At 55.4% G+C, this 115,343-nt stretch carries 89 protein-coding genes (1 of these 89 only partly in view); 54 read left to right on the top strand and 35 right to left on the bottom strand.

The window, feature by feature from the left end:
- Nucleotides 1–111: 111 nt before the first annotated feature.
- The 7 genes from nadB to SH421x_RS08990 form a co-directional block, all read right to left on the bottom strand.
- Nucleotides 112–1,713: an L-aspartate oxidase gene (nadB, locus tag SH421x_RS09020; RefSeq protein WP_488855103.1), complete on the bottom strand. Its 1,602-nt coding sequence runs from the start codon at nt 1,711–1,713 to the stop codon at nt 112–114.
- Nucleotides 1,714–1,769: 56 nt separating this feature from the next.
- The gene (locus SH421x_RS09015) at nt 1,770–5,603 is read right to left on the bottom strand and encodes a hypothetical protein (RefSeq protein ID WP_488855102.1); all 3,834 of its coding nucleotides are present in this window, start codon (nt 5,601–5,603) and stop codon (nt 1,770–1,772) included.
- Nucleotides 5,604–5,855: 252 nt separating this feature from the next.
- Nucleotides 5,856–7,259: a leucine-rich repeat domain-containing protein gene (locus SH421x_RS09010; protein ID WP_488855101.1), complete on the bottom strand. Its 1,404-nt coding sequence runs from the start codon at nt 7,257–7,259 to the stop codon at nt 5,856–5,858.
- 81 nt (nt 7,260–7,340) lie between these two features.
- Nucleotides 7,341–8,468, bottom strand: coding sequence for a leucine-rich repeat domain-containing protein (locus tag SH421x_RS09005; RefSeq protein ID WP_488855100.1), 1,128 nt, complete (start codon nt 8,466–8,468; stop codon nt 7,341–7,343).
- Between the two features lie 276 nt (nt 8,469–8,744).
- The gene (locus tag SH421x_RS09000) at nt 8,745–10,052 is read right to left on the bottom strand and encodes a beta-ketoacyl-[acyl-carrier-protein] synthase family protein (RefSeq protein ID WP_488855099.1); all 1,308 of its coding nucleotides are present in this window, start codon (nt 10,050–10,052) and stop codon (nt 8,745–8,747) included.
- Between the two features lie 162 nt (nt 10,053–10,214).
- The gene (locus SH421x_RS08995) at nt 10,215–11,564 is read right to left on the bottom strand and encodes a hypothetical protein (RefSeq protein ID WP_488855098.1); all 1,350 of its coding nucleotides are present in this window, start codon (nt 11,562–11,564) and stop codon (nt 10,215–10,217) included.
- Between the two features lie 184 nt (nt 11,565–11,748).
- On the bottom strand, nt 11,749–12,762 hold the full coding sequence (locus tag SH421x_RS08990) for a zinc ribbon domain-containing protein (RefSeq protein WP_488855097.1): 1,014 nt from the start codon (nt 12,760–12,762) through the stop codon (nt 11,749–11,751).
- A gap of 466 nt (nt 12,763–13,228) precedes the next feature.
- On the opposite strand from SH421x_RS08990, the gene SH421x_RS08985 reads away from it, so the two are divergent.
- The 6 genes from SH421x_RS08985 to SH421x_RS08960 all read left to right on the top strand — a co-directional run bounded on the left by SH421x_RS08985 (nt 13,229) and on the right by SH421x_RS08960 (nt 22,714).
- Nucleotides 13,229–14,803: a MotA/TolQ/ExbB proton channel family protein gene (locus SH421x_RS08985; protein ID WP_488855096.1), complete on the top strand. Its 1,575-nt coding sequence runs from the start codon at nt 13,229–13,231 to the stop codon at nt 14,801–14,803.
- Complete coding sequence (locus SH421x_RS08980; protein WP_488855095.1) at nt 14,803–15,618, top strand: hypothetical protein; 816 nt, start codon at nt 14,803–14,805, stop codon at nt 15,616–15,618. The genes SH421x_RS08985 and SH421x_RS08980 overlap by 1 nt, the downstream gene beginning before the upstream one ends.
- Nucleotides 15,618–16,736 carry a hypothetical protein gene (locus SH421x_RS08975; RefSeq protein WP_488855094.1) on the top strand — a complete coding sequence of 373 codons (1,119 nt, stop codon included), beginning with the start codon at nt 15,618–15,620 and terminating at the stop codon, nt 16,734–16,736. Before SH421x_RS08980 ends, SH421x_RS08975 begins: the two co-directional genes overlap by 1 nt.
- A gap of 370 nt (nt 16,737–17,106) precedes the next feature.
- Nucleotides 17,107–20,889 carry an ammonium transporter gene (gene amt / locus SH421x_RS08970; RefSeq protein WP_488855093.1) on the top strand — a complete coding sequence of 1,261 codons (3,783 nt, stop codon included), beginning with the start codon at nt 17,107–17,109 and terminating at the stop codon, nt 20,887–20,889.
- Between the two features lies 1 nt (nt 20,890).
- Nucleotides 20,891–21,949 carry a response regulator gene (locus tag SH421x_RS08965; RefSeq protein ID WP_488855092.1) on the top strand — a complete coding sequence of 353 codons (1,059 nt, stop codon included), beginning with the start codon at nt 20,891–20,893 and terminating at the stop codon, nt 21,947–21,949.
- Nucleotides 21,950–22,156: 207 nt separating this feature from the next.
- A complete protein-coding gene (locus SH421x_RS08960; RefSeq protein ID WP_488855091.1) occupies nt 22,157–22,714 on the top strand; it encodes a sugar O-acetyltransferase in 558 nt (185 codons plus the stop codon).
- Between the two features lie 38 nt (nt 22,715–22,752).
- Here SH421x_RS08960 and SH421x_RS08955 read toward each other — a convergent pair whose 3' ends face one another.
- Both SH421x_RS08955 and SH421x_RS08950 read right to left on the bottom strand, forming a co-directional pair.
- Nucleotides 22,753–23,877 carry a GTP-binding protein gene (locus tag SH421x_RS08955; RefSeq protein WP_488855090.1) on the bottom strand — a complete coding sequence of 375 codons (1,125 nt, stop codon included), beginning with the start codon at nt 23,875–23,877 and terminating at the stop codon, nt 22,753–22,755.
- Between the two features lie 44 nt (nt 23,878–23,921).
- Nucleotides 23,922–24,779 carry an MIP/aquaporin family protein gene (locus SH421x_RS08950; RefSeq protein WP_488855089.1) on the bottom strand — a complete coding sequence of 286 codons (858 nt, stop codon included), beginning with the start codon at nt 24,777–24,779 and terminating at the stop codon, nt 23,922–23,924.
- A 218-nt stretch (nt 24,780–24,997) separates the two neighbouring features.
- Between SH421x_RS08950 and SH421x_RS08945 the strand changes: the two genes are divergently transcribed.
- From SH421x_RS08945 to SH421x_RS08905, 9 genes are all read left to right on the top strand, one after another.
- A complete protein-coding gene (locus SH421x_RS08945; RefSeq protein ID WP_488855088.1) occupies nt 24,998–25,687 on the top strand; it encodes a DUF8091 domain-containing protein in 690 nt (229 codons plus the stop codon).
- 98 nt (nt 25,688–25,785) lie between these two features.
- On the top strand, nt 25,786–26,433 hold the full coding sequence (locus SH421x_RS08940) for a hypothetical protein (protein ID WP_488855087.1): 648 nt from the start codon (nt 25,786–25,788) through the stop codon (nt 26,431–26,433).
- Nucleotides 26,430–27,125 (top strand): hypothetical protein, encoded by a 696-nt coding sequence (locus tag SH421x_RS08935; protein WP_488855086.1) that lies wholly within the window; start codon nt 26,430–26,432, stop codon nt 27,123–27,125. Before SH421x_RS08940 ends, SH421x_RS08935 begins: the two co-directional genes overlap by 4 nt.
- A gap of 11 nt (nt 27,126–27,136) precedes the next feature.
- Complete coding sequence (locus tag SH421x_RS08930) at nt 27,137–27,775, top strand: hypothetical protein (protein WP_488855085.1); 639 nt, start codon at nt 27,137–27,139, stop codon at nt 27,773–27,775.
- On the top strand, nt 27,772–28,434 hold the full coding sequence (locus SH421x_RS08925; RefSeq protein WP_488855083.1) for a hypothetical protein: 663 nt from the start codon (nt 27,772–27,774) through the stop codon (nt 28,432–28,434). The genes SH421x_RS08930 and SH421x_RS08925 overlap by 4 nt, the downstream gene beginning before the upstream one ends.
- Nucleotides 28,431–29,096, top strand: coding sequence for a hypothetical protein (locus SH421x_RS08920; protein ID WP_488855082.1), 666 nt, complete (start codon nt 28,431–28,433; stop codon nt 29,094–29,096). Before SH421x_RS08925 ends, SH421x_RS08920 begins: the two co-directional genes overlap by 4 nt.
- Nucleotides 29,093–29,749 carry a hypothetical protein gene (locus SH421x_RS08915; protein WP_488855080.1) on the top strand — a complete coding sequence of 219 codons (657 nt, stop codon included), beginning with the start codon at nt 29,093–29,095 and terminating at the stop codon, nt 29,747–29,749. Before SH421x_RS08920 ends, SH421x_RS08915 begins: the two co-directional genes overlap by 4 nt.
- Nucleotides 29,746–30,501, top strand: a complete 756-nt coding sequence (locus SH421x_RS08910) for a hypothetical protein (protein WP_488855079.1) — start codon at nt 29,746–29,748, stop codon at nt 30,499–30,501. The genes SH421x_RS08915 and SH421x_RS08910 overlap by 4 nt, the downstream gene beginning before the upstream one ends.
- On the top strand, nt 30,501–31,178 hold the full coding sequence (locus SH421x_RS08905; protein WP_488855078.1) for a hypothetical protein: 678 nt from the start codon (nt 30,501–30,503) through the stop codon (nt 31,176–31,178). The genes SH421x_RS08910 and SH421x_RS08905 overlap by 1 nt, the downstream gene beginning before the upstream one ends.
- 9 nt (nt 31,179–31,187) lie before the next feature.
- Here the strand turns inward: SH421x_RS08905 and SH421x_RS08900 are convergent, their stop codons facing one another.
- The gene (locus SH421x_RS08900; RefSeq protein ID WP_488855077.1) at nt 31,188–32,201 is read right to left on the bottom strand and encodes a hypothetical protein; all 1,014 of its coding nucleotides are present in this window, start codon (nt 32,199–32,201) and stop codon (nt 31,188–31,190) included.
- 150 nt (nt 32,202–32,351) lie between these two features.
- On the opposite strand from SH421x_RS08900, the gene SH421x_RS08895 reads away from it, so the two are divergent.
- Complete coding sequence (locus SH421x_RS08895; protein ID WP_488855076.1) at nt 32,352–34,781, top strand: PVC-type heme-binding CxxCH protein; 2,430 nt, start codon at nt 32,352–32,354, stop codon at nt 34,779–34,781.
- Here SH421x_RS08895 and SH421x_RS08890 read toward each other — a convergent pair.
- The gene (locus tag SH421x_RS08890; protein ID WP_488855075.1) at nt 34,775–36,184 is read right to left on the bottom strand and encodes an undecaprenyl-phosphate glucose phosphotransferase; all 1,410 of its coding nucleotides are present in this window, start codon (nt 36,182–36,184) and stop codon (nt 34,775–34,777) included. The genes SH421x_RS08895 and SH421x_RS08890 overlap by 7 nt on opposite strands.
- Before the next feature lie 396 nt (nt 36,185–36,580).
- Nucleotides 36,581–37,540, bottom strand: a complete 960-nt coding sequence (locus tag SH421x_RS08885; protein ID WP_488855074.1) for a DUF1559 family PulG-like putative transporter — start codon at nt 37,538–37,540, stop codon at nt 36,581–36,583.
- Between the two features lie 221 nt (nt 37,541–37,761).
- Between SH421x_RS08885 and SH421x_RS08880 the strand changes: the two genes are divergently transcribed.
- Nucleotides 37,762–39,393, top strand: a complete 1,632-nt coding sequence (locus SH421x_RS08880; RefSeq protein WP_488855073.1) for a PilW family protein — start codon at nt 37,762–37,764, stop codon at nt 39,391–39,393.
- The gene (locus SH421x_RS08875; RefSeq protein ID WP_488855072.1) at nt 39,393–39,776 is read left to right on the top strand and encodes a hypothetical protein; all 384 of its coding nucleotides are present in this window, start codon (nt 39,393–39,395) and stop codon (nt 39,774–39,776) included. The genes SH421x_RS08880 and SH421x_RS08875 overlap by 1 nt, the downstream gene beginning before the upstream one ends.
- Nucleotides 39,777–39,924: 148 nt before the next feature.
- Here the strand turns inward: SH421x_RS08875 and SH421x_RS08870 are convergent, their stop codons facing one another.
- A complete protein-coding gene (locus tag SH421x_RS08870; protein ID WP_488855070.1) occupies nt 39,925–41,805 on the bottom strand; it encodes a cation:proton antiporter in 1,881 nt (626 codons plus the stop codon).
- 189 nt (nt 41,806–41,994) lie between these two features.
- Between SH421x_RS08870 and SH421x_RS08865 the strand changes: the two genes are divergently transcribed.
- Together SH421x_RS08865 and SH421x_RS08860 are read left to right on the top strand one after the other, a co-directional pair.
- Nucleotides 41,995–43,215, top strand: coding sequence for a 3-keto-disaccharide hydrolase (locus tag SH421x_RS08865; RefSeq protein WP_488855069.1), 1,221 nt, complete (start codon nt 41,995–41,997; stop codon nt 43,213–43,215).
- A gap of 250 nt (nt 43,216–43,465) precedes the next feature.
- Complete coding sequence (locus SH421x_RS08860) at nt 43,466–44,401, top strand: cupin-like domain-containing protein (protein ID WP_488855068.1); 936 nt, start codon at nt 43,466–43,468, stop codon at nt 44,399–44,401.
- Between the two features lie 10 nt (nt 44,402–44,411).
- On the opposite strand, the gene mdoH is transcribed toward SH421x_RS08860, so the two are convergent.
- The 3 genes from mdoH to SH421x_RS08845 are packed head-to-tail and all read right to left on the bottom strand — an operon-like array spanning nt 44,412 to nt 48,457.
- Complete coding sequence (mdoH, locus tag SH421x_RS08855) at nt 44,412–46,421, bottom strand: glucans biosynthesis glucosyltransferase MdoH (protein ID WP_488855067.1); 2,010 nt, start codon at nt 46,419–46,421, stop codon at nt 44,412–44,414.
- 60 nt (nt 46,422–46,481) lie between these two features.
- Entirely contained in the window at nt 46,482–46,892 is a 411-nt protein-coding gene (locus tag SH421x_RS08850; protein ID WP_488855065.1) for a hypothetical protein, read from the bottom strand.
- Entirely contained in the window at nt 46,880–48,457 is a 1,578-nt protein-coding gene (locus SH421x_RS08845; protein ID WP_488855064.1) for a glucan biosynthesis protein, read from the bottom strand. Before SH421x_RS08845 ends, SH421x_RS08850 begins: the two co-directional genes overlap by 13 nt.
- 461 nt (nt 48,458–48,918) lie before the next feature.
- Between SH421x_RS08845 and SH421x_RS08840 the strand changes: the two genes are divergently transcribed.
- The 3 genes from SH421x_RS08840 (at nt 48,919) to SH421x_RS08830 (ending at nt 54,656) form a co-directional block, all read left to right on the top strand.
- Nucleotides 48,919–50,784, top strand: coding sequence for an FAD-dependent oxidoreductase (locus SH421x_RS08840; protein WP_488855062.1), 1,866 nt, complete (start codon nt 48,919–48,921; stop codon nt 50,782–50,784).
- 154 nt (nt 50,785–50,938) lie between these two features.
- On the top strand, nt 50,939–51,361 hold the full coding sequence (locus SH421x_RS08835; RefSeq protein WP_488855061.1) for an ExbD/TolR family protein: 423 nt from the start codon (nt 50,939–50,941) through the stop codon (nt 51,359–51,361).
- 4 nt (nt 51,362–51,365) lie between these two features.
- Nucleotides 51,366–54,656, top strand: coding sequence for a hypothetical protein (locus SH421x_RS08830; RefSeq protein ID WP_488855060.1), 3,291 nt, complete (start codon nt 51,366–51,368; stop codon nt 54,654–54,656).
- Nucleotides 54,657–54,862: 206 nt separating this feature from the next.
- Here SH421x_RS08830 and SH421x_RS08825 read toward each other — a convergent pair whose 3' ends face one another.
- Nucleotides 54,863–55,108, bottom strand: coding sequence for a winged helix-turn-helix domain-containing protein (locus SH421x_RS08825; RefSeq protein WP_488855058.1), 246 nt, complete (start codon nt 55,106–55,108; stop codon nt 54,863–54,865).
- 196 nt (nt 55,109–55,304) lie between these two features.
- On the bottom strand, nt 55,305–55,886 hold the full coding sequence (locus SH421x_RS08820; RefSeq protein WP_488855056.1) for a hypothetical protein: 582 nt from the start codon (nt 55,884–55,886) through the stop codon (nt 55,305–55,307).
- 219 nt (nt 55,887–56,105) lie between these two features.
- Between SH421x_RS08820 and SH421x_RS08815 the strand changes: the two genes are divergently transcribed.
- Nucleotides 56,106–57,023, top strand: coding sequence for a YybH family protein (locus SH421x_RS08815; RefSeq protein WP_488855055.1), 918 nt, complete (start codon nt 56,106–56,108; stop codon nt 57,021–57,023).
- Between the two features lie 126 nt (nt 57,024–57,149).
- Here SH421x_RS08815 and SH421x_RS08810 read toward each other — a convergent pair whose 3' ends face one another.
- On the bottom strand, nt 57,150–57,527 hold the full coding sequence (locus tag SH421x_RS08810; RefSeq protein ID WP_488855054.1) for a hypothetical protein: 378 nt from the start codon (nt 57,525–57,527) through the stop codon (nt 57,150–57,152).
- Between the two features lie 283 nt (nt 57,528–57,810).
- Here SH421x_RS08810 and SH421x_RS08805 point away from each other — a divergent pair, with 283 nt between their 5' ends.
- Nucleotides 57,811–59,220: a hypothetical protein gene (locus SH421x_RS08805; RefSeq protein ID WP_488855052.1), complete on the top strand. Its 1,410-nt coding sequence runs from the start codon at nt 57,811–57,813 to the stop codon at nt 59,218–59,220.
- A 405-nt stretch (nt 59,221–59,625) separates the two neighbouring features.
- The gene (locus SH421x_RS08800) at nt 59,626–61,128 is read left to right on the top strand and encodes a HEAT repeat domain-containing protein (protein WP_488855050.1); all 1,503 of its coding nucleotides are present in this window, start codon (nt 59,626–59,628) and stop codon (nt 61,126–61,128) included.
- A gap of 90 nt (nt 61,129–61,218) precedes the next feature.
- On the opposite strand, the gene ispH is transcribed toward SH421x_RS08800, so the two are convergent.
- The gene (gene ispH, locus SH421x_RS08795; RefSeq protein WP_488855049.1) at nt 61,219–62,160 is read right to left on the bottom strand and encodes a 4-hydroxy-3-methylbut-2-enyl diphosphate reductase; all 942 of its coding nucleotides are present in this window, start codon (nt 62,158–62,160) and stop codon (nt 61,219–61,221) included.
- A gap of 111 nt (nt 62,161–62,271) precedes the next feature.
- On the opposite strand from ispH, the gene hpnC reads away from it, so the two are divergent.
- From hpnC to hpnE, 3 genes are read left to right on the top strand one after another with little or no spacing between them, the layout of a single operon-like run.
- A complete protein-coding gene (gene hpnC / locus SH421x_RS08790; protein WP_488855048.1) occupies nt 62,272–63,231 on the top strand; it encodes a squalene synthase HpnC in 960 nt (319 codons plus the stop codon).
- The gene (locus SH421x_RS08785; protein WP_488855047.1) at nt 63,228–64,115 is read left to right on the top strand and encodes a phytoene/squalene synthase family protein; all 888 of its coding nucleotides are present in this window, start codon (nt 63,228–63,230) and stop codon (nt 64,113–64,115) included. The genes hpnC and SH421x_RS08785 overlap by 4 nt, the downstream gene beginning before the upstream one ends.
- 23 nt (nt 64,116–64,138) lie before the next feature.
- On the top strand, nt 64,139–65,548 hold the full coding sequence (gene hpnE, locus SH421x_RS08780; RefSeq protein ID WP_488855046.1) for a hydroxysqualene dehydroxylase HpnE: 1,410 nt from the start codon (nt 64,139–64,141) through the stop codon (nt 65,546–65,548).
- A gap of 44 nt (nt 65,549–65,592) precedes the next feature.
- Here hpnE and SH421x_RS08775 read toward each other — a convergent pair whose 3' ends face one another.
- Complete coding sequence (locus tag SH421x_RS08775; protein WP_488855045.1) at nt 65,593–68,661, bottom strand: VWA domain-containing protein; 3,069 nt, start codon at nt 68,659–68,661, stop codon at nt 65,593–65,595.
- A 168-nt stretch (nt 68,662–68,829) separates the two neighbouring features.
- Between SH421x_RS08775 and SH421x_RS08770 the strand changes: the two genes are divergently transcribed.
- The 5 genes from SH421x_RS08770 to SH421x_RS08750 all read left to right on the top strand — a co-directional run bounded on the left by SH421x_RS08770 (nt 68,830) and on the right by SH421x_RS08750 (nt 79,069).
- Complete coding sequence (locus SH421x_RS08770) at nt 68,830–69,435, top strand: nitroreductase family protein (RefSeq protein WP_488855044.1); 606 nt, start codon at nt 68,830–68,832, stop codon at nt 69,433–69,435.
- A 563-nt stretch (nt 69,436–69,998) separates the two neighbouring features.
- Nucleotides 69,999–71,303 carry a DUF1501 domain-containing protein gene (locus SH421x_RS08765; protein WP_488855043.1) on the top strand — a complete coding sequence of 435 codons (1,305 nt, stop codon included), beginning with the start codon at nt 69,999–70,001 and terminating at the stop codon, nt 71,301–71,303.
- A gap of 203 nt (nt 71,304–71,506) precedes the next feature.
- A complete protein-coding gene (locus SH421x_RS08760) occupies nt 71,507–73,933 on the top strand; it encodes a PPC domain-containing protein (RefSeq protein WP_488855042.1) in 2,427 nt (808 codons plus the stop codon).
- A gap of 73 nt (nt 73,934–74,006) precedes the next feature.
- Entirely contained in the window at nt 74,007–76,433 is a 2,427-nt protein-coding gene (locus tag SH421x_RS08755; RefSeq protein ID WP_488856422.1) for a DUF1549 and DUF1553 domain-containing protein, read from the top strand.
- A 95-nt stretch (nt 76,434–76,528) separates the two neighbouring features.
- Entirely contained in the window at nt 76,529–79,069 is a 2,541-nt protein-coding gene (locus tag SH421x_RS08750) for a c-type cytochrome domain-containing protein (protein WP_488855041.1), read from the top strand.
- Between the two features lie 38 nt (nt 79,070–79,107).
- Here SH421x_RS08750 and SH421x_RS08745 read toward each other — a convergent pair whose 3' ends face one another.
- Nucleotides 79,108–79,905, bottom strand: a complete 798-nt coding sequence (locus SH421x_RS08745) for an HpcH/HpaI aldolase family protein (RefSeq protein ID WP_488855040.1) — start codon at nt 79,903–79,905, stop codon at nt 79,108–79,110.
- A gap of 155 nt (nt 79,906–80,060) precedes the next feature.
- Between SH421x_RS08745 and SH421x_RS08740 the strand changes: the two genes are divergently transcribed.
- The 5 genes from SH421x_RS08740 (at nt 80,061) to SH421x_RS08720 (ending at nt 85,303) form a co-directional block, all read left to right on the top strand.
- Nucleotides 80,061–81,278, top strand: coding sequence for a protein-L-isoaspartate(D-aspartate) O-methyltransferase (locus tag SH421x_RS08740; protein ID WP_488855039.1), 1,218 nt, complete (start codon nt 80,061–80,063; stop codon nt 81,276–81,278).
- A 236-nt stretch (nt 81,279–81,514) separates the two neighbouring features.
- Complete coding sequence (locus SH421x_RS08735) at nt 81,515–82,564, top strand: TIGR03000 domain-containing protein (protein WP_488855038.1); 1,050 nt, start codon at nt 81,515–81,517, stop codon at nt 82,562–82,564.
- 170 nt (nt 82,565–82,734) lie between these two features.
- Nucleotides 82,735–83,505, top strand: coding sequence for a hypothetical protein (locus SH421x_RS08730; RefSeq protein ID WP_488855037.1), 771 nt, complete (start codon nt 82,735–82,737; stop codon nt 83,503–83,505).
- Nucleotides 83,502–84,470 (top strand): HTTM domain-containing protein, encoded by a 969-nt coding sequence (locus SH421x_RS08725; RefSeq protein WP_488855036.1) that lies wholly within the window; start codon nt 83,502–83,504, stop codon nt 84,468–84,470. Before SH421x_RS08730 ends, SH421x_RS08725 begins: the two co-directional genes overlap by 4 nt.
- Before the next feature lie 320 nt (nt 84,471–84,790).
- Nucleotides 84,791–85,303 carry a hypothetical protein gene (locus SH421x_RS08720; protein WP_488855035.1) on the top strand — a complete coding sequence of 171 codons (513 nt, stop codon included), beginning with the start codon at nt 84,791–84,793 and terminating at the stop codon, nt 85,301–85,303.
- 14 nt (nt 85,304–85,317) lie between these two features.
- Here SH421x_RS08720 and SH421x_RS08715 read toward each other — a convergent pair whose 3' ends face one another.
- Entirely contained in the window at nt 85,318–85,677 is a 360-nt protein-coding gene (locus SH421x_RS08715) for a SpoIIAA family protein (protein WP_488855034.1), read from the bottom strand.
- A gap of 318 nt (nt 85,678–85,995) precedes the next feature.
- Here SH421x_RS08715 and SH421x_RS08710 point away from each other — a divergent pair, with 318 nt between their 5' ends.
- Both SH421x_RS08710 and SH421x_RS08705 read left to right on the top strand, forming a co-directional pair.
- Entirely contained in the window at nt 85,996–86,871 is an 876-nt protein-coding gene (locus SH421x_RS08710; RefSeq protein ID WP_488855033.1) for an SDR family oxidoreductase, read from the top strand.
- A gap of 44 nt (nt 86,872–86,915) precedes the next feature.
- The gene (locus SH421x_RS08705; protein WP_488855032.1) at nt 86,916–87,119 is read left to right on the top strand and encodes a CsbD family protein; all 204 of its coding nucleotides are present in this window, start codon (nt 86,916–86,918) and stop codon (nt 87,117–87,119) included.
- Nucleotides 87,120–87,189: 70 nt separating this feature from the next.
- On the opposite strand, the gene SH421x_RS08700 is transcribed toward SH421x_RS08705, so the two are convergent.
- On the bottom strand, nt 87,190–88,857 hold the full coding sequence (locus SH421x_RS08700; RefSeq protein ID WP_488855031.1) for an ABC transporter permease: 1,668 nt from the start codon (nt 88,855–88,857) through the stop codon (nt 87,190–87,192).
- Between the two features lie 350 nt (nt 88,858–89,207).
- Here SH421x_RS08700 and SH421x_RS08695 point away from each other — a divergent pair, with 350 nt between their 5' ends.
- Nucleotides 89,208–89,663 carry a ferritin-like domain-containing protein gene (locus tag SH421x_RS08695; RefSeq protein ID WP_488855030.1) on the top strand — a complete coding sequence of 152 codons (456 nt, stop codon included), beginning with the start codon at nt 89,208–89,210 and terminating at the stop codon, nt 89,661–89,663.
- Nucleotides 89,664–89,833: 170 nt separating this feature from the next.
- Here the strand turns inward: SH421x_RS08695 and SH421x_RS08690 are convergent, their stop codons facing one another.
- Nucleotides 89,834–90,160, bottom strand: coding sequence for a hypothetical protein (locus tag SH421x_RS08690; RefSeq protein ID WP_488855029.1), 327 nt, complete (start codon nt 90,158–90,160; stop codon nt 89,834–89,836).
- A 304-nt stretch (nt 90,161–90,464) separates the two neighbouring features.
- Here SH421x_RS08690 and SH421x_RS08685 point away from each other — a divergent pair, with 304 nt between their 5' ends.
- The 3 genes from SH421x_RS08685 to SH421x_RS08675 all read left to right on the top strand — a co-directional run bounded on the left by SH421x_RS08685 (nt 90,465) and on the right by SH421x_RS08675 (nt 97,442).
- Nucleotides 90,465–93,893, top strand: a complete 3,429-nt coding sequence (locus tag SH421x_RS08685) for a transglutaminase family protein (RefSeq protein WP_488855028.1) — start codon at nt 90,465–90,467, stop codon at nt 93,891–93,893.
- 80 nt (nt 93,894–93,973) lie between these two features.
- Entirely contained in the window at nt 93,974–96,511 is a 2,538-nt protein-coding gene (locus SH421x_RS08680; RefSeq protein WP_488855027.1) for a circularly permuted type 2 ATP-grasp protein, read from the top strand.
- Between the two features lie 19 nt (nt 96,512–96,530).
- Complete coding sequence (locus SH421x_RS08675; protein WP_488855026.1) at nt 96,531–97,442, top strand: transglutaminase family protein; 912 nt, start codon at nt 96,531–96,533, stop codon at nt 97,440–97,442.
- A gap of 254 nt (nt 97,443–97,696) precedes the next feature.
- Here SH421x_RS08675 and SH421x_RS08670 read toward each other — a convergent pair whose 3' ends face one another.
- The gene (locus SH421x_RS08670) at nt 97,697–98,653 is read right to left on the bottom strand and encodes an alpha-E domain-containing protein (RefSeq protein WP_488855025.1); all 957 of its coding nucleotides are present in this window, start codon (nt 98,651–98,653) and stop codon (nt 97,697–97,699) included.
- Complete coding sequence (locus tag SH421x_RS08665; protein WP_488855024.1) at nt 98,653–100,122, bottom strand: circularly permuted type 2 ATP-grasp protein; 1,470 nt, start codon at nt 100,120–100,122, stop codon at nt 98,653–98,655. Before SH421x_RS08665 ends, SH421x_RS08670 begins: the two co-directional genes overlap by 1 nt.
- A 301-nt stretch (nt 100,123–100,423) precedes the next feature.
- Between SH421x_RS08665 and SH421x_RS08660 the strand changes: the two genes are divergently transcribed.
- Nucleotides 100,424–100,642, top strand: coding sequence for a DUF1653 domain-containing protein (locus SH421x_RS08660; RefSeq protein WP_488855023.1), 219 nt, complete (start codon nt 100,424–100,426; stop codon nt 100,640–100,642).
- 16 nt (nt 100,643–100,658) lie between these two features.
- Here the strand turns inward: SH421x_RS08660 and SH421x_RS08655 are convergent, their stop codons facing one another.
- Together SH421x_RS08655 and SH421x_RS08650 are read right to left on the bottom strand one after the other, a co-directional pair.
- Nucleotides 100,659–101,579 (bottom strand): hypothetical protein, encoded by a 921-nt coding sequence (locus SH421x_RS08655; protein ID WP_488855022.1) that lies wholly within the window; start codon nt 101,577–101,579, stop codon nt 100,659–100,661.
- Between the two features lie 116 nt (nt 101,580–101,695).
- Entirely contained in the window at nt 101,696–102,514 is an 819-nt protein-coding gene (locus SH421x_RS08650; protein WP_488855021.1) for a c-type cytochrome, read from the bottom strand.
- Between the two features lie 265 nt (nt 102,515–102,779).
- On the opposite strand from SH421x_RS08650, the gene SH421x_RS08645 reads away from it, so the two are divergent.
- Nucleotides 102,780–103,208, top strand: a complete 429-nt coding sequence (locus SH421x_RS08645; protein WP_488855020.1) for a type IV pilin protein — start codon at nt 102,780–102,782, stop codon at nt 103,206–103,208.
- Between the two features lie 88 nt (nt 103,209–103,296).
- On the opposite strand, the gene floA is transcribed toward SH421x_RS08645, so the two are convergent.
- The 5 genes from floA to SH421x_RS08620 form a co-directional block, all read right to left on the bottom strand.
- Entirely contained in the window at nt 103,297–104,379 is a 1,083-nt protein-coding gene (gene floA / locus SH421x_RS08640) for a flotillin-like protein FloA (RefSeq protein WP_488855019.1), read from the bottom strand.
- A 93-nt stretch (nt 104,380–104,472) separates the two neighbouring features.
- Nucleotides 104,473–104,814 (bottom strand): hypothetical protein, encoded by a 342-nt coding sequence (locus SH421x_RS08635; protein WP_488855018.1) that lies wholly within the window; start codon nt 104,812–104,814, stop codon nt 104,473–104,475.
- A gap of 432 nt (nt 104,815–105,246) precedes the next feature.
- Nucleotides 105,247–106,164 (bottom strand): DUF1559 family PulG-like putative transporter, encoded by a 918-nt coding sequence (locus SH421x_RS08630; RefSeq protein WP_488855017.1) that lies wholly within the window; start codon nt 106,162–106,164, stop codon nt 105,247–105,249.
- Between the two features lie 77 nt (nt 106,165–106,241).
- Nucleotides 106,242–107,150 carry a DUF1559 family PulG-like putative transporter gene (locus tag SH421x_RS08625; protein WP_488855016.1) on the bottom strand — a complete coding sequence of 303 codons (909 nt, stop codon included), beginning with the start codon at nt 107,148–107,150 and terminating at the stop codon, nt 106,242–106,244.
- 70 nt (nt 107,151–107,220) lie between these two features.
- Nucleotides 107,221–107,658: a hypothetical protein gene (locus SH421x_RS08620; RefSeq protein ID WP_488855015.1), complete on the bottom strand. Its 438-nt coding sequence runs from the start codon at nt 107,656–107,658 to the stop codon at nt 107,221–107,223.
- Nucleotides 107,659–107,914: 256 nt separating this feature from the next.
- Here SH421x_RS08620 and SH421x_RS08615 point away from each other — a divergent pair, with 256 nt between their 5' ends.
- The 7 genes from SH421x_RS08615 (at nt 107,915) to SH421x_RS08585 (ending at nt 113,828) form a co-directional block, all read left to right on the top strand.
- A complete protein-coding gene (locus tag SH421x_RS08615) occupies nt 107,915–108,217 on the top strand; it encodes an SEC-C metal-binding domain-containing protein (RefSeq protein ID WP_488855014.1) in 303 nt (100 codons plus the stop codon).
- A gap of 64 nt (nt 108,218–108,281) precedes the next feature.
- The gene (locus SH421x_RS08610) at nt 108,282–108,728 is read left to right on the top strand and encodes an AAA family ATPase (RefSeq protein WP_488855013.1); all 447 of its coding nucleotides are present in this window, start codon (nt 108,282–108,284) and stop codon (nt 108,726–108,728) included.
- Nucleotides 108,718–109,473 carry a tRNA(His) guanylyltransferase Thg1 family protein gene (locus tag SH421x_RS08605; protein ID WP_488855012.1) on the top strand — a complete coding sequence of 252 codons (756 nt, stop codon included), beginning with the start codon at nt 108,718–108,720 and terminating at the stop codon, nt 109,471–109,473. Before SH421x_RS08610 ends, SH421x_RS08605 begins: the two co-directional genes overlap by 11 nt.
- Before the next feature lie 32 nt (nt 109,474–109,505).
- Complete coding sequence (locus SH421x_RS08600) at nt 109,506–110,246, top strand: RNA ligase family protein (protein WP_488855011.1); 741 nt, start codon at nt 109,506–109,508, stop codon at nt 110,244–110,246.
- Nucleotides 110,243–111,355 (top strand): AAA family ATPase, encoded by a 1,113-nt coding sequence (locus SH421x_RS08595; protein WP_488855010.1) that lies wholly within the window; start codon nt 110,243–110,245, stop codon nt 111,353–111,355. Before SH421x_RS08600 ends, SH421x_RS08595 begins: the two co-directional genes overlap by 4 nt.
- 94 nt (nt 111,356–111,449) lie before the next feature.
- Nucleotides 111,450–112,256: a hypothetical protein gene (locus SH421x_RS08590; protein ID WP_488855009.1), complete on the top strand. Its 807-nt coding sequence runs from the start codon at nt 111,450–111,452 to the stop codon at nt 112,254–112,256.
- A gap of 252 nt (nt 112,257–112,508) precedes the next feature.
- Nucleotides 112,509–113,828 carry a carbohydrate porin gene (locus tag SH421x_RS08585; RefSeq protein WP_488855008.1) on the top strand — a complete coding sequence of 440 codons (1,320 nt, stop codon included), beginning with the start codon at nt 112,509–112,511 and terminating at the stop codon, nt 113,826–113,828.
- 221 nt (nt 113,829–114,049) lie between these two features.
- Here the strand turns inward: SH421x_RS08585 and SH421x_RS08580 are convergent, their stop codons facing one another.
- On the bottom strand, nt 114,050–115,343 hold the 3' end of the coding sequence (locus tag SH421x_RS08580; RefSeq protein WP_488855007.1) for a PVC-type heme-binding CxxCH protein. Its footprint extends 1,748 nt past the window's final position; the window shows 1,294 of its 3,042 coding nt (coding positions 1,749–3,042); its start codon lies beyond the right edge, outside the window; its stop codon occupies nt 114,050–114,052.

Here is a 115,343-nt window from a genome sequence, read left to right as displayed (position 1 = left end):
CGTAGTTTAATTCAAATCGTCGTTTGCTAAAACTCCAGCAACGACGGGATGAACCAAGGTTTAACCAGAACTGGTTAAATGATGAGTTGTAAGCAGGCAAGGGAAGGGGAGTCAACTGATAGGATAGGTGAGATGGCGATTCCAATGCGCATCGTCGATTTGCGGGTAGTCCATCCGCAAATGGACCCCGCGTGATTCGCGTCGCTCAAGCGCCGACTGAGCAATTGCCCGCGCTACAAGCAACATATTTTGCAGTTCCCAGCCTGCGGGATGGTCAAATTGTTGTGAAGAAACGTAGCTGCGCCATGAATCGATCATGTCGACCGCTTCGATAAGTCTCGATTCTTCACGCCGGACGCCGGCTGATCGCCACATCAAACTGGTGAGTGAATTTCGGATATCCTCCAAATCGAGCGGTTCTGCCGGGGGCAAGACAGGATTTTCGAGATTCAACGCCCTAAATTGGTCAGGCATCTCTAGCGCCACCGCCGAGGCTCCGCCGCCGCTTCTTTTTCCATATACGAGCCCTTCCAGCAAACTGTTCGATGCAAGTCGATTGGCGCCGTGCAAACCGGTCGAAGTCACTTCGCCGGCAGCCCAGAGGCCCGGCAAGGTGGTTCGTCCTTGCAAATCGACCGTCAGACCGCCGATCATGTAGTGCGCACCGGGGCGAACCGGGATCCGATCCTTGGTGATGTCAATTCCAAATTTGCCGCAGGCCTGGGCGATGCCCGGAAATCGCTTGCGGACAAAATCGGCGTCGAGATGGCTGAGACTTAAAAAGACGCAGGGAGACTTGGTCCGCTCCATTTGGGTGACGATTGCCTGCGAGACGACATCGCGCGGCGCAAGCTCTCCCCGCAGGTCATAGTCGGCCATAAAGCGATTGCCGCTGCGATCGATTAGATAGGCGCCTTCGCCGCGGATCGCTTCGGTGATCAGACTGCGACCGCTACCGGCGATATACAAGACCGTCGGATGAAACTGCATGAACTCCATGTCACGCAACTGGGCTCCAGCGCGAATCGCCAGCGCCAAGCCATCGCCGGTGGCGACTTTGGGGTTGGTCGACTCGCGATAGATCTGACCGACGCCGCCGGTCGCCAAAATGGTTTGTTTCGCCCAAATCAGCGTACGGCCATGTTTTTGATCCGAAGCCAGCGCGCCGCGACATTCCCCTTCGTGCGTGATCAGATCAAGGGTGAACTCGTTTTGCCAAATCTGGATATTCTCGCGACTGCGCACATGCTCGACGACTGCGCGAATCACTTCGCGACCCGTTGCGTCTCCCAGCGCATGAACGATGCGAGAACGTCCATGGCCTCCTTCACGCGTCAACGCCAGATGGCCATCTTCTTTGTCAAATGCCGTTCCCCATTGGATCAGCTCACGAATGCAGTCAGGCCCTTCACGCACGACCATGTCGACCACGGACGGATCACACAGACTGCCGCCGGCGGTGATTGTATCGGCGGCGTGATCTTCGTATCGATCTTCGTCGTCCAGCACGCCGGCGATGCCCCCTTGGGCATAGTTGCTGTTCGATTCAAGGACCTTGTCCTTGGTCACGATCAGCACGGACAAGGAGGGATCGACCTCAAGCGCTGCCCGCAGGCCGGCGATTCCGCCCCCCAGGACCAGCACATCAGTGAAGTAGTGAGAGACCCGTTTCGGGTGAAACGGCACAAGGTAGCGAGGCGTCGGTGTGGTCATGCAGGAAAGCCAGCGTTAGCTGCAACTACGCGGGCGAGGTGGGTCAGGGTGAATGATCAGCGAGGCGCCTGCTTGGCGGAGCCTTTGAGATAAGCCTTGTATTGTTCCAGAAAAGCGGCTGGAGGTCGCGACCGGTTGACATCGGCGGCTCCCCCTTGCTGGGCTGAGTTCGACTCGTTGCGGCGCAGCTGATCCTTGCCTGGCGTCAGTCCAAGACTGCGCAGCGCCTCGTCCATCTCTTGCTTGGCGGCAGGATCGGTGGCGGCGTCGGCTGCTTGTTTCATCGCCTTCCAGCGCTGCGTGAACTCGCGGAACTGTTCTTTCGTCCAGCCCAGGTCATTTAGCATTTCCTGGTCCGGTTCTTTTTGATCGTGCTCTAACTTGTCAAGCACCAGATCGGTCGCTTTACGCGCGTAGTCCAGGTTCGCTTTATCTCCACCATGCTCGGGACCGCCGGCGTCTGGAGTCGCGTTTTGTTGGCTGGGCATGCCGCCGCCTCCGGTGGGATTACCATCGCCAAACTGGTTGGACTCGTTGTTGCTTTCCGGCTTTTGACCGGTCTGCTGGTTCGGCTCGCCTGGCTTGCCGCCGCCTGACTTGTCGCCGCCACCCTCGCTATCGCGGCCGCTCCCTTCTCCCTTTTCATCTCCGGGGGCGCCGGTTTGCTTGTCGGTCTTTTGCTGATCGCCTGCTTTAGTGCCGACTTCGCCGTCTCCGCGCTGCTTAGAAGCGGAAGCTCCCTTGTCGGCGGCGCTGGTCTCGCCGGGGGAATCATGCCCTTGCTGTTTCGCCGCTTGTCCACCGCCTGAGTCGCCGCCGCCTGAGCGGTCTCCGTCGGATTCCCCCTTGCTGTCGTTCTGCTTGTTTTCTTTGTGATCGCCAACGGCGCTCTTGGGCCCTGATTCACTCTTTTTTTCGCCGCCATCGGGTTTGCTCATTTTATCGGACGCTTCATTCGGAGCGCCATCCGGCGAAGAGGGACTTCCTTGATCCTCATCGGCGCCGGGGTTTCCGGCTCCTGAAGATCCCGCATCGCCGACGCCGTTATCGCCTTTGCGTTCTTCCCCCTGGGGATCGGATTTTTGTTCCGTCGGGGTATGACCACCTTTGGTTGACTCACCGCCGGCTTCGTCGCCTTGCTGATCTTTCATCTCGCCGTCACCATCCTGACGGCCAGGCTGTTGATCTTCGGCTTGAGGGCCTGCCGACTTCATACCGCCGGTTTGGCGCGAGTTGTCTGCATTGGAGTCGGCGCCGGATTGCGAAGGATCAGGCTCGCCTCCTTGTTGCGGAGTTCGATTTTCCATCGCTTCGTGATCGCGATCTTGCTTCTGACCCGAGTCGGTAGGTTGCGAGTCGCCGTCATCAGCTTGCTCGCCGGGAAGCGTGCTCTCTTGCTCGCCGCTCTTTTCGCCGCCGTCTGCTTGCTGTTCCTGTTTGTCGAGAAATTTTTGAATCCGCTCAAAGGCGTCGCCATCTTGCGAACCATCGGCCGAAAGCGGCTTGGGCTGAACCTGTTGGTTAGGGTCTTGGGCCCCTTGCTGATTCTGTCCCCCTTGCTGCTGACCAGCTTGTTGATTCTGGCCGGCTGGCTGCTTGTCGCCAGCGTTCATGCCGCCTTGTTGACCACCTTGTGGTTGGTCGCCACCCTGCTGACCGCCTTGCTGTTTGTCACCGCCTTGCTGACCACCCTGTTGTTTGTCACCAGCTTGCTGCATCCCGCCGCCTTGCTGACCATCCTGCTGTTGGTCGCCACCTTGTTGACCACCCTGTTGTTTGTCACCACCTTGCTGCATCCCGCCGCCTTGTTGACCATCCTGCTGTTGGTCGCCACCCTGCTGACCGCCTTGCTGTTTGTCGCCACCTTGCTGGCCACCCTGCTGTTTGTCGCCGCCTTGTTGACCACCTTGCTGCTTATCACCACCTTGCTGGCCACCTTGTTGCTTGTCGCCACCTTGCTGGCCACCCTGCTGCTTGTCACCGCCTTGCTGGCCATCTTGCTGTTTGTCACCGCCTTGTTGACCATCTTGCGGTTTGTCGCCTGCTTGTTGGCCATCCTGCGGTTTGTCGCCGCCTTGTTGGCCTTCTTGCGGCTTGTCGCCTGCTTGTTGGCCATCCTGCATTTGTTCGCCCCCTTGCTGACCATCTTGAGGTTGGCCAGCTTCCTGCTCTCCATCTTGCTGCTTGTCGCCGGCTTTTGGGGGAATCTGCTTTTCGGCGCCTTGTTCAGGTTCAGTGATTTCGATGGTCAGCGCGCGCGAGGTCGTTACGTTGGGGGTTGGTCGACCGGAAGCGTCGGTTCGATTGTCTTCGGCCAGCGCGTAGACGATGATCTTGTCGCCTGACTTCAGCTTTTGTTCGCTGGGCACAAAGCGATACGTTTCCAGCACATTACCGGTCGTCGATTGCTGCAAGAGCGGCGTGCGGAGTCGTTCTTTGCCATCCATTTCGCCGATCACTGTCAACTGCCGCACGGCATAGTCGGGATCGATCGCACGAAACTCTAGTGCGGCTCCCCCGTTGGCCGGCACGCGAATTTTTTCGTCGGTCGGACGGAGCAACTCCACTTCTGGCGAGAGGTCGCGGATCACTTCGATCGGATAGGCGACCGGGTAGGGGTTCAAATCTCCAGCAGCCGTTTTAAACCGAAGTTGATAGCGGCGATGTTTGGGAGCGGTTTCGATCTTGGTGGGATCGTCAGTCGCCGGCTTACGCAACAGTTCGAGCACAAACGTCCCGATTGCCTGCGTCGGGTCTTCGGTACTGACCGTCAATTTGGTGCGCACGATTCTGGCTTGCTCACCTGCATCTGGGTCAAACTCGATGAATGCTTCTTCCATCGGTAAGTTCGCGAGCGCTCTTACCGTCACGCGCGTCGCTTCGAGCGCTTTGATAGCGCCTTCGCTCAATTGCGTGATCGGCGTTTCTTGGGTGTAAGCGGGATAGTCATAGCGAATATCAACCACTTCAATCGACGGCGCCGGCATCGCGGTAATGTCGTAGTCGCGCGTCTTGGCGTCGCCAGCTTGGATAAAGTAGGCCAGATCGTGCTGGATTCCTTGGCCTTCAGGTGCAATCATGCCGCGAAAATAAATGCCGCTTTCATCCGGCTCGAGCGCCAATTTTTGCTCGACGATCCGGCGATCAGCAGATGAGTAATAGAGCTCGACCTTTTCGTCGTCGTCGATGTTGTAAACCTTCACGGCCACTTCGACGGTTTGACCTTGATAGATCTGCACATCGCCTGGCAGGACTTCGACAATGTCAACGCGCGAGGGGCGCGAAATGTCGGCCCAGGGAGAAATCACCCGTTGCACTGTGAGCAACGGATCCTTGGGAGACGCGATCTTGTAAACCACAAACGCCAACGCGACCGCGGCGAACAGATAGCCTATACGAATCGCTTTGGAAAAATCGACCGTCGTCTCGGTCGCGTATTCTTTTAAGTCCGATGCAGCCCGCTGCTGAACTGTTTCGAGCACGGCGCGATGGACCGGCGTCGCTTCTTGCTTGAGCAGCAAAAAGTTGATCAAGCCGTTCTTCAGAGCCGGTTGCCCTTGTTCAATCATCCGCGCTGCGTAAACCGGGCTAATTGTCCGCCAGAGCAGCGGCAGAATAGCCGACCAGACAAAATAGCCAGCGCTTGCCAAAAAGGTGACCAGCGCCGCCAAGCGGAGCGGAAAACTAAGGTCGAGCACCCAATGATCAATAAACGCCAGCAACAGCAGAAATGTGATCGCTCCGGCGGCAAACAGCATGCAGGCGGCCGCTAGTTCCGCGATTTTCAACTGCCAACGAGTCTTGCGCAGCTTCTTTTGAATCAAACGATCATCGTTGACCTGATTGTGAAGTGCATCGGAGATCGTTGAGTCTCTGGTATCTGTCGCCATGACTAGCCAAGGGGAAGAGCATTAACGTGTTGCGATACCATGTTTTATATCGCGCAGCGGATGAAACGTCAGCTAAAAAGCGATTTGTCTCTCTATTATAGACGCTGTCTGGGGGTTGGTTGTTTTTTTGTCGCACTTCCTCCCCCCAGGTAGAGTGTGCTTGAGAGGAGCAAAAAAAAACGGGAGCAAGTCCGAATTCCGCGGCGGAATTCGGACTCGCTCCCGTTTTTTCCTTTTATATTCAACGCCGCATCAGGCGCTGGGGCGGAAATTGCGTGCTTTGGCGAGCGCTTCGTGCAGTTTAATTTGCTCTTCGGTGGTCAGCTTGGTCTCTTCGACGTAGATCTCGTTGATGTGATAGAGCTGCTTCAAATAGGGGAGGTCGGTCGCACTGATCGGCGTGTTCATCAGAACGATGCCGCGTAATTTCGGCAACTTTCGCAATTCCAGCAATTGCTCTCCGCGAACATTCGACTGGCTCAGATCAATCCACTCCAGGTTCTTCAGCTTGGCGATGTCAGCAAACGCTTGGCCGTCCAGTTTCGTGTGATGCAGATGGAGCTCACGCAGTGATTGCAGGGGCGAAAAATGTTTGGCCGCGGCCGAGCTGATTTCGGTTTCACTTAGGGTTAGCGATTCAAGCTGAGACAATTCGGCCAGGTAAGCAAGCCCCTCGTCGGTGATTTTTGAAGCGGTCAGGTCCAGCTCTCGTAGATTGGGGAAATCACCGATTGTGGAGAGAAATTGATCCCCAATGCCGGTACGGCCGACGTTCAATTTTTGAATCTTCAACTGCTGCTTCGCCAGCGGACACGATTGATCGAGCAGCGACGACTTGGCTAGCGACAAATCGATCAGATTGGGCAAGCCCGTCAGACGACGAAAATCATCGACTGAAAACTGCCCCGTAGGACAGCTAAGCTGAAGTTGCTGCAGCGTAGGGACAGCGCAAATTTCAGTGACTAGCGCGGTGCTGGCCTTGCCGCCGTCAATCAACAACGTTTTCAAATGCGGAAACGAGCGATCATCCAGCGCCCAGGGCAATGTGAGTTCGCTGTTACGAATGTTGAATTGATTCAGATTGGGCAAGCCGCGGAGACCGCCGATTACCGTTTGATTGATCTCCAAATCGGTAAACTCAACTTGCTCCAGCTTCCGAAGTTCTTCCAGTCCAAAAAAGCTGTCGGGAGAAGCCTTGGTTTTGGCGATTAGCAGCGCCTTGAGCGGGCTAAGCGTCGTGACGACGCGAATGCCTTTGTCGTCAAAGCTTTCGTGCAACTGCAACTCGGTCAGTTGATGCAACTGTACGAGCACATCGCCCAGTTCGTCTCCAAATTTGGTTTTATGTAGTGAAAGAAGCTTTACGTCAGGAAGTTGCAGCAACAATTTCCATTGCTCCGGCTTTAGCTTGTTCCCTTCGATCCGGACGCAGGCGTATTCGTGCCAGTGGAAGAGCTCGGAGCGGAGCGAATCGGCGTAACCAAAGGTGCAGCCGGCCTGCTCTAACTCAGCAACGACCGCTTCGGTGTCGAGCGTTTGATCACTCAATACCTGAGGAATCAGCTGCGCCGGCAGAGGCGCAGGCTGTGCGACTGCAATAGAAAGCACAAGCAGTGGTAAAATCAATGTTGCGATGCAACAACGAAGCGAAACCATATTGAACCTCCTGCTCAAAAGGACGCCGCCTTGTACGCCCAATCGGCGTCTGTCACATGCCCCAGCGTCGCGTGTATCCAATTATTGCTGCTCTTTCAAATTTTGCGACTTCAACTTTGCCTCCGGCGAAGCTTGCGGCTCAACAAAACTTATCGAGGCGCTAATGATTAGCTGAGGCCATTTTTGTTGTAGCCCCTGCAATCCCTGTTTCGTCACCGTCGTATTGCGAACGTTCAACGTATTCAGTCGCTTCATCTGACTCAATTTCTCTAAGCCGGCGTCAGTGATTTTTGTATGCGCCAAATTCAAATTCGCCAACAGCGGCAGCTGATGCAGCGCATCGAGATCGGCGTCTTTGATGGTTGAATTGGCCAACTCAAGTCGATGCAAATCTCGCAGACTGCCGATCGGCCCGATTCCGCCGTGGATGACACTGTCGTTCATCGTCAAAAACTGCAGCTCTTGCAGTTGGGCGAGCGGCTTCAGTTGCTCTGCCGTGGTGCGAACATTGCGTAGGTTGAGACTACGTAGATGAGAGAGCTTACCGATCTCAGCAAAACCGGCGCCATCCACGCTTAACAGACTGAGAAATAACATCTCAAGCTGCGGTAGTTCACCCAGGCCAGCCAAGTCACTCGATTTCAATTTGTCGGATTGGAGCGTCAGATTGGTCAGGCTACGCACATTCGCCAAGTAATAAAAGCAATCGCCGTCAAAGCTTGCATTTTGAATCGTGAGGTTTTCTAGAAATCGAAGTTCTTCGAGATACCACAATCCGTTGTTGCTCAGCTTTTGTCCGTCAATCAGCAGCGTCCGCAAGTTGGTTAGCTGCGCAATCTGCCGCATGTCATCATCGGTAGGCTGCGAGTGGAGATAAAGATATTCCAACTCACGCAACTGCATGATCGCTGCCCACGAGCTTTCGTTCAGTTGGAACGAACGTCCCAGCCAAAGGCGCTCGACATGGGGGAGCTTGACTAAGTGACGCAGATTTTCTTCGGACGCGGGTGCATCGACAAAATTGACGTTGAAGAGCATTTGCCCTTCCGCGTTTTCATAATAGTTAACGCTGGCGCCGCCGCTGCGTAACGCTTCGGTCGCTTCCAGGATCGCTGGAGAGAGGGCAACTTCCTCGGCCCAAGTAGCAAAAGGGGCGAGCAGCAGTAGCAAGACTCCCCCAGCTAGCTGCAGTGACCTTAAACCCAACATGCGTTCCATTCCGAATAAAAGCTGCATCCATTCTGAATTATGCGATACCAGAACAGATTTACCCAATTGCGTCAAACTGACTCTAGCAGCTTGCAATTAACGCTGCTGGTAATTCTACACACCCTCTGCCGTGTGGAATCGAAAGAAACAGACAAATCGCCGTCGAATTGCTTCGACCGTTCGAGTATCTGTTCCCCTAAAGCAAATAATACGGCGTAAACCGGCGGTAGGTTGGCGTCTTCGCTAGAATTGCAAGATGATAAAAAGGCGCCTGATTTAGACAACTGCGATGATAACCGCCGCTTGCCCCTGCGGGGTTATGCTGAGATTAAGCACAGGACCGGTCGGCGCGGTGATCGCCTGACGCACCAAATTGAGCGGACACGCTGGATCAGGCGTATCGTAGTTCAAAATGGGGAAGAGCGTCTTTTCGCGCATTGCGATCAAACTGGCGATCAGCTCGACGACACCGCCTGCAGCGCCTAGATTGCCAAAATTGCTTTTGGCTGCAACTACCGGGGGCTGTTTTGCTAATTCGCCAAATACATCCACAATCGCTGCCGCTTCTAGCTGATCGCTATCGACGGTCGCCAAGCCATGGGCATGAATGTGGCCAATGTCTGCCGGGGACAGTTGGGCTTCGCGTAGAGCCGCACGCATTGCATTGACCAGCGCCAGCCGACGATTCGACTCACCATTTCTGGCAATTACAGTCGACATCCCTTGGCCCAGAATCTCCGCCAAAGGCTTTGCGCCACGAGTTTGGGCATGCTCGAGTGACTCCAGAATCATCGCGCCCGAACCTTCGCCCAAGACCATGCCGCTGCGGTTCTGATCAAAGGGGCGGCAGAGACCGGCAGATTCGCCGGTAGCAATCGTTTCTTGCAGCACCGTATGGACCGAACGCATCTCATGGACGCGAGTTCCGGTCGCCCCGGTGACAATCACATCCGCATGACCGCGGCCAATCGTCATATAGGACTCACCGATAGCCGCGTTGGACGACGCTTCGCGCAGAGTCAATGAGTTGTTGGGCCCGCGCATGTCGTTAAAAATTGCAATGTGGCTCGCCGGCATGTTGGGCAAATATTTGAGCAACCAAAGCGGGTTGATCTCGGGCATACCTTGGCTTGCCCAAGTATCAAGACTGCGCCGATTGAGTTCGCTCTCACTCTGCTTTACCCCGGAGGCATATTCTTCCGGCAGCGTCATCATGTAATCCGACCCATAGACGACGCCAGCGCGCTCTGGATCAAACTTGCCGATCGTCAAATCTGCGTGATGCAGCGCAACTTGCGCAGCTGCGACGCCCATTTGAATCTCACGACACATCACTTTGAGATTTTTACGAATCGAGCGTTGCTGCGCTTTGTCGAGCGGACCAAACTCTTCGATCGCGCCGGTAAAGGCCAGGGCTTCGGCGCCGTACGCAGTTGGCAAAGCGTCTTCTGGCAAGCTTTTCAGCCGCGCAACAGCATTCCGAGAGGTTGACAGTCCATCCCACAACTCTTCGGTCGTATTACCGAAGGGCGTGATGCAACCGTAACCGGTGACGACGACGCGGCGCTGTCCAACTTCCGCCATAGCTCAACTTCTAAACGATGCGGTCACCGTGGGGACATTCCCCCCCTGGTAACCGGAGTGATGCAGGATGTAAACCGTGTATTTACTTAGAGTTCTGTATTTTAAGCATGCTTTCCCGGCGTGTCGACGGGAGCCCTTCGCGAGAGTCACGCTTATCGTCGCTTAATAACGGCCCCGATTGTCAATCGCCGCGGCATCCGGCGTGATCGCTGCTTGCCCCGGTTTCGCTTTGGCTGGGCCCAGATATTCGACGAACATCAATCCATCCGCTCGGGCTGGGCCAGTCGGTATCGGCAGAGATAGCGGAAATGAGGCGGCCGTTGAGACGCCCATATCGGGCTGGGCCACTACACCGCAGCTAATTAACAACACTTGGTCCGAAGGCCAGCGGAATCGCTCGTGGAGTCGCCAGCTGACCATTTGGGGGATTTGAACTTGGATCGTTTGAGTTTTGCCGGTCGCGGTGGGGACATCGATATCAACGTTCACAAACTTCTCAATTTGATCCACACTGCACTTCAGCACGGCGTCAATTGTCTTGTCATTCGGAGCCAAGAGCGGGCTCACCTCTAGCGAAAATCCCGCTTCAATTTGATCACTTTGCAGTTCGTAGCCCGGCCAGGTTGCGGTTGCTCGGACCGATCGCATAAATGTTTGCGGCTTGAGCATCGAGACGGCGCTCGACTGTCCATTGTGAATCAGCAGGTTGGCAGCTTGGTGCTCTTTATAATCGCTCCGCTTGCGCAGGCTATCGAGCAAAATCGCGGCGTTTTCTTTGCTCAGCAACCAGGCCTCGATCCCTGGCGTTTTCACCGAGACTGGTTGCATCATACGATAGGCCAATCTGCGCCAATTGGGACTTTTTACCGTAACCAGTCGCAACCCCAGCGTTTTCACTTCGGCCTGACTTTCCACAAAGTCCTCGACCACATCTCGGACAATCTGCTGCATCTCCGGAGTGTGATATACCCGTAGCGTGTTTTTGTCGGCGTGCAGCATTCCAAGCGGTTCGCTAAACCAGACGTCAGTACCGGTTTCTCGCAAAATCCAGTCGATAATCGCTTGCTCAGGCTTCGCTGTCGTCGTCACACGAAGCGTGTAGGGGGAGATGTCGTAGTCGCGCCAAACTTGGCCTTGATCGTGCGGCAACTCGTTCAGACCGCTCTTTACTTTTAAGAGCGATCCCGAGGGGGGCAGGGCTTCGCTCCGTGGAGCCGAGGAAGCTGCCGACTCTGCCGAAGCGGTTCTGATCGCTTCGTTAGGACTGCGCCAGGCCGAATTCGCAACCGCATCTGGTGCACCGGATCCTGCTGCCGAGACATTGGGGGCAGCAGCGACTGGAGTCAGCGGAGCGGCAGCGGCTTTATCGCTTTCGCTCAACGGAGATGGAGGCTTGACCGTGGGAATCGGCCGAGCGGTCGCTTGCGAGCTAACTCTTCCCGCTTCTTGAGCGTAGGTCGAACCTCCGCCGATCAGGAGCAGGGTCAGCATCATCATCCAAGTTCGCATCATAGCCGTCATCCTTGTCGGCGCGAAAACGATCATCCACGTCACGTCAACGCGAGCCAATAGGGTCCAGAATTCGGGCGAAGTATAGAAGTCGAGCCTAGCAGCCACAAGATCGATCGGCACGAACTTGCCAGAATCGCTCAAGTTCTCCCCCTTGATTGCCGGCAACTTAGGCTGCTAGCGGTGACTACAGAAGATCGCTGAGCCAGTCGTCGTCCGCCGGTTTCGGCTTTTGCGGCTGCTCGGCGGCAGGTTTCGTAGCGGGTGGAGCAGGGGACGCTGGTTTTGGATTGGGAGTGGATGCAGGCGCGGATTCGCTGTTGGCCGGTCGAGCCGCAGGACTTGATTTGCCGCTGGAGGATGAGGATGTTGCTGGCTTCGTCGCAGCGTTGGTCTGAGCAGGGCGAATCATTTTCCGAACTGGCGCGGCGGCGGTGGTCTTTGGCTGGGACTTCGATCTGCTGGGAAATTCGGCGTCGGGAAGATCAAAATCAAGCGGCGCGCTCGAGTTGGCCGCTTTGCTCTTTGCGGAAGCCGCATTCTTACTCTGGAAAGCGGTAAAGGCCGCTACGACCGCACTTGCTGCAGGCGCCGTGTTATCAACGGCGGTTTCGCGCATCGCCTGCTCCTTCGCCAAGATCCGCTTGCGCGTGGGATCATGCAGCAGGCCAATCAACTGCATGACGCGATACCAGCCGATCCAAACAACTACCAGCAGCGGCAAGGTCAGCAACGCCCACAACCCCATCCGAAAGTGGGCGACCGCGAGAAAAATAATCGTCATCACGACGCCGCCGATCGCGGAGTAATACATCACATCGCGGGGACGTGATGATTCGTGCAGTTGGCTGGCGAACCAAGCTTCCCACTTGGTCGTCGGCACTTCCAGCACCACGAGATTCTCCGCTTTGAGATCTTCGAAGTAGGTTTCGAGATAGAGATGCCAGCCGCATTGCTGACAAAACTTAGCGCCGGGCTTCAACGAGTTGGCGCATTTCGGACAGATCCGACCAACATTGTCTTCTTCCAAGGGGACCGCGTCGTAGCTCGCTTCGACAGTTTGGGCGAACTCGTTTTCATCCGACGCTTTGACTGGGACAAGACTTACGCATTTCGGACAGCGGATCGTTGTCCCCGCAAGTTGCGGTTTGACGCGCAACAACACGCCGCAGCAGGGGCAAACAATGCGAAGGTCAGCCATGAATAATCCTTAACGAGTCAGACGCATTCCCCAAGTTTCTCGGCTGGTGACTAAAATTGCAACAAACCAGAACAGCGCTGACGCTTGCCGCAACGGTGATTTTTGATGCGTAAAAGAGGGAATTAAGCACTCAACCGGGAATAAAAAGAGGTTCAAAATTAGAATAATGAGTATTAGGCCAGAGTTGCGATAGCTTTTTTATTTTTTCAACTAACACCCCCGCCCCAGGCAGTTTGGTTGCATAATTGGTGAATCTAGCGCATATGAAGAGGATGACGTAGCCTCTTTTCTTCCCTCCGCGGACTGTTTTCCAGCATTCGCTCCCTCCTGAAGATTTATGTATTTCAAATTTAAATGCCCGCAATGCGGCCAGTCGCTTAAAGTACGCCAGGAACTTGCCGGTCAGAAACGAAACTGTCCTTACTGCAAGGCCAGCGTTCGGATTCCGGCCACGACGGAGATCGATATGGATCTGCCGCCGGTGGAATCTTCAGGTTTTCCGAGCTTTGACGATGGAGGCGGCTCGCCGTTAGGCGGGCTCGATCTTGGCAATCTGCAAACCGACCCATTGTCAACCAAAACGGCGGCGAAGGCCGGTGGCAAGAAAGGGGCTGCAACCCCATCGCCGCGCAAGACCACTGCCAAGGCAGCCAGCACATCGTCCGCCTCTTCGGATGGTGGAGGAGAGTTCACTGATCCGAGTGACGTCGGCTTGGTCGCGACCGGGATATTTGGTTTTTTTGCTGCGGCCATCTTCCTGACTTTGCTGTGGCCTTCTAAGGGAACGTATATCGGCGATCTCTTCTTAGCCGGCGGTTTCCAGGGAGTGATGATCCAATTTCTCTCCACGTTCATGTTCTTTTGGGCGATGGGGATTCTATGGAAGAAAAACCGCAAGATCAGACGTCAGCGTGATTATCTGTTGATGGATGTGCTGCCCACTGACATTTCGCCCGAAATTCGGATCGATACGCTCGATCGCTTTGTCGACAACATTCGCCAACTGCCAGGCGAACATGGCGAAAGCTTTTTGATCAATCGCGTCCTCCGCGGGCTGCAGCATTTCCGCGTGCGGCGCAACGCCGCCGAGACGGTGACGATGATGGCGTCGCAATCCGAAATCGACTCAAACAACGTCGCATCCAGCTATACGGCGATCAAAGTGTTGATCTGGGCGATCCCGACGATGGGTTTTATCGGGACGGTGCTTGGTATTAGTTTGGCGGTCGCCTCACTGGCCGGAGCATTGGGTGGCGACGATACTTCTCAACTGATGGCCTCGTTGACCTCGATGTTCTCAGGGCTGGGGACTGCGTTTAATACGACGCTGGTCGCGCTGGTCATGAGCATGATCATCAAGTTTCCGATGGCTTCGCTGCAAAAGAGCGAAGAAGGAGTGTTGAACTGGGTCGACGAATATTGCAACGAAAACCTGCTCCGTCGCTTGAACGATGGTCGTGAACACGTCGAAGAAAAACCGACCGGACCACTCGACACCAAGATCTTTCGCCGCGCTGTCGAAGAAGCGATGGCCGCACAGCAAGGGGAACTGGAAGTCTGGATCCAAAAGCTGGAGTTGGTTGGCCAGACAATTACCAAGCAGACCATCGGCGGCTGGAGTGAAATCCAAGCCAAGATGCTCGAAAGTCAAAAAGATATCACCTCGCAGGTGATGGAGCAGGTCCAAGCCAAGACCGGCGAAATGCAAACTCGGCAGGAAGAAATGCGGGTCGAGCTACAGGACCAACTGACGCAGATGCAGGAAATCGGCGCTCAGTTGCAAGCGACCTTGACTGCACTCGCCAGCGCCGCGTCACAAACCTCGAACCAAATGAACGCCAACGTCGCCGCTTCGACAGAACGTCTGGAAGGCTACTTCAGCGGGGTCGAACGGGGTCTGACTGGTCTGAATGATGTGCTGTCGAAGCTGGGTAACGATACCGTTGTTGTTCAACAAGTCGAAGCACCAACCAACGGCGGCGGTTGGTTCGGATTGGGGGGCGGCACGAAGACGAAAGCACGTCGTAACGGTAAACGCTAATGGCCAGACGCAGACAAGAAGGAGGCGATGACGTATCGCTCTTTCCGTTTCTTAGCGTGCTGGCCTGCGTGATCGGCACGTTAACGATGATTATCGCCGCGGTCGCGGTCCAGGCGCTGGACAACCCCACCGTCGATCAAGCGATCAAGTACGAAGAAAAAAAAGCGGAACTCGCCGAAGAGGATAAAGCGTTGGCGCTGTTGAACGCCGAGCTAAAAAAGAAAGAATCGCAGCTTAAAAAAGAGCAGTCGGCCGAGCAGAAGAAGCTGGAAGACGCCAAAAAGCGGCTCGCCGAATTGCTGGCGAAACTGGACGAGGCGCAGAGTAAGTTGGCGCAAATCTCGCTCGACGGACCGAAGGTCGATCTCGCCGGCGATGCTGAATCGCTGAAAGAGATGGAAGCGGAGCTAAAGTCTCGGCGCGAAAAAATCGCCCAGATGGAAAAGGAAGTCGCCGAACGCAAGCTGCCGCCGAAAGAGTCGGAGGTTTCGATTTTGCCCGGCGGATCAGGCGTAGGGTTTGACCCGACCTTTGTCGAATGCGACGAGGGGCGAATCGTCATCCATGACGGCGCCAAAACGACGCCTGTACGCACGAATGAATTGAACACCAATCCCGATTTCGCCAAGGTCCTGGCCGATGTCAAAGCCAACGACAAAGGCTCACTCGTCTTTTTGATTCGAGATGACGGTTTAGACACTTATCGCGCGGCCCAAAATTTTGCCCGCGCGAAAGGGGTCAAAAATGGTAAACTGCCGGTGATCGGCGACGGACGGATCGATTTGAGCTACTTCAAAAAGAAAACCCCTGAATAATGGCCAAGCGTAAACCAGATAATGACGAAGACGGCGGACTCGATTCGCTGCTTGATACGATGTTTAACGTCGTCGGCATTTTGCTGATCGTGTTGGTCATCATTCAGCTGGGCGTGCAAAAAACGGTGGAACGGATCGCGGCGACGGCGGCGGTGGATCCAGCGGCGCTTGAAGCGATGATTAAGCGACTCGAAGAAGCCCATAAAGAAAAGCTCAAAGTCCAGACGACGATTGAGGAACTCAATCCCGATGAGTCAAAGCTCGAAGAACTGCTCAAACGTCTGCAATCCGAATCGGTCGCCAAAGAAGCGACCCTTGTTGGCAAAGAAGGTGATTTAAAGAAAGCTCTGATCGCCCAAAAAGCGCAAAAAGAGATGGAGATGAAGTCGAGCGAGATGAAGAAGGAGCGTGAAAAGCTCTCGACTGAATTGAACTCAAGTCTGGAGAAGCTTGCCAGTCTTGAAGCGCGACTTGATGAGTCGAAACCGCGTGCGCAACTTCCTCCCAAGATTGTCAACATGCCCGATCCGCGGCCGGCGCCGGAGGGGATTAAAGAGGCGGTCTTGTTATGCGTTGGCAACCGCATCTTTCCGCTTAATCCGACCGAGCTGCGTGAGGACGCCAAAAAACGGGCCGAATATCAGCTTTCGCGTGGTCTGAAAAAGTATGTAAAAGACCCAGAGCAAGGGGTCGACGCCAAAGAGTTTGTCGAAGATTTCAATCAGCGCGTTTTGCAAGACGATTACTTTAAAGCGGAGATGTACGCTTCAGGACGAAATCCCAGCTTACGATTGACCCCTCGCGAAAGCGAAGGTTTTACGATCGCCGAAATTGAGAATCCCCGTTCTCGCTTCCAAAAGCTGTTGCTCTCGACCGATCCCCAAAAATATTATTTTCGGTTCTTTGTCATGCCTGACAGCTTTGAGTCGTATGTCGCGGTTCGTCGCGTCGTAGACAAAGCCGGCTATCTATCTGGCTGGGAACCGCAGCCACCGAACTGGCAATACACGACCTGGATCGGCGGCAAAGTGAAATTTGGCCCAGAACCAAAGGTCGATCCCAATGCGCCGAAACCAGCCCCATCGACGCCTGCTCCCAAACCAAACGTGCTCGACTAATTGTCTGCAAGCTCTCCTTTACATTCTCAAGCTCGGTCTGCTGACCGAGCTTTTTTATTGCGCTCTACTGCAATCTTCGGCGGCGATTTTGTACCGCTTGTAAGGATTACGCCGTTGATACGGTCCCTGTTCCACGCATGAAATACGCCAGAGCACTGAGTAGCCTGCTGTTACCGAAAAAAGATCATTTGATTTGCTATTCGCAACCTACGCTTTGACAGCTTAGAAAACCGCAAATACTAGCCCCCAATCGCGTTAGTGTGTGAATAAGCTCCCCCCAACAATCTGCCCAGTCCATCGAAAATCGCTTCTTGGCGGAAGGCGTTTTTGATTTTTCCCACCAGTACTTTGATACTTGCGAGACCTCGCTATGTCCGCTGCCGAACCATCGCTCGATATCGCTTGGATGCTAATCTGCGCTGCCTTGGTCATGCTGATGCAAGGTGGTTTTTGTCTATTGGAAAGCGGCATGTCCCGCGCCAAAAACAGCATCAATGTGGCGCTGAAGAACCTAGTCGACTTCTGCATCTCGAGCGTCATCTTTTGGGCATTTGGTTTCGCGCTCATGTTTGGCGTCAGTTACCACGGGCTCTTCGGGACGACTAACTTTTTTCTGGAGGATTCAGCCGCCCCTTGGTTGATGGCGTTCCTCTTCTTTCAACTAGTTTTCTGCGGCACTGCGACCACAATTATCTCTGGCGCCGTGGCCGAACGGATTCGCTTCCAAGGTTATTTTGTGATCAGTGTGGTTGTCTCGGCGATCATCTATCCGCTCTTTGGGCATTGGGCTTGGGGAGGCGCAGTGGAAGGAACCCCGAGCGGCTGGCTCGCTCAGCTTGGATTTATTGACTTCGCCGGCTCGACGGTCGTTCACTCGGTTGGCGGATGGGTTGCATTGGCCGCAGTGATCGTGATTGGTCCGCGGATTGGTCGCTTTGAAGGGGGCGAAGACCGACCGATCTCGGGACACAATCTCACCCTGGCGACTTTTGGAACGCTGGTGCTGTGGTTTGGCTGGTTCGGTTTCAACGGCGGCAGCACACTCAGCATGAATAGCGACGTTCCCAAGATTTTAGTGAACACGAATCTCGCTGGTTCGATGGGGGCGCTCACCTGTTTGGCCCTTTCCAAATGGATCTGCAAGCGCCCCGATGTCGGCCAAGTCATGAATGGCGCGATCGCAGGTCTAGTTGGCGTCACCGCTTCTTGTAATATTTTGCAGCCATGGGCGGCGGCGCTGGTGGGAGTTGGCTCTGGCCTAATCTGCACCGGCGTAACCTACTTACTTCCGAAAATGAAAATTGATGATGTGATCGGCGCTGTTCCGGCTCACGCTTGTGCCGGTTGCTTTGGCACGATCGCACTCGCACTCTTGGCTGACCCGGTTCACTTTGGTGAAGGGGTAACGCGTTGGCATCAGCTTGGAGTGCAGATGCTAGGGGTTGGAACCTGTTTTGCCTGGGCGTTTGGCGGCGGCTTCATCTTCATCTCATTGGCCAACTGCATCATGCCGCTGCGTGTTCCTCGCGAGGATGAACTGCGGGGCTTGAATATCTCAGAACATGGGGCCAGCACCGAACTAATCGACTTACTTTCCGACATGCAGCGCCATCGCAGTCTGGGAGACTTCACTGAAGAGGTCCATGTCGAACCGCACACCGAAGTGGGACAGATCGCAGCCGAATACAACCGCGTACTGTCGAAGGTCAACTGCGAAATCAAGCAACGCGGCGAGGCCGAACGACGCTTCCGCGAGATCTTTGAAAATGCAGTCGAAGGGATTTACCAGACCACGCCTGAAGGCTGCTTTGTGACGGCGAACCCGGCGCTGGCTCGGTTATTGGGCTACCAGGATCTGGCATCGCTACGTGACGAGATTCAGAATGTCGCAACGGATGTTTACGTCAAGCCGGATCGACGCGAAGAATTCATCGACGAAATCAATCAAAACGGCGTCGCCTTCAACTTCGAGTCGGAGATTCGTCGCGCAAACGGCACGTTCGCCTGGATCTCTGAAAACGCATCGGCTCGGCGCAACCAAAATGGAGACGTGCTGTACTACGAAGGAACTGTCGAGGATATCACAGAACGTCGTAAGTCGCAGAAACTAGCGGGCGAAATCAAAGCGGCCGAAGCAGCCAACGAAGCGAAGAGCACGTTCCTGGCCAGCATGAGCCACGAAATTCGGACGCCGCTCAACGGCGTGATCGGCTTCCTCGATCTGTTGCATACCACCAAGCTAGACGAACAGCAAGGACGATTTGTCGAACTCGCCAAGTCCTCGGCTAGTTCGCTGTTGCATCTGATTAATGACATTCTCGATCTCTCGAAAATCGAAGCCGGCGGTATTGAACTTGAACAATCCGAGTTCGTCCTGATCGACTTGATCGAATCGGTTCCAGAAATGTTCGCGCCGCAATGTCGCATGACCGGGCTAGAACTGAACAGCAGCATCGCTACTGACGTCCCTCAAGCGGCGATCGGTGACAGCGAACGGATTCGTCAGGTGTTGATTAACCTCTTCGCCAATGCGGTGAAGTTCACCGAGACCGGCGGCGTGTTTCTGCGGGTTGAACGCGAACGCTCGGTTGCATCCGCAGACGACTCGACAACACGTATCCGCTTTTCGGTCGAAGATACCGGCATCGGCGTCCCGCGGGCCAAGCTGCAACGGCTCTTCAAAGCGTTCTCGCAAGTCGATGCTACGACAACGCGCCGCTATGGCGGAACGGGGCTCGGCTTGGCGATTTGTAAGCAATTAGTGGAATTAATGGGAGGCGAAATCGGCGTCGAGAGCGAAGTCGGTAAAGGCTCTACATTTTGGTTTACGCTGCCGCTGCAAGCGATCGAACGATCAACCTGTAATCTGATCCCCAACATCCAGGGGCTGCGTGTGTTGGCCGTTGACGACAATCACATGAACTTGCAGGTGATCAAAGAACAACTACAAGCCTGGGGAGTCGAAGTGGCGACAGCCGGCAATGGCCGACGTGCGTTAGCTCTGATGGAAGACGCCGCCAAACGCCAAGTCCCATTTCAATTGGCGATCTTGGATCACTTGATGCCGGAACTGGACGGACTCCGCTTGGCTCACTTGATCAACGAAAACGAGTTGCTCAACGATACGCGGTTGTTGATGCTCACTTCGTACGAGCATACGATCTCGCAAGCCGAATTAAAAACGTTGGACATGCTTTGCCTGCCGAAACCGGTCCGACAAACGAGGCTACGCGACGCGCTGGTCGCCTTGACAGGCGAGCGATCTCCGCGGCAATCGAAACACCAAATCGAAGATGCGCAGGCGATAACAGAGCGAGTTCTACGGGAAGGACACATCCTGGTTGTCGATGACAACGAAATCAACCGGATTGTCGCGAAAGAGATCCTACAGTCCGAAGGATTCCAGGTTTCACTCGCTGAAAACGGCCGTCAGGCGGTCGAAAAAATCCAAAGCGATACGTTCGATCTGGTGCTAATGGACTGCGAAATGCCCGAAATGGATGGTTTTGCCGCAACACGAATGATTCGCAATCTGGCCAACAATGGACATGCCGAATTGGCTCTGTTGCCGATTGTAGCGCTAACCGCTCAAGCGGTGCGCGGCGATAAAGAACGCTGTCTAGCCGCCGGGATGAGCGGCTACGTAATGAAACCGGTCAACCGCGCAGAACTCATTGCTACCATTGTCGATTGCTTGTCGCGGAAGCCCCCCAGCGCCGCTAATCCGATTCTGCTCACGGCGGATGATGCATTCACGCCTAGCGCTGCAACGACTAGGGAACCAGTCTCGTTGGAGAGTTCGATCGACGTCGACGATCTAATGGTGCGTTGCGGCGACAATGACGATCTGGCCCGCATGATCTTGCAGAAATTTCGTGTCCGCTCGACGCAAGATGCAGCCGATTTGGCGACAGAAATCGCCGCTGGCCGCGCCGAGGGCGTCGCCAAACTAGCCCACTCGCTAAAAGGTATGGCCGCGAATATTTCGGCCAAACAAGTCGCTGCCGCTGCCGCCCTGCTTGAACAGGCTGCCAAAGCCAGCCAAACCGCCGAGTTAGCCACTCTCTTTTCTAGCGTCACCGCACGTCTGGAAACCTGCGAAATCGCGATCGATCGTCTCCTTGCCGGGACGGAAATCGGAGACCAAGAATAACATGAAAGCCTCGCTCTCTGCCGCCGAACCAGCCGCTGACATTCTGATTGTTGACGATGACGATATTTCGCTCGACCTTTTGCGCTATGCATTAGAAGCGCAGAGCTTTCGCGTTTGGTCGGCCAGCAATGGGGCCGAAGCGTTACGCGTGCTCGAAGCGCAACACATCAATCTGGTGGTCACCGACTGGGAAATGCCGGAACTGAACGGACTAGAGTTTTGTCGCGAAGTTCGTCGCCGACAATCTGGCCACTACATTTATGTCATCTTGCTAACCAGTCACGGCGATCGAGACGAAATCGTCGAAGGCATGGCCGCCGGAGCCGACGACTTTATCGTCAAACCGTTCAATCCGCCAGAGTTATTAGCTCGCATCCACGCCGGGCGTCGCGTGTTGGCGCTGGAAACGCGTGATCTCGTGATTTTCGCACTCGCGCGACTCGCCGAGTCGCGTGATACCGATACTGGTCAACATCTCGAGCGCGTTCGGCTGTACTCGCGACGTTTGGCGGAAGAGTTAGCCGCTTCTTCAGCCTTCCCCGACGAAATCGACGCGGAGTTTATTCGCCTGGTTTTCCAGACCAGCCCGCTGCATGACATTGGTAAAGTTGGAATTCCCGACGCGGTGCTGCTAAAGCCTGACAAGCTGACCAGCGAAGAGTTTGACATCATGAAGCGGCACACGATCATCGGCGCCGAAACCCTGGACGCCGCGCTCAGTCAGTTTCCGCATGCTCGTTTCTTACAGGTCGCGCGAGACATTGCGATCGGACACCACGAAAAATGGAACGGGCTCGGCTATCCCTACGGTTTGATGGGCCAGCAGATTCCGTTGGCGGCACGCATCGTCGCGGTGGCGGATGTCTACGACGCATTAACGACGCGCCGCATTTATAAAGACGCATTTCCCCACCTCGAAGCGGAAGCAATGATCATCGCCGAGACTGGTGAGCATTTTGATCCGGTCATTGTCACCGCATTTCAGCGCTGCAGTCACGAGTTTGTGCGGATCTCGCAGCGGTACGCCAATCAGCACGAACCAGTGACCTGCGGCGTGTAGGCGCGCACGGCTACCCGGCACAAGGGACTGGCCTGCTAATCTGGTTTCGATCGGATTGATGGCTATGATAGGAATTGGGGGACTCCTTCGGGATCACTAGGATGTGATTGCCGAGCTCAGGCGTCCTACAATAGGGGCCGTCGATTGAACAACCAATCGACGGTCAGCATCGATTGGTCGAGTAAAAATAGAAGCGAGTCGAACCCAATGCCAACCGAAAAAGAAAAGATGTTGGCAGGCGAGTTGTACGATGCGCTGGATCCAGAATTGATCGCCGCGCGAGCCGCCGCCCAAGACCTGTGTCATGATTTCAACGCGTCACGTGAGAACCAGCCAGACGAACGCCGTAAAATTTTGCGGCAGTTGCTGGGCGGCGGAGGTGATTCGGCCTGGATTCAGCCGCCGTTTTATTGTGACTATGGTAAGCAGATTTATCTCGGTGAGCGCGTCTATTTCAATTTTAACTGCGTCGTGCTGGATGTATGCGAAGTCCGCATCGGCGACTTTACCTTCTTGGGGCCCGGCGTCCACATCTACACGGCGACGCATCCGCTGAATGCCGAACTCCGGCGGTCGCAAGAGTTTGGGAAGCCGGTCACCATTGGCGCCGACGTCTGGATCGGAGGCGGCGCGATTATTTGCCCCGGCGTCACCATCGGAGCCAAAACGGTGATCGGCGCAGGCAGCGTCGTCACCAAGGATATCCCCGCCGGCGTTTTAGCCGCCGGCAATCCCTGCCGATTCATCCGCGAAATCCCAACCTAACGTGATCTCGCCCCCCAAACCTCTTTACCGCTTTTGAACTAGTTGGGCGCCGAAAACCGATGCGTTGGGACCGGTCGACCAGGTCGGAAGAATTGCGTTTGCTGCCGCTCGATGCTCACGCCAAACTGCTTGGCGGCGGCATCGATCGCATCGTCCACTTGCTGGCGAAGTTCTTCTGGCGAGATGCCAACGCGCGCATTGACGACGATATCGGCTTCTTTCGTCTCACAGTTCGAGGGGAGCGACATGACCGGCCCGGTGTCGCTGCTCACCAAATTGGCGACTCCGTAAAAACCTTCCCACAGCCCAATCGTCTTAAGATGCGCCGTTTCGGCGGTTGAGTTTGCGAAGGACTTTTGCAACGAGTGCATAATCGCCATCAGAAACGCATCCAAGTCAAAAGCGGTGGTTGCGGTCGCCTTCATGCTGCTGTTGAGCCAGCCCAGTTCCGCTTCTCCTTCGGCATAGACGTCATAGTCAATTTCGAGGATCTTTTTGCCAAACTCGCCGCGTTGATCAATCAGTTCCAGCAGCCCATCAAAGCCGGCGCCGGTCTTGGCCGAGGTCCGCAAGATCGGCGTTCCGGGGAACTCTTGATTGATCAGGTCAGCCAGCAGATCAACTTTTTCCGTTTCAAGTTCATCGATCCGGTTGATGATCACAAAGTCGGCTTCTTCCAGTTGCTTTTTGAAGATGTAAGCTGCTTTGGGAGAGAAGCCGCCGTTGTCTTCGCCCTGCAAGATGCGAAGCCCATGCGACGGCTTTAGGATCACGCCGTACGGCGCTACATCAAACTGAGCATCAAACATGCGGATCAGCGGCTGCACGACAGTCGCGACCAAATCGGTGCAACTACCGACCGGCTCGGCGATGACAATGTCAGGACGATCTTCGGCCGCAAGCTTTTCGACGGTGCCGGTCAACTCATTAAAGTTGCAGCAGAAGCAAGCGCCGGCAACTTCACCCACGCGAAAACCTTGCGAGCGGAGCGTCTGCGTATCCACCAGATCGGTCGCTTGATCGTTAGTCACGATCCCGACGTTCAATCCTTGCTCGCGGTAATGCTGAGCCAAACGGCCAATCGTGGTCGTTTTGCCAGCGCCCAAAAATCCGCCGATCATAACAAAGCGAATCAAGCCGGTTTCGTTGGCGGAAGTTGACATCCAATAGCTCCTGGAAGAATTTTCGCGAGGGTTGAATTCTGAAATTACTCAGGGGATGGGATCGGTTCGATCACGTAGAGTCGCAGCAACTTTTGATACAGTCCGCAGCCGAGAATCGCACCGATGATCGGCGCCACGATGTAAACCGTCCCCATGCCGATTCCGTTGGGCCCTGGGATCGCGGCGCTCCCCCAGCCAGCAAAATAAGCGAATACCCGCGGCCCGAAATCGCGGGCCGGATTAAAGCAGGCCTGCGTCAACGGTGCGATCACGCAAATCAGCACGGCGACACTCAAGCCAATAAAGACCGGCGCCAGATTCTTGGGGCCACCTAGATTTTCTTTTTCGGTAGTGGCCAACACCACAATCGCCAGGATCGCGGTTCCTAGCACCTCAGCCAGAAAAGCCATCGGCTGGTTGAAACTCGCTTGCCATTGGGCCAAGTTCTCAGCGGTCACGCTTTCGCTCCCCAGCTTGCCCGGGTTGGGATAGTACTCGCCAAAACACATCGCCGTCACAATGCTGGCGGTCTCGCCGCGAACGATCCCTCGCTCGGCTTCGACCGCACTAAAAAACGACGCGTTGATCGCAAACAACACCGCCGCTGCCGCGATCGCGCCGACCAATTGAGCGCCGATATAGGGCAACACGCGGCGAGCCGGAAACAGCCCCCAGGTGGACAGCCCAATCGTGATCGCCGGGTTAATATGAGCGCCGCTGATTGGCCCGACCGTGTAAATTGCCAGCATGATCGCCACGCCCCAGACGATGCCAACTTGCCAAAGTCCGGCCATATCTCCATGCAGTACCGCTGTTTGCACAGCGCCTAGGCCAAAGAAAATTAGCAGGAACGTACCGATCACCTCGGCAAGACAACAGATCCAAAGGGGGCGGGGAATCATCAATTGACCTTCAACGTTTTGCCGGGGAAGAGTAGGGTAGTCCCTATTTTAACCGCGCTACCGCGACGGCTCATCCCCAAGTAATATCCCGGGAGAGGGAACATTCAAACGCCCATTTGAACCAAAATCTGTCTGATTTCAAGATCCATTCCCCTTTGCAGCTGATTTTTCGGTTCCGCTTCCTACTACCCGCTCCTCCTTCCGTTGCAGGCCGCTCTGTGGAAACGTCACTTCATCGTCAACTGAAAACCTTGTACGCCGGCGAAGACGCCGCAACCGAGGTGCAGTTTGGCCGCTTTCGGATTGACGCCGTCGTCGGTCAAGAGCTGATCGAAGTGCAGTGCGCCTCGCTCTCGGCGATTGGCCGCAAGATCGCTGTCCTGGTACAGCAGCGACCGGTTCGCGTCGTCAAACCGCTGATCGCCCGCAAACGCATCATCAAGCGCGATACCAGCGGCGGCCAAGTGCTCAGCAATCGCCTGAGCCCGAAGAAGGGAACCTGGCTCGATCTGTTTGACGAGTTGATCTATTTCACCAAAGTTTTTCCGCACGCCAACCTGACGTTGGAAGTGCCGCTGATCCATATCGAAGAGCATCGCCTGCCGGGACACGGTCGCCGTCGCCGTCAGCGGGTGAACGATCACACCGTCGAAGACACGCATCTAGTCGAAGTGCTGGAGACCCGGCGCGTAACCACCGCCGATCAGCTGTGGAAATTTTTGCCCGGCAAACTGCCCAAAGAATTTGATACCGGCGACCTAGCCCGGATGCTTGGCTGCCAGCGCTGGATCGCGCAGCGCATCGCCTATTGCCTGCGCGAAACAGGCGCCGCCGAGATCATCGGCAAACGGGGCAAAGCGGTCCTCTATGCGAAAGTAAAAAAGCGGAAGAAATTGAAAGCTGCGTAGCGATACCGATCCTTGGGAAAAGGTTTTTCTTCGCACCACATATCGACTAAGATCGGGCATCTTTTCACCCGCTCTTCTCCTGGTCCGCTATGTCGCGAGTGCAACGCATTCTGAAACTTTGCCTAACCCTGGCGTTTGTCGCCGGCGTCGTCATGTTCGGTCTGGCCAAACGCGAGCAACAGCCGATCCAAGCCGAATACGATCGGCTAACCGCCAAGTTTGGCGAGATGCCGAGGGTCTCGCCGGATCGCTATCAAGTGTTGCGATTGCCGACGGAGGAGCCGTGGGATTTTTTGTGGCGGTTTGGGCACCCTGAGAACACTGGGATTATTATCGAAAACAGGATCACTTTCGGAGGCAGCGTTCTTGGTGGCAATTTCTATTCGCGAATCGAAGGAGACGAAGATTCGGTCATTCGCTTTCACATCGATTTTGATGGACCACAATTGCGATCCTTCCTTAAGTTTAATGAGACGACATCGACATACGATTCCGGAGCTAAGCAGACGGCCGCTGCTTTTCGCGATCACTGGAATGAATTGAAAGTGGAGACGATCTCGTCCACCGGCCTCGTCGAATTTCCGACGGAGAAAATCTTCGACTTAATTCGCATCACAGCACCCGAGAAGTTTGCGGACGGTTCGTCAATCAAAAGCGGGCCGAATGGCCTGTGCGTGCAAATCCGCATCGGCACGCAAGCTGCCTTTGACCAAGAGGCACATGCAGCCGCCGAGAAGCAACCATGAACAGAGACGCAAAGCGTGCGAACGACTCGCGCGACCTGAATCGAACGCGACCTTCGTTGTGGCGATTTAGTCTGGTTTCAATGATGTCGACCACCGCGGTTTTCTCTGTCTGGATGGCTTCTTTTCTAACGCGGCAAGAAACCAATCGAATGCAGTTGCTACTGCCGAGTCTACGCGAAGTTGCTCGCCAGTTGCGTGTCGAAGATCCTCAACAATACGGAGCCGTTCGCCATCTAGAGTTGTTCGACGATGATTATCGCTGGAGAATTTACCTGCCGCCGGATCACAAATATCAGCTGTGTCTGGCCACCAAGAACTTCGATCCTCAATACTTTCCTGATCACCCCCAGCCAAGCCCTTCAATGGTCGCCCCCATCGACTCAGGCGAACATGAACTGATGCTAACGCTAATTCAATCGCAGACGCAAGAAGCGTGGATCATAGAAGCGAGCGTCGACGGTCAGGTCGTCATGCAAGAGTCGCAGCCATTGAAGTGGAATCCCATCAACGAGTCTTGGGGAGGCAGCAAGATCGCCGGCAATCAACAACGACCGCTGCATGAGCCGCTGGAGTTATTGGCTCAGATCTTCTACGTGGTCCATCCGGAAGATACATCAACTTGGAGCACGAAGAACTCTGAGAACGGACTTCGTCTCTGGATTGAGAAACTAGAAACGAAAAAGCAGAAATAACAAAGCCGCCTATGCTTTCCAAATCCTTCCATTTTTTACTGCTGTTAACGATCGCCATCGGCGTGGGCCTGACTATCCAGGCACAGCTTCGCGTGCGACCGCTGAAAGCCGAGTATGCGCGGCTTGTTTCTCAATATCAGGAATTGGAAATTGTTGATCCAACTCAATACAAGATTGTCCGAATAACTGACTCCGAACCGCGACTCTATCGGTGGCGATTTTATCGTCCTGAAAAAGTCAATCTTCAGGCGGAGGTGACGTGTGGACTCGATGATGATCTGGAGCCCCATACCAGTACTTCTGGCGCATTTTCGGCGGGTGAAGAACTTCTAAGTCTGAACGTCGTATTCAACGGCCCTGAGATTCACTTTCTCGTCTATGGGCCGCTATTTAGCGGCTGGACGGTTACTGATCCAGAAAATGGAAAACTTCTCCAAACGCATTGGGACGAACTGAAAATCGATTTAGCGGCGAGTAGCGGAGCTTATGAATTTGGGGACGACGAAGTTTTGACGTTAGTCGAGATTACGGCGCCCAAACAATTTGCGGATGGAACAAGATTAAAAACGGCTGACAATGGACGCTGCCTACGGATCCGCTTGGGCGATGAGCGCGCATTCGGATCACAAAAACCGACGGGGCAGCCATGAGCGATGTAGATTCAACTACGACGAGTGCCCCTCCGCGCCGCAAATTTTGGCAGTTCAGCCTGTGGACCCTCATGCTGATCGCCGCGGCGGTTGGAGCTTGGACCGCCTACTGCAAGACCGTGCAGGAAGAAGTGAGCCTCTTAGAGCAACTGCAGGCGCTGCGAGAAATTGCCCGCGAGTTGCATATCAAAGATCCGCAGCAGTTCGCCATCGTGCAACAACAAGAGCGATTCCACGGCGACACTCGCTGGCGAGTTTATTTGCCGCCGGGCAATTCTTACCGGATCGCTTGGACAACCGAAATTGAAGGAAGACATTTCTCTCCTAGTCGATTCCCGAAGCCAACTTCATCGACGCAATTAGAACCAGGCGAACATGATTTGGAGTTGATTGTTGACTTGAATCTGGATTCTGATCGCTGGAAGATTCAAGCCCTTGCCAATCACAAACTTATCCTGGAGGAATCACAACCGAGAGAATGGAATCCAATGGCAGGTGGTGCGATTATAGGCGGGCCCATTACGAAGAGCGAGCAAAGCACGACCGATCTGCCACTATTGATCTATGGCAGGATGTTTCGAGGCGCCGTTCTAAAGGATGGTCGCCCAGTCGATTCAGCGCCAGGGCTAATTCTTTGGATTGAAAAGGTGGAGCCATGAATCAGCAAAGCGGTTGGAAACTAACGCCGCTGCGAATAACTCACATGATTCTCCTACTTGCGTCGCTAGTCGGAATACTGGGAGCGATTTCTTCCAGCTTCGAGCTACGTCGTTTGAATGCTGATCGAACTCAACTTCGGGCACGGTTCGGTGCATTCGGCCCGCATGATCCGAAGACATTCAAGCTGATGAGGCTGCCGAGCAAAAACGATCACGAACTTCGTTGGCGGTACTTTCAGCCTTCCCACATCGCGACAATAGAACAGATACACTTTGGCTGGAAACCCAGTAGCAGCGCGACCTATGCAACGCTTCGTGAAGAAGGGGAGCACCTTTGTCGTATCAAGCTTCACAAGACAGGCGACGATATTTTTCTATTCTACTCGCCGCCTTTCAGTTCAGGTCGCTGGAAGATCACCGATCCCTTGATCGCCAAGTTGCTGTCAGAACATTGGGACGAGCTAAATTTCGAGGTGGGTGAAGAGGCCGAAATTCAAAAGTTCGACGCGGGCCAAATCTTCACCTTGGTGCGTATCTCGGCGCCTCTCTCGCTCTTGCGGAAACTCGATGACAACGACCACAGTAAAGACCTTCCTCTACTGTGGATTCGCCTGGGAGACGTTGCGGCGTTTAAGGCTCGGCCAAATTGGAGCGTACCGTGAGCTTGGATGAAGTCGAAGTTACTTCGCCTAAACAGTACCGGCCTTGGCAATTTCGCCTATTGACGCTGCTGTTGCTGTCGACCGCGATCGGTTCGTTGATCGCTTACTATCAATTGCAAATCCAATGCCAACAAATGCGAGTTGAATTGGCCGGATTGCGACATGTCGCCGACGCCGACCAGCGCGAGCCTTGGCGTAATTTCTCAGCACAGAGAATCTACCGACAATCCGACGGAGGATATACCTGGAACATCTATATTCCATCCAGTGATAGCTACCAGATTGCTTGGACGTCGGACCGGCGCCAAACGAATGGAGAACTGGACGAAGTCTTTGCACCAATGGCCAGTGCTCCTCTCTCAGCTGGAGAGCATACCGTCCGCATTCAATATTTCATGGAAGGGAACCACTGGGTCATGCAAACGAATCTTAACGAACAGCCTGCCTTGAAAGAGCAACTTCCGACCACCTGGGATCCACGCTTCGCTACCATTTCTCCCACGCAAAGCAGCTACAATCGACAAACAACCGAGGGACCGTACCTTTTGTATGACGAAATTTTTCACTCGAAAAGTCCGGCAGGCTCCACCGCACCGAGTTCGGCAGTCAATTTCACAGGACTGCGGGTCTGGATCGAAGAGGTCAAGCCATGAAACGGATAAGCAAACTAGTTAACGCTAGCCTTTGGATCGCCCTGGTCATCGGTATCCTGTTTTGGGGTGAAGCCCGTTGGCGATTAAGGGCGGCCGAAGCGCACAAAGCACGGATCGTCGATTACTTTGACATCGGCGGGCGCACGTCGCCGCCACGCGACCTTCAGTATGCCCAGCTCGATTGGGACAAGTACGAGACGCATCTGTTTCGGATCAATCATGCTCCGCCGACGCTGATGCTGCAGATTCAACATTTGCAAAGTCTTGACCAGCCAACAGTCGGTACCGAAAACTTTTCGCTCGCCAACAGCCAGGAATATTCTTTCAAGATTCTGAAGGAGCTAAATACGGTGGGATTGATCTACGAAATTCCAGGTCGCTCTACTCAAGGGAATAAGTATACGGAAGAAGTAGGGCGATTTCTTTACGCCCATCGGGACCAATACGTAATCCAAACCATCGACGAAGCAGGCCAATTCCCGGTCGACTCGCGACAAATCAAAACGCTTCTGCAATTGGCGCCCTCGCCGCAGTTGCTGACCGAGCATCCCGAGTTGAACGCCGATCTGCCGGCGATGCGAATTCGGATCGGCACAGAGGCCGCCTTCACAGCGGATGGGACTTTTCAACAGTGGCCGCCAGAGCCTTTTTCGGTGTGGTTAAGCCGCCAGACTCTGAAGGAGCAGCTTCCTTCTCAAACGCCGCGTGTTGAGAACGTGCCCACTCCTCCTGCGGAAGGAACTTCACGCTGATGTCGATCGATGAAGATGAACTTTCGATCTCGGAGGCATCGCCACCGAAGAGCGGTGGATTACAGTTCCGGCTGCGCACGCTGATCTTACTGATCGCGGTGATCGCCGTTTGGTCCGGCTACTTGCAGACCCGTCGTCAAATTGAGCAGGCCGAAACCTATTTCCCTCGCGGCATCGATTTCGATCGTCGTTTGCATATTGACGACCCGCTGCAGTACGCGGCGGTGAACCCCAACTATTTTGATCCGCTGTATGAAAACAGCCCGACTAGCATCCAGGTCTACTTGCCGCCTGGCCATCGTTATCGGTTATGCATTACCGGCAAACCAGCTGCCGACCCAACCAACCGGACAGCCGACCTGGTCGCGGAAGAGTCCCGAGAGATCCTCGCCGGCGAACATGAGCTGCACTTAGCGGAAGTCCGATCTAAATGGTCAACGGCTCCGCGTTGGTACGTAGCCGCGAGGGTGGATGGCATCGAACTGTTTCAGTTCAAGGTTCCGTTTCCACCCTCGACATTAAACCCAAAGCTCGTGAACGAAATTCGAGCAAGCATACAAACGCCAACGGATCGCCCACTCCTAGTTATCGATAGACTCTATCCAGAATATGCCGCGCCCGTCGAAGGGGTGAACTCAAATCGTGAACTGCGGCTATGGATTGAAAAAATCGACTAGAGCGAAAAACTACTTCTTCAGCTCATAATCAGCCGGCTTTGTCCCCGTCTTCCCTTTGTTAAAACCGAAGAACGTCGGCTCGTAGTCGCCGATGAGTTCGACATTCGCTTTGCCGTCGATCTTGTCGGTCAAGCCGGTGAAGTAATAAGTCGCGTTGACCAACAACCGGCGATAATCTTCGCTCAAAAAATCAGGCGCCGAGCCGAACGTGGTGCAAAGCGAAGGCGTGGTTACGCCGTTCTCACCGGTGTACTTGTTGAGCCAGACGATCGGCATCATCGGTTCGTTGCGACCATCGGTGACGGGCGCGTCGTCGGGTTTCATGCCGGTCAGGATCTGTCCGCGAACCAACACTTCGGCAGTCTCCGGCAGTTTTTTCACGCCGTACACATCGGTCGGTCCCCAGATGTCGGTGACGCCGCGCAAGATTGGATGATCTTTCATTTCGGGATTGATCACGCCGCGGGTGCTTTCGCTGCCGTGGTGACCATGATGGCTGATCCAGGTTTCGCCCAAGACTTGACGACCAAATCCGCCTGACCACGCCTCGCCGCCGTGGTTCCAGCTGTATTTCGCATAGGGAGAATCCTGCGGAAAATTAAACGCATGCGTCGACGTGCGGATCGCGATGATCGGCTTGCCTGATTTCAGATAGGTCAGGACCGGCTCCATTTGATCGGCCGGCAAGTTGCGGAACCGGGTAAACAAGATCAGCAGGTCGGCGTCGGCCAAGGCCGCGGTGCCAGGAATGTTGGTTTGGTACGACGGTGAGATTTCGCCTGACTTGGGATCGATCGGAAAGAGAACCGTACAGCGAAAACCATGTCGCTGGGCCAGGATCTGCCCCAACTGTGGCAGCATTTCTTCGGACCGATATTCGTCGTCGCCGGAGATCAGCACAATATGTTTGCCAGCGCCGGGTCCTGAGCCGCCGGGATATTCGACCCACGGATCAGCCGCCAACGAGATTGAAACGCACGAGGTCAGGCAAAGGGCGATCAACGCCAGCGACAAAATTCGCATGAGAAGTAAAGTTCCTAGGCGGGAAAATGGGGGTTCGGCCAGACGCTTTCCGTTATAAACCAAACTTCGACGCGGTGCGAGAACTTGCCGCGTAATCGGGTTATAATAGCCGCAAACCCATCCCAGCCATCTTCCCCTGGTTTTCCTGCTATGCCTTATCGCATCCCTTGTTTGGCGCTGTTGTGCGCTGTTGGTTTTGCTTCGCTGGCCGCTGCTGATCCGCCGCGTGTGCTGGATGATCGGATGCAATTAGAGCTGATCGCAGAGAACCCGGCGATTGTAACGCCGATCGGTGTCGCGTTTGACGCCCAGGGGCGATTGCTGGTAATCGAGTCGCAAACGCACCATCGAAAAGAAGACTATGTCGGGCCCGAGAAAGATCGCATTCGCGCCTTCGTCGACAGCGATGGTGACGGCAAACGGGACAAGTGGAGCACCTTCTACGAAGGAACCACCTTCACGATGAGCCTGGCCGCGGCGGCCGATGGTTCGATCTATGTGGCGACGCGAATGGAAATCTTCCAGCTGCGCGACACCAACAACAATGGCGTCGCCGACGAAAAAACGCCGATCGTGCATCTCGAGACCAAAGGCAACTATCCGCACAACGGCTTGGCCGGTTTGACTTTCGCGCCCGATGGCAAGCTGATCTTTGGCATGGGTGAAAACCTGGGCGAACCCTTCGCGATGGTCGCGGCCGATGGATCACGCATCACCGGCGGTGGAGAAGGGGGGTGCGTCTATCAATGCGAAGCCAACGGAGCGAAGCTACGCAAGATTGCGACCGGCGTGTGGAATCCGTTTGGCATGTGCTTTGATCCTGAGGATCGGCTCTTCTGCGTTGACAATGATCCCGATGGTCGCCCGCCGTGCCGCTTGCTAGAAATCGTCGAGACCGGTGACTATGGCTATCAATTTCGCTATGGACGCTCTGGCGTGCATCCGCTGCAAGCTTGGGATGCCGAACTACCAGGCACACTGCCGATGGCGGCCGGAACCGGCGAAGCTCCTTGTGCGGTGCTGTACGATCATGGATCGCTGCTTGTCACCAGTTGGGGCGATCATCGGATCGAGCGCTACGCACTGGAACATAGCGGCGCGACCGTTCGCGGACGGATGTCACCGGTGGTTATGGGGGACGAGAACTTCCGGCCAACCGGCATGGTCGAAGGTCCCGATGGCGCTTACTACTTTGCCGATTGGGTCGATCGCAGTTATCCGGTTCACGGCAAAGGACGCCTTTGGAAACTCTCCTGGAAAAACGGCCCCCCGCAAGATGTTTTGTTGCCGCTTTCGGATGCCGAGAAAGAAGCCCGCGAGTTGGCCAAGAAGTTTGATTTCAAGCCGCTCGACTCGACCGATTTGTTCCTGCGCCAAGCAGCAATCGCCGGGCTCACCCAGCATCCAACCGAATTGCTGGGAGTTGATTGGGATACGCTGCCAACCGGCGATCAACGACTGGGCGTGTTGCAAGCGTTGCGATGGATCGGCGCGACCGCGGACGAAGCGCATTTGAGCGAAGCGCTTGCTGATCCGTCTGAAGCGGTGCGGATTGAAGCAGTTCGCTGGATTGCTGACGAACGTCTGAAGCAGTACGAGGGAGAGCTTGAGAAACAGCTTGCAAACGGCAAACTATCGGCCAATGCGTTTCCTGTCTATCTGGCGGCAATTGCTTGGCTGCAGAGTGGACAGGTCGGCGGCAACAACGAATGGTTGAGCCAAAAGCTGCTCAGTGATACTGCAACCTCCACCAAGAGCTCGCCGGAAACTCGGGCGATGGCGATTCAACTGCTCCCCCCCAATCATCCGACGCTGAAGACCGACAAGTTGGCGGAATGGGCGCACCAAGACAATTCAGCGTTGCAGACTGCGGCGATCCAAACGCTGGCGCTACGCAGTACGCCAGACGCCAATATTCAACTTGCCAAGTTGGCGGAAGATAATCAACTGCCGGCAGAATTGCGAGCCGATGCAATCAGCGGTTTGGCGAGCGACAAGGCAAAGTACGCCGCGTTGTTGACTAAGTTATCGCAAGCGGACAACGCAGTGATCGCCACGGCCGCCCAGAGATCTTCGCACAGTAGCGACAAGATCGAAGCGGCCAATCGCCCGGCTGTGGATGATGTCGATGCGTGGCTTTCGCAACTTCCCCAACAGACAAGTCGCGCCGCTGGTTGGCGAGTCTTTACGTCAGAACGTGCGACCTGCTCACGTTGTCATACCTTTAACGGCCGCGGCGCCAAAGTGGGTCCTGATTTGACGCATATTGGCGCGCGGACTGATCGGCGCCGGATCTTGCAATCGATCTTAGAGCCCAGCAAAGAGATCGGGCCGATGTTTGTGGCTGAGATGCTGCTGCTGGATGATGGTCGCGTGCTGAGCGGATTTCCGCTGCATCGGTTGGTCGAAGATAAACGAGAGCTGTTTGTCGATGCGAACGGCAAAACGTTTGAGGTCGATCCCGACTTGATCGTCGAACGTCGCGCGGCGGCAAAATCGATCATGCCTGAGGGGCTGCCGAAACAATTGACTCTGGCCGAAATAGCCGACTTGTTGTCGCTACTCTCTGGCGATCAATAAGCGTTCTTTTTAAACAGTACTACCGAGATCGTCTGGAACAATATGCGAATGTCGCTCCAGAGACTCCAAGTGCGGATGTACTCGTGATCGCACTCAATGCGGCGTTCCATTTTTTCCAGCGTATCGGTTTCACCGCGCCAGCCGCGTACTTGCGCCAGGCCGGTGATCCCCGGCTTGATCTTGTGACGCAGCATGTAGCCTTGGATCACTTTGCGATATTCTTCGTTATGCGCAGAGGCATGCGGCCGCGGACCGACCAACGACATATTGCCGTACATCACGTTGAACAACTGCGGCAGTTCATCGAGCGACGTCCTTCGCAAGAAACCGCCGATCGAGGTCACGCGCTTGTCATCTTTGGTCGCTTGCGTCACGACGGGACCATCCTCACAGACGGACATCGTGCGGAATTTCCAGACAAAAAACTCACGACCATCCAATCCATACCGGCGTTGACGAAAGAAAACCGGTCCGGCCGAATTCAGCTTGACGGCGGTGGCGATCGCCAACATTGGCAGCGCACACAGCATCAATAACAGCGAGCCGAATACAAGATCGGTCGTGCGTTTCATCAAGCCGTCGACGCCGTACAGCGGATTTTCAAAGACGCTGACCACCGGCAAACCGCGGATGTCAGTCCAGCGCGAATGCAACAACTCAAAGACAAAGAAATCCGGCACAATATAGACGGACGCCGTCGAGTCGCTCAACTCTGCCAGAACTTTGCGAATGCGATCTTCGGCCCGCATCGGAAAAGTGATGTAAATGCGATCGATTTGACCACTACGAGCAAGGGAGACCAAGTTGGCGATGTCGCCCACTTGCGAACCCAGCGTTGCCGGGATCTGCGGCAACCGACTTTGCGGACGATCATCAAAGAAACCGACAAAACGCAAACCGAGGTCAGGCGTGTCTCGAATATTAGCGGCTAATTGAATACCAAGCGGATTGACTCCGACAATCGCGAACCCGCGGTAGTTGAGTCCTCGCGCACGCAACGTTTCAAGCAGAAAACGAATCGTAACGCGTAACAAAACCATCATGCCCGGCGTCATCCACAACCAGTACCAAGCAGTCAACAGCGAGTAAGATTCGGCGTGTCCGGTGAATAAACCGATCGCGATCAACACAACCAGACTTACTCCCCAGGTCATGAGCCCGCAGCCGACTTCGCGTTGAGTCGATACCCCGCGCCAGTTGCGATACATGCCGGTCAGCTCGGCGACCACATAAAACAAACAAATCGCCACCGCGGCGGCAAACTGATGTACGGCGCCAAAGGTCGTATCTGACCAATCGACAGCAAGCCACAACCCAACCAAAATTGAAACCCCATCGACGATGCGATAACTCGCGTCGAGCAATGTCGATTGCTGTCGGATTGGGGGGATGTTGGAAGTCATTTGCTTCAAAGACTGAGCTACGCGAAAGTTGTGACCCGAAAACATAGGTCACTGCGACTTACTCATCCGAATGCCGACACGAACTTTCTGCGCTCGCCCGCGATCAGACAGTCAATACGCTGGTTATGCCGGTTGTGCCAGTTTTGGGGTTGCGCTATATCGCAACACTTGGACACGAGCCCGCAGCGTAAGCGAGGGAAAGCGGCCTCTACTTCATGCTGATATAGCATTAACAATGCGTAAACCCTCGCTGGCGCTGCGGGCTAGGGTGAACGCTTTTTGTCTTAGTACTTACCGAGTTTTCCGCTCTTTATCTGTGGCTTCGCCGCGTTCCATTCTTTTTTGACCGAATAGCGCAACGGGCTAGTGTTCTATCAAAGGGCGATCTTCGGCCAACTATGGTTTTTCGCCTGCGGGTTCGTTCGTCGCCGGCCAGACCAACTCTTCGGTTCCGGCGACCTTTGCCTGGGCGTCGTCGGTTGCTTGCATTTGGGCGAACAAGATTTTGTCGATCTCTTGATTGACGAACTTTCCGGCGACGCTGGCGAACATCATATTGACCCCACCGGGATGGTAGCTCGACAGTCGCGCAAATCGTGTGCCGCCATCTCCCTGACCGGTTTGCTGATTGATTGACAGAATCGCGTCGGGGTTGTTGCTCCACAAACAGGCGACATCGGCCTCTTTCGGCGAGGTCCAGCGACCGGCGTCGACGTTTTCTCCCAGCAACAGCGTCATCTCTAACCCGTCGAGTTCCGAGATTTGTTGCAGTGAGAATTGAGCGAACGCGACGCCTGGCTTTTGATTCAAGCGATTCTGAAAAATCCCGTTTACCGCCCAATCAGCCGGGATCTCGCTGGTCGGTGGCACATCCGGCATCCCGCCGTTGACGACAAACGAGCTGATCGCCCCCCACTGATCGGGATCTGCGGCCGGAGTGTCATCTGGGCAGATCGCCTCGAAGATGGTGAAGTCAGGCTGCTGACCAGCCAACTGTCCTGCTGTCGAGTAAGCCATGAACTCTTCCAAATAGGGGGGGGGCGGCATCTCGCCGGGGTTCTGATAAGTCCGACTTTGCAGGTACGGGAGGGCCGGGAAGAGCCAACCGGTTTCGAGCAGCGACTCGCCGAGCGGCTCTTGACGATTCGCGTAGCCCGGCAGTTCTCGACGATCCTCGTCATAGGCGGTCAGCGCGTCAGCGAGCAGTTTTTGCCGGAAAAGACAGGTATTGCGGCGCGCGCTCTCGCGACTGCTCAGCAGCAGCGGGGCCGCCAGCAGGAAGACCAGCCCTAGCAGGACGATCGCGATGACGATTTCTTTCAGGCCAAAGCCGCGGCGGTTATGGTGATATATCACGTAAGTCCTTGTGAATTCGGCAGCTTGCGTCGACCAATCGCTTGACGAAACGACGTTTTGTTGCTGCAATAGATCTGTATAAGATAACTTTTCCGAGTAGCGTCGCCAAATCGCCGCCCGCCAGCCGGCGATGTCCCGTCTCCTCCCCAGAGCACGCTAAGTTTTGCAGTCGACTGCGCGAGACTTCTCTCACGCAGTCGTCCGCCAGGAACAGATACCTCATGATTCGAATCTCCGCACGTCCGAATGCTCGCCGCGGGCTCACGCTCGTCGAAATGATGGTAGCGACCACCTTGTCGCTCATTTTATTCTTTTCGGTCGCGCAAATCTTCGCCATGCTGGGCGATACGATGCACGACGCCCGCTCGACGATCGAACTATCGGGCAATTTACGTGGTCTGACAACAACCATGCAAACCGATCTGGATTGCCACACGGCGCCGGGTCTTCCGTGGTTGCCGGTGGGCGGCAATAAAGGCTATTTCACGGTTGTGGAAGGACCAGATCGTGATCGTGATTTCACGACGACATCGCCTCCTAGCGTCGCCGGAGACGCGGATGACATTATTGCGTTTACGGCTTATAGCAAGGACCAGCCGTTTGTTGGCTTGATTAACGGCAAGTTACAACGCGATTCGGATGGCGTGTTGCGAATTACTCGGCCAATCGATTCGAGCGATATTTCTCCAATTACATCGCATTACGCGGAAATCATTTACTGGACGGAGTTCACTGATTTTGACAACTCGGATGGAGTTGGAGCCACACGTGGCGAGCAAGAATCCGTTACGCTGTTTCGTCGCGTATTGTTAATCCGTCCGGATATCGATTTCACTCAATACGCAAATTCGATGGGTCCAAGAACCATCACGCACCTCGATGCGTTTAACAATTTTGACCTGTCGGTTCATCCGTTTCAGCAGACTGGCGGTGGCTTTACCTGGCCCACGAATTCACTCGAAGACTTACAATCGAGGCAAAACCGTCACGGTTCTTGGCTCATCGGCTCTTTCGATCCCGCGAATTCCGCTTATGAATCTCTCACGCCGAATGTGATGGACACTCGGATTTTCCCGTATCCCCTCAAGCCCACCTATTTACGATCCTTTGAGACGATGGCGAAAATCGTTTCTGACGAAGTAACGGCCGGCGGTACAACGACCAACTTCCGTGATCGGACTGGCGAAGACGTAATCATGGCCAAGGTGTTGGCTTTTGACGTCAAAGTGTTTGACCCGCTGGCCCCGATTCTTATTCATTCTACCGCCAACGACATCGCCGCTATTCCCGGCGATGCCGGCTTTGTTTCAATGGACCAAAATATCGGAAGCTTTGCCACTTCTGCAGGCACCGGCGCTTTTGTCGATCTCAATTGGAACATTTTGACAGATGATCCAAGCCGAGCGGCCGCGGCGAAGAAATATACAGCCGGTCACTTCTACGGCGCTCCCAATCCGAAGTTCCTCGCAGACAACGCCGCGGAATTCAACTTGGGGGTTACCCTCCGCAGTCCCAGCGTCGCACCTGCGGGACGCGCGATGGCGGTCTATGACACTTGGCCGATGATTTACGAGATGGACGGGATAAATCAGGATTATTACCCTGCTTCTCCTGCTCCAGCAGGCAATCCCAATGCGGATGGAGTTGCCGATAGTCAGACCGCTCCAATCGACGAAGGGACCAACGGCATTGATGACGATGGCGTCAACGGCGTTGATGATCCAGGCGAACGCGAAACCGCTCCCCCGTACGATCATCCGCTGCGCGGCATTCAGATTACCATTCGGGCGATCGAGGATGGTTCGCGGCTGATTCGTCAAGATACGGTTACTGCTAACCTGATGACCGAGTAGTGAGCGTCTCTCCGCATTCGATACGTCTCAACGGTCCCTGGCAAGCTTATTTTGCCCCCGGGGCCGAGGCCACGCGGATTCAATTGCCGCGGGATTGGTCTGCCATTCCGCGGCAGACTGAAGATACCGGTTTGAAACTGACGCGCGCTTTTCATGCGCCCACTGGTATCAACCAAGGGGACGAAGTCGTGCTGGTCCTCGACGATTTGCCGCTGTCTGGCAAGCTTTCGCTCAACGGTAAAGTGTTGGGCGACTTTTCTCGTAGTGAACGTTTTGCGATCACCAATCAGTTAAAGCTGCGTAACGAAATCGAGATCGTCGGCCTCTCGCTGCACGCCGGCGAGCGAGCCGGAGAAGTGCGGCTTGAGATCTTTGCGCAATAGCCAACGCGCCCAGATTATCCGTTGACAGAACGCACGGATCCAGGGGCAATTTACGTTTGTAAGTGCAGTCCATTGCCCATTGCAAAACAAATCACGAACTGGAGCCCGAGTTCGCTTCCCCTGGCCGTCGCTCTTTGCGAACGTCCGGTTAGACCTCGGACGCTGACTCTGCTTCGCCGGCTGGATCCTTTTCTTCCAACGCCGGTTTGATCGGATCAACGAGTGAGATCAGCGATTGTCCGGCCTTGGGTGTCGAGGTTGACTCGGCTGTGCGAACATCCAGCTTTTTAGCTTCGTCAATCACGAACAAGACAAGCGCCGAGTCCCCATATCTTTTAAGAAAGTCGGCATACGTAAACTCGGCGGTGAGCGAGGTCTTTTTGATTTGCGCGCCAGCGGCGAACCGTCTGGCCAAGACGTAAAAATCGATCCCTTCTGCGAAGAGGACGCGACCTCGGAGATGCTCGGAGACGGACGCTCTGCGGCCTGAGCCTGAATCCCAAGCGGCCAATTGGTACACCTCTTTGCGGCCGAACAAATGGATGAACTCTTGGCTGGCCAACGCGTTGACTTCATCATTGGCGGTGATCGCTAACAGTCGGCCAATGCCGCCGATATTGATCTCTTCGGTCACATAGTCAGACAAGATGCTGGCGCAGTGAGCCGGCAGTCCCGCCATTTTGGCCGCCGAGATATTGCGATAGTTGGTGTCGACCAGCAGCACTTGAAACCCGGCGTCTTGAATCACCTTGCTCAGTTCGCGAACCCAACGATCGGCGCCGGCGATTAACAAGCCTTGCGGATTGGGAGAAGCCAGTCCTAAGCAACGGGCAATCGGCGCCGCGGTTAGTCCATAAAACGTCACTGTACCGACAATCACCAGCAGGGTCAGTGGAGCCAATAGTTCGGCCTGAGCGATGGTCGACGGGTCAGCGCCGCGTTGCGTAAACTCTTCTACGATTTCAAAGGCAAAAACCGAAGAGACCGCCGCGGCGACGATCCCGCGCGGCGCCATAAAACAAAGAAAGACTTTCTGTTGCCAGCTAAGACCACTGCCCAATGTGGAAACAAAAACCGACGCTGGGCGCACAATCACTATCAAAATTAACAGGAACACCAGTCCCTGCCAGCCAACCATTGCGATCTCAGCCGGAGAAATGCGGGCCGCCAGCACGATAAACAAGCAAGAGATCAGCAGTACGCGCAGATTCTCTTTGAATTCAAAGATATGGCGAACCGGGATCCGCTTTTGATTCGCCAGCACGATACCCAGCACGGTTACCGTCAACAATCCTGATTCAGGCTGCACTGCATTTGAGACAGCAAAAACAACCAAGATCGCCGCGAGGATAGAAGCGTTGTGCAAAAAGTCGGGAATCCAAAACCGCCGCAAGAGGAAGATCAAGGTCACCGCGGATGCGGCTCCCAACACCAAGCCAACGACCAGCGTCATCAGGATCGAAAGCCCCGCGACGGCAAAAACATCATTCACACCGGTGACGACTACCGCTTCATAAACGAGAACTGCCAACACGGCGCCGATTGGATCGATCACGATCCCTTCCCACTTGGCGATCGCGCCAATTTTGCGTGTCGGACGAATATAGTTAAGCAGCGGCGCAATCACGGTGGGACCGGTCACGATCATAATGGCGCCGATCAACGCCGCCAGTTCGATCGGAAAGCCCATCACATAGTAGGCGCTTAAGCCGGCCAGTCCCCAACAAACGGCGGCGCCCGCCGTTACCAGACGCACGACGACCCCGCCTGATTCGCGAAGTTCCGAGAGCTTCAGACTCATGCCGCCTTCAAACAAAATTACGGCGACCGAAAGTGAGACGATGGAAAACAGCACATCTTTGCCGATGATCTCGTCAGGGTCGCCGGCAAGCTGGGCAAAAAAACCAAACGCCAACAGCAGCAAAATGGATGGCAAATGCAATCGCCAAGCGAGCCACTGCGCAGCAATCCCCAACCCCAACACTCCGGCAAAGTACAGCGGATAGTATTCTGGCGTTAATGGCGGCAAGGTACGGCTTTCGCTCGAAATCGAAGGGACAAATCATGATGTGCGATGCGATCATCAGAGTCTAGCTCGCAGCGACTCGACGGCGCGGAAACTTTGATGTAATTTGAACCAGGGTCGAGAGTTAAGAAAACCCCCTCACGCGTCTGAATCAGACGTTTCCCCCCGCTCATCCCGTTCCAGGTCGCAGCTATGCAGTACTCGCAAATTATTTTGGGCCTTCTATTAGCGCTAATTGTCACCCCCGTGACTTCGGCTAAGGCCGAGCAAGCCCCCAATACGCTCTCCGAGGCCGAAATTGCCGACGGTTGGCTACTGTTGTTTGATGGAGAGACCACTTTTGGCTGGAAAGCGGAGGGGAATATCGATTGGACCGTCGACCAGGGAGTAATCCGAGCGACCAAGGGAGATGTGGGTCAGTTGCGTACGACTACGCAGTTCGCCAATTTTAAATTGCACGTTGAATTTCGCGGCCAAGCCGAGACCAACAGCGGGATCTTTTTGCGAACTTCTCCCAAGCCCGAAAGCCCGACCTATGGCTGCTACGAATTGAATATCGCGCCAGAAAGCAATTCGTTCCCCACCGGAAGTCTGGTAGGAAGAATGAAGGTTACGCCGTCGTGCCAGCCCAACCAGTGGCATTCGTTTGACATCACTGCGGATCAAGGGACGATTGTCGTCCAACTTGATGGGAACGAAGTGCTGAAGTACGAAGACCCCCAGTACGTCGGACTCGGCTTTATCGGCCTCCAGCACAATCAGGGAGTGATTGAATTTCGCAACGTGAAATTGAAGCCGCTCGGCCTGCAGTCGATCTTCAACGGCCAAGACCTGACTGGTTGGAAAACGTATCCCATGCTGGAGAGCAAATTCACCGTGACAGACGAAGGGACCATTCACGCCGAAAATGGTCCTGGCCAGCTAGAAACCGAACAATCGTATGGTGATTTTGTCCTGCGGTTGGACGCGATCACGCATGCCAAAAACCTCAACAGCGGCGTCTTCTTTCGTTGTATTCCCGGCGACAAGATGATGGGCTATGAAAGCCAGATCCATAACGGCTACGAAGCCGAAGACCGCACGCTGCCGATCGATCACGGCACCGGCGCGATCTTCCGTCGCATCAAAGCCCGCCGCGTGGTTAGTGACGATCAGAAGTGGTTTACCAAAACGCTGATCGCGCAAGGGCCGCATATCAGCGTATGGGTCAACGGCTATCAAGTGACCGATTGGACCGATCAACGTAAACGGGACGAGAATCCACGTCGGGGGCTCCGCACCGAACCGGGGACCATCATGCTGCAAGGACACGATCCGACGACCGATCTGTCGTTCAAAAATCTGCAGATCGTCGAACTTCCTAAACGTTGGCCCGTCGATCGCAAAGCGGTCCAAGCAGCGCCGACCGAGTGAACAGCTCACATCCCTGGTCGACTAGCTCTATCTCAAACCGAAATCAGGTCACGCGACTCCCTTCAGTTGCGTGGCCTGATTCCGTTTGCGCCGATTATGCGGGTTATTCTGATCTTCGCTCGACGCAGAAAGCAGAATGCGATCCCCCGCATTTACCACAACATGAGCTATGCTTTTTCATCCTGCGAAGTTCTGCGTAGACGTCCGCTATTGCGGCGTCGTCCCTCTTTTGCTGAAAAAGGCCATCGCCATGTCATCCGGCAACCTGATTGATTGGAACAAGAACCTGCACCAAATGGAGACCGAAGCGATCACCACGACGCATCGTCTGGTTGAGACCGGTCTGTTTGATGATGAGCACCTGGTTCGCATTCTCGATACGCACCCGCGCAGTGCGTTAAACGTCAATACGATGGGTACCGACGAGACGAAAACCGAATGGAAAGAAGGAGACGCGTCTAAGCTGAACGGCGAGCAACTGCTGCAAGCGACCAAAGAAGGTCGGCTGTGGTTAAATATTCGCAACATGCTGACGCACCACCGCGAATACGCCGATCTAATCAACGGCATCTATGACGAGCTGGAAAGCAAGGTCAGCGGCTTTAAGGCGCTCGAACGTTCCGCCAACTTGCTGGTCTCATCGCCGACTGCGATCGTTTACTATCACCTGGATATTCCGGTCAACATGCTGTGGCATCTCCGCGGCAAAAAGCGAGCCTACGTTTATCCTCCGTTTGATGAACGGTTCGTGACGCAAGCGGCGATCGAAGATGTCATTTGCGGCGAAAGCTTTGAAGAGCTTCCTTATGATCCGTCGTATGACGACAGTGCGTTTGTCTGCGAGTTAGAGCCAGGGCACATGGTGACCTGGCCGCAAAACACGCCGCATCGCGTAAGCAATATCGAAGGATTGAACGTTTCGCTAACGACCGAACACAAAACGCCAAAAGCGATCCGCCGCATCAAGCTGTTTCGCGCCAACCGCTTCTTTCGCCATCAGTGCGGCTATCAGAATTTGTCGACCGCGACCGAAGGGGTCGGCTACAACATGAAGATGACAGCCTTCGCCTTCGTCAAAGCGTATCGCAAACTCTTCCAAAAGAAGTCTGGCAACTACGCCTATCCAGTGACCTTTGAGCTGGATCCGATGAATCCAACTCAAGTTCGCGAAATGTCGACGAAATAGCTCGGCACGCTTAGCGAGCGCGAGCTTGGACATCTTGCAGCAGGCGTTCTGACCAATAGGTCGCATGCGCCTGTCGCAGCTTGTCGGCATCTACCAACAATTCACGTCGCTGTTCGAGCGTCATTTCGTCCAGCGTCAGCTCGCTGATCGGCAGATCATTGGGTGAATTACCGTTGAGCTGTGCGATCGCGATATGCGCCGCCATCGCATGCGGATCTCGGACCAGCAGTTCTAACGTCGCTGCTTCGCTCGGAACCGGTAGCTCAAAATATGTTTGCTGCCGCTGCATCACGGCACAAGGGCGGGTCTCTTCAGCGATCACTAGGCGACCACGGCTTTGCAACCAGCGTCCCAACTGCGGTGAGCTAAGGATCAAGATCAGCGGCGCGGCGCCCAACCAGCTTGCTAACAACGGCGAGAACCACAAGAGCGCCAGCGGATTTGCCAACCCAATCACGACTGCCGCGATCGAACCTAGCAAAACCAGCTTCCAGCCAACTTTCCAAGCATCTTCCCATGTGAGATTTACATCTCCACGGTTCTGGGCATTCCATTCGACGCGGCGACCACGCAGCGTGGCGATAACAAAATGCGTATGGAACCACATCAACAGCGGAGCAAACAACGTCGAAGCAAACGTCTCTAGCGCGGCATCCAGCCAGATCGCGCTGGCTGGTCGACGGTCTGCAGGCGGGGTCGAAGCAATAAAATCGGCGACCGCCAAAACTTTGGGGGCCATTAACAACACTAGCGTTCCAACTAGCAACAGCAGCGAAGCCGAAGCGGCGCTGATCCCCAGTGACGTCGTGCCTGAACTCGAAACGGTCAGTAGTAAGGTCAGTTGCAAAACGACAAACGCCAACCAAAGCGGACTGGCCAAATAGGCGAAAGCGCCGCAGACCAAATGCCAACGGTTTGTAAGCGGCAGTTGGCAACGGACTAAAAAGTTCAAGTGTTGCAGATTCCCTTGGCACCAGCGCTGATCACGTTGCAGGTAGTCGAGCACCGAACCGGGCGTCTCTTCGTAGCTGCCTGCCAGATCATCCGCGATTCGTACTTTCCAGCCGGCGCGGCGGAGCAGGGCGGCTTCCACAAAATCATGACTCAGGATTTCTCCCCCTAGCGGGCTCTCGCCGGGCAATACGGGGAGCCCGCAGCTTTGGATGAAGGCGCGCGTACGAATGATCGCGTTGTGTCCCCAATAATTGGCGGCGTCTCCGCACCATTGGCGATAGCCGCGCAAGAATCCGCAGCCGTAGGTCGCAGCGGCGAACTGTTGAGCTCGAGCCAAGAGCGACGCTCCATTGATCGGACGCGGTGGAACTTGGATCAGCGCCAAGCGTTCGTCCAGTTCCATTCGCCGCACCATTTCGACCATCGTCTCGGCCGCCATCAAGCTATCGGCGTCCAAGACAATCAAATAACGATATCGCCCTCCCCAACGTTCGCAAAACTCGGCGATATTGCCTGCTTTCCGCGCGATATTTTTGGGACGACGACGATAGAAAACCTCCGGTTTCGAAGCGTCATAGGTCATCTCCAACCAGACCGCTTCTTCTTCGGCCGCGATATCGGGATTGGTCGTGTCGCTAAGCAGGAAAAACTCAAACGTCTCTTGTCCGCCGAGCTTCGCCAGTTCTTCACGCATCGCGCGAACGCCAGCCGCCACCCGACGCGGCGACTCGTTGTAAACGGGAACCAATATCGCCGTTGACGGCAATTGCCCCAGTTCCTCGGGCGTTAGCGGGTCAGCGAAGACTTTCTCAGGGCGAGGAATCAAATGCCCAACAATCGACATCCCGATTCCGTAGCCTAGCCATCCGGTCAACAGCACAAACAGCGTACCTGTCACGGCGTCAATTGGCCCCAGCCCACCATCGGCGGCGGCAATGTCTAGGAACAACCAACTCATCAATCCGCAAACGGTCATTGCGATTGCTAAGATTGACGCTTTGGGATGCTTGTCGGCAATCGCAGCGACCGCTCGGAAGATTCTATTTTTGGATTCTAACGATTTCACAAATACCTGCGTCTCTCTTGCCCCTACTGGACGTTATTCGTACGCGGCCCCGCGGATGCGCTAGAGCATTCGCATCGAATAAGCCAATTGACGAACAACGTCTTGGGTTCTGCGCCAAACGGCTAAATAGAACTCTGGACATACAACGATCGGCGGTTTGTGCAGATCTTGCATTCGCAGCGGCGAGCCACCTTCGTTCGGCACGGCGGCAAGCCGCTCGACATCATGAAAGCGAGACTCTGGACGCTTTAAATAAGCTTGCACGCCGTAGTAGACGATCCAACGGGATCGCTCACGTCCGACGACGCTAGACTCGATCTGCTCAAGCGCTATTTCCACTAATTCACGCGTCGTCTGTACTGCCTGCTCCGGATCATCCACCCCATTGGCGACGACATACCGCAGCAACGCTCGTCGTGCGAGCACGACTTGCGAGTCAGCCAGCGACTGAGGCTCAATCACGGTTGACATTGGTAACTCCATGTTTCACTTAGGTAATCGGATCCATCCTTTAGGCAGGCACGAATCTCCCGACTCGCTCCGGACTTGCTGGCCGTTGAAAAAGTCGCGATGACGCGGTCCCCTTGCCGGACCACCTCCGGGTGACTTCCGATGGGAAGCTCGGTTTCAACCATCAGTTCGGGATCCGCCTCCGGCTTCACCCCGGTAAAGGTAAGTACAAATTGCGTGCCGCCCTCTGGCCGTGTTTCGATGTGCGAGTCAGCCACGATGCCTCCGACATGTTCCGGCGGCTCGCCTGGACCAAAGTCGATGGAGTACGCCAACTCAACCACGTCGCCGCATCGTATCGGCTCTTCAGGCGTCCAAAAAGAAGCTAGATTATCGATCCATTCGCCGGGCGATTCGATTTCTAACAACTCGATTCGTCCTGCCGGAAACGCCCCCTTTGGACGTATCCAAACGGTGGGGCGTCGATGATAGTTCGCTTCTTTGTCTTTGTAATTTTTTACGTCACGATCACGCTGCAGCAGGCCAAATCCCTTCACTCCAGGCAAGTAGAAGGCTGAAAGTCGGGTTGCATCAGGATTGCGTACCGGACGGAATAACCATTCGCCGGTCACTGACTCGGCCAACAAACCGTCAGAGTCGTGCACTTCAGGACGAAACTCTTGTTGGTCTGCCGGCGCCGGTTGTCCGTCACCCCAGGTCCACATGCTGGTAATCGGCGCAACTCCCAACTTTTCGATGTCGTTGCGAGCCAACAACCGGGCGCGAACTTCGATCTGAGTCCACTTACCAGGGATCACCGTGAACTGATATAAGCCGGTAATACTCTTGCTGTCGAGCCAAGCATAAAAGGTCTGCGACTTGTCGTGGGTTGGTTTCTCTAACCAAAACTCTCGAAAGATGGGGAACTCTTCTCCCTTGGCCGATCCACAATCGATCGCCAAGCCGCGTGTTGATGCTCCATAGACGGTATCGGCCGCGACCGCGCGGAAATAACTTGCACCCAAAAACGCAATCACTTCAGAAATCGGTTTTCCTTCTTCCAGGTGATTCCACATCCGAAAACCGGCATAGCTGATCGGATCCCCTTTCAAGTGATTGGGATCAATGACTCCCTGGTGATACTCAAACAGATTGGGATCAAATTCAATCGGTTCGGCAGTTTCTGCATTTGGTTGAAATTCGTTCAAACGAACGCATTCACGAAAGATATAGCCGGGATGAAAATAATCGAGGCGCCACGATGTGCCGCTATCGGCCCATTGCTTTTTGTCAGGATCAAATACAATTTTCCGAAATTCGTCATAACCTAGTTCCGCTAACGGACCGTAGTTGACGATTGGATAGGCGTTTTGACCAAACTTGCGTTTCTCGACTGTCTCCCAAAGCTGTTGAAAACGTGGAGATACGTTGGCTGCTTCGCCGGCGGCGACGCCAAATAGACGTTGGTCTGCAAATGTATGCGTTTGGCAACAAACGACCGCCAGCAGCGCCAATAACCATTGGCAGCTGCTCCGCCCCCCAAGGCGAAAAACGCATCCATCGAGTTGTAAGAGAGGAGATGACATAGGAAACTTCTCCGTTCCTGAGAGTTCACCGCCCTTATAGCAAGAGCTGTGCCACAATCCGTTCTACCAGCCGCCTGTTAAGTCGCTTACGTGCTGAAAATGAATATGGATCGCTGAAAATGAAGAAGGGTTCGTATCAAGAAAAATTGGTTTGTTGGTTATATTCGCGGAGATACCATTGGCTCCCGTTTAGCGGTATTAGAATGAACGACTGACCCGTTTCTGCTATTCTGAATACTTTCCTCCCCCCGACTGCTGAACTAACCGCGAATTCGATTCGCACAACTTCATGTAGATGCGTTGCTTGGCTATCGGGCGACCACACCGACTAGGAAACGAGCAACAACTAGCGAAAATCATAAGCAGTCGTCTATTGAACCCCCTTAGACTGCTCGCTGGTTACCCACCCAAGACCTTCCGCATGTTCCCCCTTTCTACGCCTTGAAAAAGAAAACCGTCTCATGCTCCGAATCGTTGCGACCCTCGTTTTTGCTCTGGTTCTCAGTTCTGGATCGACGCATGTTTCGTTCGCGGCCAATCATGCGAAACAAGACGTCGACGTGGTTGTCATTGGCGCCACCCCGTGCGGGATTGCCGCCGCCGTCACTGCCGGTAGAACCGGAAAATCGGTGCTGCTGGTCGAACCGACCTCCCGGATCGGAGGCCTAGCGACCAATGGCTTATCGCACCCTGACTTTCGTTCGTTTGAAGGGTTGACCGGCGCCTTTAAAGACTTCAATGACCGCGTTCTGGCCCACTACGTCGATCAGTACGGGGCCGACTCGCCGCAAGCGAAAACCTCTCTCCAGGGAACTCATGCCGAACCGAAAGTCGCGTTGCTCGTCTACCAGCAGATGCTCGCCGAAGTCCCCAGCATCACTTTGCTAACTGAGCACCAACTTGCGGAAGTCGACGTCGACGCCGATCAACGAATTCAGTCTGTCACACTGACCAATCCGCAAGGCGATCAACGAACCGCCTATGGAAAAGTCTTCGTCGACGGAACCTACGAAGGGGACCTAATGGCCGCCGCCGGTGTCCCGTTCGCCGTTGGTCGTGAAGGGACCGCTGAATACGGCGAGTCTCTCGCTCCATCCGAAAGTGATGACTGCGTCCAAGGCTATAACTTTCGCCTGACATTTACGGACCAGCCTGAAAATCGCGTCATGGCCGAAAAGCCGACTGGCTATGACCGCACTCAGTTTCTGCCTTTGTTAAAGTTGCTAGAAACCAAGCAACTGACGTCGGCCATGTTTCGCATGACTGAGGGACACACGACCAAAGCGATCTTCAAAGTCCAAGACCCGAACCTGCCCAACGGCAAGTTTGATATCAATGATATGTCACGCGGAGTCGTGCGACTCTCCCTGCCGCAGATCAATAACGCTTGGCCGACCGGCGACGCCAAAACCCGAGCAGAGATCTTCGCCGCACATGTTCGGCACAACATCGGAATGCTGTACTTCTTGCAGAACGATGAGGAAGTCCCGGCCGATATCCAAGCAGCCGCTCGCGAGTTTGGACTCTGCCGCGACGAGTTTGTTGACAACGATCATCTGCCGGTTCAACTTTATGTTCGAGAAGCACGCCGGATGAAAGGGCAAACCATCTTCACCCAGGCGTATGTCAGCCAAGCCGGCGAGGACGCGCGAAGCCGTTTTGTACCTGACGCAATTGCGATGGGCGACTACGGCCCGAATTGTCACGGAACCGATCACGAAGGCCCAACGATCGGCGGCAAGCATACCGGAGAGTTTTATCAGGCGGCGTCCCCTTACCAGATTCCTTACGGAGTCATTCTGCCAAAGCAGCATCCCAACTTGCTGGTTCCCTGCGCCATGTCGGCATCGCACGTTGGATTTTGTGCTTTGCGACTCGAACCGATCTGGGCTTCACTAGGAGAAGCGTCCGGCGTCGCCGCCAGCATCGCGATCGACGAGCACAAACCGGTGCAGCAAGTTGATCCGGCGGCGATTCGCGAACAGTTACATGCAGCGGGCGCCGCTACTATCTATCTCAGCGATGTGTCGCGTGACGATCCCGATTTTGCCGCGGTGCAGTGGTGGGGATCGATCGGCGGATTGCATGGTCTGCATCAGGTCGCCCAAGATCAATACGGGAAGCGCGGGAAGCACCTGCGGGGACAGTACTATCATGCGTTCCCCCATCATGCGGCGGAATTAGACCGCCCTCTGGATGACGCATTGCGACAAGCCTGGCAAACATTAGCGGCGAAGTATCACCTTACCGGCGAGAAGCTCTCCACAGCGACAACACGTGGGGAGTTCATTCGCACATGCTACCAACTGGCGCATCCCAACAATTGAACGGCGGTATTTTTGCGAAAGCTCATAACTTTCGTCTATCGCCCTTCACAAAACCTTGCTCATTTCGCCGCTGGTTGCGACAATCAGAAGCAACCCATATGCGCGAACCTATCCAACCTTTGCGCCCCCACCTATCCGCGGTAGTTGCTCGCCCATGGCGGTAAAAGTCAAAAAAAGCTCTGCCTTACTGGCGCTGAACATCACTCCGCTAATCGATGTGGTGTTCTTGCTGCTTGTCTTCTTTATGGTCATGACTCGATTTGACGAAGAAGACTACAAGCTAGAAGTCGCACTGCCATCGGCGAGCGAAGCGCAGCCGCTAATCGCGCAACCGCGCGAGATGATCATCAATATTGATGCTGACGGCAAGTATCATATGCAAGGCGATTTCGTCACGCTTGAACAGGTTGAGAAAGCTTTGCAGCAGACCGCCGCCAACAATCCAGACGCGGCGGTGATCATCCGGGCAGACCGGCGCTGTCGGTTGGAGTTTCCGGTCAGCGTGATGAATGCCTGCAATAAAGCACACTTGACGAATTATTCGTTAACTACGTCCGCGCCAGAACGCATTGACTGACTTCATGCCAGACAACAAACGAGTTCGAAAACCAGAGGGCGATCAGCCAAGTACTTGGGAAGATCGTAGTTGGCCGGTCTATGGTTCACTGGCGCTGCTCGCAGGTTATTTCGCCGCGGTCAGCATGGCGTTGTTTGATTGGGATCACCCGCAGTGGTACTTCAACGCCAAATTCTATATGGCGCTGGCGCCATTGCTGCTGCTGTTGGGATTGGCGTTGGTCAAGTTTTCAGATCAACGAGCAATTCGCCGCGGCATTCAGCTTTCGATTATCCTAAGCTTGATCCTTCACCTCAGCATGTTTGTCGGAATGGTGGCGCTTGATCTCGTCAGTGTTCCGCAAGGTGAAGACGCCAAGGCGACGCGTCGCCAGGCGCGTCGTGATCCGGTGATCCTGCCCGATTATCATCCCTCGCAATGGGACTCCACCGCCGAAACGCAACAAGACTTTGAAAAGCCGGTCGAGACCGACGAGGCCAAGCCAGATCAAGAGCAGGTCGAGCGCCGTCAGATCGCCCCCAAGCAACTCAGTCGCGAAGACCAGCCAACCGTCGATCCCGAGATGGAGCGGGAAGCGACGCCCAACACGCCGACGAAAGTAGCGCGTCAAGAACAAGCTCCGGCGGAGACGCTGCAGCAGATGCCGTCAAAACTAAGTCGCAATTCAACGGAAATGGAAAAGCGGGAACAACAACCGCAACAGATCGAGGTCCAGCGCCAGACCGATCCGCAACCGCCGCAAGCTTCGGCCCAGGTCGCCGAAATGTCGCGGCAACAAAACTCGGCGACGCAATCTCGCCAAGAGAGCCAAATTGAAGCAGCCGCTTCGACCGCTGCGCAGATGAATCGTCGCGACACTTCCCAGCAACAGCCGCAACTGGCGGCCTCCAGCGCACCGCTGCAGCGACAGTCGGCCGAACCAACCCTGTCAGCGGCGGCCCAATCTTTAGCGGTCCAGCGAATGTCGGACCAATCGGTTGCGCCCACCGCACAACAGACCTCCAGCGCCCGTCGCAGCGCGGCCGCGGCTGCTTCCAGCCCGCAGCTAGCGCAAGTCGAATCGGCTAACAGCGCTGCGTCGGCGATTCAAAGCAGCGCCATGTCGCGAGCCGAGGCTGCCGCATCCTCGGCCAGTCAGATCGCGCCTGCTTCTTCGGCCCAGATCGCCAAAGCCAGCGGCGCCAGAGCGGCCCCGACAGCTTCGATCTTTGCTGAACAACTGGACTACGCCGCCGAAGCTGGCTCACGTAATCCAAGCCAATTATCCAGCGCCGCAACCAACATCGGCCGCAGCGCTGCCGGCACAGGCAGCGGGGACGATGGCGCAGCCGGCGAGATGCTGGGCGGCGTCGAACTGGGAGTCGTTCGGCTTGCGTCCAACGGAACCTTGCGTCGCGCAGCCAGCGATGGCTCCCCCTCACTCGAATCGGCACTCTCCGGCGGTGGTCAAGCTGGTGGACAAGCGGGCCGATCTGGCGGTGGGCTCACGCCGGGCGCAGCCGCTTCGCTGGATGGTGATGTCGCAGGTTCTGGCATGCGAACCAATGGTCGCGGCAGCGGCATTGCCGACGGACCGCAGCTCACTTCCGGCTCAACCGGCAGCATGACCGACATCGGTCGCCGCGAAGCTGACGGCGTTCCTAGCGGATCTGCAGCCGGAACCGGCACAGGCATCGCCGGAACCACAGGAACCACCGCCCTGGCTAGCGGCGCGATGGGAACGCGGGCCGGTAGCGGCGATTCTGGATCAGGAGAATCACTCGTCGCGGCTGCCGACAGCGGCGGCGAAACTTTTGGCCGTAGCGGCGGATCAGGCGGAGGCCCCAGCACGGTCATGATCGCCGGCGAGGCACCAGGCATGGGCGGCGACGCCCGGGCAATCCCCAGCGGCGGCGGACCATCTGGTAGTTCACTTGCGCCCGGCTCAGCCGGCCCCAGCATCGAACGTCGCGGCGCCGGGATGTCAACGATTGTCAAAGTCAATGCGGCTGAAGGGGCCGGCGGACTGGGAGATCGCATGGCGCCGGCCGTTGGATCCGTCGCGCGACGTCAAAGCAATGAAGCTCCCCAACTTTCGATCAATCTGACGCAGTTCCCGGTCCGTGCTTCTCGCTCGGGACTACCGCAAATCTCGGCGGCTATCGCGATGCCGACCGAAGCCTACCGCCGTCGGATGATGCGTGAAGAAGAAGCCGGCGAAGGCGCCGATGGGCCTTCGCCTGAAGTGCGTGAAGCAATCGAACGCGGGCTGGCCTTTCTCGCTCGTCACCAAATGCCCAACGGCAGTTGGAGTCTAAAGAACTTTCCGATAACGCAAACCGAAAATACCGCTGCCTATCGCAACGAACGTTCGCGGATGGATTCAGACACGGCCGCTACTGGTTTGGCGCTCCTTTCCTTCATGGGCGCTGGATACCATCATCTGGACGACAAGTACCAAAACGAAGTTCGCAAGGGACTCACCTTTCTGGTCGAGAACCAACAGGAAAACGGCGACCTCTACGTCCGCATGGACAACTATTCCAATTCCAACGCTTGGCTGTATAGCCATGGGATCGCGTCGATCGCGCTGTGCGAAGCGTACGGCATGACTCAAGACGCCAACTTACGCGAGCCGGCTCAAAGGGCAATCAACTTTATCACCACCTCGCAAGATACGTCGGTCGGCGCCTGGAGATATGCACCCGGGATCGGCGGCGATACTTCGGTCAGCGGCTGGATGACGATGGCCTTAAAGAGCGGTCAACTTGCCGGCCTCGACACATCGCCAGAAACCTACAACGGCATCAATCGCTGGCTGGCGCGCGCCGCCTATCAACCCAACGGTGGGGCATTGTTTGTCTATAACCCTGACGCACTCAACAATTCGGAACAACGTCACGGGCTGTACCCCTCGAAGACGATGACGGCGGTCGGCTTGCTGATGCGACTTTACATGGGATCGAATCGCGAAACCGAGGTCATGCAAAAAGGCGCCGAGCACCTGCTGGCCAATCTCCCTGAGGTCGGCACCCAAGATTCTCCGCAGCGCGATACCTATTATTGGTATTACGCAACTCAGGTCATGTTCCACATGAAGGGAGAATATTGGCAAGCCTGGAACAATCGGCTGGAGCCGATGCTAGTCGAATCGCAAGTCGTCGAAGGTCCACTTGGGGGCAGCTGGGAACCAGAAGGACCGATTCCGGATCGCTGGGGTGAGTTCGCTGGACGGATCTACGTAACGACGATGAACTTGCTGTCGCTTGAAGTTCATCACCGGCATCTGCCGCTGTATGTGGATGCGGCGAAGTAGGTTATCAAAAGCTTTTTTGAACCAGGTGCGCCGGGCAGTCTGTTCAAGACTGGCAGGGTTGAGCAGCAATAAGCTGCTGCCTATGCGATAGGAAATTATCTCCATCCGCAGTAAGTGAATTTCTTAACTGGATCACATTGTCTGTAGGCTTAAGCAACTGCTACGTTTGTTAAACCCAAACTTTACAACCAGTCGACTAGCTAGGATTACATCGCTTCACGCAAGCAAACCAACTTATTCCTGCCGCTTTCTTCAAACGCCAGCTTGTCTTCTCTAGCGAGCCAGCCAATGGCCTGCATCACTTGATCGCGTGGCAGGCCGACTTGTTTGACCAGGCGCGAAATGGACATCGGACCGTCGGATTGAAGAGTTGACCAAATAGCGCCTGCCGTCTCGCCAATTCGAGCAACCGATTCAAGCGTGGCCAAGTCCGTAGACATCGCAGTTGTCATAGTTTTCCCTCGTAGGCGAAGTCTCGCAAAGTGCGTCGATGAACATCCAGACGTGGGGCGAAATCATTATAACGCATGTCGTCTAGAGAGCTCAAATATTTCCCGCAGTCCGCATTTCAGGCTGCGCATAAAAAACGCGACGAAACAGACTCGTCGCGTTCGCATGCACGGGTTCATCGTCGCTGGCCGTAGCGAACTACGGAATGACAATCGATTCCATCGGAGCGTAGTAGGTGGTCGTCGGCGTCGCCGATTGGACTGCACCATCGAACGAAGCAGCCGGTGCGTAGTAGGTTGTGGTCGGGGTCACTACTTCGGTCCCGCCGTAGTACGTAGTGGTTGGAGCCGCTAACGTCGTCCCACCGTAATAAGTCGTCGTCGGAGCAGCCAGCGTTGTACCGCCGTAATACGTGGTAGTTGGTGCTGCCAGCGTGGTACCGCCGTAGTAAGTCGTGGTCGGGACCGGCGAATAATAGTTCGTCGTCACGACACTAGGCGCTGGCGAATAGTAATTGGTGGTGATCGGAGCCACATAAGCCGGAGCGTAATAGCTGGTCGTCATTGGAGCAGCCACTACCGGCGCCGCGTACGCACCATAAACAGGGCGATACGAGGTTCGCAGACCAAACAACCCCCGACGCTCCGGCACATAGCCGACAACCGCTGGAGCAGCGACTACAGCAGGCGTCGGATAGTACGCAACCTGCGCGTGGGCGGCGCCGCAATACGAAGCCGCAACCAACAGAGCGGCCGATCCCCAAACAAATGTACGCTTCATGACTTGTGTGTCCCGCAGATAAAAAGATGAGAATGGTTTCTCAATCATAGGTTTCATTTTCTGCCCATTCCGGCATTCTACGCGCACTTCTGCGGTTAGAGGGGTACGTTTCTCTAGGAATTATGGAGAAATCGATTGGATTGATCCGTTCCGAGTCGTAGAAATCTGAATAGGCAAGGTAGTTCGCGTGACGAATTCCGGCAAACAAGGGGGACATTGATGAAGGCGCAAACGGTTCTGACGGTTCTCTGCTTGACGATGTTGACTTTTCGCGACACCCAAGCGGAAGGCCCTCTCTCGGCGGAGGAAGAAATTACTGCCAATGTCGTTTCGTATATTGCGGCTTTTAACGACGCCGATCCCGACCGTCTGGCCGATCATTGGGCCCAGAATGCCGAATATCTTTGCCGTACCACCGGCGAAAAGGTCGTCGGCCGCGACGCGATTCGGCGGCATTTCGTTGATCAGTGCATTCTGGGAGATCATCCCAAGTTAAGCGTCGAGATCGACTCGATCCGCTTTGTAAAGCCGGATGTCGCCCTCGAAGAGGGAATTGCTCGCATCACCCATCCCGGTCAAAAACCATCACTGCTTTCTTACACGGCGATTCACATCAAAGAGGAAAATCGCTGGAAGCTGGATAGTGTTCATGAAACGCTTGTCGCTGACCAGCTGTCGACCGAATCCAAAGTTTCTGAAGCCCGGCAACAATTAGAGCCCTTGGCTTGGCTCATCGGCCGCTGGGTCGACGATTCGGAGGGCTCGACCGTCGAGACAATTGGACGCTGGAGTAAAAATGAATGCTTCTTGATCCGTTCCTTTAAGGTCTATGTTGCCGACGTCGTCGACTTAGATGGGACCGAGGTAATTGGCTGGGATCCCGCCAAGCAGTGCATCCGCGGCTGGGTCTTTGATTCAGATGGGGGCTTCGCGGAAGAAACTTGGACTCTAGAGGGAGACCGCTGGATTGTGAAGGCGACCGGCATTTTGCCCGACGGCGGCAAGTCCTCTTCTCTCCGCACGCTACACCGGACAGATGAGGACCAATATGAGTCGCGATCAGTCTGCCGCACGCTCGACGGCGAGATTCTGCCTGACGTCGGGCCTTTCCATGTGGTGCGGCAGCCCGAAGAATGAAGACGTAAGCTTTTGTCCCAATTTGTCAGGACAAATCTACTGAACCAATAAGAGGCGCGTTATGTACGCTAGAAATATTTTTTACATCGCAGTGTTAACGGCGGCCATGCTGCTGCCGATTCCCACTTACGCTCGCGGCTTCGGCGGCGGAGATGGAGGTAGAGGCGGCCCAGGTGGCGGCGGAAATCGCGGCGGTGGCGGAAGCCAAATGAACTCTCGTCCCGGCGGCGGAGCAGGGCGAAGTCCTTCGATGAGCCGTCCGTCAGCCGGTCGTCCATCGGCCAGTCGTCCTTCAGCCGGTGGTCGTCCTCCATCTGCCAGTCGTCCTTCCGCCAGCATGCCCAGCCGAAGCACTCGACCAACACCATCCAGCCGCCCCAGTTTTAGTGGAGCAGCCGGCCCGAGTCGTCCAAGTTCAAGCCCATCCTTGGGGAGCAATCGCCCTGCGGTGGGAAACAACAGTCGCCCCAGCTTCAACATCCCGAGCAACAATCGTCCGAGCATTTCTCAGTCGGGCAATTCCGGCACGAATCGGCCGAACTTTGCAGCGCGACCCAGCCTTGACACCAACCGCGCTAGTCGTCCTCAGGGTCGTCCTTCAAACTCGCAGTTGAATGACTTCCTGGGTGCGCGCGGTGGCACTCAAAATGTTGTACAAGGACCAAATTCACTCCCCGGCAATTCAACTCGGCCCGGTTCTCGCCCCAGCGTGGGAAATCCGGATCGTCCCAACCCAACCGGCAACCGAGGGCCCACCAACATTAGTCGTCCGTCACCTTTGCCCGATATGGGCAATCGTCCTACCTTTGGCAATCGACCCGGCAACGGCGATCGACCCGGCATCGGCGATCGACCCGGCATCGGCGATCGACCCGGCATCGGCGATCGACCCGGCATCGGCGATCGACCTGGCATCGGCGATCGACCCGGCATCGGCGATCGACCCGGCAACGGCGATCGACCCGGCATCGGTGATCGACCCGGCATCGGTGATCGACCCGGCATCGGGGATCGACCCGGCATCGGCGATCGACCCGGCATCGGCGATCGACCCGGCATCGGCGATCGACCCGGCAACGGCGATCGACCCGGCAACGGCGATCGACCTGGCAACGGGGATCGACCCGGCATCGGTGATCGCCCTGGCAACGGCGATCGACCTGGCATCGGCGATCGACCTGGCATCGGCGATCGACCCGGCATCGGTGATCGACCTGGCAACGGCGATCGACCTGGCAACGGGGATCGACCCGGCATCGGCGATCGACCTGGCAACGGGGATCGACCCGGCATCGGCGATCGACCTGGCAACGGGGATCGACCTGGCAACGGGGATCGACCTGGCAACGGGGATCGACCCGGCAATGGCAATCGACCCGGCCACGCGGATCGCCCCAACAATCACCATGGATCAGGGGATCATGCGCACGCCAACTGGAACCATTATCAAAACCGGGGTAACCACGTTCGCAATCGGTACAACTACTGGAGCGGTCGTAACAACTGGAACGCTGGTTTTTGGGGCTGGAACAATCCAGGCTTCAACCGTTGGGGCTTTTACAACTATCGCCCTTATCCTGGATATTGGTGGCGTTGGTCAAGTCCCGTTGGGCTCACCTCATGGTTTAGCTTTGGCTCGACCTGGGGCGATCCCTGCTATTACTACTACGGCGATAATGTGATTTACGACACGCAGTACGTCTACATCAATGACGCACCTGCTGTGACGACGGTGCAGTATGCTCAGCAGGCTGCTGATTATGCTGCTGCGGGTCGAGAAGCGCTCGCCGCAAATCCCCCCACTGACGAGAACGGCCAAAACTGGATGCCGCTTGGAGTCTTCGCCCTGGCCAACAAGGACGAAGGAGATCCGATCATGTATCTACAACTGGCGGTCGACAAAGATGGGCTGATCGCCGGCACTTACTACAACACCGAGACCAAGTCCAACTTGCCGGTGCAGGGGAGTGTTGACCGCGATTCGCAGCGTGCTGCATGGACAATCGGCGATAAAACGAGCACGGTAATGGAAACCGGGATCTACAACCTGACCCAGGACGAAACGCCGCTCTTGATTCACTTTGGTGAAGAAAAGACGCAAACCTGGATGCTGGTTCGCTTGCCCGAAAACCAAGATGCGCCGGCCGCAGATCCAACCGTAGCCAATCCCGATGCGGTCGATCCGTTTGCACCGTAGCGACAATCGTCTCTTGGCAGCGGCGCATGCTAGTTGTGCAGCGCCGCTGCGATCGATCCCAATGAAGCTTAAACGTTAGATCGCATGCTCTCGCTGCGATCTTTTTTTTTGAACTGGCATTCTCGCAATTCCGTCCGCTTCGAGCCAAGTCTTATCAGCGTCCTGCTGTCCTAGCAGCCCAAGGACAGCCGTTTCTATATCAGGATTCGTCACGCCTGTTCTCCTCAGCGGCTTCAGTTGCCCCCAGGGACAACAGCCGGTGCTTTCTCGCTTTTTAGCCTGAACTCCAAGCCGGTCGGGGGTGTCTCGGGGTAAGATCATCCCCCTGGTCATCATCTGGTCAGGAAAGACTCATCGTAGGCTTCGAAAGCTGCGTGCTGAAGTTCGCGGCCCCAAGGAGGCGCCATGACGAAATTGCAGCCTGATTACTCCTTCGTCCGTGACGGGCTGTCTCTGCAAGAATGGCTCTGGAAACTGGTCGATGAAGCGAAACAGACACGGATCCGTGCAGGAGAAACGCTACAAGCGATGGAGTGGGGCTTGCCTTCGTTGCATACCGACTGGAATGATCTCGCTACGCCTCTCGATATCGTCGGCCAAAGCCAGCGATTCGCTGCCGCATTGCGGGAGATTTTTGCGGACGATACATTTGAGTCGGTTCAGTTTCTAGAAAAGCTGGGGGGGCTCTGCCTGGGGTTGGCTCGCGACTGGCTAGGACGCGTCGATCAATGGTCCGAGCAGACAAGCGCGCGCGATGAGAAATACGATCGCATCGCGAATCGTCTTGTCGAGACGATCCATTCAGCCGTCGACGAAACGGAAAAAAATCAAGCGGTGGATCGGCTAGCTAAACTCTCGGCAACTTACATCGCTGGAAGTTGTAACGATGCGAACGACGATCCGTTTCACAATGCCGAGTCGATCGCCCCATCGGGGATCGCGGCGTGGCGCATTTTTCAGATCCTGGATGTGGAGATTCTGGCAGCGCCGGCGGTTTTAGAAACGTTTTTGAAAGATTCCAAATTGCGTGGGGACGCTCTTTCCATCCTCCAGCGCTGTGGACCTGCAGCGGTCGACTGGGCTCCGGTCCTGTTGCAGGATTTTGATGCACTAGCTCGCCAACGAAAGAAGTATTATTGGTTTGACGCCGCGGCGGCGCTGGGGAGCATCGGCCAAGGCGCCTCAGTAGTCGTCAACGCGATGGAAAGTCGCCTGATTCATAAAAATCAAAACGTTTGTCGCGCCGCTGCCGACGTATTGCAGCACATGGCAGGTGAGGTATGCGGCCGGGAATCGGAAATCTGCAAATTGCTGCTCCCGATGCTAGAGGACGAAGAGATCGCGACGAATGCGCTTCTCGCCCTCGCTTCGGTCGGACGGAACAGCCTGGAAATTCGCTCCAAAGTGCTGGCATTGGCCGCTCCCCAGCCTCCCAAACTGAGAAGTTATGCAGGCTATCCGGACATGCAATACGATCAATCGATGCACACGCGGGGAATTGCGCTCTCCACGATCGAATTCTTCACCGCCTATCCAGATGAGTGCCTGCCGGTGCTGATCGAAGCCTTGGATAGCTTTGAAGAGTTTGATCCAGACGAAGGATATCACGGTCCTCACGCCAGAGTCGCTAACCTGATCGCGCTGTTCGGGCCGGCAGCCGAGCCTGCAGTTTTGCCACTGGTACGGCATCTAAACGATGAACCGGACGAGATGCCCTCCGCCATATTAGACTGCTTGGCCGCCATCGGTCAGGCAGCTTATGGCGCGCTGCCGGCGTTAAACGCGCTTCACGAGCAGTTTCCGCCGGATGAGCCTACCCAAGCGGACGTTCCGGTGGACCGTGACGACGACCCGATCGGCTGGATCATTCATCAAATCACGAATAAACTTCCGCCGCAGTCAAATTGAACCACGAGCGACAAGCTGTCCCAACGTAGTTCCTTGCCGTTGCTGCGGGCTGATTCTATCGTGTCAACCATCGGCAAGCATGGCCATGCCCTACGCCTTGGGCAGCGCCTTTTCGCGTAGTTCGCGCGGTAGGGCGAAGTGGACTTGCTCTTCGCGGATGCTGTGCGGCGTGATCGTTGCGCCGTGATTTTCGACCAGGTAGTCGAGACATTCCTGGACCACTTCTTCTGGAGCGCTGGCTCCGGCGGTGACCAAAACCGACTCGACACCTTCAAACCACTCGGGCTGCAAATCCGAAGCTCCGTCGAGTAGGTAGCCCGGCGTGCCAGATTCTCGCGCCAGTTCTTTCAGACGCTGGCTGTTCGAGCTGTTCTGGCTTCCCAGCACCAGCACCAGATCGGCCTCGGACGCCAAAATGCGAACCGCTTCTTGGCGATTTTGGGTCGCGTAGCAGATATCTTCTTTCGGCGGGCCAATGACCTGTGGAAATCGCTGTTTGAGTGCGGCGATAATTCGATTGGCGTCATCCACCGACAGAGTCGTTTGCGTCAGGTAGGCCAACTTGCTGTCATCCGCAACTTGCAGATTGGGGACATCTTCGGCCGATTCGACCAAGATGATCGCCTCGGGGGCTTCTCCCATGGTGCCGATCACTTCGTCGTGACCTTCGTGGCCGATCAAAAAGATCGTGTAATGTTGCTTGGCGAATCGAATCGCTTCGAGGTGAACCTTGGTCACCAGCGGGCAAGTCGCGTCGATTGCGAAGAGTTTACGGTCCTTCGCGTGCTGACGAATCTCGGGAGAAACCCCGTGCGCGCTAAAGAGCAACGTCGAGCCTTCTGGCGCCTCGTTCAAATCGTCGATAAAAACCGCCCCTTTTTCTTTGAAGGTGGTCACGACGTATTTGTTGTGGACGATCTCATGATAGACGTAGACCGGCGCCCCAAACGCCTGCAAAGCGAGGTCTAGACTCTCAATCGCCATGTTAACGCCGGCACAAAAGCCGCGGGGACTTGCGAGGATCACTTTCATCGTAGCGCACTTCTCCTTACGATTGCATCATACTGAATCGCCGCAGCGGCAGATAGCGGCGTTTGCTCCCCCCAACTTCCGGAACCGTGACGCCCAAGGCGGATGTAACGCGTGCCCGACTCACGATTTGAGCAGCAGCTTCAACAATATGGTCCTGATTCACCGCACGAGCCTTGTTCGCTCGCGGCGGCTAGTGATTATTGCCAACAGCTGACCCAAAGCCATTACGAGAACTTCACCGTTGCTAGCTGGCTGCTGCCGCCAGAATTACGCCCTCACTTCGCTCACATCTACGCCTACTGCCGCTGGTCGGACGATCTGGCCGATGAAGTAGGGGATGACGCTCGCAGCCTGAGGTTGCTTGCCTGGTGGAGGGCAGAACTAGAAGCCTGCTATCGCGGCCAGGCCTGGCATCCGGTATTTGTTGCTTTGACCGAGACGATTCGCGAGTTCGAGATCCCCATCGAGCCGTTTGCCAACCTGTTGCTCGCCTTTGAGCAGGATCAGCGGGTGAAGCGGTATGCGTCGCATACCGAGTTGCTCGGTTACTGCCAAAACTCGGCCAATCCAGTCGGTCACTTGGTGCTTTATCTTGGCCGTTCGTTTGGCCCAGAGACGAGTGAGCTATCCGACTCGATCTGCACCGGCCTGCAACTGGCCAACTTTTGGCAAGATGTCGCTCGCGATTATGCGATCGGCCGCATTTACCTGCCAGAAGCAGATCGTCAAAAGTTTGGCGTGACTGAAGCGATGCTCGCGACAGACGTCGCGTCTCCCGAATTTCGTCAGCTGCTGAAATTTGAAGTCGAACGAGCCGAGCAATACCTGAATCGCGGTCGCCCTTTGATCCCCATGATTGCGCCGCAGCTGCGGCTGGATGTCGAGCTGTTTCTGGCCGGAGGGCTGGCGATTTGCCAGGCCATTCGTCGCCAAAATTTTGATGTGCTTCAGTCACGCCCCACCATTGGCAAGTGGCAAAAGCTACAACTACTGCTGAGCTGCCTGCTGCGGCGAACCTTCTCGCGCAGTTCAAAAGCGTCGGTCCCCGCCGGCAAGGAGGCGACCACATGAACAGCTCTTTGGCCACCAGCTATGCTTTTTGCCAGCAAACCGCCAAGCGTTCTGGCTCGAACTTCGTAATGTCGTTCATGTTGCTCCCCCGTGGCAAAAAATGGGCGATGTACGCTTTGTATGCGTTCATGCGCCAGACCGATGATCTGGGAGACCAGCCGGGCGATCTGCAGCAAAAAACGGAAGCTTTAGCCAGTTGGCGGCAACAGCTGTTCGCTACGCTCGCCGGAGAAATTCCATCTGATGCTCGCTTGTTGGCGGTGGTCGACACGATCCGCCGCTACGAAATTCCCGTCGAATACCTAACAGCCGTGATCGACGGCGTCGAACGCGACCTGGCGCCGCAACCGTTCGCCACGTTCGCCGACTCGCAGCATTATTGCTATCAGGTCGCCGCCGCGGTTGGCTTGGCCTGTTTGCATATTTGGGGTTTTGAAGGATCAGCGGCGATCCAACCGGCGCTGGCCTGCGGGTACGCGTTTCAGTGGACTAACATCTTGCGTGATCTGCGCGAAGATGCGCTCGTGGGCAGACTCTATTTGCCGCAGGACGAAATGGACCGCTACGGCGTTTCGATCGATGATTTTGCGACCAGCCGAATCGTCGACGGATACAACGAGCTGCTGCAATTTCAGATCGCAAGAGCAGGGGAGTTCTACCGCCAGGCCGAGCCGCTACAGTCTCTGCTGCATCCCGATGGCCGAAAGATATTTCCGGCAATGTTCAGCACCTACCAAGGTCTGCTGGCTCGTATCGAGCGCGACCCCACCGCCGTTTTACGACAGCGCATTTCGGTAGGATCTTGGAAGAAGATGCGGATCGTCACCTCGCTAATGTTGGCCCAACTTTTTGATTTTTCCTCTCCGACGACGGTCACGCGCTGATGAAGTCTGGCAAACGAACGGAAGTGGCCCACCGACCTTCGGTCGCAGTCGTGGGAGGCGGACTCGCCGGCCTTGCTGCGGCCGAAGCCTTGTCGCGGAGCGGCATGCTGGTCACGCTATTTGAATCGCGACGTTACCTAGGAGGCCGCGCCGGATCGTTTCGCGATGAAACGACCGGGCAACTCATCGATCACTGTCAGCATGTCGCGATGGGCTGCTGCACCAACTTTCTCGATTTCTGCGAACAGACAGGGGTCTCCTCCTCCTTTCGCCGCGATCGCCAACTGCACTTCATTGACGCAAAAGGAAAGGTCTATCCTTTTGCACCGATCGAAGCCTTGCCGGCGCCGCTGCATTTGGCGCCGGCATTTTGGCGCCAAAGCTATCTCACGATGGGAGATCGATTAGGGATCGGCGTCGTGCTGCGCCGAATGGCGCGACTCTCGGACGAACAAGCCGATAAGTCATACGTCGGCCCTTGGCTGCGTGAACAAAAACAATCGGCCGGCGTCATTCAGCGTTTTTGGGAAGTGATCCTTGTCAGCGCCTTAGGCGATTCGATCGAAAAGACTTCGCTGGCCGCTGCACGCAAAGTATTGATCGATGGTTTTTTGGCCCATCATCACGCCGCTGACTTGTACGTTCCGGCAGCGCCGCTGGGGCAAATCTACGAAGAGGGGATTGCTCGCTGTCTGTTTGATCGCGGCGTTCGGATCGAAATGGAATCGCCAGTTGACGAAGTTTTTCGCAAATCGGTCGGCGGCGTTTTCAGCGTCTCGGTCAAAGACGAAGAGACGCTGCAGTTTGAAAATGTTGTCATGACGATCCCCGGGCGTCGCCTGAAAGCGGTGCTCGCGCCGCGGATGTTTGAAAAGATCCCTGATCTGTCCCGCATTGATCAGATGAATCATGCGCCGATCACCAGCGTCCATCTGTGGTACGCACAGCCGATCACCGATTTGCCGCATGCGGTGCTGCTGGATCGGACCAGCCAATGGCTGTTCGCGCATGGTGAAGCGAAGTCGCCGCATGATGGTCAGACCAACGCTCACTACTACCAAGTGGTGATCAGCGCGTCGCACAATTTGCCGGCAGGCGATCAACCGGCGATCATTGCTGCCGTAACGCACGAGCTTTCTGAACTGTGGCCGGTCGCCGGCCCCCCACTGTTCGCGCGGGTGCTTACGCAAAAAGCAGCGGTCTTTTCGGCGGCGCCTGGGCTTGATGAGATACGTCCTCCGCAAGCGACGCCGGTGACCGGCCTGTTTTTGGCCGGCGACTGGACCAAGACAGGTTGGCCCGCGACGATGGAAGGAGCAATTCGCAGTGGTCGGCTGGCGGCCGAAGCGCTGCTGCGCCGCTATGGCCGCGAAGAGCAACTGGTCAAGCCGGAACTACCGCATACCTGGTTGTGTCGAAAGCTATTTCGCTAAGGTCGAATACTCTGTTAGGCGCTACGGTACGAAAAAAAGCGTCACTACGCAAAGAAATCGTCATCTCCATCTCGGGGACGATCGCCGTCCCGACTCGCCTGGTCGCGAGCTTGCCGCTTCGCTTTCAACAACCGACTGACATAATCTTCGTCTTGGACTTGGTCCCCAGTTTGTTGCGTATCGCTACTGCTCATCTGCGGCGGATTTTCTGCCTGCGGCGAGGGCTTAGCTCGCGAAACCTGCTCCACTGACACCGGTTCTGACGTCTCGAAACGTGTCGACGCTTGCGACGACTGATACGATGCCGAAGTACGTTGTTTGGTCGCTCGCAATCGCTCCAGTCGATCATCCGCTTTCGCTTCTTCACCGCGCAGTTTCAAGCCAAGCCAACGTCGCACGGCGATCAACCATTCCCAACCAATGGTAATGCGACGAAACGCTACATCGCCAACAAAAGCAGCGGCAGCCAACACCAACACCCACGGCCAAGCTTGTCGCAAACTGATCGCTAACGGTAAGCTACGACGAAACGTATCGACTCGGGCTTCTGCTTGAACTTCAGAAGTTGCGTCACGGATGACAACTCCCGGCTCGCCTCCTTGGGGAACGTTACCAGCGATCTGCTCGAGTAGATTTAGATTTGTAGGATGGCGAAGAAACTCGGCCGAGTAGCTGATGTTCACGCCGGTTCGCAAGATCGGTTGCCCCGGTCCGGTGGCGATCGACAAAAAGTAACTGCCTGATTCACGCGCCGGAAAGCTTCCTTCGTATCGACCAGGCGAAGTCTGCGTCAGCGAGAAGTTCTCGGACTCCATTCCCGGCGTCACCGCAGCGCCGACCACGTTTAAAAAGTTGACGTTTTCCTTCGCCTCATCAAGCGCAGAAACAATCACGCGCACTTTGCCGTCCGCTTCTTCGGTCGCGACAGCAAAATTTCCTTGGTCGCCGGCTGGTCGCATCGCGTACCGAAGCATCTGCATGAAAAACTTGTCGTAACCTTCCCACTCGGTCCAGCGATTGGTCCAACGCGCACCGGCATCGCTCGTAAAGACGACGGTTCGCCCCAGACCATACTGCCAACTTGCCAACAGGGTTGCGTTTTCTGGATGCTGCGCTGGTATCGGCGCGACCAAACCAACCTCAACCAGCGGACTCTCTTTGACGGTTGTCATGACAAAACCATCAAAGGCCGGCATGCCGTCGATCCCTTGCAGGATTTCATGTGACGAATAGAAAACCGGCGTCATTCCCGGCACTTCTTTCACTAACGGCTGGGCGACTCGACGAGCTTCACGCATGAAAATCCGCGGGATCGCTTTGGGGTTGTTGACGGCGTAAAACTTGCCGCCGCCATTTCGCGCGATGGTCGACATTAATTTTTGATCGGCGTCGGCTCCCACGGCGACGGCGCTGACAGTCATCCCCATTTTCCGCATGTCGGATGCGATCTGGGCAACGTTGCCCGGCTCGGTCTGTCCGTCGGACAACACAATCATATGCTTGACGCCGGCATCGACATTTTGCAAATCACGAAAACCAATCGCCACGCCGGGCGTCATGTTGGTTCCGCCAGACGCCCCCAGCTTGCGAACCTGGGCGACAAACATGCCGGGGTTGTCAACCTTGCGAATCGGCACAACGCGTTGGGCTTGCGAATCAAATCCAATAATCCCTGCAAAGTCTGCAGCCCCCATAGCGCGAATTGCCGCCAGCGCCGCGCCCTGCGTCATCTGCATTTTTTCGCCTTGCATCGAGCCGGACTTGTCGAGCACCAGCATCAATGCGCCCACCGGGACTACCTTGGCGTCGCGAATGGTAAAGCGAACTGGCGATGCTTCTTCTAGTTTGGTGTTGGCCCAACCGCCAGCGCCAAAACTACTCGGGCCCCCCAAGATTAGCAGCCCGCAGCCCAATTGCTGCGTATTGCGAACCAGTAGATCAATCTGGCGATCGCTAAAGCTGGTGATGCCTTCGCCGCTTGATCCGCTGGCTCGCGGCACATCAGCCAGAATGACCGCATCATAAGGCTGCAGTTCGGCCATCGTGGTGAAAAGCTGATTGCTCGGCTGGACGTCGACTTCCAACTCATGCGCTTTCATCCGCTCGACCAGATGATCGAACTGCCCGGTCCGTTCCCAATCTTCGATCAGTAAGATCCGACCTTTGCCGTGGGCATTCACAAACGAGGTCGCCTCGTTGTTTTGGACCAGCAGATCGTCTTGCTTGTCACGCGGCGTAAAGCGAACCTGATAGGTATAGAAGTTCGCTTCGTCCAGCACGTTCTCAAAGGCGAAGACTTTTTTGCCCGGCGGCAATTCGATCTCTTGTTCGGCCAAGACAACTTCGTTGACGCCCGCTTTGCGAACGAGCGAAAGCTTTCCGTATGCGGTGCGAGCCTGACCAGCTTCCGGCGTTTTGTTGGTCAACACCACGCTGGCCTGAAAATTTTGTCCGACCCGCGCTGACTCGGGCGTAGTCAACTTTTCGATAATCACTTCGGCCGACGAGGACGGCGCAAAGATCGGCGCGACGTCGATCCCCACACCGCTGGCCGCCAAACTTCGCGCAATCGGCAGCGCGTCTCCGATCGTCTGATTGCCGTCCGAGACGATCACAATCCGTCCAGACGCGTCCGACTGCAAAGAGGCTTGCGCCAATTGCATTGCGCCGGCCAGATTGGTGTCGTCTGTTTCAACCTGCGCAAGTGCAGACAGTCGTTTGAGCGGAGGCAGCGGCGCATCGGTCGGGGGAAATTCGATTGCCGGCTGATCGCCAAAGACGATCACCCCGACACGATCTCCTTGTTCTTCACGCCGATGCGCGTCAACTTCGCGGACGACATATTCGACCATCGCTTGACGCTGTCCGCTGGGGATGCTTTGCGATTGATCCAACAGATAAATGACCGTCAACCGGTCATGTCGCTGCAACGTCTGCGTTTCGGCCAGCGCGGCGATCAACAGCAAAAGAATACAGACTCGCAGCAGAATCGCCGCGGCGCCGCGAGAGCGGGTCATTACCGAAAGTGATTTTCTTCCCAGCTCGATCACCAACGGGATCAGCAGCAACAGAAGAAAGAACCAAGGACTATCAAAACGGATCTCGTTGAACATGCCGAGGAGATCTCCGCTGTGGGATTAGGATAAGTCTGCCATTCTAGCATGACGTACGACTTCAAACTTCGCTAGCCAAACGCCAAAGGGGTCGAGAAGGAAACTACCGATCCGCTACAATAGAAAAGAACCGATTTCGGACCGCTGCTGATTTTTTTCAGGGTAGACATGGACACTTTTGACGCAATTTACCAGCGACGCTCGATCAAACACTATGATCCAACGCACGAGATGACCGACGAGGAAGTCCGCAAGTTGATGGACGCGGCGATTCAGTCTCCTACCTCCTTCAACATTCAGAACTGGCGGTTTGTCGTCGTCCGTGACAAAGAAACGCGCCAACGCCTGCGGGCCGCCGCCTATGGTCAAGCACAAGTCGAAGAAGCGTCGATGGTGGTCGTGCTGTGCGCCCATCTTGGTGCGCATGGACTAGAGCCGCATCGTTATTGGCGAGAATCTCCCCCAGAAATCGGTAAGAAATTAGCCAATATGCTCTTCCATCTGTACGAAGGGAACGAGCAACTCCAGCGCGATGAGGCGATGCGCAGCGTCGGGATCGCCGGGCAAACCATCATGTTGGCCGCCAAAGCAATGGGTTACGACACTTGCCCGATGGTGGGTTACGACCCCGTAAAAGTGGCCGAAGTAATCCGACTACCGGAAGAACACATCCTCGGCTACTTGATCACGATTGGCAAAGCAGTGCAGCCGGCCTGGCCGAAACCGGGCCAATTGGCGCCGGAAGAAGTAATCGTCCACGAGCACTTTCCGTAACACTCCGGCAGAGCGGCTCGTAAGCTGTAGATCCGTCACCGGGTAACTCGTGATATCAAGCGATTGCGGTTTCAAAGCGCCAAAGCCCAAGGCGGATTTCAAGAATTTGATACAAATCAGTGCGCCGAGCACAGCAATTATCAACGCAAGTTGTTTCTAAACAATGACTTACGCATTCCAATGACGGTTTAACCCGTGTTGATTAAGAGAGTGGAATTACTTTGACAATTCGGACCAGGACGGTTATCTTCTTCTCTTACGTCCCTTGATGTCGAAACTTTGGTTGCAAGTCGCACTTTAGTTTATCAGTCAAGTGACCCCGCCGATTTAACCGGTTTCCATCCGGTCCTGCCAACATTACCCCACGATCGAAGAAGGCATTTCGATCGACGAGCCAACCACCAGGGATGATCGGACGTCTTTTTCCCTTGCGTCCTGAAAAAAGACAATTCGATATCCCTGATCACGAAAACGCCAACTTTGGCTTTTTTCGCGAAACCATTGATCACACCTGCGCAATATCACTCCGTACTCACGTGCCCACCACATCAGGAGACCATCCGATGCAATGCAAGGGAAATCTGCTAAGTCGACGTAACGCGCTTACCATTGGCGCTATCGGCGGTCTTGGGCTGACACTCAGCGACATGCTCCGCCTTCGCGAAGCGCGTGCTGATCTGAAGCAATACGACAACGTCGCCGTGAAGGCGAAGAGCGTTATCCACATCTTCCTGCCGGGCGGCATGGCTCAGCAAGAGTCGTTCGACCCGAAGCCGTATTCGCCGATTGAGTACCGCGGCGAGATGGGCACAATCAAAACAAACACGGGCGAGGTCTTCAGCGAGACTTTGCCGAAAACCGCTCAAATCGCCGATAAAATCGCCGTCATCCGCTCGATGTCACACGGCGAAGCGGCTCACGAACGCGGCACGCACAATATGTTCACCGGCTACAAGCCGAGCCCGGCTCTCAATTACCCCTGCTTCGGCTCGGTAATTAGCCACGAGTACGGCCCCAAAAACAATCTGCCGCCGTACGTCTGCATCCCCAATCAACCGAACGAATTCGCAGGGACTGGCTACCTCAGCTCGTCGTTCGCGCCGTTCAGCTTGGGTAGCGATCCAGCCTCCAATGGATTCAAGGTTCGCGATTTGAGCCTGCCGGGCAATGTCGATGAAGCACGCTTCTCGCGGCGCCGTTCGGCCCTAGACGCGGTCAACGACTACTTCAAGCAGAAGAATGAATCGGACGCCGTTGGTGCGATGGACACCTTCTACGAACGAGCTTACAGCCTGATCAGCGCCCCAGAAGCCCGCGAAGCGTTCAATATCGACGCCGAAGATGCGAAGATCCGCGACGAATACGGCCGCAACACCGCCGGTCAACGCATGTTGATGGCTCGCCGCTTGGTTACCGCCGGTGTCCGCATGGTTACCCTGACTTACGGCGGTTGGGACATGCATACCAACATCAGCGGCGGCATGCGTCGATCAATGCCTGAATTCGATCAAGCCTATGCAGCTTTGATTAGCGATCTGGATCGCAACGGCCTGTTGGACGAAACCATGGTGATGGTCTCGTCAGAATTCGGTCGTACGCCGAAAGTCAATAAAGACGCCGGTCGCGATCACTGGCCAAAAGTCTTCAGCGTAGCCATGGCCGGCGGCGGTATCCGCGGCGGTCAGATTTACGGCACGTCGAACGCCACCGCCAGCGAACCAGAAACCGATGCCGTTTCGCCAGAGGACTTGGCCACCACGATGTACCACTTGATGGGCATTGTCGCCGACAAAGAGCTGATGGCCCCAGGCGGTCGACCGATTGAAATCGTCGACGGCGGCAAGGTGATCCAAGGCTTGATCGCCTAACGACATTTTGGGTCCTGCGGCCCAATTTGTAGAAAAAAAACCCTTTGGCGCGGTTGATTCTTCGTGAATCTCGCGCCAGGTGATTATGATAAATATCGCATACCCGGTGTCGCCTTAGCTCCTCAGCTGCACCGTACTCGGGGCGTTTGCGTGCCCCAATCCCACCTATTACATCGCGAACATCCTCCTTCAGAAGGTTGAAGATGAATCGCCATCGACTATTAGCGATTGCTATTTGTTTCGTCTCTGCGTCTATTCTCTCCGCCGCTGAGCCGCAATTCAGCTCCATTTCGCCGGTTGGCATGCAGCGCGGCACCGAGATCGAAGTCGACATTCGGGGAGACCGTTTGCAAGACTTTGCAGGCATGATCTTTTACACCCCTGGTTTGACTTTGAAAGAGATCAAGCCGGTCGAGGACAAAGACAAGCCCAAAAAAGCAGTCGCCGTCCTGGTCGCCGACTCAACTTGCCGCCTGGGGATGCATGCGGTCCGCGTGCGGACCGACTCTGGCATCTCGAACATGCAGACGTTCTACGTCGGCGCGCTGCCGGAGATTTCAGAAACAGAACCGAATAATGAATTTGAGGCGCCGCAACCGATCAGCATGAACGTGGTCGTCAACGGCATCGTGCAAAACGAAGACGAAGACTTCTTTGTGGTCGAAGCCAAAAAGGGACAGCGAATCATCGCTGAGCTCGAAGGGCTGCGGATTGGTCGCACCAACTATGATCCCTATCTGGCGATTCTGAACGAACAACGTTTTGAACTGGCCCGCAGCGACGATGCACCTTTGCTGTACCAGGACTGCGTTTGCTCTTTGATCGCCCCAGAGGATGGTCGATATATCCTCCAGGTTCGCGAAAGCAGCTACGGCGGCAATGGGGCCGCCAACTATCGGTTGCATGTTGGTGAATTTCCGCGACCGCTTGGCGTGTACCCCGGTGGCGGACGTCCCGGCGAAGAAGTCGAAATCACAATGGTCGGAGACGCCGGCGGAGAGACCAAAACCAAGGTAAAACTCCCCGAAAAGCCTGGCATCTTTGAGTTCTTCGCTCAAGACGACAAAGGGATCGCTCCCTCGCCCAACCGGATGCGCGTCATCGATATCCCCAACTCGCTAGAAGCAGAGCCGAATGATGCTCAAGCCCAAGCGACTCCGATGGAAGCCCCCGGCGCTGCGAACGGCACAATCGGCGGCAAAGGTGATATCGACTACTTCAAATTCACCGCCAAAAAGGGAGAGCAGTACGACATCCGAGTTTACTCGCGTGAGCCGCTTCGTTCTCCTCTGGATCCAGTAGTCAACGTTTATCGCTCCAATGGAAGCGGAGTCGGCGGCAATGACGACTCAGGCGGTCTCGACAGCTTCTACCGTTTGGCTGTCCCGGAAGATGACGAGTATTTTGTTCGCGTCATCGATCACCTGCAAAAAGGTGGCTCCGAGTTCATTTATCGTATTGAAGTCACCCGCGTCGCCCCCGCTTTGACGATGGGTGTCCCCGAAGTTCGCCAATATATCTCGCACTTTGCTGAAGTTCCGCAAGGCAATAACTACGCGTTGTTGCTGAGCGCCAAACGCGAAAACTGGGGTGGCGATCTGAAAGCTGTCCTCTCTGATCTGCCTGCTGGCGTCGAGTACGAAATCCTCGACATGAAGGGCAACCAAACCACGGTTCCGGTTCTCTTTAAAGCAGCGGCGGATGCTCCGCTTGCCAGCGCTCTGGTAAATGTGACCGGAACGCCTGTCGATGAAAACGTCAAAATCACCGGCAACATCGATCAGCGAACGCTGCTTGTGCGTGGCCAAAACAACTCTGATGTTTGGGGACATAACGCCGATCGCATGACGATGGCGGTGACCGAAAAGATTCCGTTCAAGCTAGAAATCATTCAGCCCAAAGTTCCGATCGTTCGCGACGGTTCGATGCAACTGAAGGTCAAAGCAATTCGTGAGGAAGGCTTCGATGGCGAAATCTCGCTCCGCATGCTTTACAACCCGCCCGGCATCGGATCATCCGGCTCGATCAAGATTGAAAAGGGCAAAGACGAAGCGTCGATCCCCGTGACTGCCAACGGCGGCGCCGAAATCGGCGACTGGAAGATCTGCGTTATCGGTCGCGCTGGCTATAAATCGGGCGCCGTCGAAGCGGCGACCCCGTTCGCGACGCTGACAATTTCGGATCGCTTCTTTGATTTCAATTTCGCCAAGACGGCGATGGAACAAGGAACTGAATTGCAATACGTCATCGAAGTCACCAAGAAGATTGACTTTGAAGGGGCTGCCAAGATCGAGTTGCTGGGCTTGCCCAATGGCGCCACCGCCGAACCGACCGAGATCACCAAAGACTCAACGCAAGCGGTCTTCACGGTTAAAGCGACTCCCGAGACGAAAGATGGTCGACACAAGTCGATCATGGCTCGCGCAATCATCACGCAAAACGAAGAGCCAATTACGCATACGCTCGGCGCCGGTGAGATTCGAGTCGACAAGCCGCAGCCCATGGTAGTGGCCGCCGCTCCGAAGGAAGAACCCAAAAAAGAAGAGCCGAAGAAAGAAGCCGCCCCCAAGCCGCTGACCCGCCTTGAGCAATTGCGCATGGCGAAAGAAGCGGCGAAAGCAGGCAACTAATTTTTCTTTGGCTAACACACATACAGCTTCCCCCCGGAAGCGATTTCAGACTAGGAGATTTGCTGTGAAACGAATGACAGCCTCAGGGATGTTCGCCCTTGCGATAACCGTCGGGATGGCCTCCCTGGCCATCGCCGAGTCCGAGATCGTCAAGATCGACGTCTATCCCGAGTCGGCCGAATTGTTGACATCGCGTGATCTGCAAAACTTCGTCGTGCGAGCGACACGAGCTGACGATGTCACGATTGACGTGACCAGCGAAGCGAAGTGGTCAATCGGCGACGCCAAGATCGCCAAGCTACAAGGGACATCGCTGTTGCCGGTCGCTGATGGTGAGACCAAACTGACCGTCGAGTACTCTGGCTTTAAGTCAGAAGTACCGGTCAAGGTCGAAAAAGCCACAGCCGAACGTGCAATCAGTTTCAAACAAGATGTGATGCCGGTCTTCATGCGATCCGGCTGTAATACTGGCAGTTGCCACGGCGCTGCCCGCGGCAAAGATGGCTTTCGTCTCTCGCTCTTTGGTTTTGATCCCAATGGGGACTATGATCGCGTCACCCGCGAACTGGCCTCGCGTCGCATCAACCTGGCCGTTCCTGAAGCGAGCTTGTTGATCGAAAAGTCGATCGGCGCCGTTCCGCATACCGGCGGCAAGTTGTTTGATAAAGACTCTGAATATTACGCCACGATGTTACGCTGGTTAGAAACAGGGGCACAACGTGACTCCAGTGAACCGCCGGCTTGCGAAAAGATCGAGATCTATCCTCCCAAAGCAGTCTTGGAAGGGGAGGGCGCCAAACAGCAGTTTATCGTCAAAGCCTTTTACGCCGACGGTTCGACGCGCGACATCACCGACCTCGCGGTCTTCCTGACCAGCAACGATAACTCGGTGCCGGTGGGCAAAGACGGCATGGCGACCGCCGCCAATCGTGGTGAAGCGTTCGTCATGGCTCGCTTTGATACGCACACGGTCGGCAGCCAGGTCATCGTGCTGCCGAAAGACCTGAACTACGAAAAACCCGCGATCACTGGCAACTACATTGACGAACTAGTCGGCGCCAAGTTGCACAAGCTGCGGATTACTCCTAGTGGACTTTGCACTGACGAAGAGTATCTCCGACGCGCCTCGATTGACATCACCGGACAATTGCCGAGTGAGGAAGACTACGCTGAGTTCATGGCCGATTCGTCGGCTGACAAGCGAATGAAGCTAGTCGATCGTCTGCTGGAGCGAAAAGAATTTGCCGAAATCTGGGCGATGAAATGGGCCCAGTTGCTGATGATTAAGAGCACCAACAACCAAGTCAGCTACAAATCGGCCTTCCTGTACAACAGTTGGCTGCAAGAGAAGATCGCCAACGGCGTGCCGTTGGACGAGATGGTTCGTGAATTGCTTAGCGCGACCGGCGGCACCTTTAGTAATCCTCCGACCAACTTTTATCAGGTCGAAAGAGACACGCTGAAGACCGCCGAAAATGTTGCCCAAGTCTTTATGGGGATTCGTACCCAGTGTGCCCAGTGTCATAACCATCCGTTCGATCGTTGGACGATGGACGATTACTACAGCTTCGCCGCCTTCTTCGCTCAAGTCGGTCGCAAAGGCGCCGAAGATGAACGCGAACAGATCATCTTTGATCGACAAGGGGGCGACGTCCGCCACTTGGTCGACAACCGCGTCATGCAGCCTAAGTTCCTAGGTGGTGAACAGCCGGATGTGAAAGGTCGCGATCGTCGCGAAGTCCTCGCTCAGTGGCTTACCTCGCCAGAAAACCCCTTCTTCGCCACCAACACGGCGAACCGAATCTGGGATCACTTCTTTGGGGTCGGTATTATTGATCCCGTGGACGACATCCGCGTTAGCAATCCGGCCAGCAATCCAGAACTGCTGGAAGCCTTGTCGTCCAAGCTGATCGAATACAAGTACGACTTCAAAAAGCTGGTCCGTGACGTCTGTGCATCGAACGCCTATCAACGGTCAACTTTGCCGAATGACAACAACAAGACGGACACCAAGAACTTCGCCTACTCGCAGGTTCGCCGCATTCCGGCCGAGCAATTGCTGGACTGCATCAGCCAGTCGACAGAAACCAAGGACAAGTTCAAGGGTCTGCCGCTCGGCGCCCGAGCAGTTCAGATTGCGGATGGTCAAACTTCCACCTACTTCCTGACGACCTTTGGTCGTGCTGAGCGGGTCACCGTGTGTGCCTGCGAAGCGAAGACTTCCCCCACACTCTCGCAAGCCTTGCACATGCTGAACGGCGATGCGACCCAAGGGAAGATATCCCAAGGCAAACTGGTCAGCACTTGGCTGAACGAAGAAAAGCTAACGCCTGAGCAAGCAATGGAGAATATTTACATCCGTTGCCTAAGTCGAAAGCCGACCGACGAAGAAAAGATTCGCCTTATGGCGGTGATTGATCAAGATGAGAATAAGCAGCAAGCCTTGGAAGATATCTTCTGGGCGGTGTTGAACTCGCGAGAGTTCCTGTTTAACCACTAAACTCGATACCACCAAACGCAATATCGTATCTAGCGGCGACGCCTGGTCGCCGCTAGTCGATTTCCTGCCTCGCTCCCTTCCGATGCTATCCCGCAATGAAAAAAATCTTCACCATCGCGATGCTGTTGCTGGTCACCGCTCCGTTGGCCGCGCAAGAGAAGCCTGCCACCGCCAAGATCACTTACGACGATCACGTGCGAGCAATCTTCCGTGAGCATTGTTTCTCTTGCCATAACCAGTCCGAGGCTAAAGGTGGTCTGGCGCTTGACTCGTTCGGTAAGACGATGGAAGGGGGTTCTAGCGGCGGAGTCATCGAACCGCAAGATATCGAAAGCTCGCGATTGTGGGACTTGGTCGCGCATATCGACTCTCCCAAGATGCCACCCAATCAAGACAAGCTGCCGCAACCGAAGCTTGACTTAATCAAATCCTGGATCGAACTAGGCGCGTTAGAAAACAGCGGCTCCACCGCGAAAAAATCGAACAAGCCCAGCCTCAAGATGGCCGGCCCGACCACCACCGGCAAACCGGAAGGTCCGGCGGCAATGCCCGAAAACGTTTGGCGTCAACCGGTGATCTACACGGATCGCGCCTCAGCGGTTTCCGCAATCGCCACCAGCCCTTGGGCGCCACTGGCGGCCGTTGCTGGACAAAAGCAGATTTCCCTCTACAACACCGATACTGCTCAATTGACCGCGATTTTTCCGTATCCAGAAGGGATCGCCCATATCCTCCGCTTCAGTCGCAACGGCGAACTGCTACTCGCAGGCGGCGGTCGCGGCGGTCATTCTGGCACGGTTGTGCTATACGAAGTCCGCACCGGCAAACGCTTGATGACTCTCGGCGATGAGCTTGATGTCGTGCTGGCCGCTGATATCAATCCCAGCCTCACCCGCGTTGCACTGGGGGGGCCGCAAAAGATTGTTCGCATCTATTCGACCGAAGATGGCTCGCTACTGCATGAGATCAAAAAGCACACCGATTGGGTCACGGCAATCGAATATAGCCCCGATGGCGTTCTCCTCGCGACCGCCGATCGAGCCAACGGTCTCTTTGTGTGGGAAGCGGACGCAGCCCAGGAATACTTGAACCTGCAAGGTCACAAAGACGTGATCACCGCCGTCAGCTGGCGCGGTGACTCCAATGTTCTAGCTTCGGCCAGCGAAGACCGGAGCGTTAAACTGTGGGAAATGAATGAAGGCAAAACGATCAAATCGTTCGACGCCCACGGCGGCGGAACCGAATGCGTCCGCTTTGGCCAAGACGGACGTCTCGCCACGGCGGGTCGTGATCGCGTCGCCAAGGTCTTTAGCGGCGACGGCAAAGAAGAAAAGAAGTCGCCCGAGTGTGGCGACATCGCCCTAGAATCCGTTTTGACTTACGACGGCAAACGATTGATCGTCGGCGATTGGAACGGAATCGTCCGGCTGTTTGATCTTGAGAAGATGGAAGAAGTGGCCCAGTTGCCGCCAAATCCGCCGACTTACGAAATGCAAATCGCGACCCAACAAACCGCGCAAACCACCGCCAAAGCCAAGGCCGACGAAGCGGCGGCTCAACTCGATGCGGCCATTAAAGCGGTTGCCGACAAGCAAGCCCAGCAAACCGCCAATGCCGAAACTATGGCTCGCTTGCAAAAAGAAATCGCCGATTTCGCCGCCAACACGCAAAAGGCGGATGGCGAAAAGAATGCCCAGATCGCTGCGATTAAGCAAAACGCCGACAAGCAAAAGTCGCTAGAAGACTCGATCAACAAGCTAAACCAAGAACTAGCCCAAGCCGTCAAGTCAGTTCAAGCTGCTCAAGAAAAATCAAAAGCCGCCGCAGACCAACTCACGAAGCGGCAAGCCGAATTGAAGACCGCTCAAGCAGCGCTCGTCACGGCAACGCAACAAACCTCCGCGGCAACCCAAAAAGAAGCAACCGCCAAGGCCGACGCGACCAAAGCAACCGAAGCCGCTACGCAAGCCGCCGCAGCCCTGAAGACGGCGGAAGAGCAACTCGCTTCGGCGGCGGAGGCCGACAAAGAAGCGGTCAACCAAACGGTTGCTGAGAGTCGCAAAGCGGCCGACGCCGCTAAGATTGCGGCCGACCAAGCGATCCAACAAGCAACGGCCGCGACAGCTGACGTCGCCAAACTAACCAAAGAAGTAGAAGCCCAAACAGCAGCGATCCCCCAGCTAGAAACTCTCATCGCCGCCGATGACGCCGAAGTAAAAAAGCAAACTGCCGAAGCCCAGCGTCTCGATGGTGAACGTCAACAAAAGGCGGATGCCGTCGCCAAATCGAAAGCCGAGCTTGAGACGGTCAAACAAGCAATCGCCGTAGCCCAGGCCAAGCAAAAAGAACTTGAAGCCGCGATCGCAAACTACTCCAAAGAGACGCAGCAGCGCCAAGCGGCGATGAAGCAAACCGAGGAAGCCAAAGCCAAACTAGCGACCGAACTGGCCGAGCTCGAAAAGCAAAAGGGGGAACGTGCTGCTGCTGTTGAAGCGACCAAACAATTGCTCGCCAACGTCGAAGCTACGCTCACCCAACTCAAGACGGAAGCGGCCGCATACGCCGCTCAGTCGCAGCAAGTTTCTGCAGATGCGGCAGCACCCGCCGAAACGCAAGTCTCAGAGGTCGCCAAGTAGCTTTCTGAACGAGAAAGCTACTCTGCATAACTAGCCACTTAATACTTGACCACACTTTGCGTCCCTTCATGGGGACGCAATTTTTTTAGGGTCGCCTCCGCTTCGATCGCCAGCATGCGAATGTCGCTTCCTACGGCGATAAACTGCATCCCTTGCCCGGCGCGAAGCAGCGCCTCCTCAGCCGACATCACATGTATGCCGGTTGGCGTGCCGACATCTTTGCCGATCGAGATCACCTCTTGAATTAGCGTTTCATGCCCAGACGGTGTCGGCTGGGGATTCTCCACCGTCTTCATTTGCGCCCACAGATCATTGGGGCCAATAAAGATGGCGTCACAGCCTGGCAACGTATAGATCGCTTTTGCATTGGCGACGCCGCGGGGGCTTTCGGTCTGCAGGATCACCAGGATCTCGTCATTCGCGTGTGCGAAGTAGTCATCCGGAGTCGCATCAAAATTTAACGAATGCATCCCGCCGCCGACGCTACGATCTCCCAGCGGCGGATACTTGGCCGCCGCAATTGCCGCTTTTGCTTGCTCGACCGTATCGATCATCGGCACGACAATACCCCATGCGCCGGCGTCGAGCACCCGCTTGATCAGGTCATGATCGCCGCGAGGGACGCGGGCCAGTGGAACGCCGCCGGCGTCCGCAACGGCGCCAAAGATAATCGCCGCTTGCGACCAATCGATCGGCGAATGCTCTAGATCCAACGTTAGCCAATCCCACGGCATCCGCGCCAACGTGCGTGTCGCGTAGTAATCGCCCAACGAAAGCCAGGTGCCAAAGGTGGGCTGACCGCTTCTCAGCTTCTGTTTAACCGGATTTGTACGCATAATCGGTCTATCCGTTACGATAAGGAATGGGAAAAAGGAAGTGTTTCACATTGGCTGAAGCGTCGCAAGCGCACCACGTTTTTTCGGGTTCGCGCTGTGAGAAGCTATAATTGCAGAATTCGCCCGAAAATCCGCACGATTCGAGGAACACGATCATGCATCGCCCCTCCATGCCGCTCCTCTTGTTGCCGCTGCTCTTGCTGGGAATCGCCTGCCCATTGGCGGCCGAAGATCCAGCCGTCACCGCGCGACGTCAAATGGTGGAAGAAGCAGTCATTGCCAACGGCGTCACGGACCAGCGTGTCATCCAGTCGCTGATGGACACGCCGCGGCATGAATTTGTCGCCTACAAATATCGCTCGCAAGCCTATTTTGATATGGCGCTGCCGATCGGCGGTCAACAGACGATCTCGTCACCGTTTATTGTCGCTTACATGACTGAAACGCTCGAACCCCAGCCAGAAGACAAAGTGCTCGAAATCGGCACCGGCAGTGGTTTTCAAGCGGCGGTGCTCAGTCCGCTGGTCAAGGACGTCTATTCCATCGAGATCGTGCCCGAACTGGGCCGTAGTGCGGCTCGAACGCTGCGTCGGCTGGGCTACGACAACGTCCATACAAAAATTGGTGATGGCTACAAAGGTTGGGCCGAGCATGCTCCGTTTGACAAGATCATTGTGACCTGCTCCCCCGAAAAGCCGCCGCAACCGCTGATTGATCAACTGCGTGAAGGGGGCCGCATGGTGATTCCGGTCGGCGAACGCTACCAGCAAGTGCTGTACTTGTTCACCAAGCAGGATGGCAAGCTAGTCGCCGAAGCGCTCCGCCCTACGTTGTTTGTGCCGATGACCGGTACTGCCGAGGACAACCGCGAGGTCAAACCTGACCCGCTGCATCCGACCGCAGCCAACGGCGACTTTGAAGCCGAGTTGCAAGAGCATGACCAGATGGCCGGCTGGTACTATCAACGGCAGTTTGAGCTGGTCGAAGAGGATTCGGCGCCGCAGGGTAAACGGTTTGTTCGCTTTCAAAACAGCGATCTCGGCCGGGCCTCGATGGCGCTGCAAGGTTTCGGCGTCGACGGCGAAAGGGTTCATCGGCTGCAAATCACAGCCTGGGTCAAAACCAACAATATCAAGCTGGGGCTCGATCGCCGCGAAGCGCCGATGATCGCCGTCACCTTCTATGATGCGGCTCGCCGCGATGTGGGTCGCGGGGTCGTGGGGCCGTTTCTGCAGGACAGCGACTGGAGCCAGATGAATGACATAATCCGAGTCCCCCCCACTGCGCGGGAAGCTCTGCTGCGCATCGGTTTGTTTGGGGCGACCGGAGAAGTCTGCTTTGATGATGTGCAGATGACCCCCCTTGCGGATTAATTCGCACTAAAATGCCACAAAATGTCAGGAGCGGGGGATTTGTGTAGTATGTCCCCCATTCTCAAGATTCTCGCTGATCGTCAAATTTTACCTATTCTGCTTGAACTACGGTCAGAGCATGTTATGTTCGAGTGACAGCTGCTGGCGCCGCCAGAGCTATCTAAGTCGGTAGGACAACGTTCAGACGCTTTAGGAGATACAGTAAGATGGCGAGGCTCGGACACAAGGCGGCTGCTATGGCCGCAGTAATGGCGATGGGATTGATGTCAACTTCGGTGCAAGCCGGTTGGCACGGTTCATGGGGTTCCAGCGGCGGTAGCTCAGGCAGCTGGGGTGGTTCCAGCGGCGGCAGCTCCGGTAGCTGGGGCGGTTACTATGGTGGCGGCAGCTCAGGCTCGAGCGGCAGCTACTATTCCAGCGGCGGCAGCTCGGGTTCGAGCGGCAGCTACTACTCCAGCGGCGGTAGCTCTGGCTCTTCCGGCGGCGGTTTGTTCAGCCGTTTGATGAATCATCACCGCGCTCACAAGTATTCTCGCAACTATTACTCGAGCGGCGGAAGCTCGGGCGGTTCGAGCGGTGGTAGCTCGGGCACAACCTACGGTAGCAGCGGTGGTTCGAGCGGCGGAAGCTCCGGCACGACCTACGGCGGCAGCTACTACTACGAAGCTCCTTCGACGCCTGACTCTCAGCTGATGCCGGCTGCTCCGTCCTCCCCGATGGATGCAGTGCCGACTCCGATGACCAGCGCTCAAAGCGATGCCGTCATCAACGTCGAGGTTCCTTCGGACGTCAAAATCTTTGTCAACGGCAAAGAAACCACAAGCGAAGGGCTCCAACGCCGTTTCGTCTCGCGGAACCTGATGCCGGGCTTCAAGTACGTCTACCAACTGCGTGCCGAAACGGTCCGCAACGGCAAGACCGTCGTGGAAACCAAAGAAGTCCAACTCGGTGGCGGTGATTCGGCCAACTTGTCGTTTGAGTTTAACGGCTCGAGCGAACAACCCCAGGTCGCCAGCGATCCGGTTGACACCAAGCTGACGCTGCACGTTCCTGCCAACGCCAAAGTGTCGCTGGCTGGTAACGATACCGCTTCGAGTGGTGAAGTTCGCACCTACAACACCAACGCCCTGAAAAATGGCGCCGTGTGGAATGACTACCGCATCCTGGTTACCGTCACCAAAGACGGTCGTGAAATCACCAAAGAGAAGGTGATCACCCTCGCTGCCGGTGACGTTCGCGACATCAGCTTTGATTTTGACTCGACCGAACTCGCTTCGGCCAAGTAGTCGATACGATTCACGGATCGTCAATACAAACCATAAGACCCTCGCAGTCGGCCTTTCCGCTGCGAGGGTCTCTTTTTGCGCTCGGCGGGAAAATTTGACGGCCCTGGTCGATAAAATGCGTGTCGCAGCTTTCTATTTGCTCCACGAATCCCCCGCATAAACCGTTCGCCATGGCGAAGCTCAGCCGAACAGCCAAAGCCCCCGTCACCGCCAAGCCGGAGATCGCGGCCAACACGCCGTCACCGGCCGTGCAACCGCGTATCGTCTGGAGCGGCGCCGTCCGCGGCTGGGTGAGCGTGCTCGTGCTGCTGCATGTCTCAGCGCTCTTTGTCGGGCCGTGGGCATCTCCTCCTCCTTCCAGTTATTTATCACGGCAAGTCGAACTGCTGTATGAGCCTTACTTAAGGGCGACTTTCCTCAAAGATCACGGCTACCGTTTTTTCGCTCCCAATCCCGGTGCAAGTCACTTGGTTCGATACGAGCTGTTAGACGACTCCGGAGCCAAAATCGGAGAAGGGCGGTTCCCAAATCTTGAAGTCCATTGGCCACGACTTTTGTACCATCGTCACTTCATGATCAGCGAGTCGCTAAACAACGTCACTAGCATTCCACCACAAGGTCCGCCGCCGGAGGCTCCGCCAGAAGCACGGGCCGGTTACGAAACCGCCGCTCGTCTGCGCGACTCTTATTTGGCGTCAGTCGGCCGCTATTTGCTGGAAGAAAACAATGCGGCTCAGGTCAAGTTGTTTCTGGTTGAACATGGAATCCCGCACCCAGTGGATGTCGCCGAAGGTATGCCGCTCTCGGATCCATCGCTCTACAACGAACGAGAGCTTGGAGTCTACAAGCGTGATGAGGAACTAAAGCAACCTTCGGCGCCTGCCAAAACTTCGGCGCCTGCGATATTAGCCGCTCCTCCGGTCCAGGCAGAAGAAATATGATTCGCGAATATCTGCACGAACTTTATCGCGGCGTCATTGACGGCTGGAATCGCTTTTGGTTCACGCCGACCGATCCGGCCACGCTCGGACTGATTCGGCTGCTGGGTGGTGCGATGATCTTTTATACGCATTTGGTTTGGTCCCTTGATCTGAACGGTTTTTTGGGTGCTGGCGGTCGCATGTCGCATGACTTGTCGAGTCGCATGCAAGGACAAAGCCCGTTCGCGTGGAGCTACTTGCCGTTGGTCGACGGTTCGCCTGCGTTGCTGTGGACCACCCATATTATTGCGCTCATCATCTTGCTGATGTTTGCCGTCGGCCTGTTCACGCGGACCACCGGCGTCCTGGCGTTTATTATCACCGTCAGCTACGCGCATCGCGTGCCGGGCGCCTTGTTCGGTCTCGATCAAATCAACGGTCTGCTAATCATGTACTTGATGTTGGGCGCAGCCGGCGAAGCTTATAGCCTGGATCATTGGCTTAAGCGTCGCCGCAACGTTCGGATGGATGGCCCTCCGCTCAGCACAGTCGCCAACATCTCGATTCGCCTGATTCAAATTCATATGTGCATCATCTATATGTTCGCCGGCATGAGCAAACTTGGCGGCGAAACCTGGTGGGATGGTTCGGCCATGTGGGGCGCTCTGGCGAATTCTGAATATCAATCGCTCGACATGACCTGGCTCGCCGCTTATCCGCTGGTGATCAATGCGCTGACACAAATCAGCGTCGCCTGGGAGCTCTCTTACACATTCTTGGTTTGGCCCCGCCTGACTCGTCCACTGGTCATCGGCATGGCGATCCCGCTTCACCTGGGCATTGCGATCTGCATGGGGATGGTCACCTTCGGCCTAGCGATGCTGATCGCCAACATGGCGTTTGTCTCGCCATGGATTATCCGCCGGCTAGAACAGGGGATCCGAGAACGATTTCGCCCCACAACACCTGAGCCCGCTGTCGCCTAGGCTTCAGACCGCACCGTTCCTTTTTTTCTACGGAAGCTAGATCGAAGTGCCCGCTTTTCGGGTGCTTGCGAGTTCTCTCGGGCTTCGTTGGTCCGCACAGCGGACCCTACTTTTTCATTCGCCATCGTGGTTTCGACATTTGACATTGACTCCCGGCCGGTCTGGATCTGTCTCCTCTGCTATCTCTGCTGTCGCAGGTGGCCGTAAAATCTTGTTAATCGTTAAAGTCCGCCAAGTTATGTGTCGATGCCTGTAGATATGCCGGTGAGAGGAATGGAAGCCTCGCTGCTAGCACTGGGCTCACGTAGAAGGATCGACGCATGCTATTTGAATCGAGACGATTGCCGCTCTTTACGTTTCCCGTACTGGCGCTGTTGCTGGTCGGCAGCGGCTGTAGCGGAATGCAATTGGCCAAGTCGAATTCAGAACAAGCTGCGGCGGATGCGGCTGCAGGGGGGCCACAGTACATTGTCGAACTGCTGGATGAAAACCATCAAGGCGAGACAATGAAGTTGCCGCTGACGGAAGGCGCTACGGTACAAACGGCGATTGACGCATCACGTGCTCGCAGCCATTTCAGGCGCTTTCATGTCGCCGTCTCGCGGTTGCCGGCTTATCCCGGTCAGTCACCACAAAAGCTCGTCTCGGGATACGATCACGTGACGAAGCATGTACCGATGGAATACGACTACTCGCTGCGGCCTGGCGATCGCGTGGTGATCTTGAAAGACACGAAAAACGCGATGGACGATATGTTTGGAACGATCATCAATCCGTTCCGCATGATGGGCGGCGCCCCATCGGTCGACTCTAATCCGCTGGGTCACGACTAAGTGCGATCCGTCCACTAATCCTCGAGCCACTGCAATGCTGCGGCTCGCTCGCCGGGGTTAAAGAATTTGATCTCGGCCATCGTGAACGGCCTGCAGATGATGGCCATCCACTGCTGCGAACTGGTTTCGCCGATCAACGCGATTTTGCGAATGTCATGAAAATGATCGATCGCGAACTTCGTATCTTCCCACGCCGCGCCGACGTCCCAACCTTCGAAGTCCTGCATGATAAATAGGATGCGAATGCGTCCTGCTGCTTCGATCATGCCGTCAACCGCAGGCACAAACGTCGCGTAATCTTCGCTGGTCAGCTTGCCCGAGGCGGTGACTTGTAGCAGATCGGATTCGGTGTTTTCCGCGATATCGATGGGCATTTGATTTTGACTGGCTAAGCAATTTTCGATCGTCGGCAGAGTTAGAACCCGGTGCATTGTGGGCCGATACGAGCTTGCATGCAACTCTTGATTGCTGGTGGGCCATCTAATCTGCGATGGTTAAGGGGTCGGATTGATTGATATACGCTCAATTGCCATCGATTGTTGATCGAGAAGCGACCACCGTTATTTCAACCCAACTCACAAAACAAGCTATTTCTAGGCCTAATTATTCGATTTGTAGCGGCTGGCGCAGTGTTTGCAAATACGTTGTCTCGCTTTATCGCCGGGTCCTCTTAAGCTACGGAAATCGAGTCTATGGCTACAAAAATAAACGAACCTCATCCCCCATTTCCGGAACAAAACTTAACTCCCCCCGGCTTGGAAAGCGAGATGTCTCCGCGCCCGGTGTATGAAGCGAAAGAATATCGCGCGGCGGGCAAGCTGGAGAATTGCATCGCATTGATAACCGGCGGAGACTCTGGAATAGGTCGAGCAGTGGCCTATCTGTTTGCTCGCGAAGGAGCCGACCTCGCAATCGCGTACCTGCCCGAAGAACAAAGCGACGCGGTGGAAACAAAACAAGCGGTCGAAGCGATGGGTCGCCGGGTACTGCTGTTGCCTGGTGACATTTGCGATAGCGATTTTTGCAAACAAGCAGTTGAATGGACACACCAAGAGTTTGGTCGCATTGATATTTTGGTGAACAACGCCGCCTATCAAAAACATCGTGATGGTCTGGATGAGCTTTCGCTCGAACAAATCGAACGTACTTTCCGGACCAATGTGATCGCAATGTTTGCTATCTGCCAGCATGCGGTCCAATACATGCCGCCGGGAGCGTCGATCATCAATACCGGCTCTATCGTTGGGCTAGAAGGAAGCGGCAGCTTACTTGACTACTCGGCGACGAAGGGGGCAATCCACGCGTTCACAAAATCTCTCGCTCAAAATCTGTTAGAGCGTGGTATTCGCGTCAATTGCGTCGCTCCGGGGCCTGTCTGGACTCCGCTAAATCCGGCCGAACGTCCCGATGAGGAGATCATCCACTTTGGAGGAAAAACGCCGATGCAACGTCCTGCTCAGCCAGAAGAAATTGCACCTGCTTATGTCTTCTTCGCTTCCGCTGCGGACTCTAGTTACATCACCGGTCACGTTCTACCGCTGACCGGCGGATCACCCACGGCTTCCTGAATCACTTTCATTTTTTGCACCCGTTTTTTTAAAGGACCCCAACCATGAACTGGGATCAAATCGAAGGCAATTGGAAACAATTTAAAGGCAAAGTCCAACAACAGTGGGGCAAGCTGACCGAGGACGATATGGATCGCGTGAACGGCAAACGCGAAGAGCTTGCCGGCCGCATTCAAGAGCGATACGGCACTGCCAGAGAAGAGGTAGACAAAGAGCTCGACGAATTCTGCAAAAACTGTAAGTCGTAAAGACTACAGGCAAGATTTTTCGAGCCAATCAACGACAGCCGATTCCAACAGGCGGACGGCTGTCGTGTTTTTATTCGGCGACTCGCCAACGACGATTGAATAACCAAGTCATAGAGCAAAACAGCGTCAAGTTTAGCAACGTCGTGAAAGCGACATAGTAGCCGAACTTGGACCAGCTGCCGATAATGCTTTGGGCTTGATCCCCGGACTGAAACGTCATGGGTACGTTCCAAGTGGCGGCGAAGGGACTCATGATCGTTAACCGATCGGCCCAAGTAATAATCGCTTGGTTGGTTGCGATGACCTCCGCTGGTGCATCAGCAGGAGTATGCCCAAACGCCAAATCCGCAAAGTAAGCAAAGGCCAGCGGACCAGCGAACATGATGATAATTACCATGTAAGTCGTCATCAAACTATGGGCCGTCTTGCGGAAGTTGACCGAGGTGAACAGCGCCAGCATCGACGAGGTGAAACAGGTTAGCGCGATGATCAACAAGTAACCCAATACCGAAGTGAAGTTTTCCCAATAGTGGGTTACCATCACGCACGCTAACAACAGCGGCCACAACAAAAAGCCGGTCAGGACCGTCGAAACACGCAGCCCGGCCAGCAACTTGCCAGACAATATCTGCCAAGGTGAAATCTCGGTTGTCAGCAACAGGTCAAGCGTCTGTCGTTCTCGTTCTGAGGTAATGCTGCCGGCTGAAAAGACGGGACCAACCAGCATATTGAAGAGCACGACGTACGAAATGTAATAGGGTGCGTTGTGCGGCCAGATATACAAGCAGATCGCCATCAAAGGGATCGCCAGCAGCATGCTGACTTGAATAACAACCCGCAGCATCAGGGTCCCTTGGGCGAAGATCTCGCTATGAATCTCTTTCTCGTAGACCGGATTGGCGTTGTCTTCTAACAACTTGGTGCGTTTGGGAGGCGCAAACAAGCGATCGGGGAACTGATCGCGTTGGATGACCAGCCCAACCGCTTCTTCCGCTTCTTTGTCGAGATCGACCACTTCGCCCCCTTCGCTGCCCACATCCGGCGGGTAGAGCAAGCGGCGCGAGGTGATCGTATACAACGCCAGGCAAATCGCGATCGAGGCCGCCGGCACAATCGATAACAAGATCGCTAGTCGCGTAGCGCCGGAGCCTTGGAAAGTTTGCCAAAACATCGCGCCGATCAGCGCGATCGGCAAGATCACCAAGTACGAGACAACCAGCGACGATGCCGTGCGTTGGAAGTAACTACTGCATGCGACGCTGATCATGCCAAAAGTCGCGACCGCCACCATCAACAAAAAGTAAGCGGCGATCACTTCATACAACGAAACGCCCCCCAAGGGCAAACATAACAACACGATCGGCAGCGACGAAAAGATCAACAGCGCTAGGTGGGCGAGCGACGCCATCAACTTGCCGATGACGATCGCACCCGGCTTGAGCGGACTGGCGAGCAGCATCTCGTAGGTCTTCCGCTCTTTCTCACCGGTCAGCGCGCCGGCGGCAAAACTAGGCGCCATCATCGACGCGAGGACGAACTGGCCGAGAAAAAAAAGATTGAACAACTTCTGCGCCTCTGCCCGATTAGCTTCGGGGTCCCAGCGCTCGACCTGCGGCCAGGCCGAATAGACGACGCCTGCCAACAGCACTTGAAACAGAAACAATAAGACGAACGAGCGAACCGTCCTCAAATTGACCAGCAATTCTCGCTGCAGCACGGGATTTTCGACGAGGTACATCCAGTTGTTCGCTCCAGCAGGCCGCCCATAGTTGATAATTTCTGGGGTCATTGTAAGCAGGCAATCGCCTCTTCGCCCACCACTTTGTTCACCAGAATCACGGTGGCGAGCAAACTTATTGAGACTGAATACCCGAATGCAAACCGATCCATCGGGATGCAAATGAGACCGGCTATCTTTTCGCAGAAAAGTAAGCCCCTACGTCATATAGACTTAGCCCATTCTCGACATCTGCCGAAAGAACGCTAGGATAAGAGTAGAAGTTGAGACTAACCGCGAGCCAAAGGGCGTTTGACTTTTTCGACGCTTGCCGCCAGCAAAATATACGCCTAGATAAGGGAGAGACGATCATGGACCAAGCAGTCATCGACAAGTTGAACGACATTTTGCGGCACGAGTGGACCGGAGTTGCTCAGTATTCTCAAGCCGGTTTTGTCGTTACCGGCCTGATGCGCGAAGTTTACTCAGACATGTTTTTGGACAGCGCCAAAGAATCTTTTGGTCACGCCAAGCGGATCGGTCAGAAAATCTCGGCCCTCGGCGGAGTTCCGACTGTCGAACGAAATCCGGTCAAGCAGTCAACCGATCTGGTGGAATTGCTCGAAATCGGGCTCGAATTCGAGTCGAAAGCGGTCGCTTTGTACTCGGAAGTGTTGAAAATGGTCGACGGCAAAAATCGCCCGTTGGTGATCTTGCTGGAAGATATCTTGCTGGAAGAGCAAGAAGGAGTCGACCACATTTCGCTAATCCTGAAGGATCACTCAGGCTCGGCCGTCAGCGGCAAATCGAGCAGCAAGGTCGGTTAATAAGCGGAGCCGACAATCATTAGGCGCCATGCTCTTACGGCGTTTGCGACGGAAGAGCATGTCCTAGTTTGCTGGTGTTCAAAGCGATCTGCTGCTCCATGGTTACAGGAGATGCTCATTCCGCGAAGACGCGGTAAGAGCATGGCGCCACAAAGATCTCTGCTGAGATATTAGGCCGATTCGGCCTGCCAGACCTTTAAATGCGAAGCAAAAACGTCGGGGCGCTCTCCAGCGATCCGGCGTTCTTTTTTGGCTTCGGCGACCATCACCGGCATTGCACCGGCTTGTCCTAGGGCCTGACGCATCGGCGCCAGTTGATCAGCGGCTAGCCGAATGCTGGACTGGGTAAACCAGCCCACTCGATCGCCCCCCCATGATTGCTGGCGAACCTCGATGTGGCTATCGCCGGCATCATTGGTGCAAACAACCACCGCGGTGCGCTCTCCATCCGTGGAAGCGTAAACGGTGTTGACCGTATATTCTTGAGCGATCTGCATAGGGGCGTGTGCTTTTTAAGAAAATGAGACTCGATCTCATGTACGTCCCAATTATTAAGAGTACGGCAGCCCATGTCAAGCGCAAACGATTCAGGGCTGTAGGATTTCAATTGTGGCAATCGTTACGAAGCGACCCGAGCGCGCAGGTTGCTTTAAATTTAGGCAAAAAACGCCCGGAAAGTTTTGTCTAGTACGAACTTAGAGCAAAATTGTCACAGGGTCCGAGATTTGCTTCCTAGCATTCGTGCTACTCTAGGATCCATAAGAAGCTAATAGCCGCGACGCACGCAAAGGCAAAACTACGATGGCGATTCTGACCGCGCTGCACCATTCAACCTTTTATCAATACGACCGTCACATTGGGATGGGCCCGCAAACGATCCGCTTGCGACCGGCGCCCCATTGTCGCACGCCGATTCATAGCTACTCACTGTCGATCAGCCCCAAAGCTCATTTTTTGAACTGGCAGCAAGATCCGTTTGGCAACTTTGTGGGGCGCGTCGTCTTTACCGAACCTTGCGATCATTTTCGGGTCGATGTTGACCTGATCGCCGAGATGACGGTGATCAATCCGTTCGACTTCTTCGTAGAACCGGCTGCGGAGATGTACCCGTTCACTTACGAGAGCGCACTGAAAGCCGATCTGCTGCCGTTTCTTGAAAAAGAGCCGGCCGGTCCGCAGCTTGCCGCGTTCCTGCAGACGATCGATTTGACTCCTCGCAAGACAATCGATTTTGTCGTCGATCTCAATCGACGCATCCATCAAGAGATGGAATATGAAATCCGCATGGAACCCGGCGTGCAAACGCCTGAAGAATCGCTGACGCTCCGTCGCGGTTCGTGCCGCGACTCAGCCTGGTTGCAGGTTCAGACGTTGCGTCAATTTGGCATGGCCGCGCGCTTCGCTTCCGGCTACATCATTCAGCTGAAGCCTGACGTCAAATCGTTGGATGGCCCTTCCGGCACCGAAATCGACTTTACCGACCTGCATGCGTGGGCCGAAGTCTTTTTGCCGGGCGCAGGTTGGATTGGTCTCGACGCGACCTCGGGTTTATTGGCCGGCGAAGGACATATCCCGCTGGCGTGCACTCCTTCACCTATGAGTGCGGCGCCAATTGATGGCGGTCATGAAAAATGTGACAAGGTTGACTTTAGCTTCTCGATGAACGTCTCGCGGTTCTGGGAAGATCCCCGGGTCACCAAGCCTTACACCGAAGAAGAATGGGCGAAGATCAACGCACTGGGCGGAGTGGTCGACCAACGGCTAGACGACGCCAACATCACGATGACGATGGGGGGCGAGCCAACCTTTGTCTCGATCGACGATATGGAAGGGGAAGAGTGGACCACGGCCGCCGTCGGTCCGACCAAGCGACGCTTGGCCGATGACCTGATGCGTCGTTTGTTCAATCGCTTTTCTCCCGGCGGGTTGCTTCATTACGGCATGGGCAAATGGTATCCCGGAGAACCACTGCCGCGTTGGGCGTTCCGCTGTTATTGGCGCGAAGATGGTCAACCGATTTGGCGAAACCCAGAGCTGTTCGCCGTTGATCATGTCGACTACGGACATACCGCGGACGTCGCTAAAGAATTTGGCGTGATCCTGGCCGAAAAGATCCAGGTCAATCCGCAACATGTCAACTTTGCCTACGAAGACGCGTTCTACTACGCATGGCGCGAACGCCGGATGCCGGCGAACGTTGCTCCCGCTAACTCGAAACTAGACGACAAAGAAGAACGTCTGCGGATGGCGCGGATCTTTGAGCAAGGGCTCACCAGCCCGGTCGGCGTGATCCTGCCGCTGCAGTATGCTCACTGGGCGCCGACGCCCAAGTGGATCAGCGGCGAGTGGGTGGTCCGGTCCGAAGAATTATTCCTGGTCCCCGGCGACTCGCCGATGGGATTGCGTTTGCCGCTCGATTCGCTGATTTGGGAAGCAAAGAACGAACGTTCGGTCCTCTTCCCATTGGACCCGATGGCCGAGCGAACCGCGCTGATGTCGCACGAAGAACTGGTCGCGCGACACAGCGGCATGGAAATGCTGACCGGCGCGTCGCATGCGCCACTTTATACTCGCACGCACAGCAACGGCGGTCTGGGCGGGGTAAGCCCTGGTCAAGGCATCCATGGCCAGTCGCTGGACGGTGGACAATCCTCCTCTGGCGGCGGCAATGGTCAATCGCACACCTGGGACAGCACCACCTATGATTCGGCGGTGATCCGTACCGCATTGTGCATCGAAGCGCGCGAAGGACGGCTACACGTTTTCTGTCCGCCGCTAGACCGGATCGAAGCTTATCTGGAACTAATGAGCGCGGTGGAACAAACGGCCCAAGAGCTGAACGTACCGGTGGTGATCGAAGGCTACTTGCCGCCGCACGACGATCGCATCAACAGCTTCAGCGTGACCCCCGATCCCGGCGTGATCGAGGTCAACATTCAGCCGGCTCACAACTGGGACCAACTGGTCAACATTACGACCGGCGTTTACGAAGACGCGCATTACTCGCGACTGGGAACCGAGAAGTTTAACCAGGATGGTCGCCATACCGGCACCGGCGGTGGAAATCACGTCGTCATCGGCGGTCCGACTCCCGGCCAAAGCCCGTTCCTGCAGCGTCCTGACTTGCTTCGCAGTCTGGTCGCCTATTGGCACAACCATCCTGCGCTTTCGTACTTGTTCAGCGGATCGTTTATCGGTCCGACCTCCCAGGCGCCGCGCATCGACGAAGGTCGTCGTGACGCGATCTATGAACTTCAAATTGCGTTTGAGCAAATTCCGGAGACCGGCGAGTGTCCTCCTTGGTTGGTCGATCGTATTTTCCGCAACTTGCTGGTCGATATGACCGGCAACACGCATCGATCCGAATTTTGCATGGACAAGCTCTTTTCGCCCGACAGCAGCTCAGGACGCCGCGGGCTGCTTGAGTTCCGCGCGTTTGAAATGCCGCCGCATGCTCGGATGAGCCTGACGCAGCAATTGCTGCTGCGTGCGTTGGTCTGCCGCTTTCTCGAAGATCCTTACCGCACGCCGCTGGTCAATTGGGATACGACGCTGCATGACCGCTTCATGTTGCCGTACTTTGTCTGGCAAGACTTTGAAGATGTCATCCAGGAAACCAACCTGCACGCTTTCGATTTGAAGGCTGAGTGGTTTGCGCCTCACTTTGAGTTCAAATTCCCGAAGATTGGGCACTTTAGCCAGCGGGGCGTGAACATCGAACTTCGTACCGCGATTGAGCCGTGGTACGTCCTGGGAGAAGAGCAGGGCGCCGCAGCGACGGCTCGCTATGTCGACTCGTCGATTGAGCGACTTCAGGTTCGCGTCGATGGGATGACCCCCGAACGCTACATGGTCACCTGCAATGGCCGCAAAGTTCCGCTCCATCCGACTGGGGTACAAGGGCAATTTGCGGCAGGTGTCCGCTATCGCGCCTGGCAGCCCCCGTCATGCTTGCATCCTACGATTCCGGTGGATGAACCGCTGACGTTCGACTTGTTCGACATTTGGCAACAGCGGTCACTTGGCGGCTGCCGATATTTTGTGGGACACCCCGGCGGTAATAATCCGGAATCATTCCCGGTGAATGCCTTCGAGGCTGAATCACGTCGAGCCGCACGCTTCCACCAAATGGGCCATACGGCGGGTAAAATGCCGATGCCGCTGGATGAACCGAATCCTGACTTCCCCTTCACGTTAGATTTGCGTCGGGGTAAAACGGTACGGAAGTGAGCCAGCGAGGTCGCGATCCGATTGATCCGTCGACCGATCCGTCGCCGACGAAGCCCCCACCCTTGTCGAACGAAGACTCCGTGTCGAATGCTTCCCCGAATGCGCCTGCGACGCCTGCACTCTTTTCCACCTATCGGAAAGGAGAGGGGGTCTATGACGAATTACAAGACGCTAGCGGTGTACGCACCGCTTGGCGCCCCTTCGTGCAGGCGGTCGAGAGCCTAGGCGTTGAGGGATTCAAACGCCGCTGGTTGCAAGCCAACCGCTCGCTCAACCGAAACGGCCTAGCCTACAGTTCGTGGAAAGAGAACGAGAAAGAATCTCGTCCTTGGGAGCTGGACCCTATTCCGCTGCTTATTGAGAGCGAGGATTGGGATGTAGCGGCCAGCGGATTGCAGCAACGCGCGCGATTGCTAGAAGCAATTTTGACCGATATCTACGGTCATCAAGAGCTGATGAAAAGCAACGTGTTGCCTCCGGAAGTGGTGTTTGGGCACCCTGGTTTTTATCGCCCGTTTCATCGCCAGCGACCTCCGGCCAATCATTTTCTACATTTTTATGCCGCCGATATTGCTCGTTCTCCCAACGGCCAATGGTGGGTGTTGGCCGATCGGACCGAAGCACCTTCGGGGGCCGGCTTCGTGCTCGAAAATCGCCTGATTCAGTCTCGGACGTTACCGACGATCTTCCATCAAGCGAACGTTCAGCGCCTGGCTCAATATTTTCTCGCGCTCAAACGGGCAGTTGCGGCCGCCGCGCCACGGGTCGAAAACCCGCGTGTGGTGATCCTCAGCCAAGGAGCCGGCGGCCCCAATTATTTTGAAGACGCTTACCTTTCACGATATCTCGGCTATACGCTGGTCGAAGCTTCAGATCTGGCGATTCGCAATCACAAAGTGATGCTGAAAACGCTGGGTGGCTTGATTCAGGTCGACGTCATTATTCGTCGTCCCAATAGCGAGCAGTGTGATTCGCTTGAACTAAGCCATACGGCCGAAGGGGTTCCCGGTCTACTGCAAGCGTCGCGCAACGGCAACGTCGCGGTGATCAATCCGCTTGGGTCGGGATTGGTCGAATCGCCGATCTTTATGGCCTTCATGCCTAAGCTCTGTCAGGAGCTGTTTGGCGAACCGTTAAAGATGCCCGGTGTTGCAACTTGGTGGTGCGGCGATCCAGCTCAGATGGACCATGTGTTGGCCAATCTCGATTCGCTGATCGTTAAAAGAGCGTATCGCCGACGCGGTCAGGAACTTGAGTTCGCGAACAAGGTCCGCAATCAATCGCGCGAAGCGACGATCAAGATGATTCGCACTGACCCCACCCAGTTTGTTGGTCAGGAAGTTGTCAAACGCTCTACCTGTCCGATCTGGAGATCCCAGGGGATTGCACCTGCGCCAATCGCGATGCGAGCATTCGCCGTTGCGTCGGGCGATGACTTTGAAGTGATGCAGGGGGGGCTGGTGCGGGTTTCAGCGGCGCCCGATCCGCTAGAGATGTCGATCCTGGCCGGTGAGAAAAGCAAAGATGCGTGGGTCATCTCGCAAGGTCCAGTGAATCGCGTTTCGCTGCTGAAAAAAGCAGGCGGTCCGATTGAGCTGAAACGTACCGGCGGCGAGCTTCCTAGTCGCGTCGCGGAGAACTTGTTTTGGCTCGGCCGCAATCTAGAGCGTGCCGACGTTTGTGCCCGCTTGCTGCGCGCCACGATTGTTCGTTTGACGAGCGAATCGATCCTGGAAGAACAGCCTGAGACTCCGGCGTTATTGCGAGCATTGGCCGACATCGGCCAAATCGAAACCGGCTACGGCATTGAAGAGATTCGCAAACAGCTGCCGCCGCTAGAACTAGCCTTGCCGCCGGCGGTGTTTGACGCCAACGACTCGTTCAGCCTGCGGGCCATTGTGACCGAGATCTTCCGGTTGACAACACGCTCGCGCGATCGCGTTTCGTCTGATAGCTGGCGCATTTTGCACCGCATCGACAAGAGCTTTACCCCGCCGTCAGTCGGCCAGTGGGATCTTTCTGATCTACTGACGCTGCTGGATGATTTGATCCTGGACTTAGCGGCGTTTAGCGGTATCGTGTCAGAGAGCATGACGCGGACGCAGATTTATTACTTCCTTGACATGGGCCGCCGCATCGAGCGAGCTTTGCAACAAGTTCGTTTGCTTCGCAATTGCCTGATTGAGCCAACCGGCGATTTATCATCGATCCTCGAAGCCCTGCTGGAAATCTCCGATAGTTCGATGACCTATCGCTCTCGATATTTGGCTGATGTGCAAATGCCGGCGGTGCTGGACCTGTTGCTGACGGACGAAACCAATCCTCGTTCGATCGCCCGGCAACTGGTGCAACTGCTTGACCACGTGAACGCTTTGCCTCATAACACGAGTTCAGGACTGTTTTCGCTGGAGCAGCGACTCGCGATGATGTTGCTGAATGAAACGCGGATGTGCGACGTGACGGTTTTCCGAGAGTCGGAAGACCTCAATCCCAACGCACCGCTTAGCCTGCTGCTGCAAGAGGTCGAATCGCTATTGCCGAAATTGGCGGATGCATTGTCAAATCGTTATTTAATTCATGCTGGCGCGCAAGTGCACCTTACCGAGATTCGCCCATAACGGCGGAAGCCCCTGACGCATGCAATATCGCATTTCGCACACCACGAAATACTCCTACGCCCATCCGGCCTCGGTTTGCCATAACTTGGTTCATCTGGCTCCGGCCAATTTTCCACGTCAGGCAGTCCACGAATATCGGCTGACTGTCCAGCCTGCACCGCCAACGATCGTCAATCGCCGCGATTATTTCAACAACCGTGTTGACTATTTCTCGGTCACTGAACCGCATGATGGATTGTCGATTGTCGCGACGAGTCGTGTCGATGTCTCTCCGCCTCCGCCGATCGAAGACAATCCGCCGTGGGAGCAAATCGTAGCCCAATTTCGGCCCGGTGCGCCGCGGATCCTCTCGGTTCTACAGTTCGCGTTCAAGTCGCGACACATTCCGATTCTGGACCAATTGCAGCAGTACGCCAAGATCTCGTTCACCAAAGAGCGTCCGATCTTTGACGCGGCGCGCGAGTTGACCAAGCGGATTCGGACCGATTTCAAATACGATTCGACCGCGACCACGATTCAAACTCCCGTCGCCGAAGCGTTCGCCAACCGGCATGGAGTTTGCCAAGACTTCGCTCACGTCGCGATCGGCTGTCTCCGTTCGTTGGGGCTGCCGGCTCGCTATGTCAGCGGCTATCTCCGCACGTTGCCGCCGCCTGGCAAGCCGCGTCTGGTGGGCGCCGATGCGTCACACGCTTGGTTCTCGGCCTATTGCGGCGACAAGACTGGTTGGGTCGATCTCGATCCGACCAACGACATGCTCTGCAGCACCGACCATGTCACCAATGCGTGGGGACGCGACTTTGAAGACGTCACGCCGATCCAAGGAGTTGTCGTCGGTGGTGGAAAGCACATGATGAGCGTCTCCGTCGACGTCGAGCCGCTAGAACAACCAACCGCGTCGCAAACACAAACACAATCGCAAGCCGGCTAACGCGGAAGAGTGGCAAGCAGGGCAGGGTGAAGCAAGCGAGTTCAATCCGCCAACTTCATTCATCAAAAACTCGCTTGCGCAACCCACCGCATTGCGTTCCCCCATTGCACTTCTCACCAGATATCAGAGAGCGTATCTATCGCGGATGCATGCGTATAACCATCAGCCCTGATGGGTTGCGCAAGCGGGCCATGCCTTTGGACAGTTGCCAATCGAATCGCTTGCTCCACCCATCCTGCGACTATCGCATCGCGTTACGCGACGTCGGCTTCACGGGCGAAGAAGGTGTTGGAAAGGGCCAAGCCTACTGCATTGACTCGGCGCTGCATGTCGTCCACAAATTCGTGCATCCCGCGATTAACGATGTCGTCAGCGCTGGTGAATGCCAAGCTGGCGCGCAACTGGCCGAGTCGTTGTTCCGCCAAATTGCTGAAGCTTTCGGGATCGGATCCCGAGATTGCATGCAACGAATCGTTTGCTTTTGTGAGGCAATGCAGGATCGCCCGAGGAAACTCTCGGTCTAACACCAAAAAATTGACGATGTTCGCCGGATTGATGCGTCCATAGCGTTGGCGATACATTTCAAACGCGCTGGCCGAGCGGAGCAGGGCAGACCACTGCAATTCGTCAAACGGCGTACCAACATGCTGCGGGCTCGGCAGCAAGATATAGTATTTCACGTCAAGGATGCGGGACGTTTTGTCAGCCCGTTCCATCAAGCGTCCGAACTGGCCAAAATGCCAACCTTCGCCGTGCGTCATCGTCGCATCGGTGATGCCGATAAAGTGCTGTCCCGAGGCGCGAATCTGCTCGTAGAAGACGAGCTGCTCTTCAATCACGCCGTCGGCGCCCCCCACATCTTTAACCATCAGGTAAAAGTTGTTGATGTGCTCCCACATCTCGGCCGAAATCACTTCGCGAATGCTGCGCGCGTTCTCACGTGCGCCGATCAGCGAGGAGATAATCGAGTTCGGATTTTCACGATCGAACGTCAAGAACTGCAAGACGTTTCGCTTGGTCGGCGCGTCGTAATGTTCGTAGAACAGCTTGTCGTCACCGGTCGTGGTCACCAATGGCAGCCATTGCTGATGCCCCTCCGAGGCCAGATCCATGCTGAGGTTAAGATTGACGGAAATGAAACGGGCCACATTCTCGGCACGTTCCACGTAACGGCTCATCCAATAAATGGATTCCGCGACGCGGCTCAGCATTACGGCAGTTCCTCAACAACCCAGGTATCTTTGCTCCCGCCGCCTTGTGAGGAGTTGACAACCAGCGAGCCTTTTTTCAAAGCAACTCTGGTTAGTCCGCCTGGAAGCACAAAGACGTCACGTCCGTAGATGATAAACGGTCGCAAGTCGACGTGCCGTCCCTCCAGGCGATCCTCAATAATGACCGGCGCTCGGGAGAGACTAAGCGTCGGTTGGGCGATGTAATTTCGTGGATTCGCTTTGATTAACTCGGCAAATTTTGCTTGTTCTTCTCGCGTTGAGCGTGGCCCGATTAGCATGCCGTAACCACCTGACTCATTGGCCGGCTTGACGACAAACTTATCGAGGTTTTTCAGCACATGATCGCGTTGCTTCTCGTCAAAACAGACATAGGTCGGGACGTTCGGCAGGATCGGATCTTCCCCTAAATAATACTTGATCATTTCTGGGACGTAAGCGTACACGACTTTGTCGTCGGCGATTCCGGTGCCAGGAGCGTTCGCCAGCGCGATATTGCCGGCCTGATAGGCTTCGATGAGCCCCGGTACGCCGAGCATCGAATCCTCGCGGAAGACCTTCGGATCGATAAAATCGTCGTCAATCCGGCGATAAAGGACGTCGATTCGCGACAGCCCTTTGGTCGTCCGCATGTAGACCTTTTTATCCTGTACGACCAGATCGCGACCTTCTACCAGATCGACACCCATCTGCTGGGCCAGGAACGAATGCTCGAAATAAGCTGAGTTGTAAACGCCCGGCGTCAGCACGCCCACCGTAGGCGAATCGGTTCGATCTTCGGCCAAAAAGTTGAGTGCATCCAGCAATTTGCCGCAATAGTCGTCGATCGGACGGACCGACAATGATTCAAACAGGTCGGGAAACGCCTGTTTCATCAACTGGCGATTCTGCAGCACGTACGAAACGCCGGATGGGCAGCGGAGGTTATCCTCGAGTACGTAAAACTTGCCCTCTTGGTCCCGCACCAAGTCGGTGCCGGTAATATGACACCAGACTCCCTTCGGCGGCTTCAGCCCGACGCATTGCGGGCGAAAGGAAGCGGCGGAACGAACAACATGTTCAGGGATCGCGCCATCCTTGAGGATCTTTTGATCACTGTAGATATCACCGATAAACAGGTTTAACGCTTCGATTCGCTGCTTTAAACCATCGGTGACCCACTTCCACTCAGCGGCATTGATAATGCGGGGAAGAATGTCAAACGGAATGATCCGCTCGGTTCCTTCCTCATCACCATAGACGTTAAAAGTAATCCCGAGCCGAATCATGGATCGCTCAGCCGCCAGTTTGCGGCGCTGCAGATCAAGCGATGTCAGCCCAATTACTCGTTTGTAAAGAAGATTGCAATTGTCTCGCGGCGACGAATCATGGGCAAACATTTCGTCGTAGAATTCGCCTACGTCGTACTCCGAGACACCGTTGATTCGTTCGATCGATTGTTGTTGTTGCATGACGTGCGGCTCCTGCGCCTTCGACGGGGGTTTCTCGGCGTAGGTGAAAGTAGCACGTTGCGTGCCACGGGGTCTCAAGGTCGGAAATGAATCGCAAATTGGCTGATTTCAATCGTTTACGCTGATTTATTCGACCTAGATCGAAAAATCGTCAGGCGATCATGCCCGTTTTTCGCGCACCCGAAAGAAATAATTGCGCGGCCTGCTGGCCATTGCGTATTCATGATATCAATTGAAATCGTTGTCGAGACCAATTCTTTGGGCAACTCCGCCGATTATTCCTGCCGATTGGAAACACTACATGGACGCTTCGATATCAGCCGGCCGTTATCGCCACTATAAAGGGCCAGAATATACCGTGCTGGGTGTCGCACGCCACAGCGAGACCGAAGAATTATTGGTTGTCTATCGCCAGGAATATCCGCCACACGGACTTTGGGTTCGTCCGGCCGCCATGTTTACCGAACTGGTAGAGATCGCAGGGAAGCAGATTCCGAGATTTGAAAAAATTTCGGACTGAACAGCCGGCGGCAAATTCAATCGGCGTCTAATTGCCGCTTCCGCAGCTTCGCTCGTCGCGCAAAGAACCAGCCCATCGCCGCAGCTCCCACTCCGCACCACGCAAATGGGGTCAACCAGCGGAGGTTGAGCCCTGGGTGCGTTGGATCGCCGCTGGTTGCGATCTCGATATCTTGATTCAGTAGTTCGCCCTGCACCATTCGGCGATGGACAAGCAACTGGGGCAAGACCACGCCGTTGGTCCGTGCGACATCGCAAAAGTCCTTTGCAATGTACTTGGATCGCACCAGTCCAGTCGCCGGATCGTCCACATTGGAATTGATGTATCCGTGAACTCGACCATCAAAGCCAGCGTGCTGCAAATAAAGAGCGTGATCAAACTCTTCGGACTTATGGACCTGACCGTCATGAATATGCAGCGTGGGAAAGTAAAGTGAATCACGCAGCGCGCTATCAAACTCTAACGCCATTGGATGGGGCTGGATCGCACCAGACGCCAATTGAAATACGGCGAAACTATAATCTTGATACTGTGGAACCTGCGTCCAAGTCTGCTCAGGCAGAACAAACCGAGAATCAAGTCGGGAGAAATCGGCGAGGCTGGGCACAAAAGACGCAATGTAACTGCCGACCTCAAAGACCACTAATCCTGACCTGGAGTCCGTAACAGGACCAGCCGAACAACCAATTCCCCGCGATCGAAGAAAGGGAAATCCGCCATCTAGCTCGCCAAAGAATTCGGGATACTCTTCTAAATTGATAAACCGTACGCAGTCATCCGTATGCGGTCGGCGCACCGGCAGCGGCAAGATCATCGCATTCTCGTCGCCCGACTCATACTTCATCTGATAGGCGAGAAACTGTGAGCCGGACGAAGTTGCGCGGGCAAAAATCTTGGTTTGGTTTACCGAGATAACAGGCTGGGCAAAGATGCACATGGCGGGCGCGCCGTAGTGGTTGTGATGAGCTCAATCGCGCTTAAAGATCATATTTTAGCGGTCGATTGCTGGCTTGTCACCAAATTACAATGCTACGCGACAGTATGCGTATTGAGCTACTTTTCGGCGTTATACTCGCCCCGCTTTTCGGGCGGCGGCAAGTGGGCGTCTAAGTCAAAGTGGGGGCGCTCGTGGCTGTTGACAAACGCGGCGACGTCGATCGCTTCTTGAGGGGACATGGTCGCGTCATCTAGCGGCATTGCAACTTTTAACCAAGCCGCGAGCTTGTCAACGCGGCTGAGCCCGGCGCCGTTGTTGAACGAGCGATCGCCCCAGACCGGCGGGTTCTCTGCATCACCACCGCCTGCTTCGCCATGACAGTCCGAGCAGCGTTGCTCATAAATCGTTTTGCCGCGCTCGACATCGGCTGGCGCATGGGCCGCAAGATCGAGCGGCGGCACATGGTTGGGGCCGAGCGGCTTCTCGGCGTTCATTTGGATCGCTGCTCCGGTCGACAACCAAGTGATATAGGTGGTTACCGCGACCGCGACTTGGCTGCCATTGGGTGGGCGAACGCCGTTCTGGCTGCGCATAAAGCAATTCAACACGCGATCTTCCAGCGTGATTACCCGCTGCTCACGCGGAGACCAAGCCGGATAAGCGGCGGCCGTGTGCAAAAAGCTGCCGGCCTGGGGATGCTTGCCACCTTCCAAATGGCACGAAGTACAGCGAAGCGCGTTGCCGGTATACGGCTTGGAAAGAGGATGCTCGTCAGTATGCAGCACGATCGCTTCGCCAAGTTGGACCACTTCACCAAGCTTGCCCGGCGGATAGTTCGCCGCTGGTTCCGCCGCCAAACAGCAGCTAGTCCCAAACCACAATTGAGCGCTCAGGCAAAACGCCGCAACAATTGGGAGTAGTTTGACGCATCTCATTTCGCAATGCTTTCTCATGACTCGCGATGGGGCCGACAAAAAATCAGCGAATCTAAACGACTATCGTATCCCTTGCCTTGTAGTCGCGGCGGTATGACGACTTACAAACTTGCTGCGACAAGCCGAATCAATACGGCAATGTATCGCCAAATTCGAAGAAATCAGCTCTCCGAGTTCTTGACAAAGGTCGCTCTCTCCTTAACACTCAAACTATCACTTGACTGTTTGATCCACATTTCGCACGCTTTCCTGCTTAGAACTCCCCATGAAATTTCCGCCCCAGCCCCATGGCAGACCTGCCCATTGTCGCCGACTCGGTTTTACGCTGGTCGAACTTTTGGTAGTGATTGCGATCATCGGCGTCTTGATTGGATTGCTGCTGCCTGCCGTACAGCAGGCCCGTGAAGCGGGTCGACGGATGCAATGTACGAACAACCTGAAGCAGTTGGGCTTGGCTGCTCATAATCACGAATCAGCACTTCAATATCTTCCGCCTGCTTATCGCGCACAATCGATTGGCGGAGCTCCGCGTTACTATGACCTGTGGGGCACACTGGCGCTGTTGACGCCGTATCTCGAACAGACAGCGGTCCAAAATTCGATCGATCTTGATCTGTCGTTCAGTTTGTGCCGGCCAAAGATGATTTGGTGCACCTCATTGGCAATGCCGGTTTCTCTGGACTGCGACTTCTGAAATACGATGATCCGCCTTGTTTTGTTTATGACGGCGTCGTCATGCGAGAAACTCACCTAGAAGCATTCAACCATTCAGGGCCAGCCAATTAGTTGCCGCCGTCATCACCTGGCGGCATCAGCAGCGGACCATCCGTCGAGAGACTATCGCCGGGGCGCGTGTTAGCAGTGCGATTGATAAACAGAACGGCTTCTCCCTTGGAGTAGAGATTACCGGCGCGAATCGCGAAGGCGAGCGCTTTGGGGACTTGGGCTTCGGCGCGAACCATGCCGGCGCGACACGCAACCACTTTGGCCACCATCTCTTGCTGATAAGCGACTGCTTCCGCGCGGCGAATTTCGGCCACTGCGCGGGCGACGCGAGTATCGGCTTCGGCTTGGTCGGTTTGCAGGCGAGCGCCAATGTTTTTGCCGACGTCGACATCCAGGATATCGATCGAAACAATTTCAAACGCCGTGTTGGCGTCGAGCCCTCGCTCTAGCACGCCGCGAGAAATATTAGCCGGCGTCTCCAACACTTCCATATGCGTCGCTGAGGAACCAATCACCGTGACAATCCCCTGACAAACACGCGCGACAATCGTCTCTTCGGTTGCTCCACCGATCAACTGGGCCAGATTGGTGCGCACAGTCACGCGGGCTCTCACCAACAGTTCGACTCCATCTTTGGCGACGGCGCTGAGGGCTTTGTGAACTCCGCCTACCGGCGTGGGGCAGTCAATCACCTTGGGCGAAACGCTTGTCCGCACCGCGTCGAAGACGTCACGGCCAGCAAGTTCGATGGCGGCGGCTCGTTCAAAATCGAGATCTATCCCGGCGCGATCCGCAGCAATCAAGGCCCGCATCAGACTCATGACATCACCGCCTGCCAAGAAATGGGCTTCTAATTTTTGGGTGCTGATGCCGGTTTGCCGATCAATACTGAGACCGGCCTGCTTTCCCATAATTTTGGCGGTGACGATTGTCGCCGGGGGGACCTGTCGCAGGCTCATACCGATCAGGCTTTGGAGACTAATCTCGGCGCCGGAGACAAATGCTTGGAACCAGATGGCGCCGTATCGCAAGATCAGAAAAAAGAAAAGTAGTCCGCAGATGCCGGCAAAGGCCGTCACGCCGTAATAAAACATTTGCCAAGAATCGAGATCGGCCAGCAACGGTGCGGCTGCAAACATGTACGGTTCCTTGATCGGCCGCTAAAAATCGCAATGGATGACGAACGGCTGACCGGTACGCACGTCGCAGGTTCAGTATAAACGAACTGGCGGCTAGACGTGAGTCGTTGCATCGCCGGAGTTTCGACGCATGCGGGCCAAGCGGCGTTTGGCTTCGATCTTAATATTGGCCGGAGTCTCGGCGACCGCGAGAACCTGATTCAAATCTTCCGTCGCTTTGCTCCCATCGCCCAATGCAGAGTAAACCAAGGCGCGATTGTAAAGCGCCATTCCACGGACATCGGCCGGAGTCGCAACCAACGCAATGGTCTGAGAGTAAAGGTCCACGGCGGCGGGATAGTCATGTTGATTGGCTTTCGCCATGCCGCGCCGATACAGAGAGATCGCTTTGCCGCGGCCTGTAAATAGGCCAGTCATCCAGAGGATTAAGTTCATGTTCGTCATCCTTGTTTTGCAGTCTGCGGACTCAGCGAGTTCCCGGGGGCGCCTTCGCTGAGTAAGAAGCAGAGCACCATGACAATCGGGCGCTCTGGATCAATCGAGCCGTCCCCCTAGGAACGAGCTTTGATCATCGTCCAGAAACCGCAGCTCGACGTGTTCCGTCGTCGAACTCGAATCTCTGAGTCGCGCAGCGCGTCGCGACCAGGCGCATATTCAAAACTGCAGAGGGAAATTTTGAACGTGCTCGTAGTCTAGCGGAACCCAAGAAAACTACAACGAAAATCGATCGATCCTCTGCCAAACAACTACCTCTTTTGGAAGATTGCCTGAAAAAGGTTACGTCAATTGGCGATCTGCACAACATAAAGTCCGCACCGGCTTTCGATGCGGACTTGATCCAATCACAGCGGCCTGAGGCAGTTAAGCTCAATATTCGCCCAAAACCTCTTGCCCCCGGGTGGTCGAAAGCCCGCGCCACGTATCAATATTAATATTCTCGGAAACGAACCGGGCCGATCCATCGCACAAGACCGTCTGGACGCCGCCGGGATGTCGGCTACGCGAACCGAACATCGACGGATAGCTACCGGTCGAAGCGATACAGGGGAGATTTTTCTGGGGCTGGTTGTTGCACAAAGCCGCGTCATAGATTGCATCAGGTTGCGACGAGTTAGGCGCCAGATGCGTCTCAAAGCCGGATGCGTCTCCCCACCAAGTATACCCGCGCAAATCATTCGGAGATGCTGTCCCTTGCAGCACTTCAGCGGCCAGCATGGTGTTGGAAGTCCCATCAATCACGTCGCGGAGGCCATAGATTTTGTTCGCTTTGTCTGCGTTGTAGGAGAAAGGGGCCCCGCCAAATGTGACGCCGTTTAAGGTCGCTGTTTGCGAGTAGCTGGTATTCCCATAGTTGGCCGCATAGTTGTGGGCTGATACGCCGCTGCCATTCTCGCGCGGCGTGTCGCTCGGACAAGTTAGCGCTGGGATTCGCTGACTGGTGACATCGATGTTGTTGGCGCTGCCATACGTGTTGCCGGTGTACTTTTGGGTGAAGTCGTAGTTGTCGTACAGATTCCCGAGTTCCATTTGCGGCAGAATGGCGACTTGCCACGTGCCGTAGCAGCAGCCGATCGCGCCGTAAGGAAGAGTTTGGTAGGTGTCATGATAGTTGTGCATCGCCAAGCCGAGCTGCTTGAGATTGTTCGAGCATTGCATCCGTCGCGCCGCTTCGCGGGCTTGTTGCACCGCCGGCAATAACAGCGCGATCAAGACGCCAATAATCGCAATCACCACCAATAGCTCAACAAGCGTGAACCCTTTTGTGTTGTTTCGTTCGATACTCATCCGCGCCACTCCTGACTTCCGAAATGATGTACATCGTTACAAAGGAAAAATAATCGTCACGTTGATTTCGCAGCCCTTTAGTATTCACCCAGCACTTCGCCGCCGCGGGTGGTCGATAAGGCGCGCCATGTATCAAGACTGATGTTGTCTGAGACAAAGCGAACCGATCCATCGCAACGCAACGCTTGGACGCCGCCAGGATGGCGACTGCGCGAACCGAGCATAGTTGGGTTACTGGTTGTAGAAACAATGCAAGGCAAGTTTTGCTCGGGATGACTGATGCAGTCGCCCCCGCTAAACGCATCGGGCAGCGAAGAATTAGGAGCGAGATAGGTTTCAAAACTAGCGCCCAATGACCACCACGAAAAACCGCGTAGATCGGTCGATTTGCCTTGCAGTACTTCGGCGATCAGCAGCGTATTGGATGTACCATCGATCACGTCGCGCAACCCGTAGTATTTAGAGACAGTCGCCGAGTTGCCAGAGAAGGGGGCTCCGCCAAACGTAACGCTATTCCAAGTGGCTTGCTGGTTGTAATCCGTATTGCCGTAGTTGGCCGCGTAGTTGTGCGAGGTGATCGAGAGGATCGGCGCGTTGGGCTCGTCACTGGGGCAAGTCAGCGTCGCAATCCGCTGCGTCGTGACCGGTTGATTGATCGCGGCGCTGTAACGGTAGCTGTCGTCATACTTGTGCGACTGATCGTACTTGTCGTACAAGTTCCCCTGTTCCATTTGCGGCAAGATCGCCAACTGCCAAGTACCCCAGCAGCAGCTATAATTGCCGGCCGGAAAGTTTTGATACGTATCGTGATACGTATGCAGCGCCAAACCAACCTGTTTCAGATTATTAGAGCATTGCATTCGCCGCGCCGCTTCCCGAGCCTGTTGCACTGCAGGCAACAGCAACGCGATCAAGACGCCGATAATCGCAATCACAACCAGCAACTCGACGAGCGTAAACCCGCTCTTCGCTTTTGATGACAACATTACTAAGATTCCTGTTGATAAAGTCGATCACTTGGGAGTTGCATGCGGGGTGATCGCCTATCTCCAGAATTTACGGAATCGCTAAGTCAAATCGGTTCTTTCCGTTCGCTTCAACCGTGATCGTTTCTTGGCTGTCGATGTTCCAGACTTTCGGAACGCGTTCTTTAGCCACGCGAGAAGAATCGCCGGGCGCTTCCCCTTCCACCCGTTGGACAACCGAGTTGCTATCGGGACTGGAGACCCGCACCGTATAGACGCCGGGTGGTAATCCGCGTTGCTTCGAGATTTCAAACTGTCCTGCCGTGATCACAGCTCCCCCGCTGGTTCCACTGGCCGAGTCATGCGTTTCAAACATCACCACGCCGGTGTCGAGCGGCTCGCCTTTCAGGGTTACCTGACCTGAGACCGCTTGACGATTTAAGGTATCCGTCGATCCTCCACATCCGCAGGTAATCCCTAGCAGGAAGAGAACGGATACGGTGCAGGGAAATCGGATAAAACAGCGCATAGAAGCCTCGTTGGTAGAAAGAGCTTCGATAAGAAAGAGGCCTCGAAATCCGAATTCCACTCGCGTCCATGGACGTCAAAGGAGAATTGCGAAAAGATGCCACGATATATCACTGACTCGATTATTTCATGCTTTGAAGGGGGTAGCTTATCCTCTGATTCCCAATTCCAAGCATTTAATAGCAATTTCGTCCACCTACTATTGATCCAGGAGACGCTCGCGCTCGTTAAAATCCTCAGGAAAAATCTAAGCGTTAATGTCGAGGATCAGCGAACTTTCGCAGCTTAGAGATGTCATCCAAGGACCAATTCATTTCTCTTCGCTTTGCAAAGGTGCGTTATGCGACCTAACATCACCCATTCGCCAGCTAACTACTCCTTTCGTCGAACCGATGAGCAAACGCCGCAGCGGTTACCCGTCCGAAATGCGCGTTAAGCACGGCGTGCGGCTGGTCCACGGAGACAAATTGCTCGAGGAAAAGCTGGGGCGCAATGATCCCTGTCCCTGCGGTTCGGGCAAACGCTTTAAGAAGTGTTGTCTCGGCCGAGGCCGCTTTTGATGGAGTGAACCGGGATCACTACTTTTAACGATTGCCCCTGAGGAGGGATCGCACGGAACTAGCGATGGAAGCGGTCATCTTCATGGGACTTCAGGGAGCGGGCAAATCGTCGTTTTATCAACAGCGATTCTTCACGACCCATATGCGGATCAGTCTTGATTTGCTCAAGACGAGATTTCGCGAAGAGTCGCTGTTAGATCTATGTCTGACGACTAATCAACGATTTGTGGTCGATAATACCAATCCAACACGTGCAGAAAGAGCCAAGTATCTGACTGCGGCAAAATCAAAGCGATTTGTAACGGTGGGTTACTATTTTCGCTCTCATGTCGAGGAGTGCGTTGCCCGAAATCTCAACCGAGCTCCTAGCTCGGTTGTCCCGCAAGTTGCGATCCTGGCGACTGCCAAAAAATTTGAACATCCATGTTACGAAGAAGGATTCGACGAGCTGTACTATGTTTGCCTGACCGCTGACGGTTTTCGCGTCGAAAAATGGAACGATGAAATTTGACGAACTAGACGCCAAGCTGCGGGTCTATGAAACTTGCGCCGACTTCTGCGTCATGCCGGATGTGTACATGGTCGCACGGCTGGATGGGCGAAGCTTTACCCGCTTGACCAAACAGCTCGTTGGTTTCGATGCTCCGTTCGATTCGCGATTTCGTGACTTGATGACCACAACGACTGCGTCGCTGATGAACTGCGGCTTTCGTGTCGCTTACGCCTATACAGAGAGTGACGAGATCTCGCTGCTGTTTGATCTGGAGGAACGATTATTTGGTCGCAAATTGCGAAAGCTGCATTCTACACTCGCCGGCCAAGCGAGCGCCGAGTTTTCCCTCCGACTTGGCGCCGTTGCAACGTTCGATTGCCGTATCTCGCAGTTGCCGACCCGGGAACTCGTGGTTGATTATTTCCGTTGGCGAACTGAAGACGCCGCTCGAAACTCGCTAAACGCCTACTGCTATTGGACCCTCCGCAAAGCTGGTGCAAGCCAACAACAAGCGACCGCACGGATGTCGGGGCTGCGCCCCAGTGAGAAACATAACTTGCTTTTTCAACATGGAATTAACTTCAATGATCTCCCTCGATGGCAAAAAAGGGGCATTGGACTTTACTGGGAAGAATACGAAATGCGTGCGATCGATCCTCGCACGCAAACCGAAGTTTTCGCGGTTCGTCGCCGCATTCGGACAGACTACGATTTGCCGATGAATACCGAATACAGCCAGTTTGTCGCAGCACGCGTGGCTTGATATTCGGTCACCTATTAAGAAAAGGACCAGTGATGGGCGCCTCGCAGGGGGACTTCCAGAAATATCCTCGTACGCCCCATTTGTTTGGTTCGTCTGGAACAGACGATGACAAACATTTGGGAGAGCGGGAGTCCCTTGCGCTGTTGGCTGACAGTTCACTGGTGGTCGAGGAAAAACTGGACGGAACTAATGTAGGCGTACACTTTTCTGCTGCCGGGCAGTTAATGTTGCAATCTCGCGGGCACCTGATCACCGAAGGGATGCACCCGCAGTATGACCTGTTTAAACAATGGGCGACCGTCAAACGGCAAGTGCTGGAAGAGATGTTGGGGGATCGCTTTTTGATGTTTGGAGAATGGCTGCACGCGCGGCATTCTGTTTACTATCGCCGCTTGTCGCACTACTTTTTTGAATTCGATATCTACGACAAACAGCAAGCGGTGTATCTCGATTTGCACCAACGCCTAGCGATTTTGGCTGGCGCCGGTATTGAGACGGTCCCGGTGGTCCACACCGGTTCGCTGCACCGCAAAGAGTTAGAAGCGTTAATCGGGCCGTCTCAATTCGATAGTCAGTTTGACAATCCGCTGACCGGACGCCGTGATAACTTATGCGAAGGGCTTTATCTGCGGACCGAAGCCGCTGGTATAGTCACGCGTCGCGCCAAGTGGGTTCGTCCAGAGTTTGTGGAGAAGCTCAAGCAAAGCGTCCATTGGCGACAACAAGCGATGGTCCCCAATCTACTGGCCGCAGGGGCCAGTATCTGGCTATGAACTGGGAGCAGTTAAAAAACGGGACGCTCGAACAACTTGTCGCCTGGTCCGAAACGCAGGACTGGGCACGGGAGATGTCGAACTGCGCGCAAGACGCCGCATGGCACGCCGAAGGGGATGTTTGGACACACGCCAAGTTGGTGCTGCAGCAACTTACCACACTTACAGAATGGGCAGTGCTGTCAACGCACGAACAGACGGTGCTGGTCTTCACGGCGCTATTGCATGACGTCGCCAAGCCGCTGACAACGCAGTTTGATCCAGCAACGGGGCGTATTTCGACTCCGAAACATGCCGTAAAAGGAGAGCACATCGCGCGGTCGATTCTTCGCAAACTGGGCTGTGATCTGGTGACCCGCGAACAGATTGCGCGGTTGGTTCGCTTTCATGGGCGGCCTGTCTTTCTGTTGGAGCGAGAAGATCCGACCTACGAGGTGGTCCGACTGTCGTGGCTGGTCGATAATCGCCTGCTCTATTTGTTTGCCCTGGCTGACGCTCGAGGCCGTGATACTGATGCGATGTCGCGTCCTGAAGAAAACTTGCATCTTTGGAAGCTGATCGCCGAAGAGCACGACTGCTTCACGCAGCCCTATCCGTTCGCGAGCGACCATGCGCGGTTTCTCTATTTTCGTCAAGCGAATCCCAATCTTCACTATGTGCCGTACGAAAATTTTTCCTGCACCGTGACGCTGATGTCAGGCATCCCCGGCAGCGGCAAAGATCATTGGCTGGCCATGCATCGCGGCAATCTGCCGATCGTTTCGCTGGACGATCTGCGGGACGAACTGGATGTGAACCCGACCGACAACCAAGGCGCCGTCGCCCAACTTGCCCGCGAGCGGTGTCGCGAGTTGCTGCGCAGCGCCACTTCGTTCGCGTTTAATGCAACCAACACGATGCGGCAGACGCGTACTCGCTGGCTTGATCTATTCGCCGATTATGGCGCTCGGATCGAAGTGGTCTATCTCGAGCCGCCGCTGTCCAAAATTTTAAAGCGGAACCGTGATCGCGATAGCTCAGTGCCTGAGCGTGTGATTCACCGCTTGGCCGACAAATGCGATCCGCCGACTTGGCTCGAATGCCATCGGCTGATCTTGTGCGATGATTAGTGAATATTTATAGCTGTAAAGGTTTGCATTATAGCTCTGAGGGAAAATTTCACTTTGTGGCGAACCGCGGTGGCTCAGCGTCGTCCCTTTTAGCATGGACACTACATTACTCACGAAACATTTTGACCGGATCGGCGCCCGTCTGCAATTGACGGATCGTCCTTCGCGTCGCTTTCGGCCCGCGGGGCTAGTGACGCTTGACATCGGCGCAGACCGGCGCGGTGAGTTCTTTGAACTGACGCCGCAGCCAGGCGCCAGACCGCGTGTCGAAATCCTTGATGTTCGACCTGCTGAACGGCATCTGCTGTTGTTAGTGCGTGAAGGAACGGTCAAACATAAATACTTATGCGGTCACGATGAACGGCATTGGTTTGTCGCCGGCATTCCTGAAAAGGCCCCGGTTGGGACGGTTCGCCAAGCGAAAGAAGCGTTGCAACCGCCGGAGGTGATTCGCGCTCTGGCCAGCCGCAGCATATCAGGCAAGGCCCGCAACCGTCGCAAGAACTCTGCGTTCGTACGTCAAGGAGAATGGTTCTTCTTGCCGGTTGGCGTGATGAGCGTGGAAAATCAGCTGGTGCTGCAAAACGAACCGCTCAGTCGCGGCAACGGGGGCAAGCCACATTGGGCCGAGTTCTGTTATCGCATCGGCGGGGAGACGGTTTATGTGAGTAACCGCCAGAACGGCGTGCTAACCCCGATCCAGCATCAACGCCTACTAAGCGAAAACCCCAATGCTGCAACTTGGCGCTGGCGAATCATGCAGCGCAACTCATCGGTCTTTGTCCGCGGCCGCATTCGCCATCCGGACCATGCGACGATCACGCTGCATGATTGGCATCAAGTGGTGATGAATACCGAGCACCAATCGCAAGCGATGCGCAACGTGGCCTTTCTCGATTAGCCATCGCCGGTCCATACCAGATGATCCGGCGTTTTGTTTCCAACGGCAAACGAAACTAGTTGCTCTGGTTCACTTCAAAATAAGCGGGCTATGCCGTTTGCAGGGCGCTGCGGCAACCTGCTATCTCCCCAGTCAGGGGAGGGTTACGCAAAGTTTGCCACCAGCGCGGACAACCTTTGATCCGCTTACGATTTGGGACGATGAAAGAAGCGGGAGTAGCTCTCTTTTGCGTTGACCAAGCTAGGCTGGACCATGCTGTTTTCCGTTCGACGATTTATCGCGTTGATGGCAATGACCGTGTTGTTGCTATTGGGAATCGGTAGTTCCGCAAGCGCCCAATGCGACTGTTCAGAGTGCGCAACCGCAGCGGCTGCGCCGCTTGTCCCCAACTACTCTGGCTGTATCTGTGAGCGCCAAGCGCTGCTTGGAGATTGGCTTGGCACGCGCAACAAGATGCTTGAGCAGGGAATGCTGTGGGAGATCGACCAGACTGAATTCTATTACGGGGTCGCAAGCGGCGGTAAAGAACAACAATTTACCTTTGCCGGGCATGGAGATTACGTCTTGAACTGGGACTTGGGCAAAGCCGGCGTCCAAGAAGGCTTATTCCTTAAACTGCGCGGCGAACATCGTTATGGAGAATCGATCTCTGGCTCGGATGGCTCTTTTCTGCCTGCAACGGTACTCACCGACTTGCCCTCTCCGGCCAGCAACAACGTTTATCTTACGGACGTCTTGTTTACGCAATTTCTGTCTGAAGAAGTCGCCGTATTTGCCGGCAAGCTCACCACGTTGGAAGGCGACGCCAACGTGTTTGCGCACAAACGAGGCAAAGATCAATTCTCGAACCTGGCGTTTGTCGTCAATCCCTTGCTATTGCGTGCGGTCCCTTACTCGACATTGGGTACTGGATTTGTATTGCTGAAAGACAATGCGCCGATCTTCCAGTTCACCGTCTTAAACTCAACCAACACGGCGAGCACCGCCGGCTTTGACGAGTTGTTCGCTAACGGCGTGACCTTGATCGCCGAGACAAGACTTCCCTATGAGTTAAGCGGGCTGCAAGGGCATCAACTATTGGGAGCAACGTGGAGCAGTCGCGAGTACACTTCGTTAGGCCAAGATCCGCGCATTGTGCTTCCCGACGTTCCGATTGATCGAACCCTAGGCACTTGGGGCGTCTACTGGAATATGGATCAATATTTATATCACTATGCCGACAGCCCCGCCAAAGGCTGGGGCATGTTTGCGCGGGCCAGCGTCGCCGACGATCAGGCGAATCCGCTCGCTTCGTTTTTTAGCCTCGGCATCGGCGGCGATAGCCCGCTTGCTTGTCGGCGACAAGATACGTTTGGCGTCGGCTATTATTCGCTACATACCAGCAATCAAATCGGTCCTTTTCTGCAGGCGGCCCTTGGTCCGATCGGCGACGGGCAAGGGGTCGAGATGTTCTACAACTACGAAGTCACTCCCTGGTTCCACCTGACGACCGACCTGCAAGTGCTAGAGCCGGAACAAAAGAACTTCAACACGGCGCTGCTGGTCGGCTTGCGCGGCAAGATTAGCTTCTAACGGCCATTTCGAAGCTGACCATCGCTTGGCCAGGAACAACTAGGATCCTCGACTACTAAGGGCAACAAAGCATGGAGCGCCGCAAAGCCACGGATGAAGAGCGGGAAACGGGGTAATAGCCAAGTCGAAAACGTTCACATGAATGTCAACGCTTTTGACTTTGCGAATTTCTTCAGACCTGCTTCCAATCTCGTTCTACTTTCTACGCTTCCCACCTTCGTCTACTCCGGCGGCAGCGGCGCCTGAACGGTGGACATCAGATAGGCGATCAGGTCACGCGTCTCGTCGGCGGTCAGCTTTTGCAGTTGGCCTTCGGGCATCAGCGAGACCTGGCTGGTCTTCATCTCTTCGATCTCTTGCCGATCAATCGTGATCGACTCTTGAGCCCCTTTTAGGGTTAATGTGCGTTCATTGAGTTCGCCAACTACGCCGTTCAGCACGCGGCCATCTTCCATCGCAATCACCACGGTCCGAAAGTCAGCGCCCACGCTGGCGCTGGGATCGATCACATTTTCTAACAAGTAGTCAATGTTCTTCCGGTTCGACCCGGTCAAATCTGGCCCCAATAGTCGCCCTTGGCCGTACAATACATGGCAACTGGCGCATGTCTTTTGAAACAGCACACGGCCAGCCGAGAGGTTGGCTTGCGACAAAACTTCTGGAGATAGTTGCTGCTTGTAGGTTTCGATCTGGGTGCGTTTTTCAGCAGCACTAACACGGACATCGCCCCATAGTTTTATCAAGTCGCTGGTCAGCTCTTCATTCTCTAGCGAAGCAATCTGCCGAGCCTGAAAAGCCGAGATCTCACTCGCCGAGATCCGCTTGTTTTGCACCGCGTCTAGCAGCGCTCGGGCTGAAGCCGGACGCGAGACAAGCGTCTGAATCATCTCGTTTTTTGCGGCGGCGTCATACTTGGAGAGACGCTCCAAAATCTTCGCCGCAATCGACGGATCGTCATACTGCGCCAGACCTCGCAGTGCGTCCACCGTCAGCGCATTGTCGTCTAAGAGTTGCACCAGCGTCGGCACATAATCGGCAGGGCGACTAACCAACAGTGAGCGTAACGCCGCTTGTCGCACGTCAGGCGGCAGCTGATTGTTAGTCACGATCGCACGTATCTCGTCCATGGCCCGGCCGTCGCCAAACACCACGTTCAAACTTTGCACAAAATTACGAATCTCAACATCCTCGGCAGCGGCATACGCCGCGGCGACTGCAGCCCAATGCGGTGGGGCCGCCGCTTTTTGCCAACCGTTTAATGCTTGGGCGATGCCGCGAATCACACTTTGCGGATAGCGGCACTTGCCTTGCGCGACCAGCTGCAACATTTGATCGACTGCGACTGGATTACGTTCGATTTCCAAGGTCATCCGTCGCGCGACAAAGTTGGTCACCAGCGGCATCGTCGACTTTTCGATCAAGGCTAACGCCTGCTGCGGAACACGCGTCGTCGCAGGTTCGATCCCGTACCAGATCATCAACGGCAAGACCGCATCGTGGGCGTACTCGTCACGC

The sequence above is a fragment of the Blastopirellula sp. SH421 genome (assembly GCF_057808535.1).
The sequence above is the reverse complement of the archived record's forward strand: the minus strand, read 5'-3'. Positions and strand labels throughout refer to the sequence as shown.

What these genes read in the sequence shown, in the direction of transcription:
- nadB (WP_488855103.1), bottom strand. Translation starts at nt 1,713, where the DNA reads ATGACCACACCGACGCCTCGCTACCTTGTGCCGTTTCACCCGAAACGG.
- SH421x_RS09015 (WP_488855102.1), bottom strand. Translation starts at nt 5,603, where the DNA reads ATGGCGACAGATACCAGAGACTCAACGATCTCCGATGCACTTCACAAT.
- SH421x_RS09010 (WP_488855101.1), bottom strand. Translation starts at nt 7,259, where the DNA reads ATGGTTTCGCTTCGTTGTTGCATCGCAACATTGATTTTACCACTGCTT.
- SH421x_RS09005 (WP_488855100.1), bottom strand. Translation starts at nt 8,468, where the DNA reads ATGTTGGGTTTAAGGTCACTGCAGCTAGCTGGGGGAGTCTTGCTACTG.
- SH421x_RS09000 (WP_488855099.1), bottom strand. Translation starts at nt 10,052, where the DNA reads ATGGCGGAAGTTGGACAGCGCCGCGTCGTCGTCACCGGTTACGGTTGC.
- SH421x_RS08995 (WP_488855098.1), bottom strand. Translation starts at nt 11,564, where the DNA reads ATGATGCGAACTTGGATGATGATGCTGACCCTGCTCCTGATCGGCGGA.
- SH421x_RS08990 (WP_488855097.1), bottom strand. Translation starts at nt 12,762, where the DNA reads ATGGCTGACCTTCGCATTGTTTGCCCCTGCTGCGGCGTGTTGTTGCGC.
- SH421x_RS08985 (WP_488855096.1), top strand. Translation starts at nt 13,229, where the DNA reads ATGGATCTGCCGCCGGTGGAATCTTCAGGTTTTCCGAGCTTTGACGAT.
- SH421x_RS08980 (WP_488855095.1), top strand. Translation starts at nt 14,803, where the DNA reads ATGGCCAGACGCAGACAAGAAGGAGGCGATGACGTATCGCTCTTTCCG.
- SH421x_RS08975 (WP_488855094.1), top strand. Translation starts at nt 15,618, where the DNA reads ATGGCCAAGCGTAAACCAGATAATGACGAAGACGGCGGACTCGATTCG.
- amt (WP_488855093.1), top strand. Translation starts at nt 17,107, where the DNA reads ATGTCCGCTGCCGAACCATCGCTCGATATCGCTTGGATGCTAATCTGC.
- SH421x_RS08965 (WP_488855092.1), top strand. Translation starts at nt 20,891, where the DNA reads ATGAAAGCCTCGCTCTCTGCCGCCGAACCAGCCGCTGACATTCTGATT.
- SH421x_RS08960 (WP_488855091.1), top strand. Translation starts at nt 22,157, where the DNA reads ATGCCAACCGAAAAAGAAAAGATGTTGGCAGGCGAGTTGTACGATGCG.
- SH421x_RS08955 (WP_488855090.1), bottom strand. Translation starts at nt 23,877, where the DNA reads ATGTCAACTTCCGCCAACGAAACCGGCTTGATTCGCTTTGTTATGATC.
- SH421x_RS08950 (WP_488855089.1), bottom strand. Translation starts at nt 24,779, where the DNA reads ATGATTCCCCGCCCCCTTTGGATCTGTTGTCTTGCCGAGGTGATCGGT.
- SH421x_RS08935 (WP_488855086.1), top strand. Translation starts at nt 26,430, where the DNA reads ATGAACAGAGACGCAAAGCGTGCGAACGACTCGCGCGACCTGAATCGA.
- SH421x_RS08930 (WP_488855085.1), top strand. Translation starts at nt 27,137, where the DNA reads ATGCTTTCCAAATCCTTCCATTTTTTACTGCTGTTAACGATCGCCATC.
- SH421x_RS08925 (WP_488855083.1), top strand. Translation starts at nt 27,772, where the DNA reads ATGAGCGATGTAGATTCAACTACGACGAGTGCCCCTCCGCGCCGCAAA.
- SH421x_RS08920 (WP_488855082.1), top strand. Translation starts at nt 28,431, where the DNA reads ATGAATCAGCAAAGCGGTTGGAAACTAACGCCGCTGCGAATAACTCAC.
- SH421x_RS08910 (WP_488855079.1), top strand. Translation starts at nt 29,746, where the DNA reads ATGAAACGGATAAGCAAACTAGTTAACGCTAGCCTTTGGATCGCCCTG.
- SH421x_RS08905 (WP_488855078.1), top strand. Translation starts at nt 30,501, where the DNA reads ATGTCGATCGATGAAGATGAACTTTCGATCTCGGAGGCATCGCCACCG.
- SH421x_RS08900 (WP_488855077.1), bottom strand. Translation starts at nt 32,201, where the DNA reads ATGCGAATTTTGTCGCTGGCGTTGATCGCCCTTTGCCTGACCTCGTGC.
- SH421x_RS08895 (WP_488855076.1), top strand. Translation starts at nt 32,352, where the DNA reads ATGCCTTATCGCATCCCTTGTTTGGCGCTGTTGTGCGCTGTTGGTTTT.
- SH421x_RS08890 (WP_488855075.1), bottom strand. Translation starts at nt 36,184, where the DNA reads ATGACTTCCAACATCCCCCCAATCCGACAGCAATCGACATTGCTCGAC.
- SH421x_RS08880 (WP_488855073.1), top strand. Translation starts at nt 37,762, where the DNA reads ATGATTCGAATCTCCGCACGTCCGAATGCTCGCCGCGGGCTCACGCTC.
- SH421x_RS08865 (WP_488855069.1), top strand. Translation starts at nt 41,995, where the DNA reads ATGCAGTACTCGCAAATTATTTTGGGCCTTCTATTAGCGCTAATTGTC.
- SH421x_RS08860 (WP_488855068.1), top strand. Translation starts at nt 43,466, where the DNA reads ATGTCATCCGGCAACCTGATTGATTGGAACAAGAACCTGCACCAAATG.
- SH421x_RS08850 (WP_488855065.1), bottom strand. Translation starts at nt 46,892, where the DNA reads ATGTCAACCGTGATTGAGCCTCAGTCGCTGGCTGACTCGCAAGTCGTG.
- SH421x_RS08845 (WP_488855064.1), bottom strand. Translation starts at nt 48,457, where the DNA reads ATGTCATCTCCTCTCTTACAACTCGATGGATGCGTTTTTCGCCTTGGG.
- SH421x_RS08840 (WP_488855062.1), top strand. Translation starts at nt 48,919, where the DNA reads ATGCTCCGAATCGTTGCGACCCTCGTTTTTGCTCTGGTTCTCAGTTCT.
- SH421x_RS08835 (WP_488855061.1), top strand. Translation starts at nt 50,939, where the DNA reads ATGGCGGTAAAAGTCAAAAAAAGCTCTGCCTTACTGGCGCTGAACATC.
- SH421x_RS08830 (WP_488855060.1), top strand. Translation starts at nt 51,366, where the DNA reads ATGCCAGACAACAAACGAGTTCGAAAACCAGAGGGCGATCAGCCAAGT.
- SH421x_RS08825 (WP_488855058.1), bottom strand. Translation starts at nt 55,108, where the DNA reads ATGACAACTGCGATGTCTACGGACTTGGCCACGCTTGAATCGGTTGCT.
- SH421x_RS08820 (WP_488855056.1), bottom strand. Translation starts at nt 55,886, where the DNA reads ATGAAGCGTACATTTGTTTGGGGATCGGCCGCTCTGTTGGTTGCGGCT.
- SH421x_RS08815 (WP_488855055.1), top strand. Translation starts at nt 56,106, where the DNA reads ATGAAGGCGCAAACGGTTCTGACGGTTCTCTGCTTGACGATGTTGACT.
- SH421x_RS08810 (WP_488855054.1), bottom strand. Translation starts at nt 57,527, where the DNA reads ATGCTCGGACGATTGTTGCTCGGGATGTTGAAGCTGGGGCGACTGTTG.
- SH421x_RS08805 (WP_488855052.1), top strand. Translation starts at nt 57,811, where the DNA reads ATGGGCAATCGTCCTACCTTTGGCAATCGACCCGGCAACGGCGATCGA.
- SH421x_RS08800 (WP_488855050.1), top strand. Translation starts at nt 59,626, where the DNA reads ATGACGAAATTGCAGCCTGATTACTCCTTCGTCCGTGACGGGCTGTCT.
- ispH (WP_488855049.1), bottom strand. Translation starts at nt 62,160, where the DNA reads ATGAAAGTGATCCTCGCAAGTCCCCGCGGCTTTTGTGCCGGCGTTAAC.
- SH421x_RS08785 (WP_488855047.1), top strand. Translation starts at nt 63,228, where the DNA reads ATGAACAGCTCTTTGGCCACCAGCTATGCTTTTTGCCAGCAAACCGCC.
- SH421x_RS08775 (WP_488855045.1), bottom strand. Translation starts at nt 68,661, where the DNA reads ATGTTCAACGAGATCCGTTTTGATAGTCCTTGGTTCTTTCTTCTGTTG.
- SH421x_RS08770 (WP_488855044.1), top strand. Translation starts at nt 68,830, where the DNA reads ATGGACACTTTTGACGCAATTTACCAGCGACGCTCGATCAAACACTAT.
- SH421x_RS08765 (WP_488855043.1), top strand. Translation starts at nt 69,999, where the DNA reads ATGCAATGCAAGGGAAATCTGCTAAGTCGACGTAACGCGCTTACCATT.
- SH421x_RS08760 (WP_488855042.1), top strand. Translation starts at nt 71,507, where the DNA reads ATGAATCGCCATCGACTATTAGCGATTGCTATTTGTTTCGTCTCTGCG.
- SH421x_RS08755 (WP_488856422.1), top strand. Translation starts at nt 74,007, where the DNA reads ATGACAGCCTCAGGGATGTTCGCCCTTGCGATAACCGTCGGGATGGCC.
- SH421x_RS08750 (WP_488855041.1), top strand. Translation starts at nt 76,529, where the DNA reads ATGAAAAAAATCTTCACCATCGCGATGCTGTTGCTGGTCACCGCTCCG.
- SH421x_RS08745 (WP_488855040.1), bottom strand. Translation starts at nt 79,905, where the DNA reads ATGCGTACAAATCCGGTTAAACAGAAGCTGAGAAGCGGTCAGCCCACC.
- SH421x_RS08740 (WP_488855039.1), top strand. Translation starts at nt 80,061, where the DNA reads ATGCATCGCCCCTCCATGCCGCTCCTCTTGTTGCCGCTGCTCTTGCTG.
- SH421x_RS08735 (WP_488855038.1), top strand. Translation starts at nt 81,515, where the DNA reads ATGGCCGCAGTAATGGCGATGGGATTGATGTCAACTTCGGTGCAAGCC.
- SH421x_RS08730 (WP_488855037.1), top strand. Translation starts at nt 82,735, where the DNA reads ATGGCGAAGCTCAGCCGAACAGCCAAAGCCCCCGTCACCGCCAAGCCG.
- SH421x_RS08725 (WP_488855036.1), top strand. Translation starts at nt 83,502, where the DNA reads ATGATTCGCGAATATCTGCACGAACTTTATCGCGGCGTCATTGACGGC.
- SH421x_RS08720 (WP_488855035.1), top strand. Translation starts at nt 84,791, where the DNA reads ATGCTATTTGAATCGAGACGATTGCCGCTCTTTACGTTTCCCGTACTG.
- SH421x_RS08715 (WP_488855034.1), bottom strand. Translation starts at nt 85,677, where the DNA reads ATGCCCATCGATATCGCGGAAAACACCGAATCCGATCTGCTACAAGTC.
- SH421x_RS08710 (WP_488855033.1), top strand. Translation starts at nt 85,996, where the DNA reads ATGGCTACAAAAATAAACGAACCTCATCCCCCATTTCCGGAACAAAAC.
- SH421x_RS08705 (WP_488855032.1), top strand. Translation starts at nt 86,916, where the DNA reads ATGAACTGGGATCAAATCGAAGGCAATTGGAAACAATTTAAAGGCAAA.
- SH421x_RS08700 (WP_488855031.1), bottom strand. Translation starts at nt 88,857, where the DNA reads ATGTACCTCGTCGAAAATCCCGTGCTGCAGCGAGAATTGCTGGTCAAT.
- SH421x_RS08695 (WP_488855030.1), top strand. Translation starts at nt 89,208, where the DNA reads ATGGACCAAGCAGTCATCGACAAGTTGAACGACATTTTGCGGCACGAG.
- SH421x_RS08690 (WP_488855029.1), bottom strand. Translation starts at nt 90,160, where the DNA reads ATGCAGATCGCTCAAGAATATACGGTCAACACCGTTTACGCTTCCACG.
- SH421x_RS08685 (WP_488855028.1), top strand. Translation starts at nt 90,465, where the DNA reads ATGGCGATTCTGACCGCGCTGCACCATTCAACCTTTTATCAATACGAC.
- SH421x_RS08675 (WP_488855026.1), top strand. Translation starts at nt 96,531, where the DNA reads ATGCAATATCGCATTTCGCACACCACGAAATACTCCTACGCCCATCCG.
- SH421x_RS08670 (WP_488855025.1), bottom strand. Translation starts at nt 98,653, where the DNA reads ATGCTGAGCCGCGTCGCGGAATCCATTTATTGGATGAGCCGTTACGTG.
- SH421x_RS08665 (WP_488855024.1), bottom strand. Translation starts at nt 100,122, where the DNA reads ATGCAACAACAACAATCGATCGAACGAATCAACGGTGTCTCGGAGTAC.
- SH421x_RS08660 (WP_488855023.1), top strand. Translation starts at nt 100,424, where the DNA reads ATGGACGCTTCGATATCAGCCGGCCGTTATCGCCACTATAAAGGGCCA.
- SH421x_RS08655 (WP_488855022.1), bottom strand. Translation starts at nt 101,579, where the DNA reads ATGTGCATCTTTGCCCAGCCTGTTATCTCGGTAAACCAAACCAAGATT.
- SH421x_RS08650 (WP_488855021.1), bottom strand. Translation starts at nt 102,514, where the DNA reads ATGAGATGCGTCAAACTACTCCCAATTGTTGCGGCGTTTTGCCTGAGC.
- SH421x_RS08645 (WP_488855020.1), top strand. Translation starts at nt 102,780, where the DNA reads ATGAAATTTCCGCCCCAGCCCCATGGCAGACCTGCCCATTGTCGCCGA.
- floA (WP_488855019.1), bottom strand. Translation starts at nt 104,379, where the DNA reads ATGTTTGCAGCCGCACCGTTGCTGGCCGATCTCGATTCTTGGCAAATG.
- SH421x_RS08635 (WP_488855018.1), bottom strand. Translation starts at nt 104,814, where the DNA reads ATGAACTTAATCCTCTGGATGACTGGCCTATTTACAGGCCGCGGCAAA.
- SH421x_RS08630 (WP_488855017.1), bottom strand. Translation starts at nt 106,164, where the DNA reads ATGAGTATCGAACGAAACAACACAAAAGGGTTCACGCTTGTTGAGCTA.
- SH421x_RS08625 (WP_488855016.1), bottom strand. Translation starts at nt 107,150, where the DNA reads ATGTTGTCATCAAAAGCGAAGAGCGGGTTTACGCTCGTCGAGTTGCTG.
- SH421x_RS08620 (WP_488855015.1), bottom strand. Translation starts at nt 107,658, where the DNA reads ATGCGCTGTTTTATCCGATTTCCCTGCACCGTATCCGTTCTCTTCCTG.
- SH421x_RS08615 (WP_488855014.1), top strand. Translation starts at nt 107,915, where the DNA reads ATGTCGAGGATCAGCGAACTTTCGCAGCTTAGAGATGTCATCCAAGGA.
- SH421x_RS08610 (WP_488855013.1), top strand. Translation starts at nt 108,282, where the DNA reads ATGGAAGCGGTCATCTTCATGGGACTTCAGGGAGCGGGCAAATCGTCG.
- SH421x_RS08605 (WP_488855012.1), top strand. Translation starts at nt 108,718, where the DNA reads ATGAAATTTGACGAACTAGACGCCAAGCTGCGGGTCTATGAAACTTGC.
- SH421x_RS08600 (WP_488855011.1), top strand. Translation starts at nt 109,506, where the DNA reads ATGGGCGCCTCGCAGGGGGACTTCCAGAAATATCCTCGTACGCCCCAT.
- SH421x_RS08595 (WP_488855010.1), top strand. Translation starts at nt 110,243, where the DNA reads ATGAACTGGGAGCAGTTAAAAAACGGGACGCTCGAACAACTTGTCGCC.
- SH421x_RS08590 (WP_488855009.1), top strand. Translation starts at nt 111,450, where the DNA reads ATGGACACTACATTACTCACGAAACATTTTGACCGGATCGGCGCCCGT.
- SH421x_RS08585 (WP_488855008.1), top strand. Translation starts at nt 112,509, where the DNA reads ATGCTGTTTTCCGTTCGACGATTTATCGCGTTGATGGCAATGACCGTG.